At 57.9% G+C, this 113392-nt stretch carries 106 protein-coding genes and 1 tRNA gene (1 of these 107 running past the window's edge); 65 read left to right on the top strand and 42 right to left on the bottom strand.

The genetic code is table 11. The annotated features are described in order from the left end of the window. The 4 genes from D4A39_RS18200 to D4A39_RS07620 form a co-directional block, all read right to left on the bottom strand. Positions 1-527: the 5' end (the start) of a phosphomannomutase/phosphoglucomutase gene (locus tag D4A39_RS18200; protein ID WP_022985748.1), read on the bottom strand. 1873 nt of this gene lie to the left of the window's left edge; the window shows 527 of its 2400 coding nt (coding positions 1-527); the start codon lies at positions 525-527; the stop codon falls past the left edge of the window. Positions 528-565: 38 nt separating this feature from the next. Continuing rightward, positions 566-1018, bottom strand: coding sequence for a dUTP diphosphatase (dut, locus tag D4A39_RS07630; protein ID WP_022985747.1), 453 nt, complete (start codon positions 1016-1018; stop codon positions 566-568). 22 nt (positions 1019-1040) lie between these two features. After that, positions 1041-2240, bottom strand: coding sequence for a bifunctional phosphopantothenoylcysteine decarboxylase/phosphopantothenate--cysteine ligase CoaBC (gene coaBC / locus D4A39_RS07625; protein WP_022985746.1), 1200 nt, complete (start codon positions 2238-2240; stop codon positions 1041-1043). A 132-nt stretch (positions 2241-2372) separates the two neighbouring features. After that, positions 2373-3158, bottom strand: coding sequence for a type IV pili methyl-accepting chemotaxis transducer N-terminal domain-containing protein (locus D4A39_RS07620; RefSeq protein ID WP_119917804.1), 786 nt, complete (start codon positions 3156-3158; stop codon positions 2373-2375). 192 nt (positions 3159-3350) lie between these two features. Between D4A39_RS07620 and radC the strand changes: the two genes are divergently transcribed. The 14 genes from radC (at position 3351) to D4A39_RS07550 (ending at position 14734) form a co-directional block, all read left to right on the top strand. After that, on the top strand, positions 3351-4025 hold the full coding sequence (gene radC / locus D4A39_RS07615; protein ID WP_119917803.1) for a RadC family protein: 675 nt from the start codon (positions 3351-3353) through the stop codon (positions 4023-4025). 238 nt (positions 4026-4263) lie between these two features. Next, a complete protein-coding gene (rpmB, locus tag D4A39_RS07610) occupies positions 4264-4500 on the top strand; it encodes a 50S ribosomal protein L28 (protein WP_022985742.1) in 237 nt (78 codons plus the stop codon). A 22-nt stretch (positions 4501-4522) separates the two neighbouring features. Continuing rightward, positions 4523-4690 carry a 50S ribosomal protein L33 gene (rpmG, locus tag D4A39_RS07605; RefSeq protein ID WP_007151127.1) on the top strand — a complete coding sequence of 56 codons (168 nt, stop codon included), beginning with the start codon at positions 4523-4525 and terminating at the stop codon, positions 4688-4690. A 393-nt stretch (positions 4691-5083) separates the two neighbouring features. Next, entirely contained in the window at positions 5084-5314 is a 231-nt protein-coding gene (locus tag D4A39_RS07600) for a Flp family type IVb pilin (RefSeq protein ID WP_022985741.1), read from the top strand. Between the two features lie 27 nt (positions 5315-5341). After that, a complete protein-coding gene (locus D4A39_RS07595) occupies positions 5342-5791 on the top strand; it encodes a TadE/TadG family type IV pilus assembly protein (RefSeq protein ID WP_022985740.1) in 450 nt (149 codons plus the stop codon). Between the two features lie 60 nt (positions 5792-5851). Then, entirely contained in the window at positions 5852-6685 is an 834-nt protein-coding gene (cpaB, locus tag D4A39_RS07590; protein ID WP_119917802.1) for a Flp pilus assembly protein CpaB, read from the top strand. After that, a complete protein-coding gene (locus tag D4A39_RS07585; protein ID WP_022985738.1) occupies positions 6675-7835 on the top strand; it encodes a type II and III secretion system protein family protein in 1161 nt (386 codons plus the stop codon). The genes cpaB and D4A39_RS07585 overlap by 11 nt, the downstream gene beginning before the upstream one ends. 4 nt (positions 7836-7839) lie before the next feature. After that, positions 7840-9030, top strand: a complete 1191-nt coding sequence (locus D4A39_RS07580; RefSeq protein ID WP_022985737.1) for a CpaE/TadZ family protein — start codon at positions 7840-7842, stop codon at positions 9028-9030. Positions 9031-9057: 27 nt separating this feature from the next. Continuing rightward, positions 9058-10218: a TadA family conjugal transfer-associated ATPase gene (locus tag D4A39_RS07575; RefSeq protein ID WP_022985736.1), complete on the top strand. Its 1161-nt coding sequence runs from the start codon at positions 9058-9060 to the stop codon at positions 10216-10218. Further along, positions 10215-11135, top strand: a complete 921-nt coding sequence (locus D4A39_RS07570) for a type II secretion system F family protein (RefSeq protein WP_022985735.1) — start codon at positions 10215-10217, stop codon at positions 11133-11135. The genes D4A39_RS07575 and D4A39_RS07570 overlap by 4 nt, the downstream gene beginning before the upstream one ends. A gap of 151 nt (positions 11136-11286) precedes the next feature. Next, positions 11287-12003, top strand: coding sequence for a type II secretion system F family protein (locus D4A39_RS07565; RefSeq protein WP_022985734.1), 717 nt, complete (start codon positions 11287-11289; stop codon positions 12001-12003). Positions 12004-12028: 25 nt separating this feature from the next. Further along, positions 12029-12700, top strand: a complete 672-nt coding sequence (locus D4A39_RS07560) for a tetratricopeptide repeat protein (RefSeq protein ID WP_022985733.1) — start codon at positions 12029-12031, stop codon at positions 12698-12700. Continuing rightward, positions 12697-12966, top strand: coding sequence for a hypothetical protein (locus D4A39_RS07555; RefSeq protein WP_102790484.1), 270 nt, complete (start codon positions 12697-12699; stop codon positions 12964-12966). The genes D4A39_RS07560 and D4A39_RS07555 overlap by 4 nt, the downstream gene beginning before the upstream one ends. Continuing rightward, on the top strand, positions 12944-14734 hold the full coding sequence (locus D4A39_RS07550; RefSeq protein ID WP_102790485.1) for a Tad domain-containing protein: 1791 nt from the start codon (positions 12944-12946) through the stop codon (positions 14732-14734). The genes D4A39_RS07555 and D4A39_RS07550 overlap by 23 nt, the downstream gene beginning before the upstream one ends. A gap of 67 nt (positions 14735-14801) precedes the next feature. Here the strand turns inward: D4A39_RS07550 and D4A39_RS07545 are convergent, their stop codons facing one another. Continuing rightward, positions 14802-15989 carry a DesA family fatty acid desaturase gene (locus D4A39_RS07545; RefSeq protein WP_022985730.1) on the bottom strand — a complete coding sequence of 396 codons (1188 nt, stop codon included), beginning with the start codon at positions 15987-15989 and terminating at the stop codon, positions 14802-14804. Between the two features lie 178 nt (positions 15990-16167). Further along, positions 16168-18153, bottom strand: coding sequence for a hydantoinase/oxoprolinase family protein (locus tag D4A39_RS07540; protein ID WP_119917801.1), 1986 nt, complete (start codon positions 18151-18153; stop codon positions 16168-16170). A 134-nt stretch (positions 18154-18287) separates the two neighbouring features. Between D4A39_RS07540 and mutM the strand changes: the two genes are divergently transcribed. Beyond that, positions 18288-19097, top strand: a complete 810-nt coding sequence (mutM, locus tag D4A39_RS07535) for a bifunctional DNA-formamidopyrimidine glycosylase/DNA-(apurinic or apyrimidinic site) lyase (RefSeq protein ID WP_022985728.1) — start codon at positions 18288-18290, stop codon at positions 19095-19097. A 136-nt stretch (positions 19098-19233) separates the two neighbouring features. Beyond that, the gene (locus tag D4A39_RS07530; protein WP_022985727.1) at positions 19234-19608 is read left to right on the top strand and encodes a hypothetical protein; all 375 of its coding nucleotides are present in this window, start codon (positions 19234-19236) and stop codon (positions 19606-19608) included. 80 nt (positions 19609-19688) lie between these two features. Here D4A39_RS07530 and D4A39_RS07525 read toward each other — a convergent pair whose 3' ends face one another. Beyond that, positions 19689-20462: a TetR/AcrR family transcriptional regulator gene (locus D4A39_RS07525; RefSeq protein WP_119917800.1), complete on the bottom strand. Its 774-nt coding sequence runs from the start codon at positions 20460-20462 to the stop codon at positions 19689-19691. A gap of 65 nt (positions 20463-20527) precedes the next feature. Continuing rightward, the gene (gene hemW / locus D4A39_RS07520) at positions 20528-21676 is read right to left on the bottom strand and encodes a radical SAM family heme chaperone HemW (RefSeq protein WP_031226605.1); all 1149 of its coding nucleotides are present in this window, start codon (positions 21674-21676) and stop codon (positions 20528-20530) included. Positions 21677-21813: 137 nt separating this feature from the next. Here hemW and D4A39_RS07515 point away from each other — a divergent pair, with 137 nt between their 5' ends. Next, positions 21814-22269: a YaiI/YqxD family protein gene (locus D4A39_RS07515; RefSeq protein WP_022985724.1), complete on the top strand. Its 456-nt coding sequence runs from the start codon at positions 21814-21816 to the stop codon at positions 22267-22269. Here D4A39_RS07515 and D4A39_RS07510 read toward each other — a convergent pair. The 4 genes from D4A39_RS07510 to metX form a co-directional block, all read right to left on the bottom strand. Then, positions 22260-22937: a hypothetical protein gene (locus tag D4A39_RS07510; RefSeq protein ID WP_102790489.1), complete on the bottom strand. Its 678-nt coding sequence runs from the start codon at positions 22935-22937 to the stop codon at positions 22260-22262. The genes D4A39_RS07515 and D4A39_RS07510 overlap by 10 nt on opposite strands. Positions 22938-23021: 84 nt before the next feature. Continuing rightward, positions 23022-23618 carry an RdgB/HAM1 family non-canonical purine NTP pyrophosphatase gene (gene rdgB, locus D4A39_RS07505; protein ID WP_022985722.1) on the bottom strand — a complete coding sequence of 199 codons (597 nt, stop codon included), beginning with the start codon at positions 23616-23618 and terminating at the stop codon, positions 23022-23024. 56 nt (positions 23619-23674) lie between these two features. Beyond that, positions 23675-24265 carry a methionine biosynthesis protein MetW gene (gene metW / locus D4A39_RS07500; protein WP_022985721.1) on the bottom strand — a complete coding sequence of 197 codons (591 nt, stop codon included), beginning with the start codon at positions 24263-24265 and terminating at the stop codon, positions 23675-23677. Then, entirely contained in the window at positions 24258-25433 is a 1176-nt protein-coding gene (gene metX / locus D4A39_RS07495; RefSeq protein WP_102790490.1) for a homoserine O-succinyltransferase MetX, read from the bottom strand. Before metX ends, metW begins: the two co-directional genes overlap by 8 nt. A gap of 121 nt (positions 25434-25554) precedes the next feature. On the opposite strand from metX, the gene D4A39_RS07490 reads away from it, so the two are divergent. Then, a complete protein-coding gene (locus tag D4A39_RS07490) occupies positions 25555-26856 on the top strand; it encodes an MFS transporter (RefSeq protein ID WP_022985719.1) in 1302 nt (433 codons plus the stop codon). Between the two features lie 90 nt (positions 26857-26946). Further along, positions 26947-27558: an outer membrane beta-barrel protein gene (locus tag D4A39_RS07485; protein WP_031226603.1), complete on the top strand. Its 612-nt coding sequence runs from the start codon at positions 26947-26949 to the stop codon at positions 27556-27558. Positions 27559-27848: 290 nt separating this feature from the next. On the opposite strand, the gene D4A39_RS07480 is transcribed toward D4A39_RS07485, so the two are convergent. From D4A39_RS07480 to ftsY, 15 genes are all read right to left on the bottom strand, one after another. Beyond that, positions 27849-28658: a hypothetical protein gene (locus tag D4A39_RS07480; RefSeq protein ID WP_119917799.1), complete on the bottom strand. Its 810-nt coding sequence runs from the start codon at positions 28656-28658 to the stop codon at positions 27849-27851. Beyond that, complete coding sequence (locus D4A39_RS18835; protein ID WP_438502572.1) at positions 28655-29323, bottom strand: CatB-related O-acetyltransferase; 669 nt, start codon at positions 29321-29323, stop codon at positions 28655-28657. Before D4A39_RS18835 ends, D4A39_RS07480 begins: the two co-directional genes overlap by 4 nt. Beyond that, positions 29313-30056: a phytanoyl-CoA dioxygenase family protein gene (locus tag D4A39_RS07470; protein WP_022985715.1), complete on the bottom strand. Its 744-nt coding sequence runs from the start codon at positions 30054-30056 to the stop codon at positions 29313-29315. Before D4A39_RS07470 ends, D4A39_RS18835 begins: the two co-directional genes overlap by 11 nt. Continuing rightward, a complete protein-coding gene (locus tag D4A39_RS07465; RefSeq protein WP_119917798.1) occupies positions 30053-30730 on the bottom strand; it encodes a sulfotransferase family 2 domain-containing protein in 678 nt (225 codons plus the stop codon). The genes D4A39_RS07470 and D4A39_RS07465 overlap by 4 nt, the downstream gene beginning before the upstream one ends. Continuing rightward, on the bottom strand, positions 30727-33882 hold the full coding sequence (lanM, locus tag D4A39_RS07460; protein ID WP_158586921.1) for a type 2 lanthipeptide synthetase LanM: 3156 nt from the start codon (positions 33880-33882) through the stop codon (positions 30727-30729). The genes D4A39_RS07465 and lanM overlap by 4 nt, the downstream gene beginning before the upstream one ends. Then, entirely contained in the window at positions 33872-35602 is a 1731-nt protein-coding gene (locus D4A39_RS07455) for an ABC transporter ATP-binding protein (protein ID WP_119917796.1), read from the bottom strand. Before D4A39_RS07455 ends, lanM begins: the two co-directional genes overlap by 11 nt. 68 nt (positions 35603-35670) lie before the next feature. Continuing rightward, a complete protein-coding gene (locus D4A39_RS17760) occupies positions 35671-35838 on the bottom strand; it encodes a hypothetical protein (protein WP_022985711.1) in 168 nt (55 codons plus the stop codon). A gap of 146 nt (positions 35839-35984) precedes the next feature. Next, on the bottom strand, positions 35985-36701 hold the full coding sequence (trmB, locus tag D4A39_RS07450) for a tRNA (guanosine(46)-N7)-methyltransferase TrmB (protein WP_022985710.1): 717 nt from the start codon (positions 36699-36701) through the stop codon (positions 35985-35987). A 241-nt stretch (positions 36702-36942) separates the two neighbouring features. Beyond that, positions 36943-37722: a thiazole synthase gene (locus D4A39_RS07445; RefSeq protein ID WP_022985709.1), complete on the bottom strand. Its 780-nt coding sequence runs from the start codon at positions 37720-37722 to the stop codon at positions 36943-36945. 51 nt (positions 37723-37773) lie between these two features. After that, positions 37774-37971, bottom strand: coding sequence for a sulfur carrier protein ThiS (gene thiS / locus D4A39_RS07440; RefSeq protein ID WP_022985708.1), 198 nt, complete (start codon positions 37969-37971; stop codon positions 37774-37776). An 8-nt stretch (positions 37972-37979) separates the two neighbouring features. Next, a complete protein-coding gene (locus D4A39_RS07435; protein ID WP_119917795.1) occupies positions 37980-38348 on the bottom strand; it encodes a DUF423 domain-containing protein in 369 nt (122 codons plus the stop codon). Between the two features lie 366 nt (positions 38349-38714). After that, positions 38715-39578 (bottom strand): RNA polymerase sigma factor RpoH, encoded by an 864-nt coding sequence (gene rpoH, locus D4A39_RS07430; protein ID WP_022985706.1) that lies wholly within the window; start codon positions 39576-39578, stop codon positions 38715-38717. A 236-nt stretch (positions 39579-39814) separates the two neighbouring features. After that, positions 39815-40837, bottom strand: a complete 1023-nt coding sequence (gene ftsX / locus D4A39_RS07425; protein ID WP_233552438.1) for a permease-like cell division protein FtsX — start codon at positions 40835-40837, stop codon at positions 39815-39817. Then, positions 40827-41528 (bottom strand): cell division ATP-binding protein FtsE, encoded by a 702-nt coding sequence (ftsE, locus tag D4A39_RS07420; RefSeq protein ID WP_022985704.1) that lies wholly within the window; start codon positions 41526-41528, stop codon positions 40827-40829. The genes ftsX and ftsE overlap by 11 nt, the downstream gene beginning before the upstream one ends. 75 nt (positions 41529-41603) lie before the next feature. Beyond that, on the bottom strand, positions 41604-42776 hold the full coding sequence (gene ftsY / locus D4A39_RS07415; RefSeq protein WP_022985703.1) for a signal recognition particle-docking protein FtsY: 1173 nt from the start codon (positions 42774-42776) through the stop codon (positions 41604-41606). Between the two features lie 418 nt (positions 42777-43194). On the opposite strand from ftsY, the gene D4A39_RS07410 reads away from it, so the two are divergent. The 7 genes from D4A39_RS07410 to D4A39_RS07380 all read left to right on the top strand — a co-directional run bounded on the left by D4A39_RS07410 (position 43195) and on the right by D4A39_RS07380 (position 49470). After that, a complete protein-coding gene (locus D4A39_RS07410) occupies positions 43195-44547 on the top strand; it encodes a M16 family metallopeptidase (protein ID WP_022985702.1) in 1353 nt (450 codons plus the stop codon). Continuing rightward, positions 44544-45977 carry a M16 family metallopeptidase gene (locus D4A39_RS07405; RefSeq protein ID WP_119917793.1) on the top strand — a complete coding sequence of 478 codons (1434 nt, stop codon included), beginning with the start codon at positions 44544-44546 and terminating at the stop codon, positions 45975-45977. Before D4A39_RS07410 ends, D4A39_RS07405 begins: the two co-directional genes overlap by 4 nt. After that, positions 45964-46566 (top strand): 16S rRNA (guanine(966)-N(2))-methyltransferase RsmD, encoded by a 603-nt coding sequence (rsmD, locus tag D4A39_RS07400; protein WP_022985700.1) that lies wholly within the window; start codon positions 45964-45966, stop codon positions 46564-46566. Before D4A39_RS07405 ends, rsmD begins: the two co-directional genes overlap by 14 nt. A gap of 176 nt (positions 46567-46742) precedes the next feature. Continuing rightward, complete coding sequence (locus tag D4A39_RS07395; RefSeq protein WP_119917792.1) at positions 46743-47255, top strand: methanogen output domain 1-containing protein; 513 nt, start codon at positions 46743-46745, stop codon at positions 47253-47255. Beyond that, the gene (locus tag D4A39_RS07390) at positions 47255-48184 is read left to right on the top strand and encodes a sensor domain-containing diguanylate cyclase (RefSeq protein ID WP_119917791.1); all 930 of its coding nucleotides are present in this window, start codon (positions 47255-47257) and stop codon (positions 48182-48184) included. Before D4A39_RS07395 ends, D4A39_RS07390 begins: the two co-directional genes overlap by 1 nt. 101 nt (positions 48185-48285) lie before the next feature. Then, positions 48286-49146 (top strand): metal-dependent hydrolase, encoded by an 861-nt coding sequence (locus D4A39_RS07385; RefSeq protein ID WP_031226594.1) that lies wholly within the window; start codon positions 48286-48288, stop codon positions 49144-49146. A gap of 54 nt (positions 49147-49200) precedes the next feature. Continuing rightward, complete coding sequence (locus D4A39_RS07380) at positions 49201-49470, top strand: hypothetical protein (RefSeq protein WP_022985696.1); 270 nt, start codon at positions 49201-49203, stop codon at positions 49468-49470. 6 nt (positions 49471-49476) lie between these two features. On the opposite strand, the gene D4A39_RS07375 is transcribed toward D4A39_RS07380, so the two are convergent. Next, entirely contained in the window at positions 49477-50280 is an 804-nt protein-coding gene (locus D4A39_RS07375) for a mechanosensitive ion channel family protein (RefSeq protein WP_022985695.1), read from the bottom strand. After that, the gene (locus tag D4A39_RS07370; protein ID WP_102790499.1) at positions 50273-53014 is read right to left on the bottom strand and encodes an ATP-binding protein; all 2742 of its coding nucleotides are present in this window, start codon (positions 53012-53014) and stop codon (positions 50273-50275) included. Before D4A39_RS07370 ends, D4A39_RS07375 begins: the two co-directional genes overlap by 8 nt. A 180-nt stretch (positions 53015-53194) precedes the next feature. Here D4A39_RS07370 and D4A39_RS07365 point away from each other — a divergent pair, with 180 nt between their 5' ends. The 5 genes from D4A39_RS07365 to D4A39_RS07345 all read left to right on the top strand — a co-directional run bounded on the left by D4A39_RS07365 (position 53195) and on the right by D4A39_RS07345 (position 57252). Next, positions 53195-53602 carry a CBS domain-containing protein gene (locus D4A39_RS07365; protein ID WP_102790500.1) on the top strand — a complete coding sequence of 136 codons (408 nt, stop codon included), beginning with the start codon at positions 53195-53197 and terminating at the stop codon, positions 53600-53602. 118 nt (positions 53603-53720) lie between these two features. After that, positions 53721-54212, top strand: a complete 492-nt coding sequence (locus D4A39_RS07360; protein WP_022985692.1) for an Mpo1 family 2-hydroxy fatty acid dioxygenase — start codon at positions 53721-53723, stop codon at positions 54210-54212. A gap of 35 nt (positions 54213-54247) precedes the next feature. Beyond that, on the top strand, positions 54248-55039 hold the full coding sequence (locus D4A39_RS07355) for a helix-turn-helix domain-containing protein (protein WP_022985691.1): 792 nt from the start codon (positions 54248-54250) through the stop codon (positions 55037-55039). A gap of 21 nt (positions 55040-55060) precedes the next feature. Further along, positions 55061-55927 carry an enoyl-CoA hydratase-related protein gene (locus tag D4A39_RS07350; protein WP_119917790.1) on the top strand — a complete coding sequence of 289 codons (867 nt, stop codon included), beginning with the start codon at positions 55061-55063 and terminating at the stop codon, positions 55925-55927. Positions 55928-55980: 53 nt separating this feature from the next. Then, on the top strand, positions 55981-57252 hold the full coding sequence (locus D4A39_RS07345) for an O-acetylhomoserine aminocarboxypropyltransferase/cysteine synthase family protein (protein ID WP_022985689.1): 1272 nt from the start codon (positions 55981-55983) through the stop codon (positions 57250-57252). On the opposite strand, the gene D4A39_RS07340 is transcribed toward D4A39_RS07345, so the two are convergent. After that, a complete protein-coding gene (locus D4A39_RS07340; RefSeq protein WP_022985688.1) occupies positions 57253-58221 on the bottom strand; it encodes an AraC family transcriptional regulator in 969 nt (322 codons plus the stop codon). Between the two features lie 136 nt (positions 58222-58357). Between D4A39_RS07340 and D4A39_RS07335 the strand changes: the two genes are divergently transcribed. The 6 genes from D4A39_RS07335 to D4A39_RS07310 all read left to right on the top strand — a co-directional run bounded on the left by D4A39_RS07335 (position 58358) and on the right by D4A39_RS07310 (position 63715). Beyond that, positions 58358-59650, top strand: coding sequence for a flavin-containing monooxygenase (locus tag D4A39_RS07335; protein ID WP_119917789.1), 1293 nt, complete (start codon positions 58358-58360; stop codon positions 59648-59650). A gap of 1 nt (position 59651) precedes the next feature. Next, positions 59652-60572, top strand: coding sequence for a bile acid:sodium symporter family protein (locus tag D4A39_RS07330; protein ID WP_022985686.1), 921 nt, complete (start codon positions 59652-59654; stop codon positions 60570-60572). Beyond that, entirely contained in the window at positions 60569-61513 is a 945-nt protein-coding gene (locus tag D4A39_RS07325; RefSeq protein WP_119917788.1) for an SDR family oxidoreductase, read from the top strand. Before D4A39_RS07330 ends, D4A39_RS07325 begins: the two co-directional genes overlap by 4 nt. Next, entirely contained in the window at positions 61510-62301 is a 792-nt protein-coding gene (locus D4A39_RS07320; protein ID WP_022985684.1) for an SDR family NAD(P)-dependent oxidoreductase, read from the top strand. The genes D4A39_RS07325 and D4A39_RS07320 overlap by 4 nt, the downstream gene beginning before the upstream one ends. Before the next feature lie 3 nt (positions 62302-62304). Continuing rightward, a complete protein-coding gene (locus D4A39_RS07315; RefSeq protein WP_022985683.1) occupies positions 62305-63042 on the top strand; it encodes a sulfite exporter TauE/SafE family protein in 738 nt (245 codons plus the stop codon). A gap of 82 nt (positions 63043-63124) precedes the next feature. Continuing rightward, positions 63125-63715: a GNAT family N-acetyltransferase gene (locus tag D4A39_RS07310; RefSeq protein ID WP_022985682.1), complete on the top strand. Its 591-nt coding sequence runs from the start codon at positions 63125-63127 to the stop codon at positions 63713-63715. A gap of 239 nt (positions 63716-63954) precedes the next feature. On the opposite strand, the gene D4A39_RS07305 is transcribed toward D4A39_RS07310, so the two are convergent. Both D4A39_RS07305 and D4A39_RS07300 read right to left on the bottom strand, forming a co-directional pair. Continuing rightward, positions 63955-64587: a class I SAM-dependent methyltransferase gene (locus D4A39_RS07305; RefSeq protein ID WP_022985680.1), complete on the bottom strand. Its 633-nt coding sequence runs from the start codon at positions 64585-64587 to the stop codon at positions 63955-63957. 1 nt (position 64588) lies between these two features. Further along, the gene (locus D4A39_RS07300) at positions 64589-65680 is read right to left on the bottom strand and encodes an alpha/beta fold hydrolase (RefSeq protein WP_022985679.1); all 1092 of its coding nucleotides are present in this window, start codon (positions 65678-65680) and stop codon (positions 64589-64591) included. A gap of 168 nt (positions 65681-65848) precedes the next feature. On the opposite strand from D4A39_RS07300, the gene D4A39_RS07295 reads away from it, so the two are divergent. Next, on the top strand, positions 65849-66088 hold the full coding sequence (locus D4A39_RS07295; RefSeq protein ID WP_022985678.1) for a hypothetical protein: 240 nt from the start codon (positions 65849-65851) through the stop codon (positions 66086-66088). A gap of 69 nt (positions 66089-66157) precedes the next feature. Here D4A39_RS07295 and D4A39_RS07290 read toward each other — a convergent pair whose 3' ends face one another. Further along, positions 66158-66865, bottom strand: coding sequence for an HNH endonuclease (locus D4A39_RS07290; protein WP_022985677.1), 708 nt, complete (start codon positions 66863-66865; stop codon positions 66158-66160). Positions 66866-67252: 387 nt separating this feature from the next. On the opposite strand from D4A39_RS07290, the gene D4A39_RS07285 reads away from it, so the two are divergent. From D4A39_RS07285 to D4A39_RS07265, 5 genes are all read left to right on the top strand, one after another. Next, entirely contained in the window at positions 67253-67864 is a 612-nt protein-coding gene (locus tag D4A39_RS07285; RefSeq protein ID WP_119917787.1) for an uL29 family ribosomal protein, read from the top strand. A gap of 2 nt (positions 67865-67866) precedes the next feature. Further along, positions 67867-68460 carry a hypothetical protein gene (locus tag D4A39_RS07280; protein WP_022985675.1) on the top strand — a complete coding sequence of 198 codons (594 nt, stop codon included), beginning with the start codon at positions 67867-67869 and terminating at the stop codon, positions 68458-68460. A 79-nt stretch (positions 68461-68539) separates the two neighbouring features. Beyond that, a complete protein-coding gene (locus D4A39_RS07275) occupies positions 68540-68827 on the top strand; it encodes a hypothetical protein (RefSeq protein WP_119917786.1) in 288 nt (95 codons plus the stop codon). Further along, positions 68824-69081 (top strand): hypothetical protein, encoded by a 258-nt coding sequence (locus D4A39_RS07270; protein WP_022985673.1) that lies wholly within the window; start codon positions 68824-68826, stop codon positions 69079-69081. The genes D4A39_RS07275 and D4A39_RS07270 overlap by 4 nt, the downstream gene beginning before the upstream one ends. After that, positions 69078-70688, top strand: coding sequence for a PepSY-associated TM helix domain-containing protein (locus D4A39_RS07265; RefSeq protein WP_119917785.1), 1611 nt, complete (start codon positions 69078-69080; stop codon positions 70686-70688). Before D4A39_RS07270 ends, D4A39_RS07265 begins: the two co-directional genes overlap by 4 nt. A 77-nt stretch (positions 70689-70765) precedes the next feature. On the opposite strand, the gene D4A39_RS07260 is transcribed toward D4A39_RS07265, so the two are convergent. After that, complete coding sequence (locus D4A39_RS07260) at positions 70766-72049, bottom strand: OmpP1/FadL family transporter (RefSeq protein ID WP_119917784.1); 1284 nt, start codon at positions 72047-72049, stop codon at positions 70766-70768. A gap of 299 nt (positions 72050-72348) precedes the next feature. Then, positions 72349-73251 carry a fatty acid desaturase family protein gene (locus D4A39_RS07255; protein ID WP_119917783.1) on the bottom strand — a complete coding sequence of 301 codons (903 nt, stop codon included), beginning with the start codon at positions 73249-73251 and terminating at the stop codon, positions 72349-72351. Between the two features lie 67 nt (positions 73252-73318). Between D4A39_RS07255 and D4A39_RS07250 the strand changes: the two genes are divergently transcribed. Then, positions 73319-74386: an AraC family transcriptional regulator gene (locus D4A39_RS07250; protein WP_233552437.1), complete on the top strand. Its 1068-nt coding sequence runs from the start codon at positions 73319-73321 to the stop codon at positions 74384-74386. A 223-nt stretch (positions 74387-74609) separates the two neighbouring features. On the opposite strand, the gene D4A39_RS07245 is transcribed toward D4A39_RS07250, so the two are convergent. Further along, positions 74610-75494, bottom strand: coding sequence for a helix-turn-helix transcriptional regulator (locus tag D4A39_RS07245; protein WP_119918018.1), 885 nt, complete (start codon positions 75492-75494; stop codon positions 74610-74612). 159 nt (positions 75495-75653) lie between these two features. On the opposite strand from D4A39_RS07245, the gene D4A39_RS17955 reads away from it, so the two are divergent. The 17 genes from D4A39_RS17955 to D4A39_RS07160 all read left to right on the top strand — a co-directional run bounded on the left by D4A39_RS17955 (position 75654) and on the right by D4A39_RS07160 (position 99623). Beyond that, positions 75654-75977 carry a hypothetical protein gene (locus D4A39_RS17955; RefSeq protein WP_233552436.1) on the top strand — a complete coding sequence of 108 codons (324 nt, stop codon included), beginning with the start codon at positions 75654-75656 and terminating at the stop codon, positions 75975-75977. 12 nt (positions 75978-75989) lie between these two features. Beyond that, positions 75990-76433, top strand: a complete 444-nt coding sequence (locus D4A39_RS07235) for a hypothetical protein (protein WP_119917781.1) — start codon at positions 75990-75992, stop codon at positions 76431-76433. 87 nt (positions 76434-76520) lie between these two features. Beyond that, positions 76521-76871, top strand: coding sequence for a helix-turn-helix domain-containing protein (locus D4A39_RS07230; RefSeq protein ID WP_119917780.1), 351 nt, complete (start codon positions 76521-76523; stop codon positions 76869-76871). Positions 76872-76886: 15 nt separating this feature from the next. Continuing rightward, positions 76887-77891, top strand: coding sequence for a hypothetical protein (locus D4A39_RS07225; protein ID WP_119917779.1), 1005 nt, complete (start codon positions 76887-76889; stop codon positions 77889-77891). A 235-nt stretch (positions 77892-78126) separates the two neighbouring features. Then, complete coding sequence (locus D4A39_RS07220; RefSeq protein ID WP_199699431.1) at positions 78127-78780, top strand: HEPN domain-containing protein; 654 nt, start codon at positions 78127-78129, stop codon at positions 78778-78780. A gap of 25 nt (positions 78781-78805) precedes the next feature. Continuing rightward, positions 78806-80692 carry an anti-phage ZorAB system protein ZorA gene (zorA, locus tag D4A39_RS07215; protein WP_119917778.1) on the top strand — a complete coding sequence of 629 codons (1887 nt, stop codon included), beginning with the start codon at positions 78806-78808 and terminating at the stop codon, positions 80690-80692. Next, complete coding sequence (locus D4A39_RS07210) at positions 80689-81444, top strand: OmpA/MotB family protein (RefSeq protein WP_119917777.1); 756 nt, start codon at positions 80689-80691, stop codon at positions 81442-81444. Before zorA ends, D4A39_RS07210 begins: the two co-directional genes overlap by 4 nt. Then, entirely contained in the window at positions 81422-82951 is a 1530-nt protein-coding gene (locus D4A39_RS07205) for an EH signature domain-containing protein (protein WP_119917776.1), read from the top strand. Before D4A39_RS07210 ends, D4A39_RS07205 begins: the two co-directional genes overlap by 23 nt. Next, the gene (locus D4A39_RS07200) at positions 82951-85971 is read left to right on the top strand and encodes a DEAD/DEAH box helicase (protein ID WP_119917775.1); all 3021 of its coding nucleotides are present in this window, start codon (positions 82951-82953) and stop codon (positions 85969-85971) included. The genes D4A39_RS07205 and D4A39_RS07200 overlap by 1 nt, the downstream gene beginning before the upstream one ends. Before the next feature lie 79 nt (positions 85972-86050). Next, on the top strand, positions 86051-88489 hold the full coding sequence (locus D4A39_RS07195) for a type I restriction-modification system subunit M (protein ID WP_119917774.1): 2439 nt from the start codon (positions 86051-86053) through the stop codon (positions 88487-88489). Continuing rightward, entirely contained in the window at positions 88490-89824 is a 1335-nt protein-coding gene (locus D4A39_RS07190) for a restriction endonuclease subunit S (RefSeq protein ID WP_199699430.1), read from the top strand. It begins immediately after the preceding gene. A 6-nt stretch (positions 89825-89830) separates the two neighbouring features. Further along, positions 89831-91234, top strand: coding sequence for a DUF262 domain-containing protein (locus D4A39_RS07185; protein ID WP_119917773.1), 1404 nt, complete (start codon positions 89831-89833; stop codon positions 91232-91234). Next, positions 91231-93258 carry a DUF262 domain-containing protein gene (locus D4A39_RS07180; RefSeq protein ID WP_119917772.1) on the top strand — a complete coding sequence of 676 codons (2028 nt, stop codon included), beginning with the start codon at positions 91231-91233 and terminating at the stop codon, positions 93256-93258. Before D4A39_RS07185 ends, D4A39_RS07180 begins: the two co-directional genes overlap by 4 nt. 339 nt (positions 93259-93597) lie before the next feature. After that, a complete protein-coding gene (locus tag D4A39_RS07175; protein WP_233552435.1) occupies positions 93598-96657 on the top strand; it encodes a type I restriction endonuclease subunit R in 3060 nt (1019 codons plus the stop codon). A 52-nt stretch (positions 96658-96709) separates the two neighbouring features. After that, positions 96710-97333 carry a hypothetical protein gene (locus D4A39_RS07170; RefSeq protein ID WP_119917770.1) on the top strand — a complete coding sequence of 208 codons (624 nt, stop codon included), beginning with the start codon at positions 96710-96712 and terminating at the stop codon, positions 97331-97333. After that, positions 97333-98427: a hypothetical protein gene (locus D4A39_RS07165; RefSeq protein WP_119917769.1), complete on the top strand. Its 1095-nt coding sequence runs from the start codon at positions 97333-97335 to the stop codon at positions 98425-98427. Before D4A39_RS07170 ends, D4A39_RS07165 begins: the two co-directional genes overlap by 1 nt. A gap of 92 nt (positions 98428-98519) precedes the next feature. Beyond that, positions 98520-99623 (top strand): hypothetical protein, encoded by a 1104-nt coding sequence (locus tag D4A39_RS07160; protein WP_119917768.1) that lies wholly within the window; start codon positions 98520-98522, stop codon positions 99621-99623. An 18-nt stretch (positions 99624-99641) separates the two neighbouring features. Here D4A39_RS07160 and D4A39_RS07155 read toward each other — a convergent pair whose 3' ends face one another. The 6 genes from D4A39_RS07155 to D4A39_RS07130 all read right to left on the bottom strand — a co-directional run bounded on the left by D4A39_RS07155 (position 99642) and on the right by D4A39_RS07130 (position 108065). Further along, positions 99642-100544 (bottom strand): viperin family antiviral radical SAM protein, encoded by a 903-nt coding sequence (locus D4A39_RS07155; RefSeq protein ID WP_119917767.1) that lies wholly within the window; start codon positions 100542-100544, stop codon positions 99642-99644. Positions 100545-100792: 248 nt separating this feature from the next. Beyond that, complete coding sequence (locus D4A39_RS07150; RefSeq protein ID WP_119917766.1) at positions 100793-101908, bottom strand: Wadjet anti-phage system protein JetD domain-containing protein; 1116 nt, start codon at positions 101906-101908, stop codon at positions 100793-100795. Next, positions 101905-105558: an ATP-binding protein gene (locus tag D4A39_RS07145; protein WP_119917765.1), complete on the bottom strand. Its 3654-nt coding sequence runs from the start codon at positions 105556-105558 to the stop codon at positions 101905-101907. Before D4A39_RS07145 ends, D4A39_RS07150 begins: the two co-directional genes overlap by 4 nt. 148 nt (positions 105559-105706) lie before the next feature. Then, the gene (locus D4A39_RS07140; protein ID WP_119917764.1) at positions 105707-106399 is read right to left on the bottom strand and encodes a DUF4194 domain-containing protein; all 693 of its coding nucleotides are present in this window, start codon (positions 106397-106399) and stop codon (positions 105707-105709) included. Next, positions 106365-107819, bottom strand: a complete 1455-nt coding sequence (locus D4A39_RS07135) for a Wadjet anti-phage system protein JetA family protein (RefSeq protein ID WP_119917763.1) — start codon at positions 107817-107819, stop codon at positions 106365-106367. The genes D4A39_RS07140 and D4A39_RS07135 overlap by 35 nt, the downstream gene beginning before the upstream one ends. Positions 107820-107988: 169 nt before the next feature. Beyond that, positions 107989-108065, bottom strand: a tRNA-Arg gene (locus D4A39_RS07130). Positions 108066-108317: 252 nt separating this feature from the next. Here D4A39_RS07130 and D4A39_RS07125 point away from each other — a divergent pair. From D4A39_RS07125 to D4A39_RS07110, 4 genes are all read left to right on the top strand, one after another. After that, positions 108318-108647: a DMT family transporter gene (locus tag D4A39_RS07125; protein ID WP_119917762.1), complete on the top strand. Its 330-nt coding sequence runs from the start codon at positions 108318-108320 to the stop codon at positions 108645-108647. 196 nt (positions 108648-108843) lie between these two features. Next, the gene (locus tag D4A39_RS07120) at positions 108844-109533 is read left to right on the top strand and encodes a response regulator transcription factor (RefSeq protein ID WP_031226936.1); all 690 of its coding nucleotides are present in this window, start codon (positions 108844-108846) and stop codon (positions 109531-109533) included. Positions 109534-109554: 21 nt separating this feature from the next. Beyond that, positions 109555-110664, top strand: coding sequence for a FecR family protein (locus D4A39_RS07115; protein WP_119917761.1), 1110 nt, complete (start codon positions 109555-109557; stop codon positions 110662-110664). A 3-nt stretch (positions 110665-110667) separates the two neighbouring features. Beyond that, positions 110668-113256, top strand: a complete 2589-nt coding sequence (locus D4A39_RS07110) for a CHASE2 domain-containing protein (RefSeq protein ID WP_022986404.1) — start codon at positions 110668-110670, stop codon at positions 113254-113256. Positions 113257-113392 lie beyond the last annotated feature (136 nt).

Here is a 113392-nt window from a genome sequence, read left to right as displayed (position 1 = left end):
GACAAGGACGCAAGGGAGCGGGTCAGGAGCAGGGTGCCATTCTGGTTTTTGGTGGCGCGCGCAATCACCAGTTCAGGGGGCTTTCCGGCAATCACAACCGGTTTGGGTTGTTGGCCCAGTCGGACTTCTTTCAATAATTCCTGGGCCGTGTAACTGAACTGGCTGGTGTCCGCGCCACGGCGGGGCACCAGGATCAGGGTTGAGTCGGGTTGCCATAAATGGGGGGAGGCATTGAACTGTGTCAGGGTGTTGTTGGCGAGAGCATTTTCCACTTCGGGGCGATCGGCCAGCAGGTCGAGTTGGGTGCTGGCCTCGTGAATCAGACCCCGTACCTGATTGGCTATGGCGGAAGCCAGTGCCTTGGCCTGGCTTTGTTCAAGCGCGACCTTTTCATGGTTGCTCTGGTAGACAAACAGGCCGCCAATACTCAATACAATAGCCGCGATGCCAGTGACCATTAATGGCAGGATTTGCTTCATGGCGCTGACCGTCATGGGCTTGTCGCCGTTGTTCTTGTTCTTTCCCATTATCCCCTCCAGAAACCCGTCTCTTAAGGACGTTATTATTAATGGCGGCCGCTGTGACCAAAGCCCCCGCTTCCCCTTTCGCTGGCGCTGAAGTTGTCGACCTGTTCGAGTTCTACCTGCATGACCGGGACAATCACCAATTGGGCAATGCGCTCGCCGGCTTCGATGGTGAAGGGCTGCTGGCCGCGATTCCAGCAGGATACCATCAGCTCTCCCTGGTAATCGGAGTCGATCAGCCCCACCAGATTGCCGAGCACAATGCCGTGTTTGTGGCCCAGCCCGGAGCGGGGCAGGATCATGCCGGCGAAGCCGGGATCGCTAATATGGATAGACATGCCTGTGGGTAGTAACTGGGTGTCACCGGGAGCAAGGGTGAGGGGTTCCTTGACCATGGCGCGCAGATCCAGTCCCGCAGAGCCATCGGTCGCGTAGTGGGGCAAAGGGATGCTGTCGCCAAGGCGGGGGTCCAGAACCCGGTACTGCAGTTTCATCGGTGTGTCCTTGTGGTTGGATTCAGTCTTTATACCGGATCGCAATCAGTTCAATAAGCTGTTTGGCGATTTGTGTCTTGGATGCCAGTGGCAGCACCTTGTGGCCGCCAGGCCAAATCACGGTGAGGGCATTGTTGTCGCTGTTGAATCCCACGTTACTGCCCGAGACGTCGTTGGTGGCAATCATGTCCAGTTTCTTGTTGACCAGCTTGCCCTGGGCATAGGCCATGACATCCTGGGTCTCGGCGGCAAAACCGACAGTGAAGGGCCGCTTGTTGTGTTCAGCTACAGAGGCAACGATGTCGGGGTTTTTCACCAGTGTCAGATGGATTTCTTCGGTGGACTTCTTGATCTTGTGATCGGCTGTCACGGTGGGGCGATAGTCGGCTACGGCAGCGGTGGCGATAAAGACGTCACAGCCTGTTTCGACTACCTCCATACAGGTCTCGTACATATCCACTGCGCGCACCACATCAATCCGATCCACCCGGTTGGGCGTGGGCAGATTCACCGGTCCGGCAATCAGGGTGACGCGAGCGCCAGCTTCGGCGGCGGCCTCTGCCAGCGCAAAGCCCATTTTCCCGGAGCTCTTGTTGGTGATGTAGCGCACCGGGTCGATGGCTTCCCGGGTGGGGCCGGCGGTGATGACCACATGTTTGCCGGTGAGCAGGGAGTAATCGAACACTTCGGCGGCCTGCTGGATGATCTCCAGGGGTTCCAGCATGCGCCCTGCGCCCACATCGCCGCAGGCCTGGCTTCCGGAACCGGGGCCGAAAACATGAATGCCTTTCTCTTGCAGGATAAGCAGGTTCTTCTGGGTGCTGGTGTCCGCCCACATTTGCTGGTTCATGGCCGGCGCGATGGCAATGGGGGCGCCCGTTGCCAGACACAGGGTGGAGAGCAAATCGTTGCCGTGCCCATGGGCCAGGCGCGCCATGAAATTGGCAGATGCTGGAGCAATTAACACCAGGTCGGCCCAGCGAGCCAGTTCAATGTGGCCCATGGCGGCCTCGGCAGCCGGGTCCAGCAGGGTGGTATGAACCGGGTGGCCGGATAGCGCCTGCATGGTCAATGGGGTAATGAACTCGCAGGCGCCCTGGGTCATCACGACCCGGACCTGAGCTCCCGCGTCCTGAAGGCGGCGGACCAGATCGGCGGCCTTATAGGCGGCGATGCCACCGGTGACTCCCAGGAGGATGCGCTTGTTGACCAGACGTTGCATGCAAAAACCCTTAATGGCTGACGGCAATCATGGCAAATCTCTCCTGCCACGGAGCCCGCGAACGGCGAATAATTCAGGCGCATAGGGTAGCACTAAGGGGAGTGCTAAGGGACTCCCCGCCAATCCAGTACCTTAATGCACGTTCTGCTGCATGAGATTCTGGTACTGGAAGGTAATGGCATCCATGCGCGAGAGGATGGAATCGGTGGTCACGGCGATTATCGTGGGGACGTAGCGGCCACTGTCTTCCAGCTGGAAGCCGGTGCGTGAGAAGTCCCATTGATTGCGTACCCGTTGCAGGGCGTCACGTAGCTCGTCGGTGTTGCTGGGATAGCTTTCCAGTTCGTTGAGGGAGCGGTCGAACAGGGTGATGGCATCATCCAGTTCCTGCTTCAGGCTGTCGGAGCGGACCCGCCAGGCGCGTGCCACGTACACCTTGGCGATCTTCTGCGAGAGCATGCGCTGGCGGCCGGAGAGGTTAACGAGCCGGGCACTGTCGATCCCGGAGTGGGCTTCGATGGCTTTGACCACGTCATCACAGGCTTTCAGAAGCGCCAGGTTGTCCTCCATCAGCAGGGAGGCGCCGGTCTTGCTGGGGGCGCTGATGATGCGTAGCCGGTGCGGAAACCACAGGGCCTCTACGGTATCCAGTTTGCTGTCGATGGCAGCCGTGGGGCTGTAGTCGCGTAGCATCAGCAGCTGTTCTTCAAACAGAGCGACGGCTTCGTCCAGTTGCCGCTGGGCTTTATCGGTCTGGATTTCTGCGCCAATCAGCAAGTGGTTCTTCATCATTCGCTGGGTGAGCATGCGCTGGCGCCCTGAAATGTTGACGGCTTCGGCATCATTGATAGCCATGACCGGAGTCGGGATAAGCAGGGGCAGGAGCAGGGCAACAAGCGGAAGGAGCAGGCGTTTCATGGTCGTATCTCATGCTGTTGTTGTTTGTGCGGGCGTTGACGACAGGGGTGGAGCAAGGACTGGGCCAGTGGTGTGTTGCTATGAAAATCAATGAGTTGGTGGCTGGCAGCGATAAAGCGGGCCTTTTTGGCGCGCCATTGCCGCCCACTGCTGGTGCATAAAGGGGCGTTTTGATCACTTCAGGGGAGCGTAATGGCGATTACTGACTGGCCCGTGGATGAGCGGCCCAGGGAAAAGCTGCTAAGCCGTGGGGCCGAATCACTCAGTGATGCAGAGCTGCTGGCGATCTTCTTGCGCACTGGTCTGCGAGGTGTCACGGCAGTGGACCTGGCCCGCCAGCAGCTGGCTGCTGGCGGGGGGTTGCGGGCGATGTTGGACAGCAGCCCGGAGGTGATGGCGCGGCTGCCGGGGATGGGGGTGGCCCGCCGTGCATTGTTGCTGGCGGCGCTGGAGCTGGGGCGGCGCTATCTGGCGGAACCGCTGGAGCGTGGCATGCCCCTGGATAATCCGGACAAGGCCGGGCAATTACTGACGGCCCGCCTGCGCGGTTTGCCCTATGAGGTGTTTGCCTGCCTGTTTCTGGACAACAAGCATCGGCTGATTGCTTTCGAAAAGCTGTTTCAGGGCACCATTGATGCGGCGGCGGTGTATCCCCGTGAAGTGGTACGGCGTGCGATGGAGCTCAACGCCGCGGCGGTGATCCTGTCCCATAATCACCCTTCCGGGGTTGCCGAACCGAGCCAGGCGGACCACGCGATTACCCGGCGACTGGTGGAGGCTCTGGGGCTGGTGGATATCCGTGTGCTGGACCACCTGGTGATCGGTGACGGAGGCTGGGTCTCGTTGGCCTCCCGTGGGGCGCTTTAACCAGGGGCTGAGTGGCGGAAATGGCTCGTTGCGCTCACCCCTTCGGCTGATCTGCGTTTGGGTTTTCGGCGAAGGTCGATCTCCGCGGGGTTTGTGGCAGCCATCGTAACCCATTGAATGTTGGTGAATCCGGGCGTGGATCCAAGATAGCGCTTGAATCCTGACCAGCGTACTGGTATAAAACGCGCCTTTTCCGGGGCTCTACCGTCCCCCGCAAGAAGATTTACGGAGCAAGACAATGTCCAAAGTTTGCCAGGTGACCGGTAAGCGCCCTGTAACGGGCAACAACATTTCGCATTCGCACATCAAAACCAAGCGTCGTTTTGAGCCGAATCTGCATCATCACCGTTTCTGGGTTGAGTCCGAGAAGCGTTTCGTTCGCCTGCGCGTCAGCTCCAAGGGTATGCGCATTATCGACAAGAAAGGCATCGATTCCGTTCTGGCGGAAATCCGTGCCCGCGGCGAACGCGTTTAAGACTGAATTAAGGAGTTAACCCATGGCTGGTCCGATTCGCGAAAAGATTCGTCTGGTGTCCTCTGCGGGCACTGGCCATTTCTACACCACCACCAAGAACAAGCGTCTCCATCCCGAAAAGATGGAAACCAAGAAGTACGATCCGGTTGTGCGCAAGCACGTTGCCTACAAGGAAGCCAAGATCAAGTAATTTGATCGATAGGGTTCCACCTGGCAATACGGACGGAAAAACCCGGGCAGCGCCCGGGTTTTTTTATGGGCGACATTTGTCTGTTTCGCCAGGATTGTTGTTGCCGTCAGGGTGGGCGTCGACGGTTTGCGGGCAGGAGTGACGTCTTGATGCAAATTGAGACATGTGTCACATTTTGAAAGTGATACCGCTTGTCGCCAAGATGACTCCAATTAGCGCCGGATCGCACGTGCCCCTTGAGATTGCGGCCGCCAAGGCGTGTTATTGATTCAGCTACATAAAGCCAACGGACTGTTGCTTGTAGCTTTCACAAGACGCGAATAGCATTTCAGTATTGGATTCATATTTGCGCATATGAAGCGCATAACATAGGGAAATGAAGGGAGAGTACCCATGAGCAGTATCAAGCAGTTCTACCACGCCGTTTTGATGCGGTTGTATGGTGGGGTTTCCGGCACGGCACGGCACCAGCGTGGAGCCAGTGCACTGGAATATATCGTGCTGGCAGCCGCCCTGATCACCATCATTGGCGTACTGGCAACCAACACCACGGTACAGGACGCCCTGAATAGCGCATTTTCCGACCTGTTTTCCGATGCCTCAAATGGCGGCGGCGGGACCTGATCCCGGTATCTTGAAGGGCATCTTCACGTGAAAGGTCGTTACCCTGAATCCGGCGCGGTTGCGCTCGAATTCCTTATGCTGTTTCCGTTCGTGGTAGCCATGCTCTACGGTTCGGCGGTATACGGCCTGACCTTTTTCGCACAGTATCGTATGCAGAGCGCGGTGGATGGCGCGGTCGAGACCGCGCTCTACCTCGACCGCTCCCGGTTTTCAGACAATCTGGGTAGCGCAGTGACGACACGCGCAAACACAGCATTGGCTGCGTTGGTGGCGCAGTTGCCACCGAGCCTCCGTGATCTGGATACCAGTGCCGCTTGTGCACTGGAAACGGTGGGGGGGGTGGAAATGTTGCATTGCCGGTTGGTGTATCCGAATTATCAAACCAACCCGGTCGTGCCCGCATTGGATTTTGGCATGCTGGGGGAGTTTCCGCCGCTGCCTGCGCAGCTGGATGTGGACGCCAGGGCGGCTTTCTGAGTAAAGCCCTGAGCGGTCTGGCATAACAAACAGAACAGACAGGGATGTTCCGGAGCGAACATGGGTTCTAGATTGTTGTACATGTTGCCCGCGCTGGTGGTTGCGCTGGTGGCTCTGATTCTCGCCCTCGCCGGGCTAAACCGCGACCCTGCTCCCTCTCTGGGGGTAGATCAGCAACGTGAGCGTGAAACTCAGCCCCAGGCGCCTGCCTATCGATATTGGGTCGTGACCGAAAGCCTGAACGTAGGCGACACCCTGGAGGAAGAATCGCTTGCGGTGGTGTCTTCCCCTGCCCCTATCGCCAATGTGCTGAATGCCGATGAAAAGGTTGTCGGCAAGGCCCTTCGCCAGTTTGCCCGCCCGGGTGAGCTGCTATCTCGCAATCATCTTGAACCGGGGGGGACGCTGCCGGGCAACGTGCCTGCCGGGTTCCGTGCGGTAGCCGTGGCCGTTGATGATGTGGTGATGGCCGGTGGGCTGCTGCAGCCGGGCGATCTCGTGGATGTGGTTGTGGCGTTCCGCAAGGGCATGGAGCGCGATAACCCGGCCGCGATGGTGCTGCTCAACCATGTTCAGGTACTGGCGGTGAAAGGCGCGATGGCGGTAGCAGATACCGAGGCGGCCAGCGAGGCTCAGCGCCGCAATCACACTGTGGTACTCGCTGTGCCTGGGGAAAAGGTGCCGGCATTGTTGCTGGCAGCAGAAGAGGGTGTGCTGCGTCTGGCGGTGGTGGCCAGTGAAGACAAAGCCGTGGCCGACACGTCCAGGGCGGGCAAGCCGGTTTACTTCCGGGATCTGTTCCCGGCGGGCACGAAGTCGGCTCCCAAGGCTGCCCCGGGGCAACGGGTAGAAGTTTACGAAGGATCGGATTCAAGGAGCACCTATGTACGTTAAAGCATGGAGTCGGGCGCTGGTGCTGCTGCTGGCGGGTTGTGTCAGTGTGGTGAGCTGGGCGGAGGGTTTCAGTGGCTCCATGCGGGTGGCCCCGGGAGACCAGAAAGTCCTGTCGTTCCCCGCGGCAGTGGCAAAAGTAGCTACATCTGATCCGGCGGTGGCCGCGTTAACGGTGACGGGCAGCCAGGAGTTATTGCTGACCGCCAAGGAAGAAGGTTCTGCTGTGCTGTCGATTTGGCTTCGTGGCGAAAGCAAGCCATTGCGCAGCACGGTTGTAGTGGCGACAACGCTGGGGTCGTCGTTGCCTTTCGGTACTCAGGTGCAAACTGATATCCGTGTGCTGGAAGTCAGTCGCTCTGAGTTGAACCAGATGGGTATCAGCTATAGCAATGTGTGGGATGGCGGGGCATCCGGTGCCGGGATTGCGGTACCGGGGGGCGGGTTCCAAACGCCCGGGGTGGCACCGGTGCCGATCAATTCAGAAGGCTTCAATCTGTTCAAGTTTGGTTCCAACTCAGTGGTGGCGATCAATGCGCTGGAAGCCGGCGGTTTTGCCTACACTCTGGCGGAGCCCTCACTCACCAGTCTGTCGGGCCAGAGCGCCAGTTTTCTCTCAGGCGGGGAGTTTCCGGTGCCAACGCGCAGTACCACAGACGGGGTGCAGATTGAGTTCAAGGAGTTCGGGATTGGCCTGAGCCTGACCCCCACGGTGATTGACGAATCGCAAATTATTCTTAAGGTCGCGCCGGAAGTGTCCGAGCTGGATTTTTCCGCCGGGGTGGAAACAGGCGGGGTCGCAGTGCCCGGGCTGCGGGTGCGGCGTGCCGAAACTACCGTTTCGCTGGCGCCCGGTGAAACCTTCATCATTAGTGGTTTGGTTAGCCGCAACACCATCAACAATAGCGACCGCCTGCCAGGCATTGGCAACATCCCGTTGCTGGGCGCCTTCTTCCGCTCCTCTCGCATTGAGAAGAATGACAAGGAGTTGGTGATGGTGGTAACGCCGCACCTGGTAACACCGCAGAACAGCACTGAGCCGCCGGTGACCTTGCCGGGAGCGGGCTATCACAACAGCAGCATGGGGTGGCTGGACATGGCCACAGAAAGTCGCCGCGGGTCGCAACCGATCCGTCATGGTCTGAGCTGGTGATGCCATGAGTGACCACGATATTGTTCTGTCCGTGGTGGATGACAACGGCCTGGAAACCTGGCTGGAGCGGGTGGTAGAAGAGCCGTTTCGTCTTGAGCAGGTGAGCCGGACAGACCTGACGCGTGTCTTGCGGTTATTGGAAGCGACCACGGCCCATGTGGTGATGGTGGAGATTTCCGAAGCCGATATGGACCAGTCGCTGGCCATCATTACCGCCCTGACCAGCGCCCGCCCCTGGGTGACGGTCATCACGGTATGCGGTCGTGCCAATCAGGACCTGCTGTTGCAGGCCATGCGCGCGGGTGCCCGGGATTGCTTTGTCGCAGGAAGCGATGCCTCTGATATCCGTGAGCGTTTGCGGCGACACCAGTTGCTGCGGGTTGGGCATTATGATGATCAGGTGCGTGCCACTCACAGCAACCTTGTGCTGGTCGCGTCTGCCAGCGATACCGTAGACACCCGTTTTCTGGCGCAAAATGTGGCGCTGGGTCTGAACCAGTTGTTTCCGGACCAGCGCTGTCTGGCCATCGACACGCAACCCAGTGGGCGCAGCATTTTTTATCTGGATATCCATAACGAGTACACCCTGGAGAACCTGCTCGCCAGTCCGGAGACCCTGGATGAAACCCTGATTGGTACTGCGTTGGAAGAGTATCGTCCGGGACTGCGACTGTTGGCTGGTGGCTTGCGCCGCGATGAGCTGGAAGGTGACCGCAGTGCGGATCTTTTCATCGCACTGAATCACCTGATGCAAATGTTTGATCGCATTGTCATCAACGTGGGTACCTTGCAAAGCCGCCATTGGGTGCGCGCGCTGGGCATTCATGCGCGTCACCTTTTGATTGCCATGCATCCACTGGTAGATCAGGCCCATGTGGTGCGCAGCCTGGGAAGCGAGTGGCGAGCGCACCTGGGCAAAGAAAGCCGTGTCAGTCTTGTCGTTGATGGCATTGATACACACGTGCCTCCATCGCTGGATGAGTTGGCCGAGACTGCAGGCATGCCGGTGCTGGCGGGGTTGCCTATGGATTGGCGTCACCGGTTGCTGGCGATGAATACCGGGTTGCCGGTACAGGAACAGGCGCCGCGTTGTCACTATGCGCGTTCGCTGCAGACGCTGGTGGGCAAATTGGAGCTAAGCCAGGATGAAGTGGTTGAACAGTCCTGGTGGCAGCGATTGCGGGGCAAGCGTTAACAGCGCGAGAGACGACAGGAGTCGGATGTGGCTGGGCGGATAGACGCAGAATACCAACAACTCAAGGACCGTACCCACCGCTGGGTTGTGGAGCGTCTGGACGAAGATGGTGTTGAGGTTAACGAAGCCAATAACGATGTGCTGGTTGAGTTTGTACGCAATGCGGTGGGGCAGCATATTGCCCTGAATCGGGTGCCGCTCTCGACTCAGGATCTCAACCAGCTGTCGCGAGACACTCTGGATGAAGTGATCGGCTTTGGCCCACTGGAACCATTGCTGGCTGATCCCAAAATCAACGATATTCTGGTGAACGGTCCTGATAGTGTGTTTATTGAGGTGGCCGGAGTTCTTCAAAAAGCGCCAGTAAGGTTTATCAACGATGATCATGTGATTCGAGTCATTCGCCGCATGCTTGCTCCCCTGGGGCGGCGTCTGGATGAGTCCAGTCCGATGGTGGATGCCCGGCTACCTGATGGTTCCCGGGTCAATGCCATCATTCCGCCGCTGGCTCTTGATGGCCCGAGTATCAGTATTCGCAAATTTACCCGAAATCATCTTAGTGCTGATGCTTTGATCGAGAGTGGTTCGCTGACACAAGCTTGCCTGGACACCTTGATCAAAGCGGTAGAGTCACGTCGAAATATCATTGTCAGTGGTGGTACCGGTACCGGTAAAACCACCATGTTGAATCTGATCAGCCAGCATATCCCCCGGGAAGAACGGATCCTGACGATTGAGGATTCGGCAGAACTGGTGCTGCACCATCCCCATGTGGTGCGACTGGAGACCCGGCCAGCCAACACCGAGGGCAAGGGCCGCATCAGTGCCCGTGAGTTGGTAGTAAATGCCTTACGGATGCGCCCGGACCGGATTATCCTGGGCGAGGTGCGCTCCAGCGAAATCATTGAGCTGTTACAGGCCATGAACACCGGTCACGAAGGCTCCATGAGTACGATCCATTCAAACAGTACCCGCGATGCGTTGGTGCGAATAGAAACCTTGCTGGCGGTGAGTGGCTATGACGCCAGTGAGCAGGCCATTTCGCGACTGATTGGTTCGGCACTGGATGTCATTATCCAGTTGCAGCGCTTGCCCGATGGCCGGCGTCGGGTCAGTGAGGTAGTCGCTCTCACTCCCACCGAGCAGGACCCCTATCATCTGGATTACCTGTATCGGAGCGACCCATGAGTGCGGTGCAGCTGCTTGGTATGGCACAGACGCTTGGCATTATTGCTGTGCTGACGGTGTTGGTGCAGTTGCTGTGGTTCCGACGCAGGCATACCCATCTTTTGAAAAACCGGGTTCGTCAGCGTCTGGAGCAGCGTTCGGAGTTGGTATCCGAAGTGGTACCCGGTCGGGTCGCTGTTGGGCCTTTGGAAAGAATTTTGCTGCGTGCCGATATTCGGCTTGGGCGTGGCCAACTCGGTCTCTTGGGTGTGCTGGTTTTTTTTGTCCTTGTAACAGTGGTTGTCAGTTCCGGCTGGATTCCCGCTGTTGCGGTTTTCGCGTTGATGCTCGCCAGTGCATGGCTTTATTGGCGCTACCGTTTTCAGCAGCAACGTCGCATGATTTTTGAATCGTTGCCCGGAATTATGGATTCGGTGTTGCGTTACATGGACGCAGGACGATCTCTGGAGGCATCTTTGCAAGAAGCTTTCCAGGATGCTCCCCCAGTGTTCACGCCGCTAACGTTCCGTTTGCGAAGCGCCATTGAATCGGGGCGTGACTTCACAAGGCTGTTTGATGATTTTGCTCGTCTCTATCAAGTCGCTTCTCTAGTGCTCGTTTCGATCGCGTTGCGCACTTCTGCCCGGTTTGGCTCATCCGTACGCCCTGTTCTGCAGCAGGTTGCCAACTCACTCCGTTCCCAACAGGAATTACGACGGGAGTTTCTTGCATCAACCGCGGAGACCCGGTTTACCGCGGGTGCCTTCACGCTTTTGCCTCTTGGTATGGCGGTCTACATGATGCTGATCAATGAGAAATATGCAGAAGTGCTACTGAATACGTCTACCGGGCATAACATGCTCATTGTCGCCGGCGTGCTTCAAACTCTGGGTGTAATAGTGATCTGGCGGATGGTGCAGGGGGTGGGTCGTGAATGATGTCTTGCCAGCCCTTGCCTTGCTGCTATCGGTCGTTGCGTTGTGGTTGTTGTTTAAAGGGCGCCACTGGGAGCTTCAAAGTCGCGTTAACCAGCGCTTGCAGGAACAGAGTAATACAGGGACACGGTCCGGGACCGAAGCGCGAAGAGGTATGCGCAGGCTCAGTGATCTGCTTGCCCAGTCATCGATTACCGCCAGTGATTACCAAGAGATTCGCATGGCGCTGGTCGGGATGGGAAAAACCCGTGAACAGATTCCGCTGATCTATCTGGTGGCCTGCTGGTTACTGCCAGTACTGGTTTCGCTGGTGAGTTTTCTGGTGTTTGGCATGGTGGGTGGCGTCATTGGATCCGCGTTGGCTTTTGTTGTGCCTCGCCGACTAATTCGCAGCATGGGTGAGCAGTCTGAGCTACGGCAAAACCTGGAAGCGGTTGAGCTGTGCCACATGACGCGCATGCTGATGGAAGCTGGCCTCTCCCTTGAGCGGGTGATGCGCATTGTTGGCGTTCAGGGACGTCCTTTGCTACCGGTGTTGATTCATCGCATCGATAGATTCAATCGTTTGATGCAGTCTGGCGCGGAACGCAGCCAGGCCCTGGATGAACTTGGTCAAAACAAGCGTATTCCGGTGCTGCGCAGCTATGTGGTGCTGATGAAACAGAGTAGCCAGCTTGGCGCCGGTGTCTCTGTGAGCCTGGACCAGATTATTGTAGAAGCTCAGAGCGTGGAGCGTAATCGTATCCGCGAGGAAACCAATCGCATTGGCGCGAAAATGACGGTTGTGATGATGGCGTTCATGTTGCCGGCGCTATTTATTTTAATTGGCGGGCCTGCGGTAATGTCTATCGCAGATGCCCTGACACGATAGGGATCAAATGGGTAGGGAGTCGATGATGCGAATCTGGGTGTACGCAGCGGTGGTGATGCTGGCGGGATGTGCTCATCAGCAGCCCGAACAGTCAGCGTCGGAGACGCTGGATCTGAATAACATCGTTTGCAAAAGTGCCCTGCAGCCAGAGCAGAAAGTGGATCTGGAAATGGTCGACACCCTGATGGCCAAGGGCCGCAATCACGCTGCTCTTGCACGGCTTGAAGGCAAGCCGATGAATGCACTGGACCATTGGCTGCGCTATGGGCAGTTGTTGGCGGCATCAGGCAAGCTGGATGAGTCCGAAGCCGTATTTCGTGCCATGGTAAACCGCTGTGGAGATGGGCGTAGTGAGCATGGTCTTGGGATGGTGCTGCTGAAACGCAATCAGGTGGTTGCGTCGTTGGGGCATCTTGAAAAAGCCAGAAATCTGGCGCCGGCTGCCGCTCAGGTCAGAAACGACTATGGTTATGCCCTGTTACTGGTGGGGCGCTATGAGGATGCGGCCTTTGAGTTGCGCACCGCATTGGAGTTAGCCAACGGTCAGGGACCGGTACGTCAGAATGTGGCGGTGGCATACCTTTTGACCGACAATGAAAAAGGCCTGCAAACGCTGAAATCCGAATATGGGTTTACGGCGGATGAAATGGCCTATGCCGAGAAACTGCGTGAGCAGTTCGGGAGGGTATTGAAATGAAGCGTTGGTTGTTATGCCTGTGTCTTCCTGCCAGTGTGATGGCTGCGGAGCCTCAGCAACAATACAGCTTTGGTGTATCTGATCAGGTGGTCAGCAACCCACCAAAGACCGTGACCGACTGGTTGCTGGATCAACAGCGGGACTCCCGCCAGGTGGAAGAAAGCGAGCTGCCGGCACCCCTTTATGTCGATAGCCAGCGTCGTCTGGCGGACTCCTTCCGTACGGCAATTCCGGAAAGCTTCGGTGAACAGACCCGGGACGACTAAATTTCAGCGCGGTGCGATCAGTGTGGTCACGCCGCTACTGTTGCTACTTATCGTCACCCTTTCGGTGTTGGCGCTGGATGGCGCTCGTCTCTATGCCCTGCGCAGTGACATGCAGGCTCTGGTCAATGTTGCGGCCCAGGCGGGCGCCTCAGCGACCCAGAGCTGCGGAGGGTTGACGCCTTCTGTCGCCACTGTGAGGCAACGGGCTCTGACCGCAGCTCGGGCCCAGGGTTTCACGGGTGAGGATGCTGACTTGTTAGTTCAGGTTGGCGTGCTAGAGGATGCGGATGATGACGGCGTTCTTGCGTTCGATGCGGTTAACTTTATAGAAGAAAGTAACGCTGTTCTGGTGTCTCTCACGCGAAGCGAGCCGATTTCCTTGCTGTTGCCGCAGTCGACGTTCGGTTCTCTGGACTTGACGGTGAATGCGGCGGCCAGAAAGGAAGTTGTTGCAACGATTAGCGCAGCCGGTGGGCTGGCGAGTGTAGGCGGGGATGGCACGTTACTGGGGGGGCTGCTGGGTGCCGTGTTGGGGCAGCCCGGGTTCGCATTGGATCCTACCAGTTTGAGCAGCCTTGAAAACGCTACCGTTCGACTCGGAGATTTGCTAACCGATCTCGGGGTTAATCAGGTTGTAGATTTGTTGCCTCTGGATGCGGATCAGCTAGCCTCTGCGTTGGGGGATGTTGCGGGTTTGGCCGGGCCGGTTGCTGACCTTCTTGATGATATTGCTGCCGCACCGGGTATCGAAACCATACAGATCGGCGATGTGATAGACGTTGTCGAAAATGCGTCCGTACCGGATGACAGTGAGTTTCCGATATACGATCTGGTAATCAGTCTGGTGTTGAATATCGCCGAGCAGCAACAGGCAGGATCAGATGGTGTGATCGCCTTGCCCGTGAATATCAGCAGCCTTTCCATTCCGCTGGTGGCCAACATTGAGGCTGTGGATTTATCCCTTCATGTAGGTGAGCCCCCTACAGTGAAAATCGGCCCTGCCCGGCAAGACAAGGATGGAAACTGGCGGACACGATTTTATGCCCCCGATATTACCTTGCAGTTGACCGCAGAAGCGGAACTTCTGCCAATCAGCCTGGGCCCTCTATTGGAGTTTTCTCTTGCTGAACTGGATGTGCCGCTGGCGGTGAATGCAGGCGGCGGCGGAGGCGCCTTGGTGGCTGCGGATTGTGCCAGTGGGTCAGGCAACAGTGTTGAGTTTACGGTCGAGGTTGAACGGGAGGTAGCCCGTATTGTCACTGGCTCCCTGGACTCTGACGGTAGTCTGATCGCGGCTCCTCTCGATGCCAATGTGGGGCGTTTACGTTTATTGGGGCTGCCAGCGCTTAATGGCATTCTGCACCTCAATGCCGAAGTGGACGGAACCGTACCGGGGGTCACGGAGACCGTTACGATGGATCCCCGGTATAACCTCTATTGTGATCCTGTGGACGGTTGTGACGAGATTGGCTACAGCGATGAAGGGGACGGTGTCTCAGGGCTTGATCTGGATATTGTGATTAATGAAGCGTCACTGCTGGAAACCAGCCTGGGCAGTTTGAACCTGAATCTGCTGCTTAACCCGATTGTGGATCTGGTAGAAGGGTTACTGGAAACGGTGGTGGAGAGCCTCGGTGAGGCGTTGATTAACCCCTTGCTGAGGACTCTGGGGGTTGGATTGGGCAGTATTTCGGTGAATGTGTCAGCTGCCAGCCAGGATTCTGTCCAGCTGATAGAAAATATCGCGGTGGTGGGTGCAGAGGAATAGTGGTTGAATCTGCTTTCGAGACTCACGAAAAATAAAAAAACGGCCGCTGAAAGCGGCCGTTTTGATATCAGGCGGTGGCGTGCCGGTAACGGGTCAGCTGGTCGGCAAAGTCCTGCAAGGCAGCGATGCCGGATTCGCGGGCATCGTGATACCACTGCTCCAGCGCTTCCACCATTTCGGTGGAGTTACGGCTGGTCTGGGACCAGATGTCCTGCAGACGCAGACGGAACTGGTAGATCGCGTGCAGGGTCTCGTTGCTGTCGGTGAGGCTGGCCAGTCGTTGCTGCTGAGTCGGTTTGATCAGGGATACATCACGGTGCAACAGCGCATGGGCGCGAGCGTAGAGTCCACGTGTGGCTTCACAGGCACGCTCGCGCTCCTGTTTGAAAACCGGTGCAATCACAGACTTGCGGTAGTTGGCCATCACCTGAAAACGGTGTTGCATCACCCCGCGCAGGGCGTCCAGGTCGATACTTTTGGCGTCACGGTCGATGACCGGCTTGGGCGCCACCTTTTTCACTTTGGCCAGCTTCAGTATTTCAAACAGGCGAATCCAGGCCCAGCCCGCATCGAACTCGAAGCGGCGAACGGACAGCTTGGCCGAGTTCGGGTAGGTGTGGTGGTTGTTGTGCAGCTCTTCACCGCCAATCAGGATGCCCCACGGAGAAATGTTGCGGCTGGCGTCGGCGCATTCGAAATTGCGGTAACCCCAGAAGTGGCCAATGCCATTGATGACGCCGGCCGCGAATACCGGGATCCACATCATCTGTACGGCCCAAACGGTGATGCCGGACACGCCGAACAGGGCCAGGTCGATCACTGCCATCAGGGCAATGCCGCCCATGGGAAAGCGGGAGTAGACGTTGCGCTCCAGCCAGTCGTCCGGGCAGCCAGCGCCGTATTTGGCCAGGGTTTCCTGGTTTTCGGCTTCTTCGCGGTACAGTTCGGCACCTTCACGCAGTACCTTCTTGATGCCTTTCACCTGCGGGCTGTGCGGGTCGTCTTCGGTCTCGCACTTGGCGTGGTGTTTGCGGTGGATCGCGGTCCACTCGAGGGTATTCTGGCCGGTGCTCAGCCACAGCCACAGGCGAAAGAAGTGCTTCAGGGCCGGGTGCAGGTCCAGGGCACGGTGGGCGGAGTAGCGGTGCAGGTAGACCGTGACGCTGACAATGGTCACGTGGGTCATGGCGAGGGTCACCAGGACCAGCTCTCCGAGGCTCAGGCCCAGCAGGCCGTTTTGAATGAAATCAAGCATGGGGTCGCACAATAAAGAATCGGAGTGGCTATTGTGCCCAGTCGCCATGACGGGAAGAAGACGCAGGATGGGTCAAATTCGGACTTTCTGGCCAATGGTTGACCGTGGGGATAGGCGGTGGGGCTGCAGAGCGTTACCTGAACCGCCATCCTGATCGCGCAGAAAGGCCGGAGGTCGCTCAACCATGGGATGCCCCGCGTTCCAGCAACAGGTGCCCCAGCGCGTCGACAGTGGCCTGCCAGCCTGGTGCAAGCCAGGTGGTGCCGACAGCTTCGGCAATCAGGGCCGGGCCTTCAAGGCGCTGGCCGGCACCCAGCGATTCCCGCTGGAAGAGGGCGACGGGAGTATCGATACCGGGCAGTTGGGCGTGCCCGGACGGTTTACCTGCCTCGGCGGTGAGCGCGGGGCTGTCTGGCGTCTGGCTGTTGGCCAGCACCTGCACACGCAGGTTCACCTGCTGAACGGGGAGGCCGAGGCGATGCCCAAAGCGTTGCTCGTGGGCTGCATGAAAGGCGCTCTCCCGCTCGGCAGGGTCATCCCGCCAAATGACCTGCAGCACGGAAGATTGGCCCCGGTAGCACATCTCCACAAAGGTCTGGAATTGCAGATCCAGCGCGTCAACGCCCTCGGCCTGCAGTTCCTGGCTGCCCTGTACCTCGAGCTGCTGGCGAAGAGCCAGAAGCTGGGCCTCACTGGCGTTATCAGCCAGGGCTTGCAGCAGTTCGCGCTTGCGGGGTGCGTAAACCAGCCCTTCCGCGGACAGCACGCCAGCACGTTGCGGCACGATGGCACGGCGCATACCCAGGTTGTCAGCCAGGGCGCACACATGCAGCCCCCCGGCACCACCAAAGCTCATCAGGGCAAAATCTGCCGGGTCATGCCCCTTCTGGATGGAGATCACCCGCAGGGCCTGGGTCATGTGCTCATTGGCCAGGGCCAGAACGCCCTCGGCGGTTTCCTGCACACTCAGCCCCAGCGCCTTGCCAAGCCGGGCCATGGCGGCGTTGGCCGCGGCCACGTCCAATTGCAGGGAGCCGCCAAGCGCAAAGGCTGGTTGCAGGCGGCCCAATACCACATTGGCATCCGTCACGGTGACCTGGGTGCCGCCCTGTCCGTAGCAGGCCGGCCCCGGGGAGGCGCCCGCGGATTGCGGGCCCACGTGCAGCAGGCCTGCCTCATCCACGTAGGCCAGCGAGCCGCCCCCGGCACCAATGGTATGCATGTCGACCATGGGCACGGCCACCGGGTAGGGGCCGATGCGCCCCTGCTGGGTGAGACGAATGGCGCCATCGAGCAGGGCCACGTCCGTTGAGGTGCCGCCCATATCGAAAGTCATCAGGTTCGGTTGTTGCAGTTGCTCGCCCAGTCGGTGGGCGGCGGCCAATCCCCCGGCCGGGCCGGAGAGCAGCAGGTTAACGGCCTGTGCGGCAGCCTGCTCGGAGGCAATGGTGCCGCCGTGGGATTGCATGATCGCCAGTGGGGCTGGGCGCGTCGCCTGCTGCAGGCGTTGCAGGTAATCGGCCACTTTGGGCGACAGCCACGCATTCAGCCAGGTGGCCAGACCGCGTTCATATTCGCCGCGAGTGGCGACAATCTCATGGGAAGTACTGACACTGAGCCCGGCGTCGCGCAGGGCCTCGGCCAGTTGCTGCTCGTGTTCTCCCTGCAGATAGGCAAACAACAGGCAAATGGCCACCGACTGCGGATCATGCTGTTTTATCCGGGTGACCAGATCGGCAATCTCGTCGCTGGAGAGCGGCTGAAGTTCGTTGCCCCGGGCGTCCAGCCGTGCGTTGATGCCTTCAACGGGCAAGTCGGTCAGGGCAGAGGCGGCAGGCGTGGGAGTCAGGTTATACAGCTCGGCCCGATTCTGGCGGCCGATGCGCAGGATGTCTTCGATACCACTGTTGGTGACAAAAACGGTGCGCGCGCCTTTACCTTCCAATGCTGCATTGGTGGCCACCGTGGTGCCATGAACAATGGCCAGTTCGCCGGTGGCCATGGCCGCCCCCATGCCCAGTGCCTCGATTCCCTGCAAGATCGCGCGCTCCGGTGCGTCCGGTGTGGACAACACCTTGTGAATGCGTGGCTCCCCATCGCCGAGCAACACAAAATCCGTAAAGGTTCCGCCGGTATCGACACCGAGCCAGTATGAGAGAGGCATAAAAGTGAACAGTGAATAGTTAACAGTGAACAGCGAAAACAGGGCTAACGGCGAACCTTCGTGATGCTACCATACCGGAAGCGAGTGGATGCTAGCTATTCACTGTTAACTATTCATTGTTCACTGCTTTTGCCATGCCTGAATTACCCGAAGTTGAAACCACCCTGCAGGGTATCCGTCCTCATCTTGAGGGGCGGGTGTTGCGGGGTGTGGATGTGCGTGAGGCGCGGTTGCGCTGGCCGGTCAGCGAGGCCCTGTATGCGCTGAAAGACTGCCCGGTGCTGGGGCTGAAGCGGCGAGCCAAGTACCTGCTGATACAGCTGGCCGAAGGGCAGTTGCTGATCCATCTGGGGATGTCTGGCACCTTGCGGGTAGTGGAAGCGGGGACCCCGCTGCGCAAGCATGATCATGTGGACTTGCGACTCGATGACGGCAAGGTGTTGCGGTTCAATGATCCTCGCCGGTTTGGCACGGTGCTGTTTCAGGCGGGCGCGGCAGATCACCCGCTGCTGGAGAAACTGGGGCCGGAGCCGTTGGGGGACGACTTCACGGGCGAGCGGCTGTTTGACCGCTCCCGTGGCCGCAAGGTCGCGGTGAAAAGTTTCATTATGGATAACGCCACGGTGGTGGGTGTGGGCAATATCTATGCGCAGGAAAGCCTGTTCCTGGCGGGTATACATCCCTCCAGGGCGGCAGGAAGGGTATCCAGAGAGCGTTATGATCGCCTGGCTGAAGCCATTAAAGCGGTGTTGGCGAAGGCCATTGAAGCGGGCGGTACCACACTGCGGGATTTTACCCGGGCAGACGGGCAGCCGGGCTATTTTGCCCAGTCGCTACGGGTATATGGGCGGGCCGGGCAGCCGTGCATTCAATGCAAAACCGTGCTCAAGGCAGATCGCCACGGACAGCGTAGCACCAGTTATTGCCCGCAATGTCAGCGCTGATCAACGATTGAACAATTTCCGTATTGCCGGGCTTGGTGCAAAGGTGTAGATTGTGATGCAATTGTCGGAATATTAACGACTTAGCTGAAACAATGTCAGCGATACTTTAACTATAAGAACGCAAGAGGGACTGACCATGAAGCGAGCAAAGCGCCCGGTAGTGGCATCTGCACTCGCCGCCACCATGATGCTCACCGCAATGGCTCCCATGCCGGCTGTGGCTGGCACCATGGCGGGAGATCGTCCGGGGGAAATCGCGATGATTGCCGACACCATTATCGCCCGCCCGGTATTGCTTGCCTCCACCGTCGTTGGGGCTGGGTTGTTTGTGGTGACTTTGCCCTTCAGCCTGCTCGGAGGGAACGCCGGAGAGGCAGGGGAAGTGCTGGTGATGAATCCTGGCAAAAACACCTTTGTGCGTTGCCTTGGCTGTACGCCAGCCCAGCATGAAAGTCTGAGGGCGGAAAAGGCGACCCGTGATGCGTCTGAGGATGTTGCCAGCGCAGATTAATTTGGCGAGCCACGCTGAAATAAAAAAAGCCCGGCATATGCCGGGCTTTTTTGTGGCTTGCGTCAAAAGGCGTTTGCCAATCAGCCGCAGGCGCGGTCGCTGTCCAGGTTCAGGCAGCCGCTCTTGTCGCTACAGAGGTCGCCAAACAGCGCATTGCACAGCTCTGATACCTTGCTGTTCAGTGCAGCATCGTCGAAAGGGTTCTCGGCGAGCGGCTGCCATTGCATGGCATTGAGTTGCAGCTGCACGTGTCGCAGCAACATCCGGTAAGGATCGTTCAGGGCATACATGTTGAGAATGCCTTCGGCATGAATCAGGGTGTGCATGCCAATCGTCATGGCCCACAGGCCAACGCTGAACGTCAACGGCGCATTCCCGTGGCTTTCGAGTTCGCCGTTGTCCATTGCTTCCTGCACAACGCCTTCGACCATGCGACCGATGGGCTGGTGTGCTTCCAGAAGCTGATCACGGCGATGGGTCGAAGCGGCCTGCCAGACCACATCGGTCATGACGTATTGCTCGAGCCGGAAGTGCTCAGGATGGTGTTGGGCAAACAGGGCAAAAGCCACGGAGAAGCCCATCATTTTGTCGCGGCTGCTAAGGGAAGAGTCCGCGACCCGCTTGAAATACTCGCGTCGAGTAGCAGTAAGCTCCGTACAGACCGCCATGAGCAGGTCTTCCTTGGAGGCGAAGTGGTGGTATAGCGTGCCGGTAGCGAAGTTGCAGCTACGCGCAATGGCGGCCATCTGGATACCCAGCAGGCCCTCGTTGCACAGCTGCTGCCGTGTGGCTTCAATAAACAGTTGTTCGCGTTCTGCAAGGGCCTGTTCGCGCCCGCTTCGAGTTTTAATCATGGTGAAATTCTTGTCTTGTCCGTATGACTAGTGTGGTTACCCGGGCACTAATACGCAAGCGCCATTCACAGCGTATTGGCGAGGGTTTCCAGCACTCCATTCAGATGTTGCAAACCGGTACGGGTGCATTTGATATGACCTTGCTCCATGGCAATGAGCCCCCGGTATTGCAAATCCCCCAATAAGCCTTCCCATTCTGCCGTATTCACCCCCGTCCTGTCCGCTATCACCTGTAACGATATGCCACCGGTGAGGCGTAATCCGTTAAGTAGTGCCTCAAATGAACGATCAGCACCGGTCACAGGCTGTAACTGGCGACGACTTTGGGCCGGGTCGGCGAGGTAATCTTCCGGTTTACGGGTTTTCTGGAAGCGCAGAATGGCATTATCCGCTGCCTTGGTGAGCTTGCTGTGAGCCCCGGCACCGATCCCCAGGTAGTCACCAAATTCCCAGTAATTGCGGTTGTGGCGGCATTCAAGGCCCGGTCGTGCAAAGGCGGACACCTCGTAACGGTGATAATTGTGCCTGGCCAACAGGGCGAAACCGGCCTCCTCGGTGTCGGCCATGCTGTCGCCGTCCGGTTGCTGTGGCGGCGAGCGGTAAAAGACCGTGTTGGGTTCGATGGTGAGCTCATACCAGCTTAGATGAGTAGGCTGCAGAGCAATGGCCTGTTCCAGGTCGGACAGCGCCTGCGCCTGACTCTGGCCGGGCAAGGCGTGCATGATATCCAGATTCAGATTGTCGAAGCCGGCCGCCCGGGCTTGTGTGGCGGCACGCACCGCGGCACTGGCATCGTGGATACGCCCCAGTGCCTGGAGGTGACCGTTGTTGAAACTCTGCACCCCGATGGACAGCCGATTGATGCCCGCTTCCCGGAAGCCCTCAAAACGGGCGGCCTCTGTGGTGCCGGGGTTGGCCTCCAGGGTGATCTCGGCATGCTCGGACAGAGGCAGGCGGGCACGGATACCGGCAAACAGCTCCCGGTAAAACGCGGGCGACATCAAACTGGGGGTTCCCCCACCAATAAACACCGTCTCTACCGGCCGCTCCCCTGCCAGTTGCAGATCCTGCTCCAGGTCCACCAGCAAGGCCTGCAAATAGGCCTCTTCAGGCAATTCTCCGCGCTCATGGGAATTGAAATCACAATACGGACACTTGCGCACGCACCAGGGCGTGTGGATGTAAAGGGAGAGGGGGGGAGGGGTGAGAGGCATGGAGGTCAGTTAACAGTGAATAGTTAACAGTGAACAGCTAAATTCACCGGCTTGGGGTATGGTAGCAAACCGTCCGGGCGAAGTGTGTGTTTTGCCTTCGCTGTTCACTATTCACTGTTAACTATTAACTGCTTTTTATGCATATCTGGGTTGATGCCGATGCCTGTCCGAGGCCGGTGAAAGAGGTCTTGTTCAAAGCAGCGCAGCGGGTGCAGGTGCCGTGCACCCTGGTGGCCAACCAGGCCATTGCGGTGCCGAGGTCGGCGCTGATCCGCTCCATTCAGGTGGGGCAGGGGTTTGATGTGGCAGATAACGAAATTGTCCGCCGATGTGAACCGGGGGATCTGGTGGTCACCCAGGATATCCCCCTCGCTGCGGAGGTAGTGGCGAAGGGCGCAGAGGCCGTGACGCCCCGGGGGCACTGGCTCGACAAGGATACCGTGCGCGAGCGCCTGAACATGCGGGACTTCATGGAAGAGATGCGCTCAGCCGGGATGGAAACCGGTGGTCCGAAAAGCTATTCCGCCCAGGACAAGGGGCGGTTCGCCAATGCACTGGATCGTTGGTTGGCACGTCACCGGACTCAGAAGTAGCCCATTACCCCGATTTGCCCCCAGCTTTCATCCTGGCCGCCATCGCGGCGAACGTCTTCGCCGGCCCAGCTGTGCTGCCAGCCGGCGTAGAAACTCAGTCCTTCGATGGCGTTCCAGGTGAGCTGCAATCCGGCCTCAAGATTGTTGAGTCCGTCGTTGGCCTCACTGGCATAGCCATCGTCATAGGTCTGGGTAAGCCGCAGGTCCACGATCACGGTTTCCCATAGTGGTGTTTCGGCGATGGCAGAGAGGGCGTAAAAACGACCGCTGGCCTGCTTGCTCCAGGTGCTGTCCAGAGCCAGCCGGATCAGCGTAGTCAGCCTGCGCGATACGCCGATGCCGACCTCGACATCGTCGGGATCCTGAGGGTGGAACTGCAGGTAGCTGACATTCAGGTAGGGGTTCCACTCTCCGAAATAGGGGGCGTATTCGGCGTAGAGGGTGTTTTCGCGGTAGTCGCCGCCGGCCTCCCAGGCTTGCCAGACTCCGGCAGCGATATCCGCCATCACCAGATCGCCGCCGACGCTATAGAGGCTGCTGCCATCCAGATTGTCGCGACCTTCGGAAATATATTGGCTCTGCCACTGGGTTTGCAGGCTGCCCTGCAGGCCAGCGGCAAACAGTGGCGCCGGAAGGCTCAGCAGGGTGACGATGACACGTAAAGACACGGCACAGCTCCTTGTGGCGTGGAGTGAAAGTCAGGGTAACCCGTTCGCCGTGAAACGAAAATGAGAGCTGCGGGCCGTGTCGTCCTATGGCTCGCGTTTCAGCTGGGTGAGCAAGGCGGCCATGGCCTTGCCGCGATGGCTGAGGGCGTTCTTCTCTTGCGGATCCAGTTGTGCTGCAGTGCAACCCTTTTCCGGAACGAAGAAATGAGGGTCATAGCCGAAGCCCTGTTCCCCCTGGGGCTCCAGAACGATTTCGCCGTCCCAGGTGCCCTGACACAGGATCGGGGTGGCATCGTCTTCATGTTCCATCAATGCCAGCACGGCCACGTAGCGGGCGCCCCGGTTGACGTCGGGAAGATCGGATAACAGCTCGACCATCAGTTTGTTGTTCTTGGCGTCGGTGGCGCCGACCCCGGCAAAACGGGCAGAGAACACGCCGGGGGCACCGCGCAGGGCATCGATTTCGATCCCGGAATCATCGGCAATGGCGGGCAGGCCGGTATGCTTGCAGGCGTTGCGGGCCTTGATGATGGCGTTTTCCACAAAGGTGGTGCCGGTTTCGTCCGCTTCCGGCACATCGAATTCGCTCTGCGGTACCACCTCGATATTCAGTGGCGAAAGCAGCCCTTGCAGTTCTGCGAGCTTTTTCTTGTTGCCAGAGGCAAGAACGAGTTTTTCCATGGAGAACTCCTGCGTTGTTAGCTGCGTGCGTCTAACTGCGTAGCACGTAGCTGTCTTTATGCCTTGACTCGATAAATCGCAATTTCGCCGAACAGATTGGGCCACCACTTGCTCAGTATGCTGCGGCGGTGCTCGCGGTTGATCACCTGTCGCTCGAGAATCTGAATGCCGTGTTTGCGACAATGGGTCTCGAAGTCCTGCACGGTGCACAAGTGAATATTGGGCGTGTTGTACCACTCGTAGGGCAGTGCGGAGGAGACAGGCATGCGGCCCTTGAGCCCCAGATAGGCACGAATCTTCCAGTGGCCGAAGTTGGGGAACGTGATAATCGCCTCGCGGCCGACCCGGACCATTTCGTTGAGGATCTGGTCGGGCCGTAATACCGCCTGCAGGGCTTGTGTCATCACCACATAATCAAAGCGATGGTTCTGGAAGTTGCCGAGCCCACCGTCCAGATCCTGCTCCAGTACATTCACCCCTTTCTCGAAACAGGCGGCCAGATTGTCCTGATTGATCTCCAGGCCGTAACCCTGGGCCTGCTTGTGTTCACCCAGCCAGGCCAGCAGGGTGCCGTCACCACAGCCGAGGTCCAGCAGCGTGGCGCCCTTGGGGATCCACTGGCTGATCAGTTGCAGATCATCACGCATGGTCTGACTCCGCGGTGCTGCCGTGTTCTATCTCGTTGGCGACTCTGTGCATATACGCCCCGAACAGCTTGGTGTATTCCGGGATATCCAGCAGGAAGGCGTCATGGCCCTTGGGGGTGTCGATCTCGGCGTAGCTGACGTCGCGCCCCGCGTGTACCAGGCCATCGACAATTTCGCGGCTACGCTCCGGTGCAAAGCGCCAGTCGGAAGTGAACGACATCACCAGGAATTTGCAGCTCGGCTTGCTGAGCGCGGTTTCCAGGGAATGCTCGAAGTCCCGTGCCGGGTCGAAGTAATCCAGCGCTTTGGTCATCAGCAGGTAGGTATTGGCGTCAAAGTTGCGCGAGAACACCTCACCCTGGTGGCGCAGGTAGGATTCCACCTGAAACTCCACATCAAAACCGTAGTGGAAGCGGCCGGAGCGCAGGTCGCGGCCAAATTTCATGCGCATGGCATCATCACTGAGATAGGTGATATGGCCCACCATGCGCGCCAGAATCAAGCCCTGACGTGGGTAGGTGTCGTGCAGGTAGTAGCGCCCGCCATGGAAATTCGGGTCGGTAAGAATCGACTGGCGGGCCACTTCGTTAAAGGCAATGTTCTGGGCCGACAGTTTCGGGGCCGCGGCAATCACCACCGCGTGGCTGAGACGGTCCGGGTAGTCGATGGACCATTGCAGGGCCTGCATGCCGCCCATGCTGCCACCAATCACCGCCGCCCAGCGCTGAATGCCCAGCACATCGGCTAGCCGCACCTGGCTGTTCACCCAGTCCTTCACGGTCATCATGGGAAAATCCGGCCCCCAGGGCTGACCGGTTTCCGGGTTGATTGCCGATGGGCCGGAGGAGCCGTGGCAGCCGCCGAGATTATTCAGACATACCACAAAGAAACGGTTGGTATCGATCACCTTGCCGGGACCAATACAGGTATCCCACCAGCCCGGACGCTTGTCCTTCATGCTGTGGTAGCCCGCCGCATGATGGTGACCGGACAAGGCATGGCAGATCAGCACCGCGTTGGACGCGTTGCGGTTCAGGGTGCCGTAGGTTTCATATACCAGTTCGTAGGACGGCAGGGTTCGACCACACTCCAGTTCGAGCGGGGTGTCGAAATGGTGTGTTTTTGGCTCCACCAGACCCACGGAATCTGCGGGGATCTCTTGCGGCATGATGACTCGCTTACATAGGTTGTCGCAAAGTCTAAAGCTCGACCGGTGGGGGCGCAATGCAGGACCGGTAACCGGCCGTGGTAACATGGCCCTTTGTGGAAACGGGAAGGGACCATCTTCTATGGCATCCGACAAATTGCTCGATACCCTTTATCAGAAAGTTGCCAATGATGAGGATGCCCGCACCTGTACCGACATTTCGGATGCGGCCTGCCGGGAGGTACCGGGTAACTTCTTTCGTATCATCAGTGCCAATACCCTGACCAAGATCGGTGATCTGCTGATCAATCCGAAAACGGTGCTGGCGTGGTTGATCGGTGCCGTCGGGGCGCCTGCTTCTCTGGCGGGGTTGTTGGTGCCGATTCGTGAGTCTGGGTCACTGATCCCGCAATTGATGATTGGTGCCCTGGTACGCCGCTACCCGGTGCGAAAGGGCTTTTGGGTGCTGGGGGCTGCTCTGCAGGGGGTGGCTGTGCTTGGCATGGCAGCGGTGGTGTGGTGGCTGGACGGTTTGCAGGCGGGACTTGGGGTAATCGGCCTGTTGGTGCTGTTCAGTATTAGCCGTGGCTTCTGCTCGGTGGCCATGAAGGATGTGCAGGGCAAGTGCATCCCCAAATCACGGCGGGGGCGCCTCACCGGGTTATCCGCCACCTTGTCCGGTGCGCTGACGTTTGCGCTGACACTGCTGCTGTTTCGCGGCGATAGCGACCCATCCATGCTGTTCTACAGTGCGTTGTTGGCGGGGGCCGGCGTGGCCTGGTTGGTTGCTGCCCTGGTGTTCTGGCGGGTGGATGAATACCCCGGAGCCAGTGAGGGTGGCAGTAATGCCCTTAAAGAGGCTTGGGCTAGCCTGTCGTTGCTGAAAACAGATCGTCCATTTCGACGTTTCGTGCTTGCCCGCGCCTTGTTGATGGCCTCTTCGTTGGCATCCCCTTTCCTTGTGCTGCTGGCTCAAGATCAGTCAGAGCTGGCACTGATGCTGGGTAGCTTCGTGCTGGCATCGAGCTTGGCCAGCGCAGTAAGTGCAACAGTGTGGGGCTACATGGCCGACAGCTCCAGTCGTGCGGTGATGATCCGTGGTGGCGCTTTGGCGGCGCTGGTATGCCTTGGCGCGGGTGGGCTGTCACTATCCGGCTGGCAGCCAGATGGGGTGCACTGGTTCTATCCGGGCGCATTTTTTGTTCTCGCTATCGCACATGCAGGTGTTCGTATCGGACGCAAGACCTATATGGTGGATATGGCAGGGGGAACCAAGCGAACAGATTACACGGCCGTCAGTAATACCGTGATCGGGGTTTTGCTGCTGGTGGTTGGTGTGTTCAGTGCGGCGGTGGCGACGCTGGGAAATGATTGGGCGCTTGTGGTGCTGGGGGGTATGGGAGCAGCAGGGGTCCTTTGTGCGATATCGCTTAAAACCGTGTAAGTAATATCCTAAAGCTATATGGGGAGACTGCCTGCGTTGCTATTTTGCGCTAAGGTGAGTGGTTTGTTTGTCATCCTTTCTGGGGGAAAAATGAAGAAGACGTTAGTGGTTATGCTTTGCTCATTGGCAGCGAGTGGTGTCTGGGCCGAAGAAAGCCCGAGCCGGGGTTTGATGGTTGGGGCAGGAGTAGGGATCGATACCGGTAACTTCGCGGACGAGCTCGAAGACGAGCTGGGTTCGGGCTTCAATGTTGATGATGATGGCGCCAACACAGGGGCGGACCTGTATGTCGGGTTTGCCTTCGGCGGAGCCTCATCTGTACGCCTGGGCTACCGGAAATTTGGTGAGCAGGCAGGTGAGGTCAGCTTCGGTGGAGCAAAAATCGGAGAGTATGAAGTGGATGCCGATGGCCTGTATCTGGCTGCGGATCTGATGTTCCCTGTAGCGGATACCGTGTACCTCGGTGGCACATTGGGACTGCAACGGTGGGATGGAGAGTCCACTACTCGAACCGCATCGGGCACTTCCAGAGCCTCCAGTGAAGGGAGTGACTTTTTTTATGGTGTGCGCGGCAAGTTTCTGTTCAATCAGGGCAAGGCCGGTGTCGTTGCGGGCTATACCTTGTACCGCTTCGAGGATGAGCGTGGCGATGAGCTCGAGTACGACAGCATCAGCCTGGGGTTAGAAGGCTACTTCCGCTGATGTCCTTGTCACTGGTCTCGCCGTTTCTGGTGATACCGGCCTAGATCCGATCCTCTCTGTCGTTGATGTTGGCCAGCCTGGTGCTGGCCAACATCGTCAGTGCCAAGGTATGGAGCACATGACGGAGACCTCAAGCCGCAATGTGATGATTCCCGGCGGCCTATCCTTTCTTGATGTTTTCACTATACGACGGCTTGCGCTAACAGGATTGCTTTCCCGGGTGATGGGGTTTTCTTCTGTTTTCCGGCATTACCTGAGGCTCAGGTGTGGCGTGCGGGAAAAAAGGGGGGCTAGGTAAGTTCGGGGGGTAAGCCAAAGAGTTGTTCTGTGGATTCGAGCGTCATGTTGATGCCTTTGACCAGGCACCAGCGAGAGGCATTTCCTTGCGCCTGAACCCGTGCGCCATGGTAAGACCAGGGGGTATTCATGAAAATGGCAATCCGCCCTGGCTGAAATGGAATCAGCGTGGCCGCCTCCGGAGCGCAGGATTTCACATGATCCGGCGCGCGCTTGGCCATGATCTCTACCCCTTCGCGGCCAATGATTTGTGGTCCACGAAACAGCCTGGTGCCCCAATCCGGCAAGGCGTTTTGTTCCGGATCAAGATAGAGGATCAGGCTGTAGAGTCGATTGGGCCAATCCATATGTGTTGGCAAGGTGCTGCCCGCAGCACGAATATTCAGGGCGCCACTGGTTGCCCAGGGTTGCAGCTGAATCAGGTCTTGCATGCTGTCTGCACGATGCCCAAAGAGGCGCTGGTATAATGACTGTCTTGCTGGGGCGAACAACGTATGGATCGCGGTCGCGACAACATCATCAAAAAGCGCATCGTTGCAGTGTTGCCAGAAGACTTTACGCCGACTCTGCCATTGCGCCAGTTCTTCACTTTTGTCCCAGATCTGGAACGCCAGTAGTCCATGTCCGGCATCACTGAATTGTGCTTTCCCGGGCAGGCATTGATACGCCTGCAAAATGAATTCCGAGGACAGTGCCCCATCGATGATGGTGTGAGGAAAAGGTTCGCGAATAACATTTGCCCGCCGAACACTTTCCAGCAAGCGAGCATGCTCACGGCGAATCAGCGGATCGAGCGTAGTCATGATTGCCAGTACGCGTTGGCAATGGTCAGCGCCTTGGCCACATCTTTGCGTGGCAAGGTGCGGACAATATGCTGCGGAAGTTCCCACCAGCGGCTGGCGATCAGAGCCTCACGTGTCGCTTCGTCGAAGCGGTATTTCAACACTCTGGCAGGGATGCCGCCTACAATGGCATAGGGGGGAACGTTCTCGGTGACGACGGCGCCGGCTGCAATGCAGGCGCCATGACCAACGCAAATGCCTTGCAGTATGACCGCATTGTGGCCGACCCAGACATCACACCCGATCACAGTGGGGTAAACGCCAGCCCGGTAAATATCCTCCGGGCCCATCTCTCCGCCCATTTCCTGCTCCAGATCCAGCATCCCGGTTGTCAGCATGTCAACGTTGTGGCTGACTGCGCCGAGAGTGGCCAGGGCGCTGATGGAGCTGTGCCGCCCAATAATGAGGTTGGTTGGCATCTGGGTCCGGCACTGATAGTACGCATTGCGCCCCATCAGCAGGTTGAAGGGCTGATAGTCGTTGCTGACTCTGCTTTGTTTTTCCAGGAAACAGGCTCGCTCGTGATCACCATCAAAGGCCGAGAGAGAAAGCTCTTCCGGATGAAGCCAGTCGGCGTAACTGGCCAGTGCTTTCAGACGGTTCAGTTTTTGTTCGTTACTGATCATCGGGTTTTCCATGGGGCCACAGTAAGGATTGCGGGATAGAGCCAAAGGGTGTTCCCGCCAGCTGGAGTTGGGCCAGCGGCGAATGGATATGGGAAAACGCGACGCTGCGTTGAGCCTCTCTGCCGACGATTCCCTTGCGGTGTGTGACGGAAACGTCAAAAACGATGGCGGTTCCGGCGCATCCTTCAATGTTTTCGTAGGGAAGATTGGCGCCACTGCATAGACACGGGTCCTGATAGCTAACCTGATTCTTCCATTGTTCAAGCCGGGTCCTGTGATTGCGATAGTGAGTGCCTGACTTCACCTGAATGGCACCATTGTTTGTTGTTACATCGGAAACATAAATCATCAAGCGAAGAGAAAGTGTTGGATCCCAGTGGGGGTGATGATTGCCGGCCCCCCGGCGATCATGTTTATACGTATCTTCGCAAATTGAGGCGAAATCATTCCGGCTGTCACGGCATTGAAAATACAGTTCTCCAAGCTGGCGAAACCAGTCAGGGAAAAGGCATTGATGCAGTGTTGTCAGTTGATGATTGAGCAAATCAATCGCTCGGGCGGGAAGAATTTTTTCGCCATCCATGGGGGGGGCGAGTTTGAGGCCTGCCAGAGATTCGGAAAAACAGCGATGGTGCTCCTCTGCCAGCGCCATGGAACGGTCAGCATAGAGGCCGGGGAAAACCACGACGCCCTTCTCTCGTAATGTTTGGGTTGCCTGCTGAAGATTCATCATGACTTATCAAGCTCCCAGTCCAGTCGGCGGCTTGCATAATCATACAGGGCAAATTCCCGATGAAAGCGTACTCGGAATTGTTCCCGGTAATGAGCAAGGTCGATAATGTTTTCTTCTCTTGGGCTGGTGTTTTCAAACGGGATCGAAGGGGTTGGCTTCCCCAGCTTTACCGCCAGAAGCTCCAGGGAGTCAGCAAACCGCTCGGTGAGTCCAATCCACAGAAAGCGTTGCTCGAGCCAGCCCTGAATGTGTTGCTCGCTGGCGCTCCACAGGTCGAAAGGAAGCCCGAGATAATTGAATATTTTTGGGTTTTTAAGGGTGTCTTCCAGATATTTTTCTACGTCAATTTGGCCAAGATCGCCCAGCCTGCGACGGAAATAATAGCCGGACAAAACCATTTCCATGGGGTCGCGCAGCATGGTAATGAACTGGGTGGCATCAGGATAGTAATCGAGAGCCCCAATGGCCCACTGATGATGATAAAAATGCCCATGGACACAGGCGTTTTGTTGGGCTGCCGCTTTCTCCGGAGGGCCCTCGGGATCGTCGGGATAATGCAGAAAGAGTCGATCCTTGAAAACACTTCTCAGGCAGGTCGTAAAGCTGGTTCCTGCGCATTTCGGGATATGGATAGAGACCAGTAGCTTGTCAGGGTTGTACTGCAGCATGGTCATTCCTTATCCAGCACCAGTAGTGAAGGTAGCCGATCCGGCTGTTCCAGTCTGAGGAGGGTATAGCCGATGCCAGCCATCCCCGTCATCATCCCCGGCTGCATGCTCTCCCCTCCGGGAATTGCCCAGCTGAGCTGGGACTGATGGCGCTGTAACATTCGTGATGCCAGATGGCCTGCCGTTTGTGGCTCGCCCAGAAGCAGCCACATGTCGATCAGTCCGCAGTTTCCCATGGAGAGATGATCCCATTGCATGAGTGGCCGGTCACGCAAACGTTGCAGGGCCAACTCGGCCGTCGGGCTGAAAGTTCCGGTCAGTTTCTTTACCCGGTCGAGGGCAATGAGGATTCCGGCTGCACCGTGGGCCCAGCCATCACTGTCGGCAGGTGCGTTATGCTCTGCAGATACCTTCCAATTGCGCTTTTCAGGGATCCACTGGTGATCCAGGAATTCCACACACTTCGTTATCGTGCGAAGCGCATGATCAGCCTGTGCTACGCCCGGGAAGGCATCCAGCAACTGACAGAGTGCAGTCAAGGGGCCGGCTATGCCATGTCCTGCGCCTGTCTGAAATGCGGCGGGGTTGTTGTCATCGTAGCGGCCGTGATCGGGCCAGCCGACCAGCCTGGCAGGAGGCCCGGTCATCACACACTGACGGAGTAACTCTGCCAATGGCATTGGCTGTGGTGCTGGCAGGTTGGTGCGCATGGCGACACTGGCGCCAGCCAACCCACTGATCCAGTCCGCGCTGCTGCCTGACGGACGAAATTGCGCTGAGGAAATGCCGTTACGCAAGGTTGCCAGGCCCGTTTTGAGCGTGGGCATCTCAATCAGTTGCAGGGCGTGTTGCAAGGCAAATAAAAGAGCGGTACGACCAACCAGGCCTCCGTGGCGATTATCAAGTTCTTCGCTCCACGTAGCAGCACTGTCGAGTAGGCCGGTAAAGATATTTTCGCTGAGCTGGTAAAACCGTGACGCTTGGGTTCGTTGTGCCAGAGCGGCAAAGAACAATCCCATCCCGGCCTGCCCATCGTAAAGGCTGGCGCCGAGCGCCCGAACCGTACTGGGGCGATCGACTCCAAGGGATTGCGGGGCGATCCAGGTTGGCTGGAACCCTTGCGTCTGCGGCTGCGCAACCGCCATCTTCAGCAGGGTATCGCCAATATGAACCGCCGCTTCCAAGGCTGACGGTGTGCTGTCCGTGCGCTGCCTGGCGAGGGGTAGATCTGTTGGCTCAGGGTCGCTTCGGGTAGTGAACAGGCATGCCTTAATCAGACTGGTCTGGAAAGCGACTTCAGCGTCGGATAGCCGCATGAAGCGTTCTTTGATGGCATCCAGGCCGGATTGGGAAAAGAGAGTGACAGGGCCGCTGGCGCCACCGTTCCAGGCTGTCGCATTTACTGGCAGAGTGAAGTGGGGAATGTCTCCGTTTTGCAGGGCTCGCTTTTCTACTTCAAGGAACGGCCATACGTGTGGGCAAGTGTCATGGCTCAGAAAGGTCGCGGCCAGACACTCCTGCTCAATTTCGGCGTCGATCAGTGTCAGGGAATAACGGGGGTGGCGAACAGCCTGTTCCAGCGTGGCGTAGAGCGTGGTATCCCTGACCAGAAAACGGACCTGACAGTCTGCCAGTAATTCGCCCAGTTGCTGGTTCCATGCGGTTGAGTCAGCCAGGCGTCTGGCAGCTCCAACGAGGCTGGAAAAACCAGCGATAATGCTTTCCTCATATTCACAGGGCGGCGGAAGAGCTGCGCTACTGTTGGCGCTTTCAACCCGAACCCACTCGGTTTTCAGTGCCATTTGATCTGTATTAATGTGAGTCCAGCAGTGTGTCTTCAGGTCGGTGAGATATTTTTTTCCGGCTGAAATACCACTGATCTGTATCGCGGTGCCATCGCCGTACGAGAGCCACCGTGGCAACAGGCCTGAACGTAAAACCGTGGCGTCTTCGGCCCGTGCGCCAGTCATCGCCGAACCTGTGCCGCTGCCGGAGGTGGCGGTGGTGAGTGGTACGGGGGACGCCAGCATCTCGGCATCGATGATAACGGGGCCTTGTTCAGCCGCCATCACATTTTCATCGTGAAGGTCCGTGCCAGCGAACATCCATGCCGCAAAAATTACTTTGCCAGCTTGCCGATAATACTGTTCGGGGTTACCGGTCTGCGCATGGATCTCTGCAGCCCAGCCATGTCCCTCACCGCTCAGCATTGGGGGGACAATATCAGCTAGTGAGGTATCCAGTTTTTCACACAACTGCGCAATGCAGCTTTCCAGTTGCATTTCGCGCGGCTTGTAATACAGCGCCTGATGCGCGGAGAACTCGACACGCATCACGCTCTGTCCGTTGTGATGACGATCTGACAGGCCACACCGCACGGCGGTAACCGGTTTGTCGGGCGCGATGCCAAACCGCTGTTTCAGCGCGTGTCTGTCCTCTGCAAGATGGTATGACAGTTGGAGCTGGTTATCTCGCCACTGACAAAGAGCGAGGCTGGCCAGCCGGGTAGCGTAAGCATATTTGAGAAGGAAAGGGGCGATGTCGCCGTCACGCAGGTTGTTGATGAATTGGTTGTAGAGTCCATCCCCCGGGGCGCCCGTCGCCGTTGATGCCAGCCGGAACAGGGAGAATTCATGTTCAAGGCAACGTGCCAGGTTGGCAGAAAGGCGTTGGAGCAATTCTCTGCAAAGTGCGGCTCTTGCCTGGGGAGAAAACTGGCTTGACCATTCGGGGCACTCTTTTATGAGGGTTGCGCGGTATCTTGAAACCACAGGAGCCAACAGGGCTTCAAACGGGATCGGGTCGCTGGCATCCAGGAAGGCAGCGCCTTCAATATCAACGCTCGCCAGCATGATGGTATTAGCCATCTCCCAGGCGGTTTCCGTCCAGGCCGCGCACGGGACGTTCTCTCGCAGTGTGCCAGGGCGCAGGCGATCCAGCAGACTGCCCGCATTCAGAGTGTAGTGATCCCATTGCAGTCGTTTTGACAGGCTTCCCGGAGAGAAACGGTCTAGTACTTCCTGCCATCGTTGCAGGCGTCGCGTAGCGGTCTTGCCGCCGCTCTCGCTCATATCCGCCTGTAACCATTCGCCGGAAAGGTGCTGAGCCAATGTCAGCGTTCGTGCCGTGAGGGTGCGCTGAAAAGCGTCAGTGTTCATCTTCGCTGTCATTGGGCTGCGAGGGGGTTGAGGCCGCGTCAAGCAGTTGTCGATAAAGCGGGGAGTGATTCAATAGATGGGAATGGGTCCCTTGTGCCGCCACGCTCCCCTTTTCCATCAGAACAATCCAGTCGGCATTACGGATGCTGTCCAGGCGATGAGTGATGATGAAGCGGGTTTCCCCTTGGGGGCGTGCCAGAAAGCGTTTCAGAATGGTGCTTTCGTTGATGCGGTCCAATTGTGAGGTGGCTTCATCCAGAATCAGCACAGGCTTGGTGGTTAGCCACGCCCGTGCAAGGGCTACACGCTGGCGCTCGCCACCTGACAGCCGCTCGCCAGCCTCTCCGCAGAGGGTTTGCAGGCCGGCGTCATGCTGGGCAATGACGCTGTCGACCCGACACGCGGAAAGTGCATCAGCAAGCTCAGCATCGCTACAGAGGGGAGACGCGAAGCGGATGTTGTATTCCAGAGTGTCATTGAAGATACCTGTGCGTTGTGAGAGGTACAATGTCTGCCGCATTCGCCCATTGGCGTGGACCGGGTTACCGTCATAGCAAAGCCGCCCTTCGGCAGGGTGAATGACCCCGGCAAGGACTTTCATTAAAACGGATTTTCCCGCCCCGCTCTGGCCAACAATGGCAACCGTGCTGCCTGTGGTGACATCCAGCGTGACATCCTTGAGCAGGCTTTCTCCTTCCTCGCTGTACACGCTGACATGCTCAATGGAAATTGACCGCGAGGGGGCGGGTGCCTCGGCCTCCGGATCAGGGGGCTCCAACTCCAGTACTTCGAGGTTCTGAATGTCGGTCTTCGCCTGAATGAATGCGGTATACAGCAACCCTACCGCTTGAAGCGGGGCAAACACCTGAAGCATGTACATATTCACCATGACCAGATCCGCTACGCTGGCGTGCCCGTTCTGCATGTCTCTGACTGTCAGGAACAGCATCAACCCAAGCCCGGAATGCACAATCAGCGACTGAATGATTTTGCTTCGTGACAGGTGCTGTTGTTGTGCTCTCCAGTGTTGGTGTAGCGAGTGCTGGCGAGAGAGAAGGCGCAGACTTTCGCTTTCGGTGTTTTCGAATTGCTGTACGATTTCATGATTTGCCAGACTGTCGCCAATCATTGCGTGCACTTGATTGTCGGCCTGGATTCGTTGGGCATAGAGATTTTTTTGGGTGTCGGCGATGTGCATGGTAAAACGCACATAGACCGCCAATGTGACAACAAGAATGGCGAAAAAGGCCAGCCCCTGAGACCAACCCAGAATGATGGCTGCGATGAGGCAGTAAAGCGCATTAGGCAGAAGATTGAACAAGCCGACACTGCTAAGTGATTCCAGGCTCCATGCTGCCCGCGTCAACATCTGGGTGAGCTTGGGGGAGGCATGGCGGGAGTGGAAACCGTTGGTCTTGGCGTGCAGTGCTGCAAGGGCCTGGGCCATGAACTGCCGTTGAACCCGCTGTATCAGCGGTAAAAACAAAATTTGTCTCACTTCATCTGTCACCACCACTGACAGCGAGGCAAGCACATAGCCGGCCAGTAACCAGAACACAATGTCAGTTGTGTCGTGGCTATCAAATTGAGAGACCAGTGATGCAAACAGTAATGGGATGCCGGCCTGTAGAGCCCGGGAGGACGCCAATAACCCCAAGGTAGATACTGAGGCGAGGGCGTGACGGTACAGGGTATCCCTGATCAGACGATAAGCAAGCATGGCCTGGCTGGAATAGAAAATAAAAAGGCACCCGAAGAGGGTGCCTGTCTGCTGTCAGTGTAAACGGATCAGCAAGTAATGTTTCTGGACTGGTTGATGCAGATTGCTTCTTCGCTTCCCATAGTGGGCTTGAACACCGTTTCCAGCAGCTTGCTGTTTACGGTTTGCTCGGCCTGCTGGTCAATAGTTTCAGCCGCAACCAGTTCTGCTTCGATATCATCTTTGAATTCAATCATTGTCGTTCCCCTTGGGCTGGTTTATTCGAAATTTTCATGCCGAAAGTGTGAGCCGGCTCATGCTTCAGTACTCTTTATAATAGATACCAGTCGCCCAGGGGGGATTCAATACCTTAAATGGGGTAGAAATACCATTCATCTATTGGTTAGCGTTTTTCATACAAAAGATCCCATACCCCATGCCCCAGTCGCTCGCCGCGGCGTTCGAATTTGGTTTCAGGGCGCCACTCAGGACGGGGGGAGAAGGTGGCATTGCCTGCCAGATTGGTAAAGCCTTCCATGCGGCTCATCACTTCCACCATGTGCTCTGCATAGTTTTCCCAATCCGTTGCCATATGCAGCATCCCTCCGGGCTGCAGCTTCTGACGCACCCGCTCGACCCATGCCGGCTGCACGATACGGCGTTTATGGTGCTTTTTTTTGTGCCAGGGGTCAGGGAAGTACAACTGCACCCGGGCCAGGCTGTTGTCAGGAATACACAGTTCCAGAATCTCCACAGCGTCGTCACAGTAGCTGCGCAGGTTGGACAGGTTCTGCTGCTCGATTTCCATCAGCAGAGCACCGACGCCGGGTCGGTGAACTTCGATACCGATGAAATCCTTGCTCGGGTCAGCCTTGGCCATGGCGGCAAGGGATTGCCCCATGCCGTAGCCGATTTCCAGCACCCTGGGCGCGTCGCGGCCAAATACGGCCTGCGGGTTCAGAAGGCCGTCATCACGCTCCAAACCAAAGGTGGGCCAGAGCGAGTCCAGGGCATTGCGCTGACCTGTGGTCAGGCGCCCTTCGCGGAGAACAAAGCTGCGCACCTTGCGCATGACCTTGCCGGTTTCCGGGTCTTTATCCTGTTTGATGAAGTCGAGCATGGTGATCTGCTGGCGAGTGGTGGGGCCGTAATTGTAGCAGAAAGGCGGGGCGCAAAGGCGTTCACGTGTTGTTGATCAGGTTAGGGGGATAGTCGATAGCGTTACCCCATGGCAAAAAGATAATACTTCCCCCTGGCATCGACTCTTCCCCGGAGCGATGCCATTTTTTTTGCTGTTTCGCGGTGAATCCGCGCGCCCAGACCCGTATGCGGGGAACCTCCAGGCGCGCAGGTAGGGAGCGCTAGCGGCTGATACCTTCCAGGGGCGATGAGGCGCTGGCGTAGGCCTTGCGGGGCATGCGCCCTGCCAGGAACGACTCCCGCCCGGCTTCGATCGCCTTCCTCATGGCAGATGCCATCAGGACCGGGTTGCCTGCATGGGCAATGGCCGAGTTTAGCAGTACACCATCACAGCCCAGCTCCATGGCAAAGGCCGCGTCGGAGGCGGTGCCGACGCCGGCATCCACAATGATGGGGACGTTGGCGTCTTCCTTGATCAGCTGTATGTAGTGGGGGTTGAGGATGCCCAGTCCCGAGCCGATCAGCGAGCCCAGTGGCATCACGGCAACACAGCCCATGGCTTCCAGTTCCTTGGCCACGATGGGGTCGTCGTTGGTGTACACCATCACCTTGAAGCCATCGTCGACCAGTGCCTGCGCCGCTTTCAGGGTGTGAGGAATGTTGGGGTAGAGGGTTTTCTGGTCGCCCAGGACTTCCAGTTTTACCAGGTCGTGACCGTCCAGCAGCTCGCGGGCCAGCTTGCAGCACCGCACCGCTTCCTCAGCGGTATAGCAACCGGCGGTGTTGGGCAGGATGGTGTATTTTTCCGGCGGAATGTAATCGAGCAGATTCTCTTCGTCGGCATTCTGGCCAATGTTGGTCCGGCGAATGGCCACCGTCACCATTTCCGCCCCACTGGTTTCGATCGCGTCGCGTGTTTCGTTGAAATCCTTGTATTTACCCGTGCCGATGATCAGTCGTGATTGGTAGGTCTTGTCGGCAATGGTGAGTAAATCGGACATGGGGGCCTCGTTACAGTTAAGGGGTTACGTCAGGGCGTGTGCGAGCAGGGGTCAACCGCCGCCGATGGCATGCACAATCTCCACCACGTCACCCTCATTGAGAGCAACATCGCCGTGCTGGCTCTTGGGGATGATTTCCCGGTTTACTTCCACGGCCAGCCGGCGGCCGGTCAGGCCGAGTTGGGCAACCAGGTCGGTAATGGTGTTGCCATCCAGTGTCAGGGTATCGCCATTTACGGTGAGGTTCATGATCGTGATCAAGCGTGTTTGAAAAGGGACCAGGCCAGCATCAGCCAGCCGATAATCAACGCGGTGCCACCCAGTGGGGTAATGGCGCCAAGCCACTTTTGCCCGGTCAGCACCAGAATGTACAGGCTACCACTGAAGACCAGCATACCGGTAAACATGACCCAGCCAGCGGTGACCAGATTGCTGACGCCATAGGCTTTGGCCAGCAGTCCTGCCAGCAACAGCGCCAGAGCGTGATAAAAGTGGTATTCACTGGCGGTGGCCCAGGTGGCCAGCATGGACTCGTCCACGCGAGCTTTCAGGCCATGGGCGCCAAAGGCTCCCAGAATGACGGCCAGTGCGCCGTTGAGGGCGCCAAGGACAAGCAGGGTTTTCATGCGAAGCTCCACAGGTGACGGCGATGTCGGGTGCCGTCTTGGGCTGCATAGTGTAGCGGAATTCTCGGATTGACGGGCACAATCTCACGCCTCGACTTGCCGCTGAGTCTGCGTGGCGGGATGGAAGTGGTCGATTCCTCGTCAAGCCCGGTTGCGGCTCAAGACCGTCTTTTCTCATCGCTCTCTTGGGCTATCGCGCCGCCACCGGGCGTAGCGAAGGAACGCCCGCAGGGTGAGCGGAGCGAATAACCGACCCTCCTACGGCAAGTGAGGGGGTTAAATCGGGCCGTTCACGGAAATTCGCGATGCGTAACAAAAAAAGCCCCTCGGTGAGGGGCTTTGTTCTGTCGCAGTTCGCGTGTTGCGTTATGCGGCAATCGCGTTGCGTAGCTTCTTGATGGCGTTGTTTTCCAGCTGGCGAATACGCTCAGCCGATACGCCGTACTCGTCGGCCAGTTCCTGCAACGTGGATTTCTGATCGGCCAGCCAGCGGCGTTCGAGAATGTCGCGGCTACGGTCGTCCAGTGCCATCAGGGCAGAGCCCAGTTGGCGGGTTTCACGCTGTTGTTGATCCTGCTCGGCGATCAGGTCAGCGGGGTCGCTGTTGTCGCTGTGCAGGTAAGCGGCCGGGGAAACCACGGCGTTGTCGTCGTCATCGTTGGTGGGGCCATCGAAGCTGGCGTCATAGGCGCCAAGCCGGCCTTCCATTTCTTTCACCTGCTCTGCGGTCACGCCGAGATCATCGGCCACACGCTGAGCTTCTTCCAGCGTCAGGCGACCCAGGCGTTTCTTCTGGCCACGGAGGTTGAAGAACAGCTTGCGCTGGGCCTTGGTGGTGGCCACTTTCACGATGCGCCAGTTCTTGATCACGTATTCGTGAATTTCGGCCTTGATCCAGTGGACGGCGAAACTCACCAGGCGCACGCCCTTGGTGGGGTCGAAGCGCTTCACGGCTTTCATCAGGCCCACGTTACCCTCCTGCACCAGGTCGCCCAGAGGCAGACCATAGCCGGTGTAGCTGCGAGCAATGTGAACCACAAAACGCAGGTGCGCCAATACCAGGTTGCGGGCGGCGTCCAGGTCCTGTTCATAGTAAAGCTGTTCGGCCAGGCGTTGTTCGTCGTCTGCGCTGAGAACCGGCACGGCATTAACGGCTCGCATGTAAGCGTCCAGGTCATTACCCGGTACGGCCAGCGTGAGCGCCTGTGCTTGGGAAGTAGGGTGTGTCATGCGCATGTCTCCTTGTGAAGACGTCTCTTTGAAATCCGTTGAGCCCGATATTAGCACTCGAATTAATAGAGTGCTAATAGGCAGAAAAGTTCAAATCAATCAGCTTTTTCGATCTTTCACAGCATAGCGCGACACTGTGAATCGCTGGTGAACGGGGAATTCGACCCGGGAGATGGGCGGGGGTTCCGGAAGGGTGAGCCGCAAGTGGCCAGGGATAAGCAGGCCGTTGCGGCCTGCTAGAAGTTGGGCTCGATGTCGCCCAGGTGGCGACCGACTGCCAGCCACGCTCCCAGTAGCCCCAAAATACCGCTGAACATGGGAAGTATGATCAGGCTGGATGAGGCCATAGAGGTAAGTGATTGCTCGCTTTTATAGAGGGTGAGCAGCTCGTCGATAGGGCCGCCAAGCCACCAAAGGGCCGTCTGTACCAGAATCACGGCGACCAGCCCGCCGGCAAAGCCAAAGCAGAACCCGGTGTAAAGGAAGGGGCGGCGCACGAAGCCATCGGTTCCGCCAACGATTTTTACCACCACGATTTCGTCCCGGCGGCTTTCGATGCCCAACCGGATGGTGTTGACCACCACCAGCACCACGGCGGCGGCGAGCGCCAGAGTGAGCGCAGAGATCAGCCTCTCGCCCAGTTCAATCAGGGCATGCAGGCGGCGCACCCACTCCACGTCCAGCTGCACCAGGTCGACCCCGGGCTCCGCAGCGAGGCGGTTTTCCAGGTCCCGCAGGGTGACCGGGTCGGTACTGTCCGGGAATACCACGATAAGAGGGGGCAAGGGGTTGTCCGGCAGGGCCTCAAGTACGTCGCCAAACCCCGATAGCGCCTGAAATTCGGCCAGCGCCTGTTCGCGGGTAATCACTTTCGTGCGTTGGATGTGATCCAGCGCTTCCCATTGCCGGGCCAGATCCCGCTGCCGGGACTCCTCGACATCCATGGTCAGGAACACGGACAGGTGGGCGTTGCCATCCCAGCCCCGGGTGATGGCCCTGGCATTGTCCAGCAGCACGGCCAGCCCGGCGGGCAGGGACAGGGCAATGGCAATCACCAGAATGGTCATGGTGCTGCTGGCACGGCTCAGGTTGATACGGTGTAGAGCGTCCCGCAGTGAATCCCGGTGGTGCTCCCGCCAGCTGGCAAGGCGATCCTTCAGTGAGGTGCTGGCGCTGTGGGCTCCAGCCGCGCGGCGTGGCTTTTCGGCCTTGGAGCGACGGGGCTTGATGGGGGTGGCATTGCGTTTGTTAGCGGCCATGAGGATCCCCTGTTCCATTGCCATCGCGGTCATCGCCATCGTGGATCAGGCGGCCCTCGCGGAGGGTCAGCAGACGGTGGTTATAGCGGGCAATCAGGCTCAGGTCGTGGGTGGCGATCAGTACCGCCACGCCGACTCGGGCGAAGTCCTGGAACAGATCCATGATTTCTTCAGAGAGCGCGGGATCCAGGTTCCCGGTAGGCTCATCGGCCAGCAGCAGTGGGGGTTTGTTGACAACCGCGCGTGCGATGCCCACCCGTTGTTGCTCCCCGCCGGAGAGCATGATCGGGTTGAGCTTTTCCTTGTCGAGCAGTCCGACCTTGTCGAGTGCAGCGCGTACCCGTTTTCCGATATCGGCGCGGGAATAACCGGCAATGATCAGTGGCAAGGCGACGTTGTCGAATACGCTACGGTCAAACAGCAACTGGTGGTTCTGGTGCACCATGCCGATCTTGCGGCGCAGCAGGGGAATGTGGCGGTTGCCGAAGCCATTGAGGTTCTGGCCTTCCACCAGCACCTGCCCCTGGGATGGGCGCTCGATCATCATGATCAGTTTCAGCAGGGTCGACTTGCCCGCCCCGGAGTGACCGGTCAAAAAGGTGAGTTGCCCGGCTGGCAGGGTAAAACTGACCTTGCTGAGCGCGTCTTTGCCGTTCGGGTAGCGTTTACTGACCCGGTCGAACTGAATCATGGATGTCCTTCGGACTGTGTCATGCCTTGCGGGGCGACACTGCGCCCCGTCAAGGGTGTTCTGGAGGAGGTGGGATCAGCCCGTCACATCCTCAAACAGCGCCTGAACGAACTCTTCTGCATGGAACGGTCGCAGGTCTTCCAGGCGTTCCCCAACACCGATAAAACGAATCGGCAAGCCAGTACGTTTGGCCAAGGCGAACAGGATACCGCCTTTGGCGGTGCCGTCGAGCTTGGTCAGTGCCAACCCGGTCACGCCGGCGGCATCACGGAACTGTTCGGCCTGATTGATGGCATTCTGACCGGTGCCGGCATCCAGTACCAGCAGCACTTCATGAGGGGCATCCGGAATCAGTTTCTTCATCACCCGGGTGACCTTGGTCAGCTCGTCCATCAGGTTGCCGCGGGTATGCAGGCGGCCAGCGGTGTCGGCGATCAGCACATCGGCCCCGCGGGACTGGGCCGCCTGAACGGCGTCGTACACGACTGAGGCCGAGTCGGCGCCGGTGTGCTGGGCGACTACGGGAATATCGTTACGCTCCCCCCAGACTTGTAGCTGTTCCACAGCAGCGGCACGGAAGGTATCGCCGGCGGCCAGCATCACGCTTTTGCCCTCGGCCTTGAAGCGGCAAGCGAGCTTGCCGATGGTGGTGGTCTTGCCGACGCCGTTGACGCCCACCATCAGGATTACATAGGGTTTTTTGCTGGTGTCGATGATCAGGGGTTGGTCGACTGGTTCCAGCAACTTGCGCAGTTCGTTCTGCAGCGATTCATATAGCGCATCGGCATCCACCAGCTCTTCACGGGTTACCTGGTCGGTGAGCGCCTGGATGATCACATCCGTGGCTTCTACACCCACATCAGCTACCAGCAGCTGGGTCTCGATTTCCTCGAAGATCTCGTCGTCGATCTCCTTGGCGCCCACCAGCAGGTCGGCCAGGCCTTTGCCCAGGCCCTTGCGGGTCTTGCTCATGCCCTGCTTCATGCGGGCCCAGAAACCCTCGCCGTCATCATTGCTGTCGGCATTGACGGTTGTGGTGGCGGGAGCCGCCTCGGGTTCGGGATTGCTCACGACGGGGGGGGCAGGCGCAGGCTCTGGCACCGTTTCTGCCCCCTGTGTGCGCTCACCGTCCTGGCTCTCGGGTGTGCTGTCTTGTTCGTCAGTACCGACAAACATGCGTTTCCAGAAGCCGGTTTTTTTCGGTTCCTGCTTGGAATTATCGTCGTCGCGGGAAACTTCGTCGCTCATGTTCAGTCGTATCCAGATACGAAGGGAGTAGCCCTTCCTCAACAATCAGGCTGCAAGTGCAGGGCAATTGAGGAGCCTCTGAATAATGCCTTGCGTGCTCAGCGTGACCAAGCGTAGCAGATGTGCGCTCCTGGTCGCGCTCTTCGGGTCTTCCAGGCTGACCCGCACTCGTTGTTGCGCTTTCTTGATGGATGGACATACACCTTCAAAAGCGCGCCTAGATTGCGGGCCAGCCTGAAAGACTGAGCATGCAAGGCATTATTTAGAGGCTCCTTAACCGGTATGCTATGCCGGTAACAGCAAAAGGCGCCTGCCTGCAGGGTGGTCGCTCGCAGCGCGAGCGCGCGGCTATCCTAACATTAAGGAGTGCGGTGAGCAGCTTTCACCGTGGGGGACGCGCCAGCAATAGAGGCAATACATGAAAAAATGGATCGCGGGCCTGTGTCTGGCCCTGTGGGCGGGTGTGGCCGGAGCCTCGGCGCCGACCCACAGCTTTACCCTGGATAATGGCATGAAGGTGATTGTGCGCGAGGATCATCGCGCGCCGGTGGTCACCGTGATGGTGTGGTTCAAGGCCGGCAGCATTGATGAGGCGCCCTTTGAGACCGGCCTCGCCCACGTGCTGGAGCACATGATGTTCAAGGGGACTGAGCATCTGGGGCCGGGCGATTTTTCCCGACTGGTGGCCCGTTACGGTGGCAGCGACAATGCCTTCACCAGTTACGACTACACCGCCTATTACCAGCAATACGAAGCGTCCCGCCTGCCGTTGGCACTGGAGCTGGAGGCCGAGCGGTTGGGCAGCCTGCAGATTGACGATGAGGAGTTTCATCGTGAGCTGCAGGTGGTCCTCGAAGAGCGCCGCATGCGTACCGACGACAACCCCAATGCTCTCGCCTGGGAGAAATTTCAGGCCATCGCCCGGCCAGGGACCGGTTATGCCCACCCGGTGATCGGCTGGCGCTCACTGCTGGCCCAACTGCAGCCAGAGCAGGCCCGCAGCTGGTACCAGCGTTTTTACGTGCCAGGCAATGCCACCCTGGTGATAGCCGGGGATGTGAGCCGCGAACAGGTGGAGCCGTTGGTAGAGCGGTTTTTCTCTGATCTCCCTGCCGGCGAGACACCGCCGCGCCCGGAACAGTCCGTCAGGCCGGCGGCTGGTGAGCGGCGGTTGGCATTGACCATGCCAGTCAAGGTGCCTGCCCTGTACATGCTCTACAACGTGCCGTCTCTGGTGACGGCGGACAACAAGCAGGATTTCTATGCCCTGACAATGTTGGCGGGAGTTCTGGATGGCGGCATGAGCGCGCGGATTGAGACCGACCTGGTTCGTGGGCAGAAACTGGTAGCAGGTGCGGGGGCGTCCTACAGCGGTATCCAGCGTGGAGATGGCACTTTTACCCTCTCCGCGGCACCGAACCCTGAGGTGTCCCTTGAGGAGGTGGAAGCGGCCTTGCGTGAGCAGATCGTACGGCTGCAGACGACCCTCCCTGACGAATCTGAAATGGCCCGGGTGCGTGCAGGTGTGCTGGCCGGGCAAGTGTATGAGAAAGACTCTGTGATGGGGCAGGCCATGGAGCTGGGAACATTGAGTACGCTGGGTTTAAACCTGGATTTATCAGAGACGTTTGCCGATGAGCTTGCCAGGGTGACGCCAGAAGAAGTGCAGCGTGTGGCGCGGGAATGGCTGGTGCCTGAGCGCCTTGCTGTCGCGTATGTGACTCCGCCTGCCGAGCAGCAACAGCGCAGCACGCTGGAGGCCACACAATGAAGAGACTAATAAAAGGTGCGCTGTTGCCTGTGCTGGCGGTTCTATTATCGGCCTGTCAAAGCATGGGCGCGTTCCCGACCACAGAAGCCCAGGTGGCGGCCAGTGAGCCCCAGGCGCCGGCACTGGATATCCAGTCCTGGCAAACGGCGGAGGGCGCCAGGGTCCTGTTCGTCGCCAGTGATGCCCTTCCCATGCTGGATGTCCGCCTGGTAATGGCGGCGGGCAGCTCCCGGGATAACGGGGTTGCAGGGCTGTCTTCGCTGACCAGTGCCCTGTTGGGTGAAGGCGCTGCGGGCTTGAATGTGGACGATATTTCCCGCGGTTTTGAAGACCACGGAGCGCAGTTTGATGTGGGCAGTTATCGGGATATGGGGGTAGTGGAACTGCGCACCCTCAGTGACCCGGAATTTCGCGATCCGGTATTGACTTTGTTCAACCAGGTGATTGCCACTCCCAGCTTCCCGCAGGATGCGCTGGATCGCATTCGAACCCAGATGATGCAGGGCCTGCGCATGGAGCAGCAGGTGCCTGGCCCCCAGGTCAAGAAAGCCTATATGGCTACGGTGTTCGCCGGGCACCCCTACGGTGAGCCCAGTGACGGCACTCTGGCAACGCTGCCCGCGATTACGCGCGAGCAGCTGGTCGAGTTCTACAACACCTATTACGCGGCCGGTAACACCGTGATTGCCATGGTGGGGGATGTCAGCCGGGAACAGGCAGAGCAGATCGCTGGCCAGATCAGCCAGTCACTGCCCGAGGGAGGCGCCGCACCGCCACAGTCCCGGGCACAGGCCCTGACTGAACGCAAGCATGAGCACATCAATTTCCCGTCCGCGCAGACCCATATTCTGCTGGGTAATCAGGCCACCTGGCGTGGTAATCCGGATCACGTCGCGCTTTACGTGGGCAACATGGTGCTGGGGGGAGGGGGCTTTGCTTCCATTCTCACCGACGAAGTCCGCCAGAAGCGGGGGTATGTGTATGGGATTGGTAGCGGCTTCTCGGCAATGGCTTCCGGTGGGCCGTTCCAGGTGTCGTTCAAGACCGCCAACGAAAACGCGGATGACGCGCTCAGTCTGACCCTTAAGTTGATTGATGATTTCGTTGAGAGCGGCCCCACAGAGACACAGCTTGAAGAAGCCCGCACCAGTATCCTCGGCAGCTTCGCATTGGGCACGGCGGATAATAGCGACATCATTGGCCAGCTGGGCGCCATCGGGTTTTACGATCTGCCCCTGGATTACCTGCAATGGTTCAACCAGCAGGTGCAAAACGTCACCACGAATGACATCCGCGAGGCGTTCCAGCGTCATTTGGTGCCGGCTAATCTGGCTATCATCAGTATTGGTCCGCAGGCGCCTGAGGTGAAGGCCGTTGGCGATGACCTGCAAGCCGGTGAACAAGGCGGCGTAGTTGATGGCGAAAAATAAAGGGCGCGGGGGGGGCGCCAGCAAAGGGCAGGTTCGAATCATCGGAGGTGCCCAGCGCGGCCTGCGTCTGCAATTTGTGGATCAGGGGGGGGATTTGCGCCCGTCGTCGGATCGCTTGCGTGAGACACTGTTCAACTGGCTGCAGTTCGAGTTGCCGGGATTGCGGGTGCTTGATCTGTTCGCCGGTTCCGGAGTGTTGGGGGCAGAGGCGCTGAGTCGCGGCGCAGCCACGGCCACGCTGATCGAGAAAAAGCGAGAGCGCGCCGTTGACCTGGATCGCCAGTTGCAGCCGTTGTTTGCTGAACGGGCCTGCGTTGAGGCCCGTGATGCCCTGATATGGCTACAGCAGCCCGCCACCCCCTTTGATCTGGTGTTCGTGGATCCACCCTATGATCTGGGGCTGGTCGAGCCTGCCTGCAGGTCGCTGGAGCAGCACGGCTGGTTGGCTCCACAGGCCTGGGTCTATGTGGAGTCTCGCAGTCACGATAGCCCTCCGCAGGTGCCTGCCCGCTGGCAGTTGCATCGGGAAAAGCGTGCAGGGGAGATTCATGCCCGCCTGTTCCGCTGCGCGTCCTCCGACGCCCGATAAATGAGCTCCGCCAGCCGCTACAGACGGTTTGTCTGCCGCTAGCCAGGTGAATGTAAATCTGAGTTCCATTCATCCCATTATCACGCCGATTGGGCGTTTCCCGGCTCCATCACTCGTTATTGACGGCGCTATATTGTGATTGAGTTCACAAATAGGGCGAGAGAGAGGGAGGCACCATGGATGAGGTGAAGAATGCCTGTATCCCTTTGAACAGGGACCGTTTCATGCGTCAGCTGCTCGGTCAGCTGGCTGAAACCATCGAAGATGTTGCCGGGCTGGAACATGCAGAAGGGCTGATCGCCATGGTCGGTCAGAACATGGGCGACAGTATCAATCGAGCCTACAAGGATGCCCTGGATGTGGGGCGGCTCGATCTCGAGCAGGTTGCCGCTGTGCTGGTGGATTTGAAACGTCGCATTGAAGGCGATTTCTATCTGTTAGAGCTTAGTGATCAAAAAATCATTCTCGGTAACCGGCGTTGCCCGTTTGGTGGCCATGCCAATGGCCGCCCCGCCTTGTGCATGATGACGTCCAATGTCTTTGGCGTGATTACCGCAGAAAACAACGGCTATGCCAGAGTGGAAATCAAGGAAGCGATTGCGAATGGTGATGCGCAATGCCGGGTAGAAGTCAGCCTCGACCCCAGTGAAGAGGGGCCGGGTCGTGAGTACTTTGTGGCAGATCCCTAATGATTACTCCTGAATGCGGTGCGATTCTGGATGCGATTTCCCTGCCGGTATTGCTGATCGATGGGCAGGGCTGCATCAAGGCCGTCAATCGTCAGGCGGCGGCCTTGCTCAAGGACGGAGCGCCAACCAATATGGCTGTGCTTTTACCTGGAGGGGGCGAGAAATTTCTGCGTAGTGTGCGACGTAACAGTCAGAGCGCTCACATGGGCACGCGTTTGGCGGCGCCACTGGAGCACTACTATCCAACCAGTTCCCGAATCAGCCTGAAAGGGGAATGGCAGGACTGTTATCTGATCGAACTGTTTCCCCGTGATATTGCCGTGGGCAGCATGCGTCGGGTATCAACCAGTTTGCGCCGCGAGGCCCAGTTACGGCGCACCTGCGTACAAGCCGAAGAAACCGCCCGCAGTGCCGAGAGTGAGGCGTGTGAAGACCCGCTCACCAGAATTCCCAACCGGCGTGCGTTCGATCGCTGGTTGGCAGAGCTGGCCCAGCAGTCCAGCCATCGGCACCACCCCTTTTCCCTCTTGTTAATCGATATGGATTACTTCAAGCGTATTAACGATAACCATGGTCATGATGTGGGTGATCAGGTGTTGAAAACCGTGGCCCGGCTATTGTCAGAGTCGCTGCTTCGGCCGGGTGACAGGGTTGCCCGAATCGGCGGTGAGGAGTTCGCGGTGCTGTTACCAAACACCGATGTCGAAGGTGCCAGCGATGTGGCCTGGCGGTTGGTAAAAAGGGTCAGGGACTATAATCGGCGCATTCAGCGCCAGCAAAGTGGCTATAAATTATCGACCCTTTCCATCGGTGGCACGGCCTGGTGTCCCGCGAAACCGGTTTCCGCGCAGGCGCTGATGAAAGCGGCGGATCAAAGCCTGTATCAGGCCAAGGGGCAAGGCAGGGATCAGGCGGTGATTCTGGGTTAAGGGCCATTCTTGTCCACACGGGATCCCGAAAATGGCACAACCTGCACTAGAGTCCCACCTCCTTACTACCGAATACTGTATCGGTATACGGAGGAAACATCATGAATGCGCAAGCGAAAACGCCTAAAAGAATAAACCAGAGTGATATTCAGCCTCGCCGCATGGACTTCGAGTTTGACCCGTCCATCCCGCGTTACTGGTTTGACAACGACCAGTTCAAAAGCATGTTGCTGACGGCGTTGTCCTGCACCTTCCCCGAAGGGGAGCGTTTTTTTGTCCGCTCCGTACGATACTTCCAGAAAAGCATTCAGGATCCGATGCTGCGCGAAGAAGTAAAAGGCTTCATCGGGCAAGAAGCACATCATGGCAATGAGCATGATGCCTTCAACGCATTCATGGAATCCAAGGGCGTGCCGACACACAAGGTCGACGCCTATGTGAAGCAGGGCCTCAAATTCATGGCCAAGTGGTTGTCCCCCGAGCGACAGCTTGCCAAGACCTGTGCGCTGGAACATTTCACTGCCATGCTGGCAGAAATGATTCTGGAAAATCCGGAATTTATTGAAGGCATGGATCAGCGAATGGTGCCGCTGTGGCTATGGCATGCCATTGAAGAAAGTGAGCATAAATCAGTGGCATTTGATGTTTACAGAGAGCAAGTCGACAGTTACTGGGTTCGCAGCTCCGAGATGGCGTTCACCACCGTTGAATTTATTGGTTTCACTATCTATCACTACATTCAGCTGCGTCAGGAAATGGATGACCCGACCGATTGGAAGTCGGTGCGGGGTGGCCTGAATTGGTTGCTGGGTAAGCCGGGCTGGTTGCGTAAACTCGGTAAGTCATACCTGGCTTACTACAAGCGCGATTTTCATCCGTCGAAGCGAGACAGCGAACATCTGCGCAAGCGCGCCTTGATTCGCCTGGCGGATATGCTCGGCAAGCCGGAACTGGTGGCCTGAAGATTCACGTGCTGATGGCGTCAGCCTGTTACCCTTTGGGTAATGGAGGTGTGCATGAGCAATCTTATCACCCGCTTGAAGCAGCGGCTTTTTACCCGCAAAGACGTGCTGTCAGATCACCACGCAGGAGAGGATAATCCTTACCGGGATTATCATCCTGCCCATCAGGGTGACACGCCCGATGATCTTCACCGTGGGCGTCATCGCTACAAGGAAACCTTTACCAATCACTGGGATCTGGATTATCTGTCCCGGGAAGAACTGGAAGAGATTCTGGCTGAGCGTAACGGCGCTACCTCAGGGGCCAGGCGTAAGTCACGTTGATCCGGCTCATGCCGGCCGGATTACCCCGGCTTCGGTGAAGCGTTTTGATACCCGCACGACGATATCGCTTTGAAAAGCTTTTTCGTAATGGACATCCAGAACGTAGGCTTTCGCCCGCAGACGAATGGCCAACCGGTAACCCACTTCGATTTCTTCAATCGCGAAAGTCACCGGCTTTTTCAGATAGGCGAAGCGACTGGTGAAAATGACTTCTTCGATTATTGCCTTGGCCTCTTCCAGGTTGGCATCCAGCCCCACGTGAAAATCCGTGACCACCATCATGTCCAGCTCGCCGGCATTGCCGGACGCGACCACGTCGGTAATGAAGCGGGAGTTGGGAATGGTCACCAGGTTGTCGTCCAGGGTTTGCAGACGCACCGTGCGCAGACCAATCGACACGATTTCGCCATAGACATTGTCGAAGCTGACCCGGTCGCCGACCCGGAAAGGGCGATCAAACAACAGCAGCAAGCCCGCCACCAGCGAAGCCGCAATATCCTTGAGGGCAAAGCCCAGCGCCACGGCCACCGAGCCGCCCGCTGCCAGCATGAATTCTTTCGGGGGTTGCAGCACTCCGACCACCAGGGCAATGGCGCCCACCGTATACAGCACAAAGCCGATCAGAGTGGTGATCTGCAGGATCAGGAAGCGCCGGGTGGGCAGTTTCTCAGTGACTTTCTGGCCGGCTTTGCTGATGCCCCAGTTCAGCGCCCACAACACAAAGCCACCGATGAACAGCAGCAGAATGGCGTAGACATTGAACAGCTCAACGACAACCGCCAGGTCGTTGACGATATTTCCATCATTCATTGAGCAGATTCTTCCTTGTCAGGTAACTGATCACCGGCTGATACCAAAGGGGCACCAGGCGGTAGCGATTGTCGTCGGTTTTTTTCAGGAAGCCGGCATCAAAGCCACTTTTGAGCGCATAGCGCACCACATTTTCCGGCAGGCAGGTTGCCGCACTGATTTCGCTGCTACTCAGGCGGCCGTGGGTGGCGATGGCGGCATACACAAACAGGGCGTTTTCTCCCATGCTGTCGAGGATGCCTGCGGATGGCGGCGTCGGCAGGCCGACCTGAACACGGCGGCCCTGTACCTTGATGGAGGTCAGCCATAAACGTAGTGCTACCAGCGGGTTTCCCCGGCTGGCGTCCCACAGGAGGCTGAAGTAACGCTGTTCGGCATTTCGAACATTACCGGCCTCCGGCCCTCGTGATGACAGCAGGACTTCGTCGTAACTGACCTGGTAGCCGCCGAGATGGTTGCGGGACAAAATTAGTGAGCGGATATCCGACTGCCCCCAGCGCTTGACCCGCACCACATTACGGAACTGATAGTCACGGCCGAAGACGTTGCATAAATAGGCCCAGCTCTGGTTATTGATCATCAGTAACCAGAAGACATTATCCAGCCGTGCGTTAACCAGGCTCAGCACGGTGCGCCAACCCGCCAGCCCCCCCTGGGATGCCAGGAAAAAGTTTTGCGCCTCATCCAGAATCAGCAGCGTCGGAGCCCGGCTTTCATCGCTTTTTACCAATGCGGCCGGGCCTTGCTCCACCAGCTCGACGTTCAGGGCATCGCCGACAAGCCGGTGGATCTCATCGGGCTGAATGGTACGTGCGGGCACTTTCAGGGTAATGACTTCCAGGCCTTGGCAGCTGTCGCTGAGGGCGCTTTGCAGCTTGCCTATGCTGATGCTCTTGCCGCTGCCCTTCTCGCCGACCACGACCAGCGCATTTTCGTCGGTCTTGTCGCCATGCCAACGCTGGATCGTCTTTTCCATGGCAGCGACCAGGCCGGTATCGATGAAAGGCAGTTTGCTGCCTTCGGGAAGTTCCTGGGCAAACCAGCGCTCGTAGTTGCCTTCTTCCGGTGTTTCGGCGCTGTTGGCTTTTTCGTCATCTTCCTCGTTATTGATCTTGGTGCGCAGGCGGAACCAGCGGGCCTTGAAACGCATGTACCAGTCAAAATCGGCCAGTACCCGGTCAAGAAAATCCACCAGAAAGCTGACCAGAGCGACGGGCAACATGAGCGGGGCAAAAAGCCAGAACAGCCATGGCGTCAACAGACGCTCGGCTACCGGGTCCAGATACGATGGCAGGATTGCCTGCAGGCACAAAAGGTAATCGTGATTTCGCAGTGCCAGCAGTCGGCCGACCGCGAGATAAAGGCTGGTACCCAGTAACCCTGCCAGCAGGTAATACAGCAAAGACGGCCCCAGGCTTTCCCAGACCACCAGTAAAGGGAACCACGGCACCATCAGCCAGCCCGCTACCTTGCGTGAGTGGGCAATGACCTGACGCGACTGGTCAGCACTCAGGTAGGTGTTGGCACTCTGGGCGACGCGACCAATCAGCCATTCCCCGACCAGGCTGGCCAGTCCGTAAATCACGTACAGGTGGGCAAACGGCAGCAGCCATAGCAGTACCTTGGTCGAGGGGCTGTCGAGCAAGGGGGCCAGCTGACCCAGAAAAAACCACAACAGCAGCCAGGGCAGCATCGGCGCGATGCCACTGATCAGCCGGCTGGCATTGCGCAGCCAGCGGCGCTGGCCGCTGGCGGCCACGACTTTTTCGTGCAGGCTCAGGGCCCAGTGGCGACTGCGATGGGCCAGTTTGGCCAGCAGCACGAAACCGGCGATGCCCAGCACCAGAGCGAGCATGTTCTGCACGATGGGCATATAGCCGGTACGGCGGATCGGTGCGCTCAGGTCATAACGCACCAGGGTGATCGTATCCATCAACCGTTGCTGAATTCGGGCGCCCTCCCGTGCCAGTACCGCTGGGATGCCGGTCAGCCCGCCCATGTCCAGCACCATGTCGCTGAGGTGGCGGCGATGCCACTGATCAGCACGCAGGTCGCGAACCTGTTTCTGCACCTCCAGCCGGGCCTTGATCAGGTCCCGGTAAGGCGTCGTGATGGGAGATGGCGGTGACAGGGAAGGAGGTTGATGCCAGAGTTGATCCAGATCCGCAGTCACCCCGGCATCGGACTGTGCCATGTGCGGCACTAGCGCCCAGAGGCGGGCAATGTGGTCTTGTACGAGTCTGGCGCCCGTGACCAGCGAGGGGCTGCTCTGGGGGTCGTCGATACGTTCTTGCAACTGGTTATGCAGGGTGCTCAATTGGGCCAGGGCCTGGCGCTGGGCCGGGCTCATGCTCAGCAGGGTATGTCGCAAGCGGTAAAGGGCGGTGTCCAGCGTCGACAACTGTTCGGTCAGGGCCTCAATGTCGTTCTGGACTGCCTGGCAGCGACTGTCAGTGCTCTGGCGTTTGGCCGGCGGGTTGCCCGAGACCGCGTCAGGATGGGCGAGTGGTTGCCCAAGCAGCCCTTCCAGTTGCTGCGGCGCGGGGACCTCCCCATTCAGGATGGTCTGCAGACGCTGACGGTCAGAGGCCAGTTGTTGCTCTTCGCGCTCCAGCGCAATCAGGGTCTGTTCCGCTTGTTCGCACGCTGTGGCGGCCTGGGCAGGAGGCGCCATCCCGGAGAGCAGCAAGGTCAGAATCAGACCCCAAAAACGTGGCTGTCGCGTGAATCCCATTCCTTGCCCTCTGTCCCTGTATTTTGTGCGCGTTCCCATTGTAGGAAGCGCGAGGGGGTACGTCACCTGTTGGTGCACCGCCTCATCAGAACCGGCGATCAGTCCGATAGCGGAATCGCAAGGGCAGTTTCCCGGCCCGGTGGTATAGTCAAAGGACGTTCAGCGTTTAAGGAGCGCATCATGAGCGATCTAACGGTGGCCGCACTCATGGCCCGACATCCGATGGCGGTGGCAACGGGCACAGAGCTCACCGAAGTGGTGGAAATTCTGCTGCAACACAAATTCACCGGACTGCCCGTGGTCGATGACAGTCAGCGGGTCGTGGGATTTGTGTCCGAGCAGGATTGCCTGCGCAAGTTGCTGGTATCCAGTTATCACTGCGAAGGCAGTCTGATTGTGGATGAGTTCATGCACGATCAACCCCTCACGGTCAGTGAAAGTGACTCCGTGGTGGATGTGGCAGAACTGATGGTGACCCAGAAACCCAAGATCTACCCGGTGGTGGATGCCCAGAAACGGCTGGTGGGCTTGTTGACCCGTGATCAGGTGCTGCGCGCCCTGAAGGACAGTCGACGCGCTTGCGCCTGAGGGTGCCTGCGATGCCGGTAAGGGCTGCGAAACGTATCATGGCCCTTTCGTACAATTGTGTCCGCGTGCCCCGGGTTAGCGTAAGACCAGCTCAAAACAACAACTCGGGAGAGCTGGCATGCGCGATCTTCACACCTTTCTGGGCGACTACGCAGAGAGTCACCAGAATCCGGTAAACCAGTGGGTGCACATCCTGTGTGTGCCCGCCATCTTTGTCTCCACCTTAGGGCTGTTCTGGCTGATTCCGGTCGGTCAGTGGCTGGGTTTGGAGGGCAGTCTGGCCTATTGGGTCAATGGCGGTTCCCTGCTGGCGCTCGTTTGCATGCCCTTTTATTTCCGGATGTCTGCCGGCATGACCCTGTTGATGGCGGGTTGGCTGGCGGCGTCCATCGCCGCCATCGTACTGGTGGAGCGCAGCGCCCTGTCGCTGGGCTGGACCAGTGCTGCCGTGTGGCTGTTGGCCTGGGCCGTTCAGGTATGGGGCCACAAGGTAGAAGGCAAGAAACCCTCGTTTGTGGATGACCTGGTGTTCCTGCTGGTGGGCCCCATGTTTGTCTCCATTGAACTGGCCCACAAGCTGGGTCTGCGCAAGCACCCCGTTTCGGCCTGATCCGCACATTGTCCGCCCGGCTCCGGGCGGGCATCATGACCGGCATGTCTACACTGTCGCCGGTATCCGACCCCCGTCTGTTGTCCCCGCTCTATGTCTGGCGCGGGGGCTGGCTGGCCGTGCTGTCGAATATGGCCAATCAGCCGCACCGGCATGTGGCGGCGTCGCTGTTGGTGGGGCTGCAAGGGCCGCTTAATGTCACCGTGGATGGTCGGCGACTCGATCAGCAGATCGTCCTGGTTCCCCCGGAGCAGACCCAGACCCTGCACAGTGAAGGGCCGGTCGCAGTCATTCACCTCGATCCAGATGAACCTGCCTGGCGAGGGCTGTCCGCTGGCATGGGGGGACACCTTCAGCAGATTTTGTTGACTGCGTTGCCTCCCCTGGCAGAAGCGCAAGCGCACCCCGACAGTGTGATTCGTTTGCTGGCCGCCATTCGCGACACCGCCACTATTCATCCACTGGACCCACGTGTGGCCAGCGCCTGCCGGGTGCTACGCGAGCATGAGGAGGTGGATCTGGAGCAGCTGGCGGAGCAGGCCAACCTGTCAGCGTCCCGCTTTCGGCGTCTTTTCAGTGAGCAGTTGGGCGTCACTTTCAAACGATTTGTGCTGCACCTCAAGAGCCAGCGGGCGCTGGCGTTATGGGAAAGCGGCATGACCCTCACCGAGCTGGCGGTGGCCGCTGGTTTTTACGATCAACCCCATCTCAACCGGACGCTTCGGGCCATGTTCGATGCCCTGCCATCGCGCTATGCTCGGGGGCAACCGGTACAGGTAGTGCCGCTTTCTGTGCCCGAGGGCATCTCTCAGACACGGCCGTCCTGACAACAACAATGCGGAGTCATCATGGATTACAAGGACATCAAGACCGAGCTTTCCGAGAACATTCTCACCATTACCCTTAACCGCCCCGAACGACTGAATGCGTTTACCCTGCGCATGAAGGATGAGGTGGTTCATGCATTGAATTACGCCGACAGCACCGATGAGGTGCGTGCGGTCATCGTTACCGGTGCCGGCAAGGTGTTTTGTGCCGGCATGGAGATGGAGCCGGAGGATGGCGGCAACCTGTTTGGTTATGACGATGCGGAAGGGATGGATCCGCCGCTTGAGCAAATCCGGGACTCCGGTGGCGAGCTGTCACTTGCCATTTATCAGTGCCGCAAACCGGTGATTGCCGCCATTAACGGTGCTGCCGTGGGGGTGGGCATTACCATGACCCTGCCCATGGACATTCGACTGGTGGCAGAGAACAGCAAGATCGGTTTCGTCTTCACCCAGCGAGGCATCACCCCGGAAGCCTGTTCCTCCTGGTTCTTGCCCCGGGTCGTCGGCATGCAGAAAGCGCTGGAGTGGGTGATCAGCGGTGACATTTTCATGGCCGAAGAAGGCGTGGAAGCCGGCCTGTTTCACAGTGCCCATGACAAAGGCGAAGTGCTGGATGTTGCCCGCTGCATGGCGCGCAAGATGATCGCCAAGAGCTCCCCCATCGCTGTGGCACTGGCCAAGCAGATGTTGTGGCGCAACCCTAACTTCAGTCACCCCGCTGAAGCACATGTGGTGGAATCCAAAATGATTTACTGGTCTAACGAGTTCTGGGACGGCAAGGACGGTTTTACCGCGTTCCTGGAAAAACGTGCACCCCGTTTCGAGACCGCTATGGCGGACATCCCCAAGCAGTTCGATTTCTGGAAAGAGCCTGAGATAGAATAATTTTTTTGCCGCATTTGTGGCGTTTGCGTGAAAAAGAGAGAGGACCGACCATCATGAAGAAGGAAACCCTGTCGATACACGGGGGCTTTGCGGGCGACCCGCAGACACATGCGGTGGCTGTGCCCATGTACCAGACGACCAGCTATTATTTTGATGATACCCAGCACGGCGCGGATCTGTTCGATCTGAAAGTGCCGGGTAACATTTACAGTCGCATCATGAATCCGACCAACGCCGTGCTGGAAGAACGTGTTGCGTTGCTGGAAGGGGGAATTGCTGCGCTGGCAATGGCGTCTGGCATGGCGGCCATTACGGCTACCGTACAGACCCTCGCCCGTACGGGGGACAATATTGTGTCGGTCAGTCAGTTGTACGGCGGAACCTACAACCTGTTTGCCCATACCTTGCCGAATCAGGGCATTGAAGTGCGCATGGCCGATGGCCGGAATCCTGAAGCCATTGCCGCCGCGATTGATGACAAGACCAAGATGGTGTTCTGCGAATCCATCGGTAATCCGGCCGGGAATGTGGTGGACATGGCGGCACTGGCGAAAGTGGCCCACGATGCGGGCGTGCCGTTAGTGGTTGATAACACGGTTGCCACCCCGGCGCTATGTCGCCCCTTTGAGCATGGTGCTGATATCGTCGTGCACTCCCTGACCAAATACATGGGCGGGCATGGAACCACCATTGCCGGTGCGATTGTTGATTCCGGAAAATTCCCCTGGAAAGACAATCCGCGTTTTCCGCAATTCAACCAGCCTGATCCCAGCTATCATGGCGTTGTCTATGTGGAAGCCATGGGGGAGGCGGCCTTTATCGGTCGCGCGCGTGTTGTCCCGCTGCGCAATATGGGAGCGGCACTGTCTCCCATGAATGCCTTCCTGATTCTGCAGGGCATTGAAACCCTGTCGCTACGCATGGAGCGTCATTGCGAAAACGCAATGAAGGTGGCGGCGTTTCTCCGGGACCATCCGAAAGTGAGTTGGGTGAACTTCGCCGGGCTGGATTCCGACAAGGACCATGCCCAGGCGAAACGCTATATGGATAACGGTATACCCTCCTCGATCCTCAGCTTTGGTGTCGAAGGTGGCCGCGATGCTGGTGCCCGGTTTATTGATGCCCTGGAGATGATCAAGCGATTGGTGAATATCGGTGATGCCAAGTCTCTTGCTTGCCATCCGGCGACCACAACCCATCGTCAGCTCAGCGATGATGAACTTAAGAGTGCCGGAGTGAGTGCAGATCTGGTGCGGTTGTCTGTCGGCATCGAACATATCGATGACATTCTGGCCGATATAACTCAGGCGCTGGAAAAGGCCTGATTATTGTTGCTCACGAAACTGGGCCGGCGTCATGCCGGTCCAGCGTTTGAACGCTTTCGAAAATGCACTCTCATCCGAGAAACCCAGTTGCTCCGCAATATCACTGAGTCGCTGGGCGTCCTGTAGTTTTTTTTCTGCCAACCCCTGAAGCAAGCCGTCGCGAAGCAGTTTGAAACTGGTGCCTTCCTCTCCCAGTTTGCGCACCAGATGGCGGCCGCTCATGCCCAGGGTGTCGGCCACTTTCTCCTTGCCCCAGTGGGGGTGCTGGCGGAGCTGTTCAGTGACCTGGGCACTGAGAGACTGGTCGCCGAGAGATTGCAGCAATTGGTCTGCAAGGGTGCGCAGGTGTTGGCACAGGGCAGGGTTGGCGTAGATCAGCGGCAGGTCCAGATCCGTGACCGGGATGATCAGGGTGTTGTGGTCACACAGAAAGCGCACATCGCTCAATCCCAGCAGCGACTCATAACGGCGATTATCATCCAGGGCAGCATGGGTGAAGTGCAGGCTGTGGGCAGCCAGTTTGTTGCCTGTGGTCCAGCGGGACAACTGCAGAAGGGTTGCCATGGCAGCCTCGACCCGTTCCGCCTGTCGAGTCTGGTACTGCGGCAGGTAATGGATAATGCAGCGGTCAGCGTCTTCGTGATACTGAAAGTGCCCCCCCTCCCCGACGATGGGGTAGTAGTCGATCAGGCTGTCGAGTGCGTCCCGTACCGTCTCACAGCTCATCAGCACCATACCGGCGGTATCCAGGTGCCCGACTTCCATGGCCAGCCCGAATTGTACGCCGACCAGTGGATCGTCCGCCTGGGTGCAAAAGCTCTCCCATATCTGCCCCTGCAGTTCCAGGCTGACCCGTTCCTGCGAGGCAAACCCATTGCGCAGCGCGTCAGGCAGGGCAAACCCCAGCGTTTCTGCCGCCTGGCTGATGGCCTGGGTAAAGCGCACTGTGACTGTGGGGCTGTGAGGCATGGTATGGCGGTCCTGATTTAACCGTGGACAGGTCCTGAATTAGCCGTGCGAGGGAAGACTCTCACACCTAGGCTGGACATCATACCAAACTCTGAGCCTGGCTCAGGGAATTCTAAAAAGAAGACTCGGGACAGTTATGTACGCAGTGATAGGTGCCGGCCCAATGGGCTTGGCCACGGCCAGAAACCTGAAAAAGTACAATATTCCTTTCATCGGTTTCGATCTCAACACCGATGTAGGCGGGCTCTGGGACATTGATAACCCCCATAGCACCATGTACGAATCTGCTCACCTGATTTCGTCGAAGGCCATGACGGAATTCAGGGAATTCCCCATGGGGGACAAGGTCGCGACCTACCCTCGGCATAGCGACATGCGTGATTACTTCCGTCGTTATGCAGAGCATTTCGATCTTTACGATTGCTATGAATTTTCTACGCGGGTCGAAAAGGTTGAGCGTGAAGGGGAAGGCTGGAATGTCACTACCTGCTGTAACGGGGCAAGCCAGACTCGCCACTTCGACGGCGTGCTGATCGCCAATGGCACCTTGCACAAGCCCAATATGCCCAGTTTGCCTGGCAAGTTTGAAGGCGAGCTGATGCATTCCTGTGACTACCGCAAGGCAGACATATTCGAAGGCAAGCGCGTGCTGGTCGTCGGTTGCGGCAACTCCGCCTGCGATATTGCGGTGGATGCGGTACACCGCGCTGCCAGTGTGGATATGTCGGTACGCCGTGGCTATTACTTTCTGCCCAAGTTTATTGCGGGCAGGGCCACCGACAGCATTGGCGGAAAAATCCCGTTGCCACGTATCGTCAAACAGAAAATCGACGCAGCCCTGATCAAGCTATTGGTCGGCAAGCCCAGCGATTACGGCCTGCCGGATCCTGACTACAAACTTTATGAATCCCACCCGGTGATCAATTCCCTGGTGCTGCACCATATTCGCCACGGCGATATTACCCCCCATGGCGATATTGCCGGCATTGTTGGCAAGACGGTGACCTTCGCCGACGGCCAGTCCCGGACTTACGATCTGATTTTGATGGGCACAGGCTACAAGCTGGATTACCCCTTCATCGATGCACAGGAGCTCAACTGGCAAGGGGCGGATGCGCCGCAGTTATACCTGAATGTGTTCCATCCCCAACACCGTAACCTGTTCATGATGGGCATGGTGGAAGCCGCTGGGCTGGGTTGGGAAGGGCGCAACGAACAGGCGGAAATGGTGGCGCTGTATTTGCGTGCCCGTCTGGATGGCAACCCGCAGGCGCAGTCGCTGGAGGAGAAGGCCACGGCAGAGGCCTCACGCAATCTGGATGGTGGATTTGACTATCTGAAACTGGCACGCATGGCGTACTACGTGCATAAGGATAGCTACCGCAAGGCGGTTAATGCCCACATCACCCAGCTGAAGCAGGGGGTGTGAGATGGAGGTGCATTTCGGCAGCGAGAATCTGCTGATTCTCAACGTTATTCTGGCATTCATGATGTTTGGCGTGTCGCTGTCCCTGACGGGGGACGATTTCCGTCGAGTGGTACAGCGACCGGATGCGCCCATCGTTGGGCTGCTGGCGCAGTTCGTGTTGTTGCCTGCCGCCACCTGCCTGACCACCTGGTGGTTCGAGGTTGATGCTGAACTGGCGCTGGGCATGATTCTGGTGGCGTCCTGCCCGGGCGGCTCGTTTTCCAACATCATGACCTGGCTGGGGCGGGGCAATGTGGCGGTTTCGGTGAGCATGACCGCCGTGTCCAGCCTTGCTGCCATGGTGATGACGCCCTTCAACTTTTCTCTCTACGGTTGGATCAATCCCCATACCCGACCGATTCTTACCGACATTCAACTCGACAGCCTGGAAATCCTGATGCTGGTCGTGCTGGTGTTGGGTTTGCCTCTGGTCATCGGCATGGCTGTGGGCAAGGCGTTCCCGGCGTTTGCCCGGGGCGCCCAGAAACCCATGCGCTATATCACCCTGCTGGTGTTGTTGTTGTTTGTGGGTGTGGCCTTCGGCAATAACGTGGATGTGTTTCTGGCCACCGCCGACCGCATTGTGGGGTTGGTGGTACTGCAGAATCTGCTGGCCTTGGGGCTGGGCGCTTTTGCGGCCGGGTTTACCGGCTTGCCGCGAGCCGACCGCCGCGCCATTACCATGGAAGTGGGCATTCAGAACTCCGGACTGGGGCTGGCCATTTTGTTTACCTTTTTCCCGGACGAAAGCGGCATGATTCTGATTGCTGCCTTCTGGGGGGTATGGCATCTGGTCAGTGGACTGGTGCTGGCCGGGATCTGGTCACGACAGACTGCGCGTGGTGAAGCCGGGGCCCGTCAAACTGAGGGAGAATCATCATGAATCATCCTTCGCAGCGGCGGATCCTGATTACCGGTGCAGCAGGGTATATCGGCCGCCAGCTGGCTCGTCGTCTGGCGTCGGAACACGTTGTTGTTGGTGTGGATATTCGCCCGGATGACAATGCGGATTTTCCTTTTTATGTGCGGGATATCCGCGACCCTTCGCTGGGTGAGCTGATCCAGAAACATGGTATTGATCAGGTAGTTCACCTGGCGGCGGTACTGGAAGACAGCGGTGATCGCGAGCGCGATTTCGACATTGATGTCAACGGCACTCGCAATGTGCTGGATGCCTGTATCGCCTCTGGTGTACGCCAGTTGGTGGTCACCAGTTCCGGGGCGGCTTACGGTTACCATGCGGACAACCCCGAGTGGATCAATGAAGACGCCCCCCTGCGGGGCAACCCTGAATTTGCGTACTCGGACCACAAACGCCAGGTCGAAGCGCTATTGGCGGATTATCGCCAACGGCATCCTCATCTGGGCCAGCTGGTGTTGCGACCGGGCACCGTGCTTGGTGCCAATACCCGTAACCTTATTACGCGTCTTTTTGAGGGCCGAAGTCTGTTGGCGGTCGCCGGTTCTCCGTCACCGTTTGTGTTTATCTGGGATCAGGATGTGTTGGCGATTATCGAAAAAGGTGTCACAGAAGAACGCAACGGCTGTTTTAATCTGGCCGGCGATGGGGCGCTGACAATCACCCAGCTCGCAGCCATCTTGCGCAAGCCGGTCGTTACGGTTCCTGCCTGGGCGATTCGTGCAGGGTTGGCGGTGGGGCATGCGCTTCGCCTCACCGGATATACCCCGGCGCAAGTGAATTTTCTTCGCTATCGGCCGGTGCTGGGTAACCAAAAACTGAAACAGGAATTCGGTTACCTGCCGAAGAAATCGTCGGAGCAGACCTTCCGGTTCTGGCTTGCCTCCAGGGAGTCAAAGGCATGAAAACCGTATTGATTACCGGAGCCGCGTCGGGCCTTGGCTGGGCGCTGTCGCAACAGGCGTTTGCGTTAGGTTATCGGGTGATTCTTGCTGACATGAACGAAGTATTGCTTGAAGCAAGAGTCGAAGCGCTGGCTGCCCGGGATGCCGAGCGTGTGACCAGTCGGGGGCTGGATGTCACCAACAGTGATGCCATCACTTTGCTGGTGCCCTGGCTGGAAAAACACGGTGGCCTGGATCTGCTGATCAACAATGCCGGCATTACCCATCGTTCGCTGGCCGAAAAAACGGCCATGAGTGTGTTCCAAAAAGTCATGGCGGTGGATTGGCAGGCACCGGTGGAGCTGTCTGTGGCCTGTCTGCCCCTGCTGAAGAAAAGCCGGGGAGGCATTATCAATATCGGTTCCATGGCGGGCTGGATGCCGGTGCTGGGGCGGGCCGGTTACTGCAGTGCCAAGAGTGCGTTAGGGCAGTTCTTTGAAGTTATGCGCGGTGAAGTGTCCCGCTATGGCATCCATATTCTTATGGCGTACCCGAGTTTTCTGGACACCCCCATCGAGAAAAATGCTCTGGGTCATGATGGCAAGCCTGCAGCGCATGCCCGCTCCATGGTGGGCAATATGCGAACCCCTGAATGGATGGCCGAACAGGTTTTTGACGCCTATGGAAAAGGCCGCAAGCGACTGTTCCCGGACCGGTTTACCTGGTTTGCCAGCGTGCTCTGGCGTGTTGCGCCGGATCTCTACCAGCGTTTGATGCTGCGCAAGTTTGCCAGCGAGCTGGAGCAATAACGGATGGACCTGCTTGCCTCTCCCTGGCTGCTGCTGGGGTTGTTCATTTTTCTCGCCTTTACCACCGAAGCGATGACCGGCTTTGGCAGCATTGTGATTGCCCTGTCACTGGGCGCGCTGGTGTTGCCGATCCCGGAGATCCTGCCGGTACTGGTGCCATTGAATATCGTCATGAGTGGCACCCTGAGTTGGCGTCACCGTCATGCGATCCATTGGCCAACCCTGTGGAAGCTGATCCTGCCGTTAATGGTGCTCGGCACTCTGGCAGGTTACGGGCTACGGCCGTGGCTGGGGGAGCAATTGCTCAAAAGCGGGTTTGGTTTGCTGGTGCTCTGGTTCAGCAGCCGTGAACTGTGGCGCATGTATCGTGGCCTGGCGGTCACTGCGCATGGTGGGCTCTGGTCCCGTGGCTGGATGTTGATGGCCGGGGTGACGCATGGCCTGTTTGCGTCGGGAGGGCCACTGTTGGTGTATGCGCTAAGCGGCCTCAAGCTCGACAAGCAGCGCTTTCGTGCCACCCTGATTCTGGTCTGGCTGGCCTTGAACAGTTTGCTGACAGCTGTGTTCCTGCTGGATGGCACCTTGCTGCCCGCCCTGCCACGCATCGCTACCCTGGTTCCGGTGGTGATCGCGGCGATGCTGGTGGGCGAGCTGCTCCATCATCATGTGAATGAAGCGCGTTTCCGTCAGGCAGTGTTCGTGGTGTTGTGGTTCACTGGCGTGATCCTGGCCTGGCCCTAGCCGCGCCCCCTTGCTCTTTTCCTTTGCGCGGCCATCGTGCTATTGATTCCCTGTCCCATTGTCAGAGTTACAAGGAGAGGGCATGTCGTCAGTAGAAATTCGTCCGGTGACCGGTATCGCCGTCGAGCCCTGGCTGGATGAATTGGCCAAGCTTCGCATCGAAGTGTTTCGTGATTTTCCGTATTTGTATGAGGGTGACCTGGCCTATGAGCGCCGCTATCTGGACCGCTATGCGCAGTCCGATCAGAGCGTGTTCGTACTGGCGCTGGAGTTCAACAAGCTGGTCGGGGCGGCGACAGGTTTACCGCTGCGCGAGGCAGACGATGAGTTCCAGGCGCCGTTTCGTCAGTTGGGGGCAGAGATCAATACGGTTTTCTACTTTGGCGAATCCGTGCTCAAAAAAGAGTGGCGTGGTCAGGGGATTGGGCACCGTTTTTTTGATTTGAGAGAGCAGTACGCGGAAGATTTTGGTTATCGCCATACCGCTTTTTGTGCAGTACAGCGCCCCGAAGATCACCCGGCTCGCCCCGAAGGCTACCAGCCGCTGGATCTGTTCTGGCGTGGGCGTGGCTATTTCCCCCAGAACCAGTTGGTGGCGCATTTTGACTGGACCGATATCGGCGAGGCAGCGCTGTCACGCAAGCCCATGCAGTTCTGGCTGCACAGCCTTTAGAGTGCCAGAAGTGGGTGGATTGACCATAAATATTGCATATACCCCATTTGGGTGATGTGGGGGCGTTTTGCCATTCCCTATACTGACTTCGGGGTAATAGGGGATATCAAAAAAATGGATCAGCAATATAAATTTTCCACCTGGTATGAACGCGCACTGAAGTCTGCTCTGGTGGTCCTGCCGCTGGCACTGGTTGCGGTGACGGTCGCGATTGTTGTCGCAGGCTAGCCTGGCGCCGTTCAGGGCCGTCTGCGCATCAATACCACCGGGTTGCCCGTCAGGTGCAGCTCCCAGCCCTGTGTGTCTGCCAGCCAGGCAAAGGTTGCCGGTTGCCAGAAGCAGACATGCGTCGGGTCACGGCGGTAGTGCCAGCGGGCAAAGGCGTGGTCGTCGGTTAGCCAGCGGGTCATCAGGCCCAGCCAGCCCCCGGGGCGAACGTGGTCGGCAAACCAGGCCCACTCACGGGCCGGCTGGTGCAGGTGCTCAATAACTTCCGTGCAGGTGACAAAGTCATACTGTGGGGCCAGTCGCGTTTCGTCTTTGGCGTAAATCGGATCCCAGGTGCCGCAGGGGTAGCCTCGTTCCGTCATCATGGCGGCCAGGGCCGGTCCGGGCCCGCAGCCAAAATCGAGGCCTTGCGCACCCGGCGACAGCTGTTCGCAGAGCGGGTCGGCCAGTTGTGCCAGAAAACGCCGGTAGCCGGGATCGTCCGGGCGGTTGTCGTGCAGGTCGTACTGGCCTTTTTCTTCGTCGGGGCCGGGTAGCCTGTCGGGGTGCTCGAAGGTCAGTTGGCAACACGGGCAGCGAAAGTAGTCGCGGCCGTCCACCTGCGCAAAAGGGTGCGCGTCACCGGCGCACAGGGTGCACTGCATGTCAGTCCTCAAGCCAGCGCTGCACCCGGGCATAGGTGCGGCTTTCTTCTATCATGGTCATATGCCCCATCTGGTAAAACAGTTCCCGGGTCAGCAGCGGGGCATCCGGGTACAGGCGCGAGGCCAGGGCGCTGTCCACCGAAACCAGCCAATCGCCCCGTGGGGCTGGATGTTCCGGTTCGCTGACACTGCCAGCGATAAACAGTTGTTTTACTTCCGGGTCCAGCGGCACCTTGGCGCTGGGGCGGGTGTCGTCCAGGGGGCGGTCACGCCACTGCGCTTCCAGTACATAGCCAAAGCGCAGATCGCGGATCCCGTCAGAGCGCAGGTTGCCCAACCGCATCAGCGGACGTGACCAGGGTGTGGTGGCCAGTAGCCGGTTGGCATTGTTGCCCACTCGCTCCAGCAGCGCGCCCTGATGGGGCGAGCCGAGACAGGCCAGATGGCTGACCTTGTCGGCCCAGCTGTCGCCGCGCTCACGGGCCTGGTGCAGGGCGCTGCGAGCGACCAGGCCGCCCATGGAATGCCCCACCAGAATGATGCGTTCGGGCAGGGCGGTATGGGCCAGCAGGCCCGCCAGCTTGCGACCATTGTCGGAGATATGCAGGCCTGTGTTATAGCGCAGATAACGCACATCGGCGTTAAGTTCACGGCGCACCCATTGGCTGAAGCTGTCGGCAGCCGGATTGTTCCAACAGGAATCATTCATGCAAAGGCCATGAAGGAACAGCACCAGGGTGTCGCCTTGCAGCTTGCCACTGGGCAGGAGGGTCATCGGCAAGGCGTAATGGCTTTGTTGCTCAACCAGTAACTGACCAAACACGCCATTGAGGATGCTTTGCAGGTCGAGGCTGTCGCGTAGTTCACGGCCGGGGTCGGCCGCCAGATCGGCCAGCCCGGCAAGATTGCCCGCCTGCCGAAAGCCGTAGCGCACCAGGTTATAGACCATGGGGGCCGGGGTGTACTCCTGGCCACGCAGGCCAAAAGGGTTGGCGACACTGCCATGAATATCCTGAACGACCTGGGTGATCTCGTTGCCGAAGCGGGTCACCAGCTGAGCCAGTCCGCCTACTTCCCGTCCAATTCTTTTCATTATGTGTAATCCGTTTGCCCCGCGATGAGAGGGATTATCTTACCTGTCACTGCGGGATTCGTAAGGCATCGTAAAATGCTGTGCAAGTGTGCCCTGGCCCGTGGCCAGCGTTTTATTCAGGCGTTACTGTAGGCATCGTTTTCAGCCGAAACATCAAGGAGTGACATTATGCGTACTTTCGGTAAAGCGGCACTGGCCGCCCTGTTTGCTTCCACCGCTTTTCTGGCTGCCTGTGACGCCAACGACGGCCCAGCCGAAGAAGCTGGCCAGAAGGTGGATAATGCCATCGAAAAGATTACCCCGGATAGCAAAGGGCCGATGGAAGAAATGGGCGAGGATATGGACAACGCCTATGATAATGCCCAGGAATCTGTGGAAGACATGAAAGACGCAGCAGAAACCAACTAATCGGTTCACTGCCAAAAAAGCCGCCTCAGGGCGGCTTTTTTTATGCCTGTGTGCGGGCATGGTCGTCCCCTAATCTGCGGCACAGCGTGCGAGCAGTTGCGTCACCACATCCTGCTCGGCTGGAGTGACCATCAATTGATAGCGCTGTTTGATGGCCGACCAGCGTTGTCCGTATTCACACCAGTAAGCGTGATTGGCAGGTAGCCACTGGTCCGGGCTGCTGGCTCCCTTGCTACGGTTGGTGCTGGCCGATACCACCAGAAGATTGTCCGGATCGTTGGCAAACTGGCGCCGCAAGGCGTCATTCCACCGGTCGCCACCATGGCCATGGGCATGACGCAGCGGCACGATGTGGTCCACATCCAGTTGTCGGGCCCGGGTAAAGGTGTGCCCGCTGTAGGGGTCGTACCAGCGGCCGCTTGCAACAATGCAGTGATCCTTGCGGGTAAAGCTCACCGGTGTCTGGCTGGCGCGGATCAGTGCTTCCGCCCGGCTGTCCTGACAGTCGCCATCCTCATCGTCCCAGTGGGGCCAGTCGCCGCGGTCATAGAGCGTGGAAAACGCTCGCCCGGCATCGCGGGCTTGTTGTTCTGCCTCGGCCTGTTGCTGGTGTTGCTGGCGGCAGACATCGGTGTGGCAGTGATAGGTGTCGGTTTTGCGGTCCGTATGGCCGCCGTGTGCGTCCAGCCCGCCGGGATGGGCATGCACGAAAAGGGGCGGGCTCACCGCCAGAACGCCACCCAGGGTGAGCAAGAGAAAGGCACGGGGCAGGGACAACAGAGCGACTCCAGAACAACAGTGCGGTACGACTTCCGGCTGGCAGTGTGATGCGTAGTTAGCACCTGCGAGCAGGATCGAGAGTAAGAGATTATCCTTATTAAATAAGGGGGATATCTTACATCAGGCCACAAAAATGTGATGCAGTTCCGCGTTGTTATCATGGGGGATACAAATGGCAACGCGGGGCAACACATCGGTACGCTTTGCCTCTGTGGACCGCATTCAGTGATCGTTAAAGTGTGTGCCATCGCGACGCTGAACAGGGATTGGCTTCCGGCAGAGGGTGCCGGGGACGACAAGGCATTCTTCAGGTCGCCCAGGTCGAGAGATAACGACCAATTTCATGATTTCAGGGTTGTGCGGGCATTGAGCAGGAGTCCCGGTATGGCAGTAGTTTGCTCTCAGAATTCGGCGCCTCGGGAGCGTCTGGCAGGTCAGGCGGTGGCCCATCGCCTGCGTGCACTGAACGAATACCTGGCGTTGTATCGCGCCACCCGCGCCTCCGGTGGTGAGGCGCACACCACTCAGCGCATTCGCGAGCTGCGCAGTGATGTGGCGCGCCTGCGCGCCTGGGGCTGGTACCTGTCTGCAAAAGAGCGGGGTGCCAGCTGGATTCCGGCCTTGCAGCGTTTGGCGGCAGCGCTGTCCGTTTTGGTGTCTGTCAATCTGGTGGCCCAGCGCCGCCACCCCCGTGGGGCCGCCTTGCAGCATCTCAGCAGCTACAGCCTGGTTGAGCGGGCCTACGCAGCGCTGGAAGACGACACCCAAGGGCAGCTGCTGACTCTGCGGCTGGCGCAGATGCAGCGCCCGGCACTGGATTACCAGCGCAATATCGACATTCTGGATGCCCGCCTGGCGGATCTGGCGGCTCTGCGGCTCAATGGCTTGCCCGAGCCGGGACAGGTGACGGTGGTATGCCATGTGCTGCGTGGTGTCATGGCTGTCGGTGGTGCCCTTGGCTTCTCCTTTCCCTCTGCGCAACCGGTAGATTCCTGAGTATGGAAGCAATCAAACAGGTCCTGCCCTTGCTGGACGGCATGCCCCGGATCTTTTCCCTGTCGGATCTCAAGCAGGCGATCAGCGAGCAGGAAAGTGCTCTCGATGTGGCGCTGCGTTGGCTGGAGGCGGGTGTGATTCGCCAGGTCGCCCCGGCCCGGCCGATCTTCTACCGGGTCGTGTTGGGTGAGCCCCTCACCGATGCGGAACGCTGCGCGGCCCTGTTACGCACCTTCCCTTCGGTAGTGATGGTGGCCGGCTCGTCACTCTGGCGGCAGGGGATCAGCGTACAGAAAGATGCCCAGCTGGAGTGCTGTATCACTGCGCAAGAGGTGGAGTGTTCCTTGCCCGGGGTCGTGCTGCGTTCCCGGCCAGGCAAATGGTGGGCGGTGATTCGACACGCGGAAGGTGTGGCAGGGGATTACCATGGCATGGCGATGCTGACCCCGGAAATGGCTGTGGCGGATGCGGCGGCCTTCAGGGATGTGTGGATGCCTGACCGCGAGGGTATCGACTGGACGCGCCTGTCTACCGCACGGCTCAGTGTGGCCTCCGAAGCCCTGGCGCCGCTGCGTGTAGCCGAACTGGCAGAGTAATCCCGCCTGGCCCTGTCATTGACCCGTCACGGCCAACCATTATTAAATGAGAACCATTTCCTGTCTTTGGTTCTCATCTATGTGGGTAGCAGCACTCCCGGCCTCACTCGCGGCCGTTGTTCTCTTTTATCTCTCAGACCGTCAGCAGCGCTGGCTGGACCAGCCGCTGCCCGGCGTGGCGCGCCTGCTCGCGTTGTTGCTGGCGCTGGCCGGCGCGGTGCTGTGGGTCATGGCGCTGGGCCTGGGCGTTGGGCTGATGGTGGCCCTGTGGCTGCTGACCCTGCCTGCACTCCTGATGGCCTTGTTCGCAGGCCATCATCGCGATACGTTCCAGAAAGTCTCCGGCAAGATGGGGCGCAACCCATGAGAGCCTTATTCGGCGTGTTGTTGAGTCTGCCATTGTCGATGATGTTGATGGGGCTGGCTGCTGCCTGGGTTCCGGTGCCCTGGAACAGCTGGCTGGTACTGCAATTGATCATTGGCATGCTGCTGTGGATGAGCCTTAGCTTGCTGGTGGCGCTGCCCGAAAAAGCGTGGCCGCCCCTGGTGGGTCTGCTGGTGGCGAATGGCATCGTCTGGGCGACCCTGCAAACCACCGGTATTTATGGGGGGGCCGCATGAAGGCAGATCGTCTACGCCGTTTTATCGACCTGCATGCCTGGTTGGGCATGGTCAGTGGCTTGGCCCTGTTTGTGGCGTTTTTTGCCGGGGCAATCAATGTTTTCCATCACGAGCTGCATCACTGGCAGGAAAGCCACCACGGCCATGAGCAGGCAGCCGGCCCGGCGGACCCGGACCACTTTCTGCAGCAACTGATTACGCGGTTCCCGGCGTCGGCCGATCGCATGTATTTCCTGCCCGATGAAGACCCCGGGGCCATGTGGTTTCAGCCCGGCGAAGACGGTGCAGCGGGGGAGTGGCGCACGGCCCATGCCTCCAACTTTGCAGAAGATGGCAGCTTCACGCAGCAGCCGGGTTCCGAGCTGGCGGATTTTGTGAATGAGCTGCACTACGAGTTGGGCATTCCCGGTAACGGTGGCCTGATCAACATCGGCATGACGCTGATGGGGTTTGTTGCCGTGCTATACGGGGTGGCCCTGTTCAGCGGGCTGATCATCCACTGGCCCAAAATCCGCAAGGAACTGTTTGCCCTCAAGCACCAGGGCAACCTGCGTCGCTACTGGAAAAACCTGCACAACCTGATTGGCATCATCAGCTTCCCGTTCCACCTGATCATGTCGGTCACCGGTGCTGCCATGGGGCTGTTTACGGTCATGGCCATCGTGCTCGGTTTGCTGGTGTTCGGTCCGCAGCTGCAAGGGGTGATCCAGAAGGAAACCGACGTCTGGCCGCCGGTGCAAAGCCAGGGGGAGACCCTCGCCATGGCGCCCATGGCGGATTACCTGGCGGCGGCCAATAACGAGTTGCCTGGCATGGACGTGGGCTGGGTGGAAATTCGAGGCTACGGGGATGCCGCAGGCTGGATGGATGTGGCCGGTTCGCAACCGGGCTTCCTTGGCCATCATGTGCATGTGGTGCTGGATAACACCATGAAGCCGCTGCGTATCAGCGCCCCGGGCGAACGCACCTTCAACTTTGCGGCGATTTCCCCGGTCTATTCCCTGCACTTCGGGGATTACGGCGGCGTCTGGGTGAAGCTGTTGTACTTTGCCATGGGGCTGCTGGGGTCGTTGCTGTTTGTGTCCGGGAATATCCTGTGGTGCGAGCGGCGCAGTGACCGTGTTGGTCCGTCACGCGGCTCGGCCTTCCTGCTGCGTTTGACCCTGGGATTGTGTTTCGGGGTGGTCAGCGGCATCGCCTTCAGTTTTCTGGTCAGCAAGCTGCTGCCTTACACGCCCTGGGCCGCGTTGGTGGCATCGGCCGAGCGGCAAATCTTCTGGTGGGTGTTGGTGGTGCTGGTGTTGTGGAGTCTGCGTGCTTCGCCGCTGCGTTTCAGTGGCCTGTGGCTACGTATCATGCCGTTCCTGTATCTGGCGATCCCACTGGCGCAGGTGGCAGTGGAGGGCAGTCATGCCTGGCAAGAACCGGATGCCCTGCTGGTAAACCTGGTGGTGGTGGCCGTGGCGGCGTGTTTGTGGGGGGTACGTGCCCAGTTTCGCAAGCGCCTGCGACTGGCAGAGCCGCATCCGTTGTGGGTGGGTAAGGTCACCCGCGAGCATCCCAAGCACCTCACCGAGACCGAGCTGGAAAATCAGGGCGCGAGCTGACGCCGGCAGCGCTCACGCCGAAGCATAAAAAAACCGGGCAGTGAGCCCGGTTTTTTTATGGCCGTTGCTGAAGCTGATCAGAAACGGTAGGTGGCTTGCAGGGCCAGGCCGTGAGCGCTGTTCTCGAAGTCGGCGCTGTAAGTGTCCTGGTTAACCTCGCCTTTTTCTTCATCAATATAGGCATAGGCCGCATCAAGGGTCAGGTCGTCAGAGACGTTCCAGCCGGCACCCAGGGTGTAGATATCGCGGTCGCTCACCGGAATCCGCACGGTACGGTGCTGGTCGTTGGTGGGGGACTCGTCAAAGGCATAGCCGGCGCGGATCACCCACTTCGGGTTCAGCTGGTAGGCGCCGCCCACGGCGAACGACCAGGTGTCTTCCCACTCCAGTTCTTCGGTAATGGTGCCGAAGCTGGACTGGAACATGGCATTCACGCCGCTGTTCTCCACTTCGATACCTTCAAGGCGGCTCCAGCGGGTGAAGGTGGCGCCAGCGTACAGTGCCAGTGCGTCAGTGGCCTGGAAGCTGAAAGAGGTATCCACGGATTCCGGCATGGTGATGTCCAGTTCCGCGTCATACTTGCCGTCGATGGCAGGCGCCACGGGGGCGGGGGTGCCGCTGATGGTGGTGTCACCTTCCAGGGAGTAATCGACCTTGGAGTGGTAGGTCAGGCCCCAGTCCAGTCGGTCGGTAATGCCGAACAACACGCCCAGGTTGTAACCGTAGGCAATGTCGTCCCCTTCAATTTCTACATCAGCGTCAGACATGGCGGCCAGAGCCGGGTTGAAGGCGGCGGCCGGCACGTTGCTGGTCAGCTCACCAGAGATGTGATTGATGGTCGGGCCAAAGCCCACAGAAACGCGATCGTTGAAGGCGTAGCTGACGGTGGGCTGAATGGTGACAACCTGCACCATGCTGGTGACGCCTTCATAGCGACCTTGCCAGCCATTCTCGTAGTCGCTTTCCACGCCGAACGGTGCATACACACCGATACCGGCGTGCAGTTTGTCGCTGATCGGGGTGACGTAGTAGCCGAAGGGAATGGTGGAAAAGGGCACCATATCGCCATCGTTAGTGCCGGACACGGGCAGGCCGGGGGCCAGTTGCCCTTCGGCATCGCTGATATCGGTGCTGGCATCAATAAAGGCCAGGCCGCCGGACACCTCGGCACGTTCCAGGCGGCTCATGCCCGCCGGGTTGCCGAACAGGGTGCTGGCATTGGCAGCAGTAGAGGCGCGACCTGCGTAAGCCGAGCCTGCACTGGAGGCGCTTTGCTCATTCAGCGCCAGGCCATTGGCCATCGCCTGGGTAGAGGCAGCAGCAATCGCTGCGGCCAACACGGCTTTGTTTGAATACTTCATGATAACTTTCCCGAGTTATGTGTTGTGGCGCGCGAACGTTATCACTGTGAAACATTTAATTACAGATGGCGAAGATCAAAAAATGCACCATTTGTCGTCAGATGGCCGGTAAAATCTGTAAACATGGTGTTTAAATCCTCGAAGATGGTTCACGTTTACATTGTATAATGTAGAGATTGTGCAGCAATTAGGCGGCGACGGTTATCTTGCGGGTTGCCAGGTCCAAATGGTGGACCTGAGAGCGGATTACTCCGGAAGCGTTCCGGGGCGGATTATGGATTGCGCCGTCAAACGTGGTATCAGTCAGCGCCTTCAGGTAGGGCTGTCGCGGCCACCGGCTCACGCGAAAAAATGCCGATAATCGGGGTGCCCTGGGCCTGCAGAATGGGTTCGATATCCCGGTGCAGGGCGTGGTACTGGTAAAACGGCACGCGCGGAAAAAGATGGTGAATCGAATGCAGGTTCTGACCCAGCCAGAACCACTCCAGCGGTTTCATCCAGCGCGGCATGATCAGGCTGTTGGTATTGCGGTAACGCTCGCTCACCTTGTACGGGTGGTGCGGGCGGTAGGCAAACCAGTAGGCAGTGAACAACCCGCCCGTGTAGTAACCCAGCAGCAATACTACGGCAGTGCCCGGCTGATCCACCATCACCAGAAAGGCAATCCGCCACCCCAGCGACACGGCCAGCTCGCTGCAGTAAATCAGTTTCTCTTTCAGCGAGGCGCTGCCCCAGCTGTGCTGTACAAAGAACGTATTCTGAATCCACTGAAAACGCAGCCCGGCGATGATCATCGCCAGCGGACTTTTCTGCATCCCGCTGACCACAAAATCCGGGTCCTTGTCCGGCTGGTTGGTATAGCGGTGGTGCGTGAAGTGCTCGATGCGGTGCGAGGCATAAGGAATCGCAATGATCGGCGCCACCAGATAACCGCACAGGTCGTTGATCCACTTGCGGCGATCGTCCTGGCCATGAATATTGCCGTGGGCGGCTTCGTGCAAGGGCGTGTAGGACATATACGTCAGCGCCGCCACCAGCAGGAAGGCAGGTAAGGCAGGCAGGGAGCCATTGGCAAACAGTAACAGCGTGGCAACAAAGGCCACCACCACGGCCAACGTGAGCGCAATTGTCGGCCACGCGGTTTTGCCCATATAGTGTTTCGCGCAGGCAATGGCCTGTTTGTTCAAGGTTGCCGGGTCCATGGTGCTGCCTCTGGTGGTTATTATCGTTTCAGACTAGGCCGGCACCCCCACAATCAGAATAGCCGCCGTGGCCAATCACCCTGCAGAAGTGGCCAGCGCTAGCGGCGGAACAGCGGAACGGGCAATGCAACACAGCGACGACACCCTCCACCCGGTGGCCATCAGCCAAGTGATGCTCAACTTTGCCCAACGCCATGGCATCGACAGGCAGACCTGCCTGCTCGGCACCGGCATAGCCGATGATGCCCTTTCCAGCGGAGAAGGATTGGTCACCCGCACCCAGGAAATGCGCCTGATCGAAAACCTGATGCTGGCCCTGCCGGACGACGGCGCCTGGGGCTTCGAACTGGGCCTGCAATATCACCTGGCCACCTTCGGGGTGTGGGGCTTCGCCCTGCGCACCTGCAAGACCCTGCGTGAAGCGGCCATCCTGGGGGTGCGCTATCTTCCTCTCAGCACCGCCTACTGCCGCATCGAACTGGTGGAAGACGACGACACCTTCGGCATCACCTTCGACCCGGATCCCATCCCGGCGCACCTGCGCCAGTTTCTGCTCGAGCGAGACATGGCCACGGCCCTGAACCTGGTGCGGGAAATTACCCTGCAAGGCGTGGATTTTCGCGCCATCGACCTGACCGGTCAGCCCGATGTCAGTGCCCGGGTCATCCAGGAAGAATGTGGCGTGCTGCCCACCTTCGCCGCCCGCAGCAACCGCATCCTGGTGAACCGCGCCGGCGCCAGCCAGCCCTTCCCTGGTTACGATCCGGTGCTCACCCGCATGCTCGAACAGCAATGCCAGCAGCGCATGGACACCGTAGAAAACAGTGGTATCGCCGGCAAAGTGCGCCAGCAACTACTGGGCGAACTGGGCCTCGGCGCCACCCTCAACGACATGGCCAGCGCCCTGGCTCTGTCCTCACGCAGCCTGCGCCGCAAACTGGAACAGGAAGGCACCAGCTACCGCGACCTGGTAGAAGAAGAGCGCCGCCAACTAGCCCTGCAACTCCTCACCAGCACCACCATGAAAATCGAAGAAGTCGCCGCCCACCTGGCCTACACCGACGCCGGCGGCTTCGTCCGCGCCTTCCGCCGCTGGCAAGGCTGCTCCCCCAGCGAATATCGGGATAAGCACTAACACAAACCTGAATGGCTCCCCCAGCCACTGTAGGAACGGCGCTTGAGCCGCGAACCTGAGCGTCAGCAAGGGAATCGAAAAGCCGCCCAAAGCCCCGGACTATCGAGCCCTTGTGGGAGCGGTGGTTCCACCGCGAAAGGGTTGGATGGCAGCGGGGCAGAGATCGCGGTCGAACGACCGCTCCTGCAGAGGGGCTTCTGCAGAAGTGTGATTAGCAGCGCGATCACCCCACCCACAACCACTGCTTCACCGCTTCATAATTCCCCAACACCACCTGCTGGGCCTCTGCCCCACGATGATCCTGATCATCCAGCCGCAACAACTGCACAATGTAGTTTGCCATGGCCGCCCGGCAGGGAATCGTTAGCACGCTCCGCCTCATCCCGTAATCTCGGGCAATCACTTTTTGCTGTGCATCGGACAGTCGAGGATCTGGCACCACCTTCAGGGTTAGTGATTTCTGCCAGGCCTTGTCCTGGTCAGCGCCCTGCTCGCCGGGCAGGGTGATCTCCGGCTTGTCCATGATGCGACTCAGCACAAAGTCCCGGTAATCACTGTTTTTTTCACACCAGGCACGCACATGCCAGCGCATGCCGTTATGCACCACCGTATGGGGCTGAATCACCCGGTACTCAGGATCAGGGTTGTTGAGCGAGGTATATTCAATCTCTACCCGCAATCCTTCCCGGCAGGCCTGCAAGATGGGACGTAACACCGCCGGGCGCAAATCCCGTGAGGGTGGCAGCAATACCTCAGTATTCAGCTCGCGTACATCCAGTGCCTCGAAGGCGCAGCTCAGATCTTCCCGGGCATGCATCATCTGCAGGTATTCATCAGCCAGGCCCCGAGTGAACACCGGCTTGAAACCGGTGGCTGGTTTATAGCCTTTGAGTGACAGGTCATACTCCAGATTGCCCGGCGCATACTCATTCAGATAAAGATTGATATCTTTGCTGGCCTGCTGGCGCCCAATGCCAAAGGCGCGCACCAGGTGATTGGTGGTCAGCCTGCCTTCCCACAGCGCAATCACTTCGATCAACCGGTACCGCAATAATAAATCCCAGCGCAGTGGCCAGTCCGCCGCATTCTTCCCTGCTGTACGTGCCATGTTGTGCTCCAAAAAGCGACACATGCCGAAAGGCGACATGTTCATGTAGTCAGTATTGGCATGACGATAGTAAATGCATAATGTGGGGCTGTCATCAAGGGTTTGATGAGGCCGTAGCAGGGATGCTGCACAGTCAGGCAATACAGGAAGTCAAAAGTTATGGCGAGTTGTTCACGGTGCGGTAAGGCAGGGGAAAAAGAGCCCGCCCAAGGCAAAGCGCGCAGTCTGGTCACGATTCCCTATGAACAAGGACTGGGGGCGGGTCGTATTCTGGTCTACTGCCGAGAGTGCTGGACCGAAATGGCGGAGCATATTGCCGAAGTCATTCCGCTGGAAATGGTCAGCCCCAGTGTGTTGCTGGATCTCTATCGCACCGGCAAAACCACTTCTGATCCGTTCACTGCCTGCCAGCTGGTGTTTGGCCATGCGGAGCCGGAGTTGGTGCGAGAGGCGCAGGCGTTAATCCATTCTCACTGCGGCTAGCTGGAGGCGACAATGAAAGATCTGAACTCTTATCTTCCCCTGGTCGTCCTGTGGGCCAAAAAGCACCACGACATGATCCAGGAGCAGGGCGCCGAGCTCAACGAAGAAGGTATGGAAATGGCCAGAAGCGTGGGCGTGGCAGAGCCCGAACGCATTCGCATCATGCTGGTGGACGAGATTCCCTTCCAGGAAGATCCGGTGGTCTACAGCCTGGCAAAGAGCGTCGGCATGCTCAGCGGCCAGGTCACGGGCATCACTTTCGGCCACTCCATCTACATCGTCAAAGGCTGCCAGTCCGCCCGACTCTACAGCCACGAATTCCGCCACGTGCACCAATACGAAGTGCTCGGCTCCATCGGCGCCTTTATGGATGTGTACCTCGAGCAGGTCATGACATTCGGTTACCACCAGGCGCCCCTGGAAAAGGACGCTCGCCAGTTCGAGACAGGGGCCTGACAGGTAGGTGCACCGCTCGAGGTGCGAAGCAGGGGGTGCGGGAGAAAAGGATTGACAAAAATGTAGTGTGTACTAAACACTACACAAATGAGCTTTGGCGACTACATACGACAGGCGCGACTTGCCCGCCAGCAAACAGATAAAGGCTACTCGCTGCGCCAGGTGGCAGGCAGGGTGGGCGTCGAGCCCGCGTACCTGTCAAAAATTGAACGCGATGTCTTTCCGCCGCCCTCGGAACAAATGATCGTGAACCTGGCGGCAGATCTCGGTGAAGACCCGGATGTGCTGCTGGCGCTGGCCGGCAAGCTCTCCAGTGAGTTGAGAGAGATTATCGTGCGGCGCCCACAATTGTTTGCCGAGCTCATACGGCAACTCAAGGACGCGCCTGACCATGCCATCCTGCGCATGGTCCGGGAAGTGACGGATGGGGACTGGTAAAAAGGATGAACCGACATGATTGAACTGAACGCTAACCAGCTGGTATTCCGGTTTCCGGAAGTGCACCCCCAGGCGGTATGCCGGGTGAACTTTCAGCGCACCCTGCGTATCCCGGATGACAATCGCGAATACGCTTTGCCGCCCGGCCTGGGGCGGTTTCCGTTGGAGCATGTGGAAGACCATGCCAAATCGTTGCCCGGGGATTACCAGAAGCGCGGCGGCGTGATGCTGCCTATGTACCAGGCAGAAGCGTTGTGGATCAGTTTTACTGGTGCAGGTGACTATCCTTTCCTCCTGAAAATTGCGGCGGGCAAGATCAACGCTGTCACCGGTGAACCTTGGCAAGATGCCGTATCCGATACTCCGCAAGACTACATCGTCACCCCGGATCAGCCCTGGCTGGATGGCTTCTGTATTCAGAAAGGCCTGATCCGTCAGTTCGTGGCCATGCCCCTTGGCAGTGGTTACACCGCCGAAGAGCAGTTAACCGGCGCGGCCGAGTTTGGTGGCCTGCAGATCATTGCTTACCCCATGAAGCGGGAGCGTTACGAGGCCATCAAGGCGCGTGAAGTCAACGCTTGCCGTTCAAGGAGCATGGACTCTTTCATGTGTGCTGATATGGCCATGGCACCTGGCATGGGGATGGCGCCCGGTGGGCTAATGAAGCAGACGATCCACAAGGACAAGCACGGCCTCGACGCCTGGGATCTGTCGCAGTCCAGCCGCTGCTTTGTGCACCTGCTCAACAGCCAGCAATGGCGGCAGGTCACCGGCAGCCAGCCACCATGCAAGCCGCCCACCGCCAGGGATTACACCGCCGCAGGCCTGCCCTGGTTCGAGCATTACGCAGAAGGCAAGCAGGCACTGGACGGTTCTGAAGTTCTGGCCGGCCTGGACAGCGTCGCCGTCAAAGGCATCAAGCAGGGCGAAACCCCGCTGCCAGACAACGACCCGCTACAGATCGGCAAGGTCATCAACCTGGGATCAGCCAAACCGTCAGTCAGCGAAGGCGACTGGTAACCAGCAGGCGAAGCACCCGTAGGAGCACTGCTCGAGGTGCGAACCGCCCGCCCGCAGGAGCCTGCCTGCAGGCGATCTTCCAACCTGACGGACCCGCTCATGAAAAAGTACCGCCGGACACTAGACCTTAAACCCGAATGTGATACTGTCCACAAAAATAATGAACAAGCTTCACTGTTGGCCAGGAAGGCGAAAATGACATCATTTTGATGTCATTCAGGGGAAAGGAAGAATCATGGCGATCGACTACAACACACTCAAAAACCGCCAACGGCAGGAACGCGACAGCTACCCGGACAACCTGGGCCTGCGTGTCCACCGCGCCCTCAGCTGGCTCCACCGCGCGGAGCAGGAAGCCGACCCCGACAGCCGCTTCATCTTCCTGTGGATCGCCTTCAACGCCGCCTACGCCAGCGACATCGATGATCGCGAAGGCCTCAGCGAACAGGGCACCTTCAACAGCTTCCTGGACAAGCTCCACGAACTGGATGCCAGCAAGCGCCTCAACGACCTGATCTGGCGCGCCTACCCCAACGCCATCCGCGTGCTGCTGGATAACCCCTACGTCTTCCCCGGCTTCTGGGACTACCAGCGCGACCTGAAAACCGAAGACCAATGGCAAGACAGCTTTGCCGCCGCCAAACGGGCCGCCAACAACGCCCTGGCCAAACAGGACACCACCCGCGTCCTCGCCATCGTCCTCAACCGCATCTACACCCTGCGCAACCAGCTCCTCCACGGCGGCGCCACCTGGAACAGCAGCATCAACCGCGACCAGATCCGCGACTGCGTCAACCTCATGGGCGAGCTGGTACCGGCGGTCATCGAAATCATGATGGATAGCCCGACTACCCTGTGGGGGGAAGCGAGTTATCCGGTAATTGAATAAGCATCAAATCCAATAAGGGTTATAAATGAAAGCGCTGGATATTTTGTCTTTGCTGACCGACATGAACGAGTTGTCCTTGCTGTTTGTGGGCTTCATGTTGTTCATTTTTCTTATTACCTGCATCTCCCTTGTTCATCACTGGATGAATTACCGGGCCAGAAGCTCGGGGGTGAGCGCTCTGGTTCGTGACCAGTCAAGGGAAAACCTGGCGAGGAACCGGCGTCAGACCCTTGAGGATGCGCTGGAAAAGAAGAAAGACGTCGGCAGCTTGTGGCGTGAATTCGACGAGAGTCTGGTTTTCTCCAAGGACAAGGAGAAGCTGTTCAATACCCTTGATGCTGAGCATTTTTTCAACACTAGAACTCTGGCGTCAGGCCTCACAGAAAGTCGTCTACTCGCTGCTGCTCCCAGTTTTATGGTGGCCATTGGGGTGCTGGGCACCTTTGTGGGTTTGAGTCTGGGGCTGGCAGATCTCCATCTGGGGAATGATCTCGACCAGCTGCGAGGGGACATGGAGCGAATGATTTCGGGGGCGGCGACAGCCTTTAATACCTCGATCTTTGGTGTGCTCCTCTCGCTAATTCTGAACCTCGGTGAGAAGTTGCTGGAAAGGCGAGTGCGCAAGCAGATCCGCTTTCTGCAGCAGCAAATCGACTTCCTCTATCCCAGAATCCCCGCAGAGCAAACCCTGGTACACATCGAAGATGCCACCACCAGCTCTTCAAAATCGTTGATGGAGTTGCATGAGCGTATTGGTGACCGGCTTCAGGAAACCGTTTCTGCCATGAGCGAAAGCATGCAGGAAGCGATTTCTGATGCCTTGCAGAATGTCATGGCGCCTGCATTGGAACGTATTGCCGAGAGCGCATCGGATCAATCCACCACTGTTCTCGAGCAACTAGTCGGGAGCTTTCTCGACAAGTTTGGTGAGGCCGGTCGCCAGCAGGGGCAGGCGCTTGAGCGCGTGGCGGGTGATGTAGGCGGCGCCGTGGAGGGGATTCGCAGTGAAATCGGCCGTGTATCGTCCATGCTGTCTGAAGCGGGAGAAAAGACAGAAGGTCTGCTGGAACAGCAGCGCCAACAAACCGTTGAACAGATCGCCCGAATCAAGGAGGAAGCAGAGGCCCGTGAGCAATCACAGCGGCAACAGTTCGAGACACTTTTGGAAGGTCTGACCCGAAAGCTGTCCGAGCAGGCTGAAGCCGCATCCCGGGCGGACCAACAAAGACAGGAGCGGTTGGATGGTTCCATTGCCCAAATGCAGGAAGGGCAGGCCCAATCACTTAGCACCTTCAAGGAGTCGTCTGAACGTAGCATCCAGGCTTCAGAGCGATTACTGGAAACGATGGAGCCGATTGCGAGACATCTGGGCGAAGCTGCCGGATCGCTGGATCGCTCTGCGGAAAACCTGAGGGCGACTGAGAAAGGTTTCTCGGTGCTGGGCGCAGAGCTGCATAACAGTGCGGATCGTCTGGGCAATACGGTCACCTCCATGGTGGAGCGAATGTCAGCGGTATCAGACACGTCAGCGAAAGTCGCAGATGGTATCTCGGGGCAACTCGGGCTGCTGGAGCAGCTGCAAGGCTCTCTGGTGGAAACGTCGAAGCGTATGGAGGGCACAGCAACACGCGTACTGGATGGCTTCGGCTCTATGGAGGCAAGTCAGAATCGTTACCTTGAGAGCGTAAAAAAACAGTTCGAAGCATTGGGTGAAACCCTCAAGCAGCAGGTGATGGCGGTGGAGAAACAAGCCGAACAATGGCTCGCCACCTACCACAAGGAAGTCACCGGCCAGATCCAGGACCGAATGGGTAAATGGGATGAAGTCTCCAGGCAATATGCCGATGGCATGTTGAACACCGTCAATGCTATCCAGGGGGTAGTGGATGAACTGGAGAGCAAGGCCCGATGAGATTTATCAGGCAGTCCTCCGCCCCTGTAGATGAAGAAAACCCCTACTGGGTGTCCTTTTCAGATGTCATGGCCGCGTTGGTGGTGATCTTCATTCTGGCGTCACTGGTGCTTCTGACGCAGTTGATCAAAGTCAGAACGGAAGTTGACAAGGAAATGGAGCACCTGAAGAAAGCCGAAGAGGTCCGAAGAACCATCGTGGAAGATGTTGTCGAGGAACTGGAAAAACGCTCCATCGAGGTGATGGTGGCAGAAAACCATTCGGTGATCAGGATTCCGAATGATGTCCTCGGTTTTCGTTCCGGCAAGTTCAGTATCGATAAGCAGTATCTGGAAACGGCCAGAAAGATTGGAGAGGTGCTAGCGGTCGTCATTCAGAAAGAGAACCGTGTGGACTATCTGGACACCATTTTCATCGAAGGTCACACCGATAATCGAGCTTTCTGGGGTCCGCCAGGTAAAGGGAACTGGGGTCTCTCTACCTTCAGGGCTATCAGCCTGTGGGAATACTGGGGGCAGGAAATCAGTTCCGACCTCGCCTTGAACAATCTTCGTAACCGGGACGGTAAACCACTGTTCTCTGTCAGCGGTTATGCGGAAACCCGTCCGGTTGTGGAAGATCAGAAAACGGAAGCTGATTACGAGATCAACCGACGGATCGATATCAGAATCACCATACGAAGACCCGAGCGGGAAGACTATGACGTCCTGAAGGGCTTGTTGGGAGCGGATGATGCGACTCCCCAGAATTGACAAGGCTACGCCGGTCGAGTGGCCGGAAAGCACGCTGATGGCCTGGCAGGCTCTGGAAGAAAGAGTCTCCAGGGACGCCTTGTCTATTGGCAAAGGGGGTGCCTTTCAGCGCCTGGTCAAGCTTATTGAGGCCTGCAGCCGCCGTGGGCAGGATCTGCCAGACGAGGTGTATCAGTCGCGTCCGGGTGTTCGTGCCCTGACATGGCTATGGCTGCAAAGTGAAACCATCAGGGATGGCTATCTTCATCAGGAATCCCTGGAGGCAATGCTGTCATCGCAAGATGAACAGTTATCGAGAATGGCGGTGATCCAGTTGGCGCAGCTTTATTTCCGTGAACATGACCGGCTCTCGAAGGACGAAAAGGGATTGATGGAATCCCTTGGTGTCATCCTTGTTCAGCAGGTCGATGCGATACAGTCGCGCGCGCGTATTCAAGGTCGAGATGTCATCGCAGTGATTCACCGTGAAGGCTGGCTGATGGAAAACAATGGCCCGGCATCTCTTGTCGAAAAGTGCCTCGAAACAGGATTGCCGCTGGATGACTTCGTTGCCCGCCTGGGCCTCGAAGGCTATATGGATGGGCGATTCGGTGAGGTCTGCAGGGCCATCTATTACATCAGGGAGCTTGAGAAGGTTCCTGTCGGCGAACATCACGACGTACTCAATGAAATCGTCAAGGAGAGTGTGTCAAAGGCGCCCTATCAGGGCTCAATGCGAGTCGGGCATGCTGCACTGAAAATCCTGATCGATAGAACGGAAGGGGAGCCTTCTGATCTGTGGCAGGACGTGATTCTGACGATTGCAGGCGACCCCCGTGTCTCGGGAACCAACCGCCAGTTTGCCGAGTGGTGGGCGCCGCTGGGCGATGATCGGGTCAACAAGGTAAGAGGCTGGCTTGCCAAAGAGGATTTGAAGCTCTTCCTCGAAGCGGTAGAACAGTATGGACTGGATTCGCGTGATGAAGGCCTGAATAACATGTTCCCGGCCAGGAAGAAGTTTCTTGAAGGGCTGTTCAGCCAGGGCGTGGTCAGGAACTCCAGACTGATGCTGGGTAGCAAAGCGGAGTTCTTCGTCAAACGCATCCTGGACAAGGAAATGCTTTCTTCCTACGCCAAGATGGATGGCCAGATGTCAGACAAAGCGGTCATCTATCTGGATTGTGGGCAATTCCATATTGTGGAGGGATCACATTCCTTCAAGATCTGGCTGTACCAGGAAAGACCCGACCCATCACTGGTCAACTACGATAAAAACTATTACTCCCACTCTGACTTAACCATCAAATTGCCACGGCAGTACCGTAGAGACCATAAAGGCAAGCGTTATACGGGAATCACGCACTACCCAACTACCTGGCGAAGAAAAGTCATCGAGTTCCTGGTAGATCATGATGTCGAGCTTGATTGGCCTGCCCTGTTTACCAGACAAGAGTGGCTGGACCAGAAGTACCAACACGGCATTCCGGTCAAGAATGGAAGCCGTTTGAAGACATATGAAGGTGGCTAATGGGATTCCGTGAATCAATCGCAAAAATGCTGGGGAAAAACGCCGGGGGCGAAGAGGCGGGGCTCTCTCTACTGATCGAAGAGGAAGGTATCAGCTTCTACGCTTCACCGGGTGACCTGGCCACCATCAAGTCCGACAATGCCGGCGGCGTTGCGTCTACCCAGCATGTCGCGCTCACCATGCTCTGTGAATCCGGTCAGGCGCAGCCTATCTCCAATGGTTTTTTTCTACCCTCGGAATCCGTTGCCTGTCTGGACGACGATATTCTGTCTATCCTGCAGCTTCCGCCCAGGGCTCCGCTCCAGTTCCAGATCAAGGTCGAAGGCAAAAGCACCCACCCGGCCTTCAAGGTATCAGCCTTTGTCTTGATCGATGGTGAGTCGTACCCAATCAATCGCAAGGGGCCGATTCTCAGCAATACAAGCAGAGACAAATACACCCTGACAGCGCCGCAGCTATTGGCACTGGATGCCATCGACATTCATGCAGTCATGTCGCCCGATGATCGTGGCGAAGGCAGCAACCTGCGTTTGATTGCCACCCTTCAGCAAGCCAAACGGGACGGGCTGGATATCAATCTGTCGCACTTCGACAATATCAATGTGGCAGAGGCGGAGCGGATCGGCCTCACCGTGTCAAAATTGCCCGACGGCAGCATCGAACTGTCACCCACTCTTGGTGACGGCACACCCTATTCTGATCTCCTTACCCGCTGGGCTCAGCTCGATCCCGAGGCGGACGAGGGCGCCATGCGCATCGGCAACCGGATCGTCCTGCTGGACAAACAGAAGATGGAAGGCATCCGGGAAGTCTTCGCCTCCCGACGTATCCCGGCGGACCAGGTGGCCCGCTTCATGGAAACCCCCACCGCCTTTATTGATGCAGCACTGGTGGACCTCGATACCGGCTTTTCCGTCCGGGTAGATGGTGTGGGCACCATGCGTCACATCGCCATCGGCGAGCTGGACGCAAAAGGCGCAGACTGGTTCACCCAGGAAGGCCAACCTTCGCCGCCACAGGTACTCAGCGGTCTGATCCAGAGTGAGGAAGATGCCGACCGCATCGAACAGGAGATCGCGGCGGCACACCGTGATGGTGCTTCCACCGTGGTCATTGATGGCCAGGAAATCGACATCAGCGACGAAAATGCCGTCACCGCCGTTATTGAAAAAGCGCGCAAGGGGTTAACCGAGCCCGACTCTGCCCCAGAGGAAGACGCTCAGCCGGACGAGAACGAAAAGCGCCAGAAGGTCTCGGTACTCATCAAGGATGCCGACGAGCAGCGCGAAGAGTTGCTGGCCCTGGCGGCCGATGCCTGTCCGAGCCAGGAGCCTGACTGGAGCCTCTATCAGCGCACCCCCTTCCCGCATCAGAAAGCCGGTATTGATTGGCTGGTAGGGCTGGGCGAGCAGGCCCAGCATGCGGACGCGGAACAGCTCTACCGCATGCAGGGCTGCCTGCTGGCGGATGACATGGGCCTCGGCAAAACCTTCATGGCGCTGGTCTCCCTGTCAGAACTCATGCGACGCCAGCGAAGCGCGGGCAAAGCCGTCAAGCCGGTGCTGGTGGTCGCCCCCCTGAGCCTGCTGGAAAACTGGGAAGAAGAAGTCGAGAAGACCTTCAAGCGTTCCCCCTTCCGCGATATCGTCGTGCTGCAAGGTGGCAGGGACCTGAAGCGCTTCCGCATTCCCAACACCGAAAGAGAAACCGTACAGATCGCCAACATGGCCGATGGCGAAATCGACATGGCCTCCCTGCGCTATGCCCTCCACGTGGGCCCGGAAGCCGGGCCAGACCGGCTCGACATGGATGCCCGGCTGGTGCTCACCACCTACCAGACCCTGCGCGATTACCAGTTCTCCCTCTGCCGTATCGACTGGGGCACGGTGATCTTCGATGAAGCGCAGAACATCAAGAACCCCAACACCGGTGTCACCTGTGCCGCCAAGGCCCTGAAGAGCAGTTTCAAGGTGCTGGCCACCGGCACCCCGGTGGAAAACAGCCTGCTGGATTTCTGGTGTGTCATGGATACCGCCCAGCCAGGCCTGCTCGGCGACTGGCCCGCCTTCCGAGAGGAATATGTCAAACCCATCCTCAAGGCAGAGGACGAAGACCGCAATCAGGTGCGTCAGGACGTCGGCAAAAAGCTCAGGCAGGCCGTTGGCCGCTTCATGCTCCGTCGCACCAAGGAAGAAGAGCTGACCGGCTTGCCGAAGAAATCCATCTTCGGCGGCGCAATCCACGAGCCCGCAGGCGGTGTGGAGCCCATGCCCGCACTGGCCAGAACCATGCGTGGTGCCCAGCTGCAGGCCTACAATCAGGTATTGGACAACTATCAAAGCCGCCGCCATGAAGAAGTCCAGGGCCTGGCCATCTCCAGCCTGCACCAGCTGAGAAGCATCTCTTTGCATCCGCGCCTGCAGGAAGGGGATATTACCGCGCTCACCACCGCCAGGGATGTCCGCAGTGTCATGGCCGAGTCCGCCAAGCTGGAAGCCCTGCTCCAGACCCTCGATGACATTCGCGCCCGCAAGGAAAAGGTGATCATCTTCCTGATCACCAAAAAGCTGCAAATGCTGCTCAAGCTGTGGCTGGATCGCCTCTATGGCCTGGACGTGGGTATCATCAACGGTGACACCAAGGCGGTATCCACCAAGGCCGATGATGCCACCCGCAAGGGCATGATCCGGGAGTTTGAAGCCCGCGCCGGATTCAATATCCTCATCATGTCACCGGTGGCCGCCGGGGTAGGGCTCACTGTAGTGGGCGCCAACAATGTCATTCATCTGGAGCGACACTGGAACCCGGCAAAGGAGGCCCAGGCCTCGGACCGCGTCTACCGCATCGGCCAGGAAAAGGCAGTCAACATCTACCTGCCTGCCGCGCACCACCCGGAACGGGATGCCTTCGACGTACATCTGCACCGCCTGCTGGATGGCAAACTGCTGCTGAAGGATGCGGTCGTTACCACCGAAGCCGTCTCCGAAGCGGAAATGCTCAAGGGAATGGGGCTGGGGTAACGTCGTGCAGGCGAGCACGACCCCCTGTACCCTGCCAGACCAATGAACGCACAGAATTAACGACAGAGACAAAAACCCAATGGATCACAGCGTACACAACAAACTGGTTTCCTTTATCTGGAACATCGCCGACGACTGCCTGCGCGATGTCTATGTGCGGGGCAAATACCGTGACGTCATCCTGCCCATGGTGGTGCTGCGTCGCCTGGATACCCTGCTCATGCCCAGCAAGGAAGCGGTGCTGGAAGAGGTGCGCTTCCAGAAAGAGGAAATGGACGCCACCGAGCTGGACCCGGCCCCGCTCAAGGCCGCCTCCGGCTATGTGTTCTACAACGTCTCCAAGTGGACGCTCACCAGCCTGTACAACACCGCCACCAACAATCGGCAGATCCTGCTGGCCAACTTCGAGGAATACCTCAACGGCTTCAGCCCCAACGTCCATGAAATCATCGAGCGCTTCGAGCTGAAGAGCAAAATCCAGCACATGGCCCACAAGGACGTGCTGCTGGACGTGGTGGAGAAATTTGTCTCGCCGAAGATCAACCTCACCCCCAATGAAGCCGTAGACCCGGATGGCTACAAGCTGCCGGCCCTGTCCAATCTGGGCATGGGTTATGTGTTTGAAGAGCTGATCCGCAAGTTCAACGAAGAGAACAACGAAGAGGCGGGGGAGCACTTTACCCCGCGGGAAGTGATCGAACTGATGACTCACCTGGTGTTCGATCCCATCAAGGATGACCTGCCGCTCACCCTCACCGTGTACGACCCGGCCTGCGGCAGCGGTGGCATGCTCACCGAATCCCAGAACTTTATCGAAGAGAAATATCCCGTCGATCCTGAATCAAAAAGCCAGCGGGATATCTACCTCTACGGAAAGGAAATCAACGACGAAACCTACGCCATCTGTAAATCCGACATGATGATCAAGGGCAACAACCCGGAAAACATCAAAGTCGGCTCCACCCTGTCCACCGATGAATTCGCTTCCAGCCGTTTCGACTTCATGCTCTCCAACCCGCCCTACGGCAAAAGCTGGGCCTCGGAGCAGAAGCACATCAAGGACGGCGGCGATGTCATCGACCCGCGCTTCAAAATCAAGCTCCGGGACTACTGGGGCAATGAAGAGGACTGCGACGCCACCCCGCGCTCCAGCGATGGCCAGCTGCTGTTCCTCATGGAAATGGTCAGCAAGATGAAAGACCCGGCCAGTGGCTCCAAGGGCTCACGCATCGCCTCGGTCCACAACGGCTCCAGCCTGTTCACCGGTGATGCCGGCGGTGGCGAAAGCAACATCCGCCGCTACCTGATCGAAAACGACTGGCTGGAAGCCATCGTCCAGTTGCCAAACAACCTGTTCTACAACACCGGCATCACCACCTATATCTGGGTGCTGAACAACAACAAGCCGGAACCGCGCCGTGGCAAGGTGCAGTTGATCGATGCCAGCCTGCTGTATGAAAAGCGGCGTAAAAATTTGGGCAACAAGAACTGCGACTTGGCAGACGAGCATATCGAAGCCATCACCCGCACCTACCTGGATTGCGCCGCCATCGAGCGCGAACTGGATGACAACAACGATCCCGTCGGCATCGCCAGCCAGGTGTTCCGCAACGAAGACTTCGGCTACCACAAGGTCTCCATCGAGCGCCCGGACCGTCGTAAAGCCCAGTTCTCTGAAGAGCGCATCGCCGGCCTGCGTTTCGACAAGCAGATCAGCGACGTCATGGAGCACCTCTATGCCGAGCACGGCGACAAGGTCTACGACAAGACTGGCCACGGCAAGGACAACAAGCAGAGCTTCCTGAAAAGCATCGAAAAGCCGGTTATGGCCTGGTGCGAAGATAACGACATCAGCCTCAACACCAAGGCCAAAACCAAACTGCTGGACGTAAAACGCTGGGAAAGCCTCAAGGCCCTGGTGGACACCGCCCGCGAACTCATGGCTGCCATCGGTGAAAAAGAGTTCAATGACTTCAACCAGTTCAAGCAGCAGCTAGACGACGAACTCAAGGCCAGAAAGATCAAGCTCTCCGCCACCGAGAAGAACGCCATTCTCAATGCGGTGAGCTGGTACGACGAAGCCGCCGAAAAGGTGGTCAAGAAAGTGGTCAAGCTCAATGGCGACAAGTTGGACGAACTGCTGCACCGCTACGGCTGCACCGAGGAGCAGCTACCAGACTACGGCCTGTATCCCACCGGCAAGGCCAACGAATACGTTACCTATGAATCCAGCGCAGACCTGCGCGACAGCGAATCCATCCCCCTGCTCAAGGACGGCGACAAGCAAGGCATTCACGGCTACTTCCTGGAAGAAGTAAAACCCCATGTGGAGGAAGCCTGGATCAACCAGGATTCCACCAAGATCGGCTACGAAATCAGCTTCAACAAATACTTCTACCGCCACAAGCCGCTGCGTTCGCTGGAAGAGGTCGCCCAGGACATTATCAGCCTGGAGCAGAAGGCTGAGGGGCTGATTGCGCAGATCTTGGGAGTGGATGTTGAGCAGGTGCAGGGGTGAATGGCGATGTTGAGTGGTTTTGAATTGCCAAGATATGACGATTACAAAGAATCTGGTGTGGAATGGTTAGGACGTATTCCGGCCGAGTGGGAGGTTACTCGATTAAAGTTTTCATCGAGGATTAACCCTCCGCCAAGAATTGGAGTTGAAGATCTTTTAAATGATGCCTGTTTTTTGCCAATGGAAGTCGTACATTCGAGCGGAAAAGTTGAGTATGGCATTCAGAAGCCGATAAAGGAAATTAAGCAAGGGTTTACTTCTTTCCAGCGTAACGACGTGATCATGGCAAAGATTACGCCCTGCTTCGAGAACGGAAAAGGAGCTTACCTTGATTCGATGCCAACTAAATATGGTTTTGGATCTACTGAGTTTCATGTATTAAGAGTAAGATCTGGATTCAACCAAAAATATATTTATTACCTTACGAAAACTGATCTCTTCATGAATCTCGGTGAGAGTTTGATGACTGGTTCTGCCGGGCAGAAGCGAGTTCAGACTGAGTTTGTGGCAAATTTCAGGTTTGCTTTCCCCGTCCTTGCTGTCCAAGACGGCATTGTTAGATTCCTCGACAAAAAAACCACCCAAATCGACGAAGCCATTGCCATCAAAGAGCAACAGATCGCCCTGCTGAAAGAGCGCAAGCAAATCATTATCCAAAAAGCCGTCACCCAGGGGCTTGATCCCACTGTGCCCATGAAAGATTCCGGCGTGGACTGGATCGGGGAGATTCCGGCGCATTGGGAGGTGAAGCGCCTAAAGTACGTAACAAAGATCGTCAAGCGCATAGCTGGATATGAAGGGCCTGATGTGCTGTCAATTACCCAGAAAGGCATAAAGATAAAAGACATTGATAGTGGCGAAGGCCAGTTGGCAATGGATTACTCGAAATACCAGGTCGTTGAAGTTGGTGATTTTGCCATGAATCATATGGACTTATTGACGGGGTATGTTGATATATCAAAGTACAACGGTGTGGTTAGCCCCGACTACAGAGTTTTTATTAGAACCTATGATGGTTTGGACGATGAATTTTTGTTGGCTATCTTCCAGCTTGGATATCAACAGAAAATTTTCTATCGATATGGGCAAGGCGTTTCATTGTTGGGACGTTGGCGTTTCCCGGCGGAAAACTTCAATAATTTCTTTGTCCCAATTCCTCCTAAGGAAGAACAGAAACTGATTTTTCGGCGCGTAAAAGAAGAGTGGGATAAAGTTGATAAAGGTATCGCACTACTTCTTTCTCAAATAGGGAAGTTAAAGGAATATAAAACCACACTAATCAATAGCGCCGTCACCGGAAAAATCCGAATCACGCCCGACATGGTGGAGGCCTGATCCAGCATGACTGTACAGGTTGCCACCTGCAGCGCTGCCCAGCTTTTCTCTGAATGTTTGCATACAGAGCCATCGTCCAGCGCCAATGCCATTGTCACCAGCGATAACGAAACGGTGGCAGGAGCGCTGACCATCCCGGAATACCAGCGCCCCTATTGCTGGCAGGACAAGCAACTGGATGGCCTGCTGCAGGATATCGAGTCGCACACCCAGCGAAACGCCGAACTGCCTTACTATCTGGGCAGCCTGATCCTGCATAAAGAAGATGGCAAGCTGAATATCATCGATGGCCAGCAGCGCATCACCACCCTGGCGCTGATGGGCTGCCTGCTAGATCAGGAACCATCGAGCATCGGCGGCCTGGTCTACGAACACCCCACCAGCCAGCAGCAGATCAAGCATAACCTCCAGTGGCTCCACGACCATCTGGATTGGGTGCGTGACGGGATCGACTTCCACAAGCTGCAATTCACCCTGGTGATTACCCAGTCCGAAGACGATGCCTACCGCTTCTTTGAAACCCAGAACACCGGCGGGGTGCGGCTGGGTGGGCCGGATATCATCAAGGCGCATCACCTGCGGGCCATTGAAAACAGAACGCTCCAGCCACAGTTTGCCCGGCAGTGGGAGGCCATGGGCAAACTGGACAGCACCGTCAGCGCTTTGTTGAAAGGCCGCTTTTGGCAAGGCGTGAAACATCGGCCATTACCTTCCCATAACCAGAAGAAGTTGATCCGTGACTGTATTGTGGACGAGCTGGCGCAGGCTACCGGCGAGGGCGATGACATCGCCTATGGCCGCATCCGCCGCCAGATCGGCCTGGCGGGCGAGATCAGCCAGCAGACGGACCAGCAGGGCTACGAGGTGCGCCAGCCACTGAATGCCGGCATCAACAGCATCCGCTACCTGGCCTATTTTCAGGGGTTGCACCAGCGCTACTGGCAGCAGCCAGACCTGCCGCATCTGCCTGGCTATCAGCAGTTTGTGGAATGGCTGCAAGACCTGGATGGCTGCGGCTACCTGGAAAAACTCTACGAGGCGTGCCTGCTGCTCTATATCAGCCAGTACGGTGAAAACCAGCTGGAGCAGGCCGCGAAAAAGCTGTTCCGGGTGGTGTATTCCCGCCGGGTCAGCAACCAGAAATCCGTGCGGGAAAACTCCATTCCCTCCTTCATAGGCAAGCACCCCGTACTGGACTGGATCGCCGCCAGCTATACCCCGGCACAGTGCTTTGCCTTTCTCGATGCCTTCGAATTGAAGGTAGACCCCAGCAATCTCGACAAGAACAGCGTGAAACAGCGGTTTGTGAATGCGGTCTGCCAGCAATTCGCGCTTGGGCTGGAAGTCAGTGAGTATGAAAATGGGTTTGCCCCGGCATTGAACCGGAAGATAGCGGGAGGTCAGGGATGACGGCAGAGGCAGAATGTAATAGAGAGAAACATGGAGGGGATAATGGAGAGAATCACGGAGAGCACCAGGTAAGGACAGAGGTGCTGACGCTGGAGACGGTGGGCGCCCGCAACATGGGTTTCGTGATCCCCAGCTATCAGCGCCCCTATGTGTGGCGCGATGAGGATGTGATCAAACTGTTTGATGATATCCGCGAAGCCTATCTGGCGAACGAAAAGCAATACTTTATCGGCAGTGTGCTGTCTGCCATTCATGAAAAGGGTGAGTCCCGCCTCTATGAACTGATCGACGGCCAGCAACGCACCACCACCTTGATGCTGCTTTCCCTGGCGTTCCGTGCGGCGGGTGTGAAAACGCCGCTGGCAGAGGTATCGACCCTGGGCGAAGCCCCCAGGCTGACCTTTGAGATCCGCGATACGGTAGGCAATCTGCTGGGCAGCTATGCCGGCCTGGAGCGCATGACCCGCCCCGGCCCGGATGCCATCGCGAAGGATCCGTATCTCACCCATCTGGACGCCAACCTGCGCGTGCTCAAGCAGCAGGTAGAGAAGCTGCCCGAAAGTGAGGAGTTCAGCCGTGAAGGGTTTGCCGATTACATCTTCAGGAAGGTGAGCTGGGTCAACAATGTCGTCCCGGAGAGCATGGACCTGAATCGCCTGTTCGCCAGCATGAACACGGCAGGTATTCAGCTGGAGCCGGTGGACCTGTTGAAAGCCAAGCTGTTCCGCAAGATCACTACCGAGACGCCCCTGTACAGCACCATCTGGCAGGCCTGCGAGCACATGGATAACTACTTCGAGCGCAACCTCCGCCATCTGTTCCCCAATGCAGACTGGAATGCGATTGAGTACAAAGACTTGAGTGCCTATAAGCGCAGGTTCTTTGAGTCCAGTGGCGGAGAAAGCGGAGAAGGCGAGAGCAAGGCGTCTGGAATGACGCTGTTGCACCTGCTTAATGAGGTCAAGGCGGGCAATACCGCTGACAACGTCAAGCCGAAAAAAGAAAAGGACCCCCTGGCGGAGCTTGAAGACAAAACTGTCTCCGGTCGCTCAATCGTGGGTTTCGAGCTGCTGTTGATCCATGCGCTGCGCGTGTTCTGCGCCCGGGAAGGCTGGCCGGATATTGAAGCCCGTATCAAGGCCGCCAACCTGATGGCGTGTTTTGAATGTCTCCTCGACAAAGATGAGGCGGACATCAAGGCGTTTATCCAGACGCTGTGGCAGGTGCGCTATCAATTCGATACCTGGGTGGTGAAGTGGGTAGAGCACGATGACAGTGAAGACCCGCAGTTGCGACTGACCAGCTTCAGCCGCTCCCAATCCAGCGGCAAGTATTACATCAACCGTAGTGCCCGGGAGCTGGGGGCGCTGGCCCAGTTGCAGGCAGTGCGTAATTTCACCGGCGACCGTTCCGCCCATTACTGGCTAACGGCACTGCTCGCTAAGCTGGTTAAAAAGCCTGACATGAGCTTTGACGACGTATTGTCCATCATGGAGAAACTGGATAACCAGCTCTCGCTGACCACCGAAACGCAGAAGGAAGCCAGCTTCAAAATTGCCACAGGTGAGGCCCCCGCCACTGAAAGCTGGGCTTCTCGCGAAGACTATCTCAACATAGCTCAGGGAACCGGCTTTGAACATTACTGGTTCCAGAAGCTCGAATACCTGCTCTGGAAGCAGGGCGACAAGAGCGATGAGAAGCTCAAGCGATACCGCATTACCTCCAAGAACTCCGTGGAGCATGTGCATCCGCAGAATGAAAGAAATAACAATGTGCTTAAGCAAGAGGCGCTAGACGCCTTTGGTAACTTGGCATTGTTGAGCCCCGGCGAAAATTCTTCGTATAGCAACAAGCCCGTTGGTGTGAAATGGCAGGAGTTCAAGAATAAGCCCCGTTATGACTCTCTGAAGCTCAAGGCCATTTTTGACGTTTATGTCGCGGCTGACGAGAAATGGGGCGAAACGCAGATCGCCGAACACCATGAAGGAATGCTGACAGCATTGCGGGATCATTACGTAGTTTGATCGGCTCAGCAGGATTGCCTGTTAGATCATAGGACGTGCTTTGGAAGCTGTGATTAGACGAGAAGCAGAAGCATCACAAGGTAAATAACCTTTTTTAGGACCTTAAAAATCAATAGCTTATGGTTGTTGGGGCAAGATTTGGAAAATGTCTAAACCGCAGGTTTAGATATCATTTAGACATTTTGAGGGGTTAAGGAAACTTGGGCGTCAGGTTGGGGTGTTTGCTTGACCCAGAGACTGAGCTGGCAAGCAGGCCCAAGTTAACCCTCTGATATTATTCATAATAATGTTTGATGGTTGCTTGATCGGCCTGTCAGGCTGGATACGAATTGAAAGACGGTGGGACGCAATATGGTGAGCAATACCAAGGAACAGGCGCTGGAAGCCGCCATAGAGCAGGCATTGACGGGCTTGACGACCGAGGCGGTCAAGAAGGCCGGGGGTATTGGGGAAACCCCGGCGGAGGAAATGGTGGCCAATAACGGTTTCCAGCTTGGCCTGCCTTCGGATTTCAACGCCCAGTATGCCCTTGATGAAAAGTTCTTCTGGCGCTTCCTGGAGCAGACCCAGGAACAAGAGCTGGTCAAACTGCAGAAGCACAACCCCTCTGACTGGCAGCGCAAGCTGCTGGAGCGGTACGACCGCCTGATCAAGAAACATGGCATTCTGCATCTGCTCAAGAAGGGCCTGGCGGTGGATGATGCCCACTTTCATCTGATGTATCCCGCGCCGCTGGCCAGTAGTAGCGAGAAGGTGAAGCAGAATTACGCCGCCAACATCTTTAGCTGTACCCGGCAGGTGCGCTATTCGTTGGCCAACCCGCTCCATGAAATCGACATGGTGCTGTTCCTGAATGGCATCCCGCTGGTGACCATGGAGCTGAAGAATGCCTGGACGGGACAGACTGCCCGTTACCACGGCCAGAAGCAGTACCGGGAAGACCGGGATTATCATCAGCCGCTGCTGAATTTCGCCCGCTGTCTGGTACACATGGCGGTGGACACGGATGAGGTCTACATGACCACCAAGCTGGACGGCAAGAGCACTTTCTTCCTGCCGTTCAACAAGGGGCATAACCACGGTAAAGGCAACCCGCCCAACCCGGATGGCCACAAGAGCGCCTACCTGTGGCAGGAAGTGTTCAGCAAAGACAGCCTGGTCAATATCATCCAGCACTTTGTGCGCCTGGATGGCAGCAGCAAGGACCCGCTGAGAAAACGCACCCTGTTCTTCCCCCGTTACCACCAGATGGATGTGGTCAGAAAGCTGGTGGCCCAGGCAGAGCAGCAGGGGGTGGGGCATACCTACCTGATCCAGCATTCGGCGGGGTCGGGCAAATCCAACTCGATTACCTGGGCGGCCTATCAACTGATCGAAACCTACCCGGCATCCGAACAGGCGGCCCGTGGCAAGGCACTGGATGAGCCGCTGTTCGATTCCGTGATCGTGGTGACGGACCGGCGGCTGCTGGACAAGCAGATCCGCGAGAACATCAAGGAGTTCTCCGAGGTCAAGAATATCGTCGCGCCCGCGTTCAAGTCTTCCGAGCTGAAGAGCGCCCTGGAGAGCGGCAAGAAGATCATCATCACCACCATCCAGAAGTTCCCCTTCATTGTGGAGGGCATCGAGGATCTCAGCGACAAGCGCTTTGCGGTCATCATCGATGAGGCGCATAGCTCCCAGTCCGGCTCGGCCCATGACAACATGAACCGGGCCATGGGTGAGGGGGCCGGTCATGAAGATGAAGAAGATGATCAGGACAAGATCCTCAAGGCCATGCGCTCCCGCAAGATGCGGGGCAATGCATCCTACCTGGCATTTACCGCCACGCCCAAGAACACCACCCTGGAGAAATTCGGTGAGAAGCAGGAAGACGGCTCCTTCAAGCCGTTCCATCTGTATTCCATGAAGCAGGCCATCGAGGAAGGTTTCATTCTCGATGTGCTGGCTAATTACACCACCTACAAGGGTTACTACGAGATCGAGAAATCCATCGCCGAGAACCCGCTATTCGACACCAAGAAGGCCCAGAAGAAACTGCGGGCCTATGTGGAGCGAAGCCAGCAGACCATCGACACCAAAGCGGAGATCATGCTGGAGCACTTCATCCCCCAGGTGGTGAATACCAAGAAGCTAAGGGGAAAAGCCAAGGGCATGGTGATTACCCAGAACATCGAAACCGCCATTCGCTACCACAAGGCCATATCCCGCCTGCTGGAGCAAAAGGGTAATCCGTTTAAGGCGCTGGTGGCCTTCTCCGGCACCAAGGAAGTGGATGGCATCGAGTACACCGAAGCCGAGGTGAACGGATTTTCGGAGAACGACACCAAGGACAAGTTTGATACCGATGAGTATCGGCTGTTGGTGGTGGCCAACAAGTACCTGACCGGCTTTGATCAGCCCAAGCTGTGCGCCATGTATGTTGACAAGAAGCTGGCCTCTGTCCTCTGTGTGCAGGCGCTCTCTAGGCTCAACCGCTCCGCGCCCAAGCTGGGCAAGAAGACCGAGGATCTGTTTATCCTCGATTTCTTCAATTCCAGCGACGACATCAAGACGGCTTTTGACCCGTTCTACACAGCAACCTCCCTCTCCGGCGCCACGGATGTGAATGTACTCCATGAGCTGAAAGACATGATGGATGAGGTGGGGGTCTATGAGTGGCACGAAGTCGAGGATTTCACAAATCGCTATTTCAATAATGAAGATGCCCAGACCCTGAGTCCGATTATTGATGTGGCGGCTTCCCGGTTCGAACACGAACTGGGGCTGGAAGACGAAGACAAAATCGATTTCAAGATCAAGGCCAAGCAATACGTGAAGATCTACGGCCAGATGGCTTCGATCATGCCCTATGAAATCCTTGCCTGGGAAAAGCTGTTCTGGTTCCTCAAGTTCCTGATTCCCAAGCTCAAGGTAAAAGACCCGGATGCGGACGCTATTGATGAGCTGCTTGAGTCAGTGGATCTGAGCTCTTATGGCCTGCAGCGGGTCAAGCTGAATCAGGCTATTGAACTGGATCAGGGCGAAACCGAAGTCGATCCCCAGAACCCGAATCCCCGCGGTGGCCATGGCGGGGAGCAGCAAATGGACCCGCTGGACGACATCGTGCGTTCTTTCAATGAACGCTGGTTCCAGGGCTGGAGCGCCACGCCGGAAGAACAGAGGGTCAAGTTCGTCAATATTGCGGAAAGTATTCGCCAACACCCTGATTTCAAGAAGAAGTATCAGGACAACCCAGACCCCCATAACCGCAAGCTTGCGTTCGAGAAGATGCTGAAGGAAGTGATGCTGCAGCGCCGCAAGGATGAGCTGGAGCTGTATAAACTGTTTGCGGCTGATCCTTCCTTCAAAGCTGCCTGGATGCAAAGCATGGAGCGGGTGGTGGAGAGTAATCTGTAAAAAGATGACATGCTGCTTACAGATTGAAAAGGAATAAACCAGCGGAATGCCTATGATTACTTCTTTGGGCGACACTGTTGGGGTGATTATGAGTGCACACTTTGTGCTGGATGGCGAGTTTGTGGAGAAGACAAGGTCAACCTTTCCGTTGAAGGGCAAGGAACTGATTGATTGTGGCTCTACCACGGAAATTTACGATGCTGGAGACACGATTTACCGACTGGCCTCTGATGGCGCCTCCCATACCTTCGTGATTCGAGCTGGCTCTGAGGGGCTGGCTGTTCCGAAGTGTTTCAATGACTGGGGGCGCCTGGAGGGCGATGGGGATATGGCTGGTTATGATGACCTGTGGCTTGCCGAGTTTGAAAAACTGGTGCCGCTGAGCGTGTCTCCAGAGCTTGAGAGTGAAGTGAAGGCATGGATCAAGGCTGTTCTTGCTCTGGCCGAAGTAGATGACGCGCTGGTCATTGTAAGAGACGAGCTAGAGCGTGTTCGGCTTGCCATTCCAAAATGTGAAACGCCTGTGTCGCTCGCCTTGGTTGCGGAAACCATGGTGTTCATGTGTGAGCAATGCCTAAAGGAAAGTGCGGATCTGGATTTCAATGAAACCAATTTAATGATGAGGCCTTCCACGGGTGAAGTCCTCGTCACAGATCCTGCCCATGGGTATTACTGATGTTGCCGAAGCATGGAAAGATCGACTGTGTAGCCTGTTACTCACCAGGTGAGAAGGAAGCCTTCCCGCACGCGCTGTGGAAAATGCGGAATGATCCTGGAGCATGGGGTGGCACCAACCCGGAATGGCTGGTGCTGGGGTTCTCCAAGGGGAGCACGCAGGCGGATTATTACGACAACGGCAGTTTTGATGAGGTGGCGTTTGCTGGAATGCGGCCAAGGCTGGAGCGGATACTGAAGCATCTGGGGGCTCTGGAGGCAGGCGAATCACTGGATGCAGCCATTGCCAATCCTGCCGGCAATGTGGCCTTCGGCTCACTGATACGATGCAGCGTTGCCCGGCAGGATGAGTCGGGCAAGTATCAATGCTCTGGACCATTAATCAAGAAGTCCTTCAAGGAAATTCCGCAAGTGATTTCTACTTGCACCAATCGGTTTCTCAAGGAAATGCCGGGCAGTGTTAATACGGTGGTGATGCTGGGAAATGATTCCGGATATATCAAGCACTGCCAAGCCTTGATTCGAGACCTTTTTCCGGAAGCGTTTGAGAAGATCAATGACGTAGCAGCAAAGGCGGATGGCCGTCTGTGGGTGCATGTGGCACATCCTTCCGGCGCTAACGGACACTTTGAAGGCTGGATGGAAAGCCAATCAGAGGCCAGCAGAAAGCGCAAGTTGGTTGAAGAGGCGCTAGGCCTGTTTCTGGCTGATTCTGCCAATGAAGAAAGCGAGCCGCATCAAGAGCCTGAAACGTTTATGCCAAAGATGGCTGCTCCACCTGTGTCCATTGATGATGTGCCTACCTTAAATTCGCCTGGCGTGACGGTCATGCCAGAAAAAAGTGATGAGAAGAGGCAGTTATATTCGCGTGTCAAAAGAGGGAAAAAGGCAGGCGCATTATTGGTGCCGCATCGTTACAAGGATGGCTGCTATATTGTCAGCATGACCCGGTTTGAGGAAGATCAAATCAGGGTTGGCACCATTGAAGAGGTCATAGCTTATATCCGGAAAGGGTATAAGTTGAGGATGAGTGATCCTGAGCACCCGGCAGGACCATCGTTGATTAGTCCGGGCTCGATCGAGTTCGGCGAGTGACCGATCTTTTCTCATGAAGTGCTTTCTCACAGGTTCTTCCTGATAGCACAGTAGCTCAGGAATGATCATGATATTAACACGATAGGAAAGGCATGTTTCAGAACGAAATTTGGTTGCCCGTATTTAACGAAATGCAAGGAGGTTCATTAATTTCAAGGTTACAGTATCTGACCGGTCTTAGTCGCCCGACTGCCAGAAAATATCTTGCTGGGAAGATAAGCCTGAAAAAGCGCCAGCAGGCAGATAAGAATGCTGAAGATAATTTTTTTAAAACGCTGATTGATGAGGTAATATCCGACCAGGAGGCAAGGGAGTGGTTTTCAGGCAACCCTGTTAGCCAGGGAAAAGGTGCAGGTTTCCAGGGTGTCGTTTATAACTATCTTGGTTCCGACGCGTATCCACGGCTAGACGTTATGGCGGAGAAGGCCGACAAGGCAATGAGCTCCTTGTATTTGGCCTGTCGTAGGGGAGGTGTCGAGGGTATTCCGGGAGCTATGAAAGAGCTGGAAGGCTTTTCTGATGATTACATGGTAAGTCACGACCCAGAAAGGGATGTGAGTTTAGAGAAGTTAGGTGAGAGGCAGAAGCTGGAGATATTTCTGCGAAATGTATGTGTCTCCTTCTTTGCCTTGCTGGATATAGAGTGTGTGTCGCGTGATTACCCTGAATATGAGATGGAACCAATATTCATTAACTTGACCCCCAGGGTTTCTGCGGACTTCAAGCTGGGTGAGAAATGCCCGCGTGGTGGCCTCGTCCTGCCTTATTTCAGTCTTGTGGAATTTATGGGGCTGTTGGTTGACAGAGCGAAAGTTGGGTCTTGGAGAAGTGTGCCTTCTGTTGATGATATAGCGAGCATGGCTAATGTGAGCGCAGCTGAACTGGCCAAAATTCGTAGTGGTAATAAGCGTCTTTCTTTCAAGCAGTTTTCCTCGATGTGGAGGGAGATGGTTAGGCCTGTAAAGTCAGGTCATCTCGATATGAATCGTCCGCCTGTTGAGCTTTATCTCGTAGCAGCGTTTTTTCAGGTGACATTTTGTGGGAAGTCACCGAGCAGATGGATTGATATTGTTGGTCATGAGTATCGTTACTGGTGGAATCATCATAGAGATGTTGTGGAAGCGGATCCGGGTTATGAAAAGGGGGCGAAGCCGCTTCCAGAGTGGTTTTTGCAAAGTGACTTTTTAACAAGGTAGTCGCTTTATGGCCTATTGCTAGATCGTTCGATACCTAGAATCAAACTTTCTTGAGCTAAACCTGATTTGTGAAAATGCCTGTTTGGCGCCCGCTTCATGAATCGGCTGGCTGTATCGGTAATTATCTGGAAGATTGGCTTCACCGTTTTGGAAGAAACGGCCTTTGGGATCAATCATGATATAAGATTCTCTCATTTCTTCATTGTTCTCGGGATACATGATTTGCTTGAAGAATGAGTGTCTGAGAACAATTTCCTCATAATCATGGTCATGGATTTGAAGGTTCCGGTTGATTATGGGAAGCACCTTGAAGATCTTCCACTTGTCGGGAGACAGGGCCTCAATGAGAGGGTGGAAATCTTCCTTATGGTTTTCTGAGTTAACTACGGTGTTGATCTTGATTCGAAGATCGGGATTGATCGATCGTGCAAGGTTAAGCAGCTCAGGCATTCTTTTCAGGTCAAGCTGCGTTCCTCTTACGTTACTGCGTCCAATGATCCGATTGGATGTAGGCAACGAAGAATCAATGCTGATGCCGAGCCATGAAAGGTATGGTGCTATCCTTGATACTGATTTGGTGTTCAGATAGCTGCCATTGGTTATAATGGATACCTTCATTCCAAGCTCAGCAGCTTGCTCAATGACACGATAGAAATGGCTGTCATGGAGCATGGGCTCTCCACCGGCAATGTTCAGACGGATATTTCCCCATTGCAAAGATGAGTGGAGCGGGTTGTCCGGGTTGTCAGGCGAGAAAAATGCAGATAACTCCCCGAGTAGCGCTCTGGACGATGCCGCGTCTCTGCATACCTCCTCACGCGGTGCATGTTCTTCCCATTTTGCGAAGCAATACTGGCAGTCATAATTGCATACCTCGGTGATATGCCAGTTGATTACCAATTCCTTGTTGTTGTCCTTCATTATGCATCCCCTCTTGCTTATTGGTGCCGTCAACGAGGGAAAGTCTAGAGTGGCTGGCTGGCCAAGTTATTCCAAAAGGTGAAAAACTGGGGTTTGAGGTGGTGATGCCCATCGCGATGGGGTTGGCCTCGCTGGCGCTCGGATCGCGGTGGAACCACCGCTCCTACAAAACATTGCCGTAGCCCGTGGTTCGCCCTTCGAGAGGGGCTCCTACAGTTGGCGGAGATTGGCTCACGCCAATTTCCGCCCTACGGGATGTGGATGGCTTCCTGGTCTAGGGCGCTATTGGTTTGTCTTAGGGCGGGGAGCAGGGTGCTGTCGGTGTAGGGGCAGCCGGTGGTGCCGGGGTCGGTTTGGGCGGTTTTTCTGGTTTGTTGTGGGGTGTGGCCGCCGCCGGTGTTGAGGATTTCCAGCATGGGTTGGTAGCCCGGTTGCCAGGCTTGCAGGTTGGGCAGGCTGTTTCTTAATGCTTTCAGGATGCCCATGCCGGCGAAGTCCAGGTCGCCCCAGAAGTGGCATTCCGTTTGTTCATCTAGCCAGCGTTGTTTGAAGCGCTCCGGGTCGCTGCCGGGGAGGAAGGCGAAGCGGGCGTGTTCGCTGCTCAGGCGGGTGGCGCTGGCGCGGAAGCCGCCGCTGTAGAGCAGGGCGTAGTCTTCCGGTGAGTTTTCTACCAGGCGCAGGAAGCTGTCCTGGTTTTCGACGATGAGTAGTTTGCTGAAGCCGGGTGGCGCCCAGGCGGTAAGGAGCAGTGGCCGGGGTTGGATGCCGTTGGCGTTGTCACCGTAGAGTTTGAGCAGTAGCTCGAAGCGGTTATCCAACGCCTTGGAGTCGCCGTTGAAACAGCGGGCAGCGATTTCTCTGAGTGTCAGGTTTTGGTTCAGGTAGGGTTCGATGTTGGCGAAGGCACTGACGATCTCTGCCGGGGTGAGCCCGGGAATCTGTGGTTTTTGATTTAGCAGGGCTTCGCCGTTGTCGATGAAGCTGGCAGCGTGTTCGTTGATGGCCTGTTGCCATGCCTGTACAACCGGGTCTTGTTTGGGGCGATTTAGCCACTCTCTTAATAGCGCTTCGCAGTCCGAGTTCAGGCGGCACTGGGCGTTTTCGTAGGGTTCCTGGAAGGCGCTGCGTTTGTTGTCCGGGCGGATTTCGAAGATGCCGTGGTCGCGGGCGATCTGTTGCAGCAATTGCCAGCGGCCTTGGGTGTCTTCGTTGAAGTCGTAGAGGGCCGGCAGGGTGCTTTTCTTGATGCGGCGGGTGATGGCGCGTTGCGATGGCTCGCCGTCACGGTTATCCAGCTTGTCCAGAAACCAGCCTAACCATTTGGCCAGCCAGGGCTCGTCCTTGAGCCAGATAGGCGTGGTCATGGGCTGATCTCATCCATGAAGTCCAGCGCCCCTTGCTGGCGAATCACTCTTCTGTGCTGTTCCCACAGTTCGCTGATGCGTTCCTGGTTGAGTTGTTGTCTGTCTACCAGTACCCGGGTGTTGAGTTCGCCCACGGCGATGGGGCTGGGCACCTTGCTGAATACGAACTGGTTGCTGATCAGGTCCAGGAAGGGGCCGGCTTTGCTGGTGGGCATGATGAAGATGAGTTGTAGGCCCAGGGTGTGGGTGAGGTAGTTGATGACGCTCTTGGAACGGCTTTCGTCCATGTGCATGAAGGCTTCGTCGACGATGACCATGCGCAGGTGGCTGTCGCCTTCGTTGAAGCGGAAGGCGCTGGTGATGGCGGCGGCACGGATGATGTAGGCCGGGGTTTCCAGTTGCCCGCCGGAGCCGGTGCCGTACTGGCTGAGGCTGATGGGCTGTTTGCCCTGCGGGTGTTTGAGGATGTCGTACTGGCGGTAGCGGCGGTAGTCGCTGATGCGTTCCAGTTCGCGCAGGGCCTGTTGTTCGTCGCCGTCCAGCAGCAGGTTGAGCAGGCGGTCGCGTACCGCTTCGGCCTTGGCGGACAGGGGCGTGTCGAACAGGCTGGTGCCGTCGCCCAGGTTGGGAATGTCGATGACTTCCTTGAAGAAGTTCCAGTATTCCTTGTATTCCGGTATCCACTGCCACTCAAACGAAAAGCGCTCGCGGTCGGCACCGAACTGGTGGTGTTCCAGTTCGCTGTTGAGGCTCTTGAGGATGCGCTCGCCATCCTGGATGGCCTGGTGGATCTGGCTGCACAGGTCGCTGACGAAGGTGGTGTTGAAGGTGTCGCGCAGGCTGGTGAGTTTTTCCTGCTTTTCCAGCAGCACGTTGTTGCGCAGGCGGTTGTGTAGATTATCCAATTGCTGGTGCAGGCTTTGCACATGGCCGAAGAACGGGGCGCTGTGCAGGGCGTCCGCACTGTCCGCCAGGATCTGGTCGGCGGGTTGGGCCTGTTGGTTGTACTGGTTGAGGGTTTTCTCCAGCGCTACGGCGGTTTTGGTGAGCTGCTCGGTGAGCGCGGTTTCTTCGGCGATAAAGTCGATGTCGCCGTGGGCGTTTTGCAGGCGTTCATCCATGGCGGCGATGCGCGGTTCCACATCCAGCCCCGGCCAGTATTTGGTGCAGCCGTGCAGGTTGGCTTCGGCTTCGTCCTGCTTTTCCTGAAACTGTTCGCTCTGGTCGGCCAGGGTGGTGATGGTTTTGCTGCAGGCGCTGAGTTTTTCGCTGAGCTTGCCGTTCTCTTCGGTGAGCTGCTTCTGTTTGGCTTCCAGTTCCTGATGCAGGGTCTTGGCTTGCTGCTGCTTTGCTTCCAGCTCTTCGTGATCGCTCAGGTCCAGAGTTTCCAGGGCCTTTTCGGTTTCCTGTAGCTGGCGCTGGGCATCCAGCAACTGGGTGGCGGCGTTGACCCAGTGCAGGGGCTGGAAGGTTTTAACCTGGGTGTGCAGTTGGCGCACGGCCTGATAATCGTCGGCGGCGCGCTGGTAGTTTTCCTGCAGTTCCATGAGCGCGTTGCGCTGGGCGTGCAGGTTGCGTTCGCGGGCGGCTTCGCCGAATACCAGATCGCTGTCCGGCAGGTCGCAGCGGAACATGGCGTAGCCGCCGGAGCCGAGGCCATCGGCGGTGATGCCGCGCCGGGTGCGGCGTAGCGATTCGGCGTCTTCCACGCAGACCACGCTGCCGTAGGAGGCTTTCAGGTAATGCTCGGCGGTGCGGTGGCTGAAGCGCAGGGCGTGGAACAGGGAGTCGTCGGGCAGTTGCACCCGTTCTGCATCGCGGCGGGCCTGTTCGCCCTGAATGACGCGGGCGCGGTTGCGTTGCTTGCCGCTGAGGCGGCGGACGATGCGGATGGCTTCGGCTTCATGGTCGGGTTCCACCAGAATGCCGAAGCGGGCGCCGCCGATGTAGCCTTCGATGGCCATCTGCCAGTCAGGGTCCTGAACTTCCACGTGGTCGCACAGCACCCGTGGTTCTGCCTGGGGGCATTCCTGGCGGATGGCGTGGATGGCGATCTCCACATCCTGCGGGTAGTTCACCCGTTTGGATTCCAGGTTGCGGATCTGTTGTTCGATTTTCTTTTGCTGCTGGTCCAGGGTTTCCAGGGCCTGGCCGCGTTTGCTGACGATGCGGTCCAGCCGCTGCGCGACGGAGAGCGCTTCCTGGCCGGGTTTGTCTTCCCGTTCGCTGTGCAGTTGTTCGGCCAGCTGGTTGTGCAGCTGCTGTTCGCTGCGCACGCGGGTGAGGCCGTCTTCCAGTGGGGACAGGTCGATCCAGTCCCGGGCCAGCATCTGGTTCAGGTCCGGCAGGGCGTTGCTCTGTTCGGCGAGCAGCGCTTTGCTGGTGCTGCGCCAGTGTTTGCTGGCGAAGCTGGGCAGTTCCAGTTCGATGCTGTGACGGGCCAGCAGGCCCTGGATGTTGCGCAGGGCTTCCAGGTTTTTGTTGCGTTGCTGGTCTTGTTCAAGGAGCGGGCGGGCGCCTTGCTGGAGTTGTTGGGTCAGGTCGGCCAGCTGCTTTTCCAGCTGCTGTTTGTCACGCAGGGCAGGGATGCCGAGGATGCGCGCTTGTAGTTCCACCAGCTCTGCGTGGGCCTGGTCGAGGCGCTGTTGGACTTGTTCTGCTTCTTCGCGGTTGCCTTCCTGTTGTTGTCTAAGGCTGTTCTGTTCTTCCTTCTTTTCCAGATAATTTTTCTGGTTGCGCTGGAATTGTTGCGCGGCGGCGCCGTAGGCCTGGGTGGTGCGTTCCAGCCAGGTGTCCAGGTAGGTGTCGGTATGGCTTTGCGCCTGGGCGAGCAGGTTCACGTTCTGCTGCAGTTGTTCGGCTTCTTCGGCCATGCCGTGGACGGTGCGCATGAGGTCGCGGATGCGGCGCAGGGTGTCGCCCATGTCGTGGGGTTCGAGCACTTCGCTGGCGACAAACTGGTTGATGGACTCCACCGGTTTGTAGGCCATGAAACGGGCGAAGGTGCGGGCGGCGTTCTTGGCTTCCTGTTGGGAGACGGCATCGCGTTTGCCGCGCAGGGCACCGTACAGGCGCGCCAGGTACTGGCCTTTCTTGTCGTAGGTTTCCACGTTTTTTTTGCCGAACTGCTGGCGCAGCTGGTTGGCGATCTCGGTGATCGGCACCGTGGCTTTTTCGCCGCCGTATTCGCGTACGAAGTGGGACAGGTTGAGCATTTCGCCGGGGACGATCATCAGCAGCAGTTCCTGCTGCCGGGCCTGGCTGGTGCTGCCGGCCTTGTCCAGGTGGGCGCGCACGCCGATGACGGCGGTGAAGGGTTCGGCGGTTTCGCCCTTGGTGGGGTGGAAGACCCCGGCGATGTAGCCGTCGCTGTCATACGGGCGGGCGTAGGCGCCGTCGTCACAGCCGAGCACATAGGAGGCCAGGGTGCGTACCTGTTTGCCGCCGCGGCCGCGCTGGGTGGTTTCGTCCTGCCCCGGGTTGTAGTTGAACAGGTTGTCGTGGGCGGCGGTCATCAGGGTTTGCAGGGCGTCGGCGGCGGTGGTCTTGCCGGAGCCGTTGCCGCCGGAGAACAGGTTCACCGGGCCGTATTCCAGTTCGCCGGGGGGCAGGTTGCCCCAGTTGACGGTGATGGAGCGTTTTAAATACATGGGTGGACCTGTTTGCGGTTTTTGGTAGGAGCGTCGCTGGCGGCGCGATTGTGGGCGTTGGGGATCGCGCCGCGAGCGACGCTCCTACGGATGGTGTTGGGGTAAAGATCGCCTGCAGGCAGGCTCCTACGGAGGGAGGTGGTTTGGATCATTGCTGGTCCTCCTCCTTGTCGTCTTCGGCGTCGTCGTTGCTGGCGGGTTTGTTGTCGTCGCCTAGCAGTTGCGAGAGCACGGTGTCGGTGACCAGGCTGGTGATGTCCGGGCGGATGGTGAGCCAGGTTTCGTTGTCTTCCAGGCTGTTGTCGCCGTCGCTGCGGATCAGTCGTAGTTGGCGCATGCGGCGGAACAGGGCGTCGCGTTCGGTGCGGCCTTCCGGGAGCGGGCGGCCGAGCAGGTTTTTGCTGGCCAGGTTGATGGCTTCCAGGGGCAGGGTGGCCTGGCCGTGTTCGTCGATCTGGCCGTCGCGCAGGGATTTGTCGTATTCGGCGCGCAGCACCAGGATCAGGGCCACTTCCTGCTGGCTAAGGCGATTGCGCAGGCCGCTGTTGAAACCGTCTTCGCTGTCGGCTTCGCCGGGGATTTCGGCACCGGGGGGGAACAGGCGCAGAGAGGTGAAGCGGCGCTCATGATGCAGGCGGATGTGCAGCACGCTCAGGTAGTCTTCCACCAGTTCGGGAATCTGCAGGTAGCGGTCGTAGAGTTCCGCTTCCTTCTTGCTTTCGCTGCGGCACAGCACGCCGTGATCCAGCAGGCGGATCATCAGTTCCGAGAACTGGGCAGGGGTGACGCCGCGGGCGTCCAGGGCCTCACTCAGGGCGTGTTGTAATGGTGCTTGGCTCATCGTGTTCCAGTTCCAGCAGGAAACCATCACGACGGACGAAGTAGTGTTCGTCGGTGATGGGGTCGGTGGGGGTAATACGCAGGCGGAAGCCGTTGGCGGCGTGGTCGGCGCTGCCCAGTTCGATCACGTGGCTCAGGGCCAGCAGGTCGCGGGCGGTGTTAATGGGCAGGTCGCGGTTGTCGATGCGGCGGCTGGCGCCGAGGGCATCGCGCAGGTAATCGCGCAGGGCGCCACCATTGATATTGAAGGCCTTTTCCAGCAGCTGCTGGGTGGCCAGCTCGCGCAGGGTGTCGGCGTCCGGGTCGTCCAGTTCCACCATGCGGCTGTGCACCACTCGCTGGCTGCGCTGTTCGCGCAGGCGTACCTGGGCGGGATCCACAAAGCCCAGGTGCAGGCTGGCGAGACTGTCGCCGGCGTGCTGCAGACGCGCGTTATAGGTTTCTTCATCCAGCTCGGACAGTTCCTTGCACAGGCCGACGATGTCGTTGTGCTTCTGGCTGTGCAGGTAGCTGAGCTGGCGAATGATGATGTCGGCCCGGCGGGTGAAACCCTGCAGGGTGCGGCGCAGTGCCGGCAGCATGATTTCCGAGGCGTTGCGCATGCGCGTCTCGATGCTGTCCAGCAGCTGGAACAGCACGGAGGCGTCCTGGCTGACGATCAGGTCCGGGGCCAGGCGGCGCAGTTCCTTTTCGGCGTTGGCCTTCCAGGTTTTTGGTTTGCGCTTGATCTGTTCGATGGTGCTTTGAATACGGTCGCGGTGCTTTTCTACGCTGTCGGCGGACATGCGAATCGCCACGTCGGGCTGGAAGCGCTTTTCCATGAAGTCGAAGAACTGGTCGCTGGCCTGCTGCACCAATTGCTGCGCTTCCACTTCTTTCACCAGCTCCCGTTTGCGTTCTTCCAGCTCGGCGATGATGTCGGTGAAGTCGGCGATGATGCGCTCGGAATGTTCGTGGGCATCGAGCAGATCGTAGACCTCACCGCGATCCACAAAGGCGGCCAGGGCATTGAGGGTGTTGCGGGTGTTGCGGTGGCGGGTGCGCACGCTGCGCCCGTCCACTTCCGCCAGAGTCTGGGTGAACAGGCGGCCGGTGCGGCTGAACGGGTAGGTGGACTGGAAGGAGGCTTCGTCCTTGTCCCGCTTCAGCCAGCCATGCTCCACCAGCAGGTTGAGGATCCAGCCTGCCTGCTCGCGATTGTTGCGGAAGCGGCTGCCGTCTTCGTCGCCGTCCAGCAGCGGGGCCCGTTCCAGGGCTTCGCTGAACACATCCAGCACCTGATCACGCTTGAGTGATTCGCCGTAGTCCGCCTTGGCGCTGTACAGCCGCTCGTGCAGCAGGCGCAGGCATTCGACTACCTGTTCGCGGTACTTGCCGGTGAGGGGCTTGAAGAATTGGGCGCGCTCGTCGCTGAAAAACATGGCTCGCTTATTGTGGCGTGATGGGGCACAGAAGGATGTGCAATGGGTCATTTAATCAGGTTGGCGAGGGGGCTCCAAGAGGAGGCGGTCTTTCAATAACGGCGGCCGACCTTGATGTCCCACAAAAAAGGGGCCTTCTGATCAGAAGGCCCCTTTTTTGTGGGAAAGATGGCACGCCCGAGAGGATTCGAACCTCTGACCTTTGCCTCCGGAGGGCAACGCTCTATCCAGCTGAGCTACGGGCGCAAAACACATTGTGCAATCAGGGTTGCACGGGCAGGGGTAGCATCCTGTTACCCGGGCCGTGCAGCTGGAACTTGGGGGATCCAACGGGCGCGAATGATAGCCGGTTGTGGCGGTGGCGTCCATGGATGGGTGCATTGCCGCGTGGGTTGGCTATAATTCGCGCTGCACCCATCTGGTGCAATGTCTTCTCAGGCCGCCTCTTTCGGGTTTCCGGCGGTTCTGGTGCCTGTACGAGCCCGCCTGGAGAAGCCGATGAACCTGTATTGGGTCGTACTGCTGCTGGCCGTGATTGTGGAGATTGCCTGGGCGCTGAGTCTCAAGTGGATCCAAATGAACCCGGGTGTGGCGTCGATTGGCACCTCGCTGGTGCTCACCGGGTTGAACATGTTGATGTTGTCCTATGCCATGCGGGGTATTCCGGTGGGCACGGCGTATGCAGTGTGGACAGGGCTGGGTGCCGTGGGTATCACCGTGATTGGCATTGTCTGGCTCAAGGATCCTGCCCAGCTATCGCGCCTGTTGTTCATGGGACTGATTATCGTGGGTGTGGTGGGGCTGAAGTTGACAGCGCGCTCGGCGTAGCCCGCTTGCGGGGTTGAGATCGGGCCAGGACGCAGCGGAATGCGGGTGGGAACCCGGGGTTGAAGTATCGCTTTATCGGTGGCGGCATTTTACAATCTTTTCCCGCTAACTCTTTGATAACCCTGTAGCCTTTACCGGCGTTAGCGCTCAGAAAGGAAGCGCGAAGCGACAGGTGAATGGGCAAATGGAGACAACCGTGCGCATTGCATATCTGGAAGATGACATGGCCCAGGCCGAGCTGGTGACCCACTGGCTGCAAGAGGCCGGGCACAACTGTATTCATCTGGCCAACGGTCGGGATTTTATGTCCCTGCTGCGCCGCGATACCTTCGATATTCTGGTGCTGGATTGGGAAGTGCCGGACATGAATGGCTATGCCGTTCTGGAAGAAGTGCGCGCCAGCGGAAACCGCACGCCGGTGCTGTTTGCCACCCAGCGTGATGATGAGTCGTCCATTGTCGGGGCGTTGTCCCAGGGAGCAGATGACTACATGGTGAAGCCGACCAAGCAAGCGGAATTGCTGGCCCGGATTACTGCCCTAGGGCGCCGGGCAGGGGTAGCGGAAATGGATGAAGAAAAGGCGCTGACAGTCGGGCCCTGGGTGGTTGATCGTGCCCGCCGGCAGATTTTGCTGGATGAGGATCCGGTTAAACTGACCGACAAGGACTATGAACTGGCCAGCTACCTGTTCCAGAATGTGGGCAAGCTGATGAGCCGGGCCCACCTGTTGGAGAAAGTCTGGGGTATCATGACCCCCATTGAGTCACGGACGGTGGATGTGCACATCAGCCGCATCCGTCGCAGCCTTCAGATTCGTCCGGAGCGTGGCTACCGAATCAAGACGGTTTATCAGCACGGTTATCGTCTGGAGCCTGTCGAAGAATAAGTCACTACAAGGAAGCACATTATGAGGGTCTGGTTGGGGATAGCCGCCCTGCTGTGGCTGGGGCTTTTCCCGGCAGCGCAGGCCAGTGAAGACTGGCACTACACACTCCGCCCCGGCGATTCCCTCTGGAAGGTGTGCTTGCGGTTTGCCCAGCAGCCCGAGGCCTGCTGGCGTCAGCTGGCCGATCATAATCACCTTACCGATCCCCACGCCCTGCGCCCGGGCGACAGCCTTCGGGTGTCCATCGACTGGCTCAAGGAAAAACCCATTCCTGCCCGGCTGGAAGCGGTTACCGGTGAAGTTATGCTGTACCCCGCCGCAGGCGGAGAACCCCGCCCTGTGAGTACCGGGGACACGGTGCAATTTGGTGATGCACTGGAAACCGGGGCCGATGGCAGTGCCCGTATTCATTTTGCCGACCAGTCGGATGTCTCGATCAAGCCTTCCAGTCTGTTGGTGGTAACCCGTTACCGCCGTTTTCTGGATCAGCCCGGTGAGCGCACCGAGCTGCGCCTGGAGCGCGGCAATATCCGTAACCGTGTGACGCCGCTGACCAGTGATGAAGCCTCGTTCGAGGTCTATACCCCGGGGGCGGTGGCGGCGGTGCGCGGCACCGAATACTACCTGGGTGTAGACGGCGCCGAGACCACCCGTAACGAAGTGATCAGCGGTCAGGTGGATGTGGGCGCCCGCGGCACCACCCGTGAAGTGGAAGGGGGCTTTGCCACCCTGGCCCAGGTGGATGAGTCGCCCATGGCGCCGGTGCCATTGCTGCCTGCGCCTACCGTTGAACTGACCGTCAGCCACACCGGGGCGGTGGCGGTTTGGCCAACCCAGGCCGAGGCGGACCATTACTGGGTCGAGTGGTATCAGCAACCGGACAACCGTTTGCTGGGGCAACAGCGTTTGGAGGCCGGCCACTGGCAGCAAGACTTACCGGTAGGCGAGTACCGCCTGCTGGTGCGTGCGGTGGATGGCCACGGTCTGCGTGGCCATGAAAACTGGCGTGACATCGTGGTGACGCCGGCCCCACCGCCTCCGCCCCCTGAACCGCCTGCACCGCCGGAAGAAAAGCCTCGTTGGGATCTATGGGTATTTGTCGGGGCGGCTGCCATGCTGCTGGCCCTGTAATTCATGCCCGCGCGTCTGAGTCCGGACCATCGTCGTTACCTTGCTGAGCACCTGTCGGTGTTGTTCCTGGTGGCGGCACTGAGCGTACTGCTGAGCATCAGTGGTGCACTGTCATTTGTTGATCGCTATATCTACGACAACCTGCTGCATACGCTGCCGGATGAACCCGCCAGTGACCTGGTGATCGTCGGTATCGATGAATACAGCCTGCGGGAAGTAGGCCGTTGGCCCTGGGACAGACAAGTTCACGCCGACATTATCAACCGGCTGACCGAGATGGGCGCCCGGGCGGTGCTGATGGATCTGATCCTGTCGGAACCGGACCGCAACAATCCCCGTTCGGACCTGGCTTTGGTGCAGGCCATGGCCGCCAATGGTCATGTGTACCTGCCGGTGCATGTGGAGCAATTGCGTGCCGGCGGGCAGTTGATCGAAGTGCTGCCGCATTCTCCGTTTGCTCGAGCGGCGGCCGGATTGGGGCATGTGGATCTGGAGCTGGATGCCGATGGGGTTGCCCGTTCCGTGTTCATGCGTTCCGGTATCGGGCAGGCCTGGTGGCCGCACATCACCCAGACTTTACTGGTACAGGAAGGCATGCTCTCCGAGCAGTTGTTCCCCGCTGACAAGGGCGAAGAGTTTTCCGGGCTGGCGAATGTGCGCCGCTACCATCGCCTGATTCCTTTCGTGAACGGCCCTAACAGCTACCCGCAGGTCTCTGCGGTGGAGTTGCTGGAAAACCTGATTCCCGAGCAATTGATTCGCGACAAGATCGTCCTGATCGGCGCCACTGCGGCAGGGCTGGGCGATATGTTGCCGACCCCCATGGGGAACAGTGGCGAGTTGATGGCCGGGGTGGAGATTAATGCTAATTTGCTGGATGCGTTGCGCGAGGATCGCCTGATCCGCGATCTGGGCAAGCCCAGCGCCTTGGTGCTGGGGGCGCTGCTGGCGCTGCTGGCGCCGTTGCTGTTGCCGTTTGTGTTGCCGCGCTGGTCGATCCCGCTGGTGGCGGGAATCATGGGGGCCTGTCTGCTGGCGAGCATGGTCCTGCTGATTACCCTGCGATTGTGGTTCCCGCCGGCGCCGGCCATGGCGGCGGCATTGATGGCTTATCCGCTATGGACCTGGCGACGTCTGGAATACTCTCTTTCCTATATGCGCAACGCCCTGGAGCGGTTGTCCGGATACAGCGACCTGAACCAGCGTCTTACCCGTGCCTCTTCCCTGCAGCAGATGGCAAACATGCTGGACACCGTCATGCCGGTGAAGGCCTGGCGGCTTCAGGGGGGGGATATGCCCCTGCGCGGGGGGGACCGTCTGCCGGCATCGGGCTGGAAAAGTGGCCTGGCGCGCCAGTACCGCTTCCGGCATGAGGGGAAGCGCTATGAGCTGGATGTGGTGTGGGAACAGGCGCTGGATGCCGATACCTACGATTATTGGGTGCGGGCCATGCTAGTGCGGGTGCGTTCCCATGAACCGTTGTCGGGGCCGCGCTACGAGGTACTGGAAAACCATATCGAGCGTTTGCAGCGGGAAGAAGAACGCCAGGAAGCACTGACCCGCTTTTTCCAGGTCACGCTGGCGCAGATTCGCGAAGGGGTCGTGATTGCGGATGCCTGCGGGGTGATTGTTTATGCCAACCCCCAGGCGGCGTTGTTGCTGGGCATCGACATGGGAATGCTGGACAGTGGCCAGTCCCTGGTGACCGATCTGGGCCGTGAGCTGGAGTTGCGTGAGCGTAGCTGGGATGTGCTGTTGCGCCAGACTCTGGCCGAGGGGCGCAGCCAGCTGGAATGCCGCAATCGTCAGGGGGCCGATCTGTATCTGGATATGCTGCTGGTGCACGCCGGGGACAACCCCGGACGCATGATGATCCTGTCGTTCAAGGATATCTCCGAGGTCAAGCAGGCCCTGCGTGCGCGTTCAGAAATGCTCGATTTCCTGTCCCATGACCTGCGCTCGCCCATGGTCTCGGTATTGGCGCTGACAGAAAAAATGCGTGAGGACAGCAACCCGGACCTGCCGGCGTTTCTGGATAACGTGCAGCACTACGCCCAGCGTAACCTGAGCATCGCCGAGCAATTCCTGCAGCTGGCCCGGGTCGAAGCGGTAGAAACCGTGGAGCTGAGCGAGCAAGACATGCTGGATGTGGTGGAAAGCGCCATCGATCTGGTGCAAATCCAGGCGCAGCAGCGGGGAATTGCGCTGCGCTTTGATTACGATCCGGAGCAGGATGTCTGGGTGCTGGGCAATAACGAATTGCTGGAACGGTTGGTGGTCAACCTGCTGACCAACGCCATCAAGTACAGCCACGAGGGCAGTTCGGTAGATGTGCGTTTGTTCTCCGAGAGCAATGAGGTCTGCTGTGAGGTACGTGACCGCGGGGTAGGGATCCCTGAAGAGTTTCAGTCACGGCTGTTTCAGCGCTTCAGTCGTGCCAGTACCAGCGGGGGGGCCCGGACCCGTGGTGCCGGTATGGGGCTGCGTTTCGTGAAGGTCGTGACCGAGCGTCACGGCGGCGATATTCAGGTGCAAAGCCAGGTGAATCAGGGGAGTCGCTTCCTGCTGCGCCTGCCCCGTGTCGAGCTGTAATCCGCCGAGCTGACCGGGATTGCCGCGGGGGACGAGATCCGGTTTTGTCCCTACGGCTTGAGCGGGTATAATCGCCAACCGCAGCCGTAGCGCTTCCTGCGGCGACTCACAGAACAATAGAGGTGTAATCGTGAAA

It is taken from the genome of Alcanivorax profundi, from assembly GCF_003597125.1.
GTDB lineage: Bacteria > Pseudomonadota > Gammaproteobacteria > Pseudomonadales > Alcanivoracaceae > Alcanivorax > Alcanivorax profundi.
Note: the sequence above shows the minus strand (reverse complement) of the source record. Positions and strands in the feature narration are given on the sequence as shown.

Excerpts from the sequence above, each read along its gene's own strand:
- dut (WP_022985747.1), bottom strand. The coding sequence starts at position 1,018 with ATGAAACTGCAGTACCGGGTTCTGGACCCCCGCCTTGGCGACAGCATC.
- coaBC (WP_022985746.1), bottom strand. The coding sequence starts at position 2,240 with ATGCAACGTCTGGTCAACAAGCGCATCCTCCTGGGAGTCACCGGTGGC.
- D4A39_RS07620 (WP_119917804.1), bottom strand. The coding sequence starts at position 3,158 with ATGAAACGCCTGCTCCTTCCGCTTGTTGCCCTGCTCCTGCCCCTGCTT.
- radC (WP_119917803.1), top strand. The coding sequence starts at position 3,351 with ATGGCGATTACTGACTGGCCCGTGGATGAGCGGCCCAGGGAAAAGCTG.
- rpmB (WP_022985742.1), top strand. The coding sequence starts at position 4,264 with ATGTCCAAAGTTTGCCAGGTGACCGGTAAGCGCCCTGTAACGGGCAAC.
- rpmG (WP_007151127.1), top strand. The coding sequence starts at position 4,523 with ATGGCTGGTCCGATTCGCGAAAAGATTCGTCTGGTGTCCTCTGCGGGC.
- D4A39_RS07600 (WP_022985741.1), top strand. The coding sequence starts at position 5,084 with ATGAGCAGTATCAAGCAGTTCTACCACGCCGTTTTGATGCGGTTGTAT.
- cpaB (WP_119917802.1), top strand. The coding sequence starts at position 5,852 with ATGGGTTCTAGATTGTTGTACATGTTGCCCGCGCTGGTGGTTGCGCTG.
- D4A39_RS07585 (WP_022985738.1), top strand. The coding sequence starts at position 6,675 with ATGTACGTTAAAGCATGGAGTCGGGCGCTGGTGCTGCTGCTGGCGGGT.
- D4A39_RS07580 (WP_022985737.1), top strand. The coding sequence starts at position 7,840 with ATGAGTGACCACGATATTGTTCTGTCCGTGGTGGATGACAACGGCCTG.
- D4A39_RS07570 (WP_022985735.1), top strand. The coding sequence starts at position 10,215 with ATGAGTGCGGTGCAGCTGCTTGGTATGGCACAGACGCTTGGCATTATT.
- D4A39_RS07565 (WP_022985734.1), top strand. The coding sequence starts at position 11,287 with ATGCGCAGGCTCAGTGATCTGCTTGCCCAGTCATCGATTACCGCCAGT.
- D4A39_RS07560 (WP_022985733.1), top strand. The coding sequence starts at position 12,029 with ATGCGAATCTGGGTGTACGCAGCGGTGGTGATGCTGGCGGGATGTGCT.
- D4A39_RS07555 (WP_102790484.1), top strand. The coding sequence starts at position 12,697 with ATGAAGCGTTGGTTGTTATGCCTGTGTCTTCCTGCCAGTGTGATGGCT.
- D4A39_RS07545 (WP_022985730.1), bottom strand. The coding sequence starts at position 15,989 with ATGCTTGATTTCATTCAAAACGGCCTGCTGGGCCTGAGCCTCGGAGAG.
- D4A39_RS07540 (WP_119917801.1), bottom strand. The coding sequence starts at position 18,153 with ATGCCTCTCTCATACTGGCTCGGTGTCGATACCGGCGGAACCTTTACG.
- mutM (WP_022985728.1), top strand. The coding sequence starts at position 18,288 with ATGCCTGAATTACCCGAAGTTGAAACCACCCTGCAGGGTATCCGTCCT.
- D4A39_RS07530 (WP_022985727.1), top strand. The coding sequence starts at position 19,234 with ATGAAGCGAGCAAAGCGCCCGGTAGTGGCATCTGCACTCGCCGCCACC.
- D4A39_RS07525 (WP_119917800.1), bottom strand. The coding sequence starts at position 20,462 with ATGATTAAAACTCGAAGCGGGCGCGAACAGGCCCTTGCAGAACGCGAA.
- hemW (WP_031226605.1), bottom strand. The coding sequence starts at position 21,676 with ATGCCTCTCACCCCTCCCCCCCTCTCCCTTTACATCCACACGCCCTGG.
- D4A39_RS07515 (WP_022985724.1), top strand. The coding sequence starts at position 21,814 with ATGCATATCTGGGTTGATGCCGATGCCTGTCCGAGGCCGGTGAAAGAG.
- rdgB (WP_022985722.1), bottom strand. The coding sequence starts at position 23,618 with ATGGAAAAACTCGTTCTTGCCTCTGGCAACAAGAAAAAGCTCGCAGAA.
- metW (WP_022985721.1), bottom strand. The coding sequence starts at position 24,265 with ATGCGTGATGATCTGCAACTGATCAGCCAGTGGATCCCCAAGGGCGCC.
- metX (WP_102790490.1), bottom strand. The coding sequence starts at position 25,433 with ATGCCGCAAGAGATCCCCGCAGATTCCGTGGGTCTGGTGGAGCCAAAA.
- D4A39_RS07490 (WP_022985719.1), top strand. The coding sequence starts at position 25,555 with ATGGCATCCGACAAATTGCTCGATACCCTTTATCAGAAAGTTGCCAAT.
- D4A39_RS07485 (WP_031226603.1), top strand. The coding sequence starts at position 26,947 with ATGAAGAAGACGTTAGTGGTTATGCTTTGCTCATTGGCAGCGAGTGGT.
- D4A39_RS07480 (WP_119917799.1), bottom strand. The coding sequence starts at position 28,658 with ATGACTACGCTCGATCCGCTGATTCGCCGTGAGCATGCTCGCTTGCTG.
- D4A39_RS18835 (WP_438502572.1), bottom strand. The coding sequence starts at position 29,323 with ATGATCAGTAACGAACAAAAACTGAACCGTCTGAAAGCACTGGCCAGT.
- D4A39_RS07470 (WP_022985715.1), bottom strand. The coding sequence starts at position 30,056 with ATGATGAATCTTCAGCAGGCAACCCAAACATTACGAGAGAAGGGCGTC.
- D4A39_RS07465 (WP_119917798.1), bottom strand. The coding sequence starts at position 30,730 with ATGACCATGCTGCAGTACAACCCTGACAAGCTACTGGTCTCTATCCAT.
- lanM (WP_158586921.1), bottom strand. The coding sequence starts at position 33,882 with ATGAACACTGACGCTTTTCAGCGCACCCTCACGGCACGAACGCTGACA.
- D4A39_RS07455 (WP_119917796.1), bottom strand. The coding sequence starts at position 35,602 with ATGCTTGCTTATCGTCTGATCAGGGATACCCTGTACCGTCACGCCCTC.
- D4A39_RS17760 (WP_022985711.1), bottom strand. The coding sequence starts at position 35,838 with ATGATTGAATTCAAAGATGATATCGAAGCAGAACTGGTTGCGGCTGAA.
- trmB (WP_022985710.1), bottom strand. The coding sequence starts at position 36,701 with ATGCTCGACTTCATCAAACAGGATAAAGACCCGGAAACCGGCAAGGTC.
- D4A39_RS07445 (WP_022985709.1), bottom strand. The coding sequence starts at position 37,722 with ATGTCCGATTTACTCACCATTGCCGACAAGACCTACCAATCACGACTG.
- thiS (WP_022985708.1), bottom strand. The coding sequence starts at position 37,971 with ATGAACCTCACCGTAAATGGCGATACCCTGACACTGGATGGCAACACC.
- D4A39_RS07435 (WP_119917795.1), bottom strand. The coding sequence starts at position 38,348 with ATGAAAACCCTGCTTGTCCTTGGCGCCCTCAACGGCGCACTGGCCGTC.
- rpoH (WP_022985706.1), bottom strand. The coding sequence starts at position 39,578 with ATGACACACCCTACTTCCCAAGCACAGGCGCTCACGCTGGCCGTACCG.
- ftsX (WP_233552438.1), bottom strand. The coding sequence starts at position 40,837 with ATGGCCGCTAACAAACGCAATGCCACCCCCATCAAGCCCCGTCGCTCC.
- ftsE (WP_022985704.1), bottom strand. The coding sequence starts at position 41,528 with ATGATTCAGTTCGACCGGGTCAGTAAACGCTACCCGAACGGCAAAGAC.
- ftsY (WP_022985703.1), bottom strand. The coding sequence starts at position 42,776 with ATGAGCGACGAAGTTTCCCGCGACGACGATAATTCCAAGCAGGAACCG.
- D4A39_RS07410 (WP_022985702.1), top strand. The coding sequence starts at position 43,195 with ATGAAAAAATGGATCGCGGGCCTGTGTCTGGCCCTGTGGGCGGGTGTG.
- D4A39_RS07405 (WP_119917793.1), top strand. The coding sequence starts at position 44,544 with ATGAAGAGACTAATAAAAGGTGCGCTGTTGCCTGTGCTGGCGGTTCTA.
- rsmD (WP_022985700.1), top strand. The coding sequence starts at position 45,964 with ATGGCGAAAAATAAAGGGCGCGGGGGGGGCGCCAGCAAAGGGCAGGTT.
- D4A39_RS07395 (WP_119917792.1), top strand. The coding sequence starts at position 46,743 with ATGGATGAGGTGAAGAATGCCTGTATCCCTTTGAACAGGGACCGTTTC.
- D4A39_RS07390 (WP_119917791.1), top strand. The coding sequence starts at position 47,255 with ATGATTACTCCTGAATGCGGTGCGATTCTGGATGCGATTTCCCTGCCG.
- D4A39_RS07385 (WP_031226594.1), top strand. The coding sequence starts at position 48,286 with ATGAATGCGCAAGCGAAAACGCCTAAAAGAATAAACCAGAGTGATATT.
- D4A39_RS07380 (WP_022985696.1), top strand. The coding sequence starts at position 49,201 with ATGAGCAATCTTATCACCCGCTTGAAGCAGCGGCTTTTTACCCGCAAA.
- D4A39_RS07375 (WP_022985695.1), bottom strand. The coding sequence starts at position 50,280 with ATGAATGATGGAAATATCGTCAACGACCTGGCGGTTGTCGTTGAGCTG.
- D4A39_RS07370 (WP_102790499.1), bottom strand. The coding sequence starts at position 53,014 with ATGGGATTCACGCGACAGCCACGTTTTTGGGGTCTGATTCTGACCTTG.
- D4A39_RS07365 (WP_102790500.1), top strand. The coding sequence starts at position 53,195 with ATGAGCGATCTAACGGTGGCCGCACTCATGGCCCGACATCCGATGGCG.
- D4A39_RS07360 (WP_022985692.1), top strand. The coding sequence starts at position 53,721 with ATGCGCGATCTTCACACCTTTCTGGGCGACTACGCAGAGAGTCACCAG.
- D4A39_RS07355 (WP_022985691.1), top strand. The coding sequence starts at position 54,248 with ATGACCGGCATGTCTACACTGTCGCCGGTATCCGACCCCCGTCTGTTG.
- D4A39_RS07350 (WP_119917790.1), top strand. The coding sequence starts at position 55,061 with ATGGATTACAAGGACATCAAGACCGAGCTTTCCGAGAACATTCTCACC.
- D4A39_RS07345 (WP_022985689.1), top strand. The coding sequence starts at position 55,981 with ATGAAGAAGGAAACCCTGTCGATACACGGGGGCTTTGCGGGCGACCCG.
- D4A39_RS07340 (WP_022985688.1), bottom strand. The coding sequence starts at position 58,221 with ATGCCTCACAGCCCCACAGTCACAGTGCGCTTTACCCAGGCCATCAGC.
- D4A39_RS07335 (WP_119917789.1), top strand. The coding sequence starts at position 58,358 with ATGTACGCAGTGATAGGTGCCGGCCCAATGGGCTTGGCCACGGCCAGA.
- D4A39_RS07330 (WP_022985686.1), top strand. The coding sequence starts at position 59,652 with ATGGAGGTGCATTTCGGCAGCGAGAATCTGCTGATTCTCAACGTTATT.
- D4A39_RS07325 (WP_119917788.1), top strand. The coding sequence starts at position 60,569 with ATGAATCATCCTTCGCAGCGGCGGATCCTGATTACCGGTGCAGCAGGG.
- D4A39_RS07320 (WP_022985684.1), top strand. The coding sequence starts at position 61,510 with ATGAAAACCGTATTGATTACCGGAGCCGCGTCGGGCCTTGGCTGGGCG.
- D4A39_RS07315 (WP_022985683.1), top strand. The coding sequence starts at position 62,305 with ATGGACCTGCTTGCCTCTCCCTGGCTGCTGCTGGGGTTGTTCATTTTT.
- D4A39_RS07310 (WP_022985682.1), top strand. The coding sequence starts at position 63,125 with ATGTCGTCAGTAGAAATTCGTCCGGTGACCGGTATCGCCGTCGAGCCC.
- D4A39_RS07305 (WP_022985680.1), bottom strand. The coding sequence starts at position 64,587 with ATGCAGTGCACCCTGTGCGCCGGTGACGCGCACCCTTTTGCGCAGGTG.
- D4A39_RS07300 (WP_022985679.1), bottom strand. The coding sequence starts at position 65,680 with ATGAAAAGAATTGGACGGGAAGTAGGCGGACTGGCTCAGCTGGTGACC.
- D4A39_RS07295 (WP_022985678.1), top strand. The coding sequence starts at position 65,849 with ATGCGTACTTTCGGTAAAGCGGCACTGGCCGCCCTGTTTGCTTCCACC.
- D4A39_RS07285 (WP_119917787.1), top strand. The coding sequence starts at position 67,253 with ATGGCAGTAGTTTGCTCTCAGAATTCGGCGCCTCGGGAGCGTCTGGCA.
- D4A39_RS07280 (WP_022985675.1), top strand. The coding sequence starts at position 67,867 with ATGGAAGCAATCAAACAGGTCCTGCCCTTGCTGGACGGCATGCCCCGG.
- D4A39_RS07275 (WP_119917786.1), top strand. The coding sequence starts at position 68,540 with ATGTGGGTAGCAGCACTCCCGGCCTCACTCGCGGCCGTTGTTCTCTTT.
- D4A39_RS07270 (WP_022985673.1), top strand. The coding sequence starts at position 68,824 with ATGAGAGCCTTATTCGGCGTGTTGTTGAGTCTGCCATTGTCGATGATG.
- D4A39_RS07265 (WP_119917785.1), top strand. The coding sequence starts at position 69,078 with ATGAAGGCAGATCGTCTACGCCGTTTTATCGACCTGCATGCCTGGTTG.
- D4A39_RS07260 (WP_119917784.1), bottom strand. The coding sequence starts at position 72,049 with ATGAAGTATTCAAACAAAGCCGTGTTGGCCGCAGCGATTGCTGCTGCC.
- D4A39_RS07255 (WP_119917783.1), bottom strand. The coding sequence starts at position 73,251 with ATGGACCCGGCAACCTTGAACAAACAGGCCATTGCCTGCGCGAAACAC.
- D4A39_RS07245 (WP_119918018.1), bottom strand. The coding sequence starts at position 75,494 with ATGGCACGTACAGCAGGGAAGAATGCGGCGGACTGGCCACTGCGCTGG.
- D4A39_RS17955 (WP_233552436.1), top strand. The coding sequence starts at position 75,654 with ATGGCGAGTTGTTCACGGTGCGGTAAGGCAGGGGAAAAAGAGCCCGCC.
- D4A39_RS07235 (WP_119917781.1), top strand. The coding sequence starts at position 75,990 with ATGAAAGATCTGAACTCTTATCTTCCCCTGGTCGTCCTGTGGGCCAAA.
- D4A39_RS07230 (WP_119917780.1), top strand. The coding sequence starts at position 76,521 with ATGAGCTTTGGCGACTACATACGACAGGCGCGACTTGCCCGCCAGCAA.
- D4A39_RS07225 (WP_119917779.1), top strand. The coding sequence starts at position 76,887 with ATGATTGAACTGAACGCTAACCAGCTGGTATTCCGGTTTCCGGAAGTG.
- D4A39_RS07220 (WP_199699431.1), top strand. The coding sequence starts at position 78,127 with ATGGCGATCGACTACAACACACTCAAAAACCGCCAACGGCAGGAACGC.
- zorA (WP_119917778.1), top strand. The coding sequence starts at position 78,806 with ATGAAAGCGCTGGATATTTTGTCTTTGCTGACCGACATGAACGAGTTG.
- D4A39_RS07210 (WP_119917777.1), top strand. The coding sequence starts at position 80,689 with ATGAGATTTATCAGGCAGTCCTCCGCCCCTGTAGATGAAGAAAACCCC.
- D4A39_RS07205 (WP_119917776.1), top strand. The coding sequence starts at position 81,422 with ATGATGCGACTCCCCAGAATTGACAAGGCTACGCCGGTCGAGTGGCCG.
- D4A39_RS07200 (WP_119917775.1), top strand. The coding sequence starts at position 82,951 with ATGGGATTCCGTGAATCAATCGCAAAAATGCTGGGGAAAAACGCCGGG.
- D4A39_RS07195 (WP_119917774.1), top strand. The coding sequence starts at position 86,051 with ATGGATCACAGCGTACACAACAAACTGGTTTCCTTTATCTGGAACATC.
- D4A39_RS07190 (WP_199699430.1), top strand. The coding sequence starts at position 88,490 with ATGGCGATGTTGAGTGGTTTTGAATTGCCAAGATATGACGATTACAAA.
- D4A39_RS07185 (WP_119917773.1), top strand. The coding sequence starts at position 89,831 with ATGACTGTACAGGTTGCCACCTGCAGCGCTGCCCAGCTTTTCTCTGAA.
- D4A39_RS07180 (WP_119917772.1), top strand. The coding sequence starts at position 91,231 with ATGACGGCAGAGGCAGAATGTAATAGAGAGAAACATGGAGGGGATAAT.
- D4A39_RS07170 (WP_119917770.1), top strand. The coding sequence starts at position 96,710 with ATGATTACTTCTTTGGGCGACACTGTTGGGGTGATTATGAGTGCACAC.
- D4A39_RS07165 (WP_119917769.1), top strand. The coding sequence starts at position 97,333 with ATGTTGCCGAAGCATGGAAAGATCGACTGTGTAGCCTGTTACTCACCA.
- D4A39_RS07160 (WP_119917768.1), top strand. The coding sequence starts at position 98,520 with ATGTTTCAGAACGAAATTTGGTTGCCCGTATTTAACGAAATGCAAGGA.
- D4A39_RS07155 (WP_119917767.1), bottom strand. The coding sequence starts at position 100,544 with ATGAAGGACAACAACAAGGAATTGGTAATCAACTGGCATATCACCGAG.
- D4A39_RS07150 (WP_119917766.1), bottom strand. The coding sequence starts at position 101,908 with ATGACCACGCCTATCTGGCTCAAGGACGAGCCCTGGCTGGCCAAATGG.
- D4A39_RS07145 (WP_119917765.1), bottom strand. The coding sequence starts at position 105,558 with ATGTATTTAAAACGCTCCATCACCGTCAACTGGGGCAACCTGCCCCCC.
- D4A39_RS07140 (WP_119917764.1), bottom strand. The coding sequence starts at position 106,399 with ATGAGCCAAGCACCATTACAACACGCCCTGAGTGAGGCCCTGGACGCC.
- D4A39_RS07135 (WP_119917763.1), bottom strand. The coding sequence starts at position 107,819 with ATGTTTTTCAGCGACGAGCGCGCCCAATTCTTCAAGCCCCTCACCGGC.
- D4A39_RS07125 (WP_119917762.1), top strand. The coding sequence starts at position 108,318 with ATGAACCTGTATTGGGTCGTACTGCTGCTGGCCGTGATTGTGGAGATT.
- D4A39_RS07115 (WP_119917761.1), top strand. The coding sequence starts at position 109,555 with ATGAGGGTCTGGTTGGGGATAGCCGCCCTGCTGTGGCTGGGGCTTTTC.
- D4A39_RS07110 (WP_022986404.1), top strand. The coding sequence starts at position 110,668 with ATGCCCGCGCGTCTGAGTCCGGACCATCGTCGTTACCTTGCTGAGCAC.